General features: G+C 48.1%; 127 protein-coding genes, 23 tRNA genes, 2 rRNA genes, 1 riboswitch and 2 other annotated features (2 of these 155 cut by a window edge). Of the genes, 9 read left to right on the top strand and 143 right to left on the bottom strand.

Translation table 11 applies throughout. The features are described 5' to 3' along the window. A protein-coding gene (locus tag NYR52_RS01590) for an amino acid permease (RefSeq protein ID WP_259436156.1) crosses the window boundary here: on the bottom strand, positions 1-563 show its beginning. Its footprint begins 883 nt before the window's first position; only the first 563 of its 1446 coding nucleotides appear in the window; its start codon is at positions 561-563; its stop codon lies off the left edge, out of view. 114 nt (positions 564-677) lie between these two features. After that, positions 678-866: riboswitch (Lysine riboswitch) on the bottom strand. A 271-nt stretch (positions 867-1137) separates the two neighbouring features. On the opposite strand from NYR52_RS01590, the gene NYR52_RS01585 reads away from it, so the two are divergent. Then, complete coding sequence (locus tag NYR52_RS01585) at positions 1138-1743, top strand: LysE family translocator (protein WP_158283405.1); 606 nt, start codon at positions 1138-1140, stop codon at positions 1741-1743. 46 nt (positions 1744-1789) lie between these two features. Here the strand turns inward: NYR52_RS01585 and NYR52_RS16685 are convergent, their stop codons facing one another. From NYR52_RS16685 to NYR52_RS01415, 34 genes are all read right to left on the bottom strand, one after another. Next, positions 1790-1972 carry an aminoglycoside 6-adenylyltransferase gene (locus tag NYR52_RS16685; RefSeq protein ID WP_375163166.1) on the bottom strand — a complete coding sequence of 61 codons (183 nt, stop codon included), beginning with the start codon at positions 1970-1972 and terminating at the stop codon, positions 1790-1792. An 80-nt stretch (positions 1973-2052) separates the two neighbouring features. After that, positions 2053-3879 carry a glutamine--fructose-6-phosphate transaminase (isomerizing) gene (glmS, locus tag NYR52_RS01575; protein ID WP_022738688.1) on the bottom strand — a complete coding sequence of 609 codons (1827 nt, stop codon included), beginning with the start codon at positions 3877-3879 and terminating at the stop codon, positions 2053-2055. 374 nt (positions 3880-4253) lie between these two features. Further along, complete coding sequence (glmM, locus tag NYR52_RS01570; protein WP_259436155.1) at positions 4254-5597, bottom strand: phosphoglucosamine mutase; 1344 nt, start codon at positions 5595-5597, stop codon at positions 4254-4256. Between the two features lie 31 nt (positions 5598-5628). Further along, a complete protein-coding gene (locus tag NYR52_RS01565) occupies positions 5629-6828 on the bottom strand; it encodes a CdaR family protein (protein WP_259436154.1) in 1200 nt (399 codons plus the stop codon). Further along, positions 6821-7639, bottom strand: coding sequence for a diadenylate cyclase CdaA (gene cdaA, locus NYR52_RS01560; RefSeq protein ID WP_022738691.1), 819 nt, complete (start codon positions 7637-7639; stop codon positions 6821-6823). Before cdaA ends, NYR52_RS01565 begins: the two co-directional genes overlap by 8 nt. A 473-nt stretch (positions 7640-8112) precedes the next feature. Continuing rightward, positions 8113-9015 (bottom strand): arginase, encoded by a 903-nt coding sequence (gene rocF / locus NYR52_RS01555; RefSeq protein ID WP_259436153.1) that lies wholly within the window; start codon positions 9013-9015, stop codon positions 8113-8115. Positions 9016-9698: 683 nt separating this feature from the next. Next, positions 9699-9773: transfer RNA gene (locus NYR52_RS01550), tRNA-Gly, on the bottom strand. A 10-nt stretch (positions 9774-9783) separates the two neighbouring features. Further along, positions 9784-9856, bottom strand: a tRNA-Lys gene (locus NYR52_RS01545). A 7-nt stretch (positions 9857-9863) separates the two neighbouring features. Continuing rightward, a tRNA-Asp gene (locus NYR52_RS01540) sits at positions 9864-9940 on the bottom strand. A gap of 17 nt (positions 9941-9957) precedes the next feature. Further along, positions 9958-10033, bottom strand: a tRNA-Val gene (locus NYR52_RS01535). A 5-nt stretch (positions 10034-10038) separates the two neighbouring features. After that, positions 10039-10115: transfer RNA gene (locus NYR52_RS01530), tRNA-Glu, on the bottom strand. Positions 10116-10120: 5 nt separating this feature from the next. Next, a tRNA-Thr gene (locus tag NYR52_RS01525) sits at positions 10121-10196 on the bottom strand. 4 nt (positions 10197-10200) lie between these two features. Beyond that, positions 10201-10275, bottom strand: a tRNA-Asn gene (locus NYR52_RS01520). A gap of 5 nt (positions 10276-10280) precedes the next feature. Beyond that, a tRNA-Gly gene (locus NYR52_RS01515) sits at positions 10281-10354 on the bottom strand. Positions 10355-10358: 4 nt separating this feature from the next. Further along, positions 10359-10433 (bottom strand) — tRNA-Gly (locus NYR52_RS01510). 9 nt (positions 10434-10442) lie between these two features. Further along, a tRNA-Lys gene (locus tag NYR52_RS01505) sits at positions 10443-10515 on the bottom strand. A 4-nt stretch (positions 10516-10519) separates the two neighbouring features. Beyond that, positions 10520-10594: transfer RNA gene (locus NYR52_RS01500), tRNA-Gln, on the bottom strand. Between the two features lie 12 nt (positions 10595-10606). After that, a tRNA-Tyr gene (locus NYR52_RS01495) sits at positions 10607-10691 on the bottom strand. Positions 10692-10698: 7 nt separating this feature from the next. After that, positions 10699-10774, bottom strand: a tRNA-Val gene (locus tag NYR52_RS01490). A gap of 4 nt (positions 10775-10778) precedes the next feature. Beyond that, positions 10779-10855 (bottom strand) — tRNA-Glu (locus tag NYR52_RS01485). A 10-nt stretch (positions 10856-10865) separates the two neighbouring features. Beyond that, positions 10866-10940 (bottom strand) — tRNA-Gly (locus NYR52_RS01480). Positions 10941-10950: 10 nt separating this feature from the next. Next, positions 10951-11023 (bottom strand) — tRNA-Lys (locus NYR52_RS01475). Between the two features lie 4 nt (positions 11024-11027). After that, positions 11028-11102: transfer RNA gene (locus tag NYR52_RS01470), tRNA-Gln, on the bottom strand. Positions 11103-11115: 13 nt separating this feature from the next. Further along, positions 11116-11200: transfer RNA gene (locus NYR52_RS01465), tRNA-Tyr, on the bottom strand. 7 nt (positions 11201-11207) lie between these two features. After that, positions 11208-11283: transfer RNA gene (locus NYR52_RS01460), tRNA-Val, on the bottom strand. Between the two features lie 5 nt (positions 11284-11288). Then, positions 11289-11365: transfer RNA gene (locus NYR52_RS01455), tRNA-Glu, on the bottom strand. 5 nt (positions 11366-11370) lie between these two features. Then, a tRNA-Thr gene (locus tag NYR52_RS01450) sits at positions 11371-11446 on the bottom strand. Positions 11447-11450: 4 nt separating this feature from the next. Beyond that, a tRNA-Asn gene (locus NYR52_RS01445) sits at positions 11451-11525 on the bottom strand. A gap of 148 nt (positions 11526-11673) precedes the next feature. Then, a 23S ribosomal RNA gene (locus NYR52_RS01440) occupies positions 11674-14711 on the bottom strand. An 85-nt stretch (positions 14712-14796) separates the two neighbouring features. Continuing rightward, positions 14797-14979 carry a hypothetical protein gene (locus tag NYR52_RS01435; RefSeq protein ID WP_259436152.1) on the bottom strand — a complete coding sequence of 61 codons (183 nt, stop codon included), beginning with the start codon at positions 14977-14979 and terminating at the stop codon, positions 14797-14799. Between the two features lie 124 nt (positions 14980-15103). Beyond that, positions 15104-15778 (bottom strand): uracil-DNA glycosylase, encoded by a 675-nt coding sequence (locus tag NYR52_RS01430; protein ID WP_259436151.1) that lies wholly within the window; start codon positions 15776-15778, stop codon positions 15104-15106. A gap of 374 nt (positions 15779-16152) precedes the next feature. Continuing rightward, positions 16153-17656, bottom strand: a 16S ribosomal RNA gene (locus NYR52_RS01425). Together the 16S and 23S rRNA genes with 22 tRNA genes alongside form the textbook arrangement of a ribosomal RNA operon. A gap of 216 nt (positions 17657-17872) precedes the next feature. Continuing rightward, a complete protein-coding gene (locus tag NYR52_RS01420; RefSeq protein ID WP_259436150.1) occupies positions 17873-18301 on the bottom strand; it encodes an OsmC family protein in 429 nt (142 codons plus the stop codon). A 14-nt stretch (positions 18302-18315) separates the two neighbouring features. Beyond that, positions 18316-18930 (bottom strand): stage II sporulation protein M, encoded by a 615-nt coding sequence (locus tag NYR52_RS01415; RefSeq protein ID WP_158283398.1) that lies wholly within the window; start codon positions 18928-18930, stop codon positions 18316-18318. Positions 18931-19023: 93 nt separating this feature from the next. Between NYR52_RS01415 and pdaB the strand changes: the two genes are divergently transcribed. Next, a complete protein-coding gene (pdaB, locus tag NYR52_RS01410; RefSeq protein ID WP_132223268.1) occupies positions 19024-19788 on the top strand; it encodes a polysaccharide deacetylase family sporulation protein PdaB in 765 nt (254 codons plus the stop codon). A 72-nt stretch (positions 19789-19860) separates the two neighbouring features. On the opposite strand, the gene NYR52_RS01405 is transcribed toward pdaB, so the two are convergent. After that, positions 19861-20460, bottom strand: a complete 600-nt coding sequence (locus NYR52_RS01405; protein ID WP_022738912.1) for a KinB-signaling pathway activation protein — start codon at positions 20458-20460, stop codon at positions 19861-19863. A 148-nt stretch (positions 20461-20608) separates the two neighbouring features. Here NYR52_RS01405 and gerD point away from each other — a divergent pair, with 148 nt between their 5' ends. Then, complete coding sequence (gene gerD / locus NYR52_RS01400; RefSeq protein WP_132223262.1) at positions 20609-21238, top strand: spore germination lipoprotein GerD; 630 nt, start codon at positions 20609-20611, stop codon at positions 21236-21238. A gap of 38 nt (positions 21239-21276) precedes the next feature. On the opposite strand, the gene salA is transcribed toward gerD, so the two are convergent. The 66 genes from salA to NYR52_RS01070 form a co-directional block, all read right to left on the bottom strand. Next, positions 21277-22377, bottom strand: coding sequence for an iron-sulfur carrier protein/transcriptional regulator SalA (salA, locus tag NYR52_RS01395; protein WP_132223259.1), 1101 nt, complete (start codon positions 22375-22377; stop codon positions 21277-21279). Between the two features lie 48 nt (positions 22378-22425). Next, positions 22426-23175, bottom strand: a complete 750-nt coding sequence (gene cwlD / locus NYR52_RS01390) for an N-acetylmuramoyl-L-alanine amidase CwlD (RefSeq protein WP_259436149.1) — start codon at positions 23173-23175, stop codon at positions 22426-22428. Positions 23176-23245: 70 nt separating this feature from the next. Then, positions 23246-23677, bottom strand: coding sequence for a hypothetical protein (locus NYR52_RS01385; RefSeq protein WP_132223253.1), 432 nt, complete (start codon positions 23675-23677; stop codon positions 23246-23248). A gap of 109 nt (positions 23678-23786) precedes the next feature. Then, a complete protein-coding gene (rpsI, locus tag NYR52_RS01380; protein WP_022738906.1) occupies positions 23787-24179 on the bottom strand; it encodes a 30S ribosomal protein S9 in 393 nt (130 codons plus the stop codon). Positions 24180-24197: 18 nt separating this feature from the next. Further along, positions 24198-24635 (bottom strand): 50S ribosomal protein L13, encoded by a 438-nt coding sequence (gene rplM, locus NYR52_RS01375; RefSeq protein ID WP_022738904.1) that lies wholly within the window; start codon positions 24633-24635, stop codon positions 24198-24200. 204 nt (positions 24636-24839) lie between these two features. After that, complete coding sequence (truA, locus tag NYR52_RS01370) at positions 24840-25592, bottom strand: tRNA pseudouridine(38-40) synthase TruA (RefSeq protein ID WP_259436148.1); 753 nt, start codon at positions 25590-25592, stop codon at positions 24840-24842. 17 nt (positions 25593-25609) lie between these two features. Beyond that, entirely contained in the window at positions 25610-26404 is a 795-nt protein-coding gene (locus tag NYR52_RS01365; RefSeq protein ID WP_132223250.1) for an energy-coupling factor transporter transmembrane component T family protein, read from the bottom strand. Next, the gene (locus tag NYR52_RS01360) at positions 26401-27264 is read right to left on the bottom strand and encodes an energy-coupling factor transporter ATPase (RefSeq protein WP_132223247.1); all 864 of its coding nucleotides are present in this window, start codon (positions 27262-27264) and stop codon (positions 26401-26403) included. The genes NYR52_RS01365 and NYR52_RS01360 overlap by 4 nt, the downstream gene beginning before the upstream one ends. After that, positions 27240-28088: an energy-coupling factor transporter ATPase gene (locus NYR52_RS01355; protein WP_132223244.1), complete on the bottom strand. Its 849-nt coding sequence runs from the start codon at positions 28086-28088 to the stop codon at positions 27240-27242. Before NYR52_RS01355 ends, NYR52_RS01360 begins: the two co-directional genes overlap by 25 nt. An 88-nt stretch (positions 28089-28176) precedes the next feature. Further along, positions 28177-28569: a 50S ribosomal protein L17 gene (gene rplQ / locus NYR52_RS01350; protein WP_022738898.1), complete on the bottom strand. Its 393-nt coding sequence runs from the start codon at positions 28567-28569 to the stop codon at positions 28177-28179. Positions 28570-28594: 25 nt separating this feature from the next. Then, positions 28595-29539 carry a DNA-directed RNA polymerase subunit alpha gene (locus tag NYR52_RS01345; protein ID WP_022738897.1) on the bottom strand — a complete coding sequence of 315 codons (945 nt, stop codon included), beginning with the start codon at positions 29537-29539 and terminating at the stop codon, positions 28595-28597. 159 nt (positions 29540-29698) lie between these two features. Beyond that, complete coding sequence (gene rpsK, locus NYR52_RS01340) at positions 29699-30097, bottom strand: 30S ribosomal protein S11 (protein ID WP_029072151.1); 399 nt, start codon at positions 30095-30097, stop codon at positions 29699-29701. 21 nt (positions 30098-30118) lie between these two features. Then, entirely contained in the window at positions 30119-30487 is a 369-nt protein-coding gene (rpsM, locus tag NYR52_RS01335) for a 30S ribosomal protein S13 (RefSeq protein WP_022738895.1), read from the bottom strand. 19 nt (positions 30488-30506) lie between these two features. Further along, positions 30507-30620, bottom strand: a complete 114-nt coding sequence (rpmJ, locus tag NYR52_RS01330; RefSeq protein ID WP_022738894.1) for a 50S ribosomal protein L36 — start codon at positions 30618-30620, stop codon at positions 30507-30509. Positions 30621-30689: 69 nt separating this feature from the next. Continuing rightward, the gene (infA, locus tag NYR52_RS01325; RefSeq protein ID WP_022738893.1) at positions 30690-30908 is read right to left on the bottom strand and encodes a translation initiation factor IF-1; all 219 of its coding nucleotides are present in this window, start codon (positions 30906-30908) and stop codon (positions 30690-30692) included. A 4-nt stretch (positions 30909-30912) separates the two neighbouring features. Continuing rightward, a complete protein-coding gene (locus tag NYR52_RS01320) occupies positions 30913-31218 on the bottom strand; it encodes a KOW domain-containing RNA-binding protein (RefSeq protein WP_054095567.1) in 306 nt (101 codons plus the stop codon). A gap of 13 nt (positions 31219-31231) precedes the next feature. Further along, on the bottom strand, positions 31232-31978 hold the full coding sequence (gene map, locus NYR52_RS01315) for a type I methionyl aminopeptidase (protein WP_132223241.1): 747 nt from the start codon (positions 31976-31978) through the stop codon (positions 31232-31234). Next, on the bottom strand, positions 31975-32628 hold the full coding sequence (locus NYR52_RS01310) for an adenylate kinase (protein ID WP_132223238.1): 654 nt from the start codon (positions 32626-32628) through the stop codon (positions 31975-31977). The genes map and NYR52_RS01310 overlap by 4 nt, the downstream gene beginning before the upstream one ends. A gap of 113 nt (positions 32629-32741) precedes the next feature. Continuing rightward, positions 32742-34040, bottom strand: a complete 1299-nt coding sequence (gene secY / locus NYR52_RS01305) for a preprotein translocase subunit SecY (RefSeq protein ID WP_022738888.1) — start codon at positions 34038-34040, stop codon at positions 32742-32744. After that, positions 34040-34480, bottom strand: a complete 441-nt coding sequence (rplO, locus tag NYR52_RS01300) for a 50S ribosomal protein L15 (protein WP_054095565.1) — start codon at positions 34478-34480, stop codon at positions 34040-34042. Before rplO ends, secY begins: the two co-directional genes overlap by 1 nt. 33 nt (positions 34481-34513) lie before the next feature. Beyond that, entirely contained in the window at positions 34514-34708 is a 195-nt protein-coding gene (gene rpmD, locus NYR52_RS01295; protein ID WP_102991335.1) for a 50S ribosomal protein L30, read from the bottom strand. A 6-nt stretch (positions 34709-34714) separates the two neighbouring features. Continuing rightward, complete coding sequence (gene rpsE / locus NYR52_RS01290; protein ID WP_029072149.1) at positions 34715-35182, bottom strand: 30S ribosomal protein S5; 468 nt, start codon at positions 35180-35182, stop codon at positions 34715-34717. Positions 35183-35229: 47 nt separating this feature from the next. Continuing rightward, positions 35230-35598, bottom strand: coding sequence for a 50S ribosomal protein L18 (gene rplR / locus NYR52_RS01285; protein WP_022738883.1), 369 nt, complete (start codon positions 35596-35598; stop codon positions 35230-35232). Between the two features lie 35 nt (positions 35599-35633). Further along, a complete protein-coding gene (gene rplF / locus NYR52_RS01280) occupies positions 35634-36170 on the bottom strand; it encodes a 50S ribosomal protein L6 (RefSeq protein WP_022738882.1) in 537 nt (178 codons plus the stop codon). A gap of 27 nt (positions 36171-36197) precedes the next feature. Further along, positions 36198-36596, bottom strand: coding sequence for a 30S ribosomal protein S8 (gene rpsH, locus NYR52_RS01275; RefSeq protein ID WP_022738880.1), 399 nt, complete (start codon positions 36594-36596; stop codon positions 36198-36200). 24 nt (positions 36597-36620) lie between these two features. Beyond that, positions 36621-36806 carry a type Z 30S ribosomal protein S14 gene (locus tag NYR52_RS01270; protein WP_022738879.1) on the bottom strand — a complete coding sequence of 62 codons (186 nt, stop codon included), beginning with the start codon at positions 36804-36806 and terminating at the stop codon, positions 36621-36623. A 41-nt stretch (positions 36807-36847) separates the two neighbouring features. Further along, a complete protein-coding gene (gene rplE, locus NYR52_RS01265) occupies positions 36848-37390 on the bottom strand; it encodes a 50S ribosomal protein L5 (RefSeq protein ID WP_022738878.1) in 543 nt (180 codons plus the stop codon). Between the two features lie 25 nt (positions 37391-37415). Further along, positions 37416-37769 (bottom strand): 50S ribosomal protein L24, encoded by a 354-nt coding sequence (gene rplX, locus NYR52_RS01260; RefSeq protein ID WP_022738877.1) that lies wholly within the window; start codon positions 37767-37769, stop codon positions 37416-37418. 54 nt (positions 37770-37823) lie between these two features. Next, positions 37824-38192, bottom strand: coding sequence for a 50S ribosomal protein L14 (rplN, locus tag NYR52_RS01255; RefSeq protein ID WP_022738875.1), 369 nt, complete (start codon positions 38190-38192; stop codon positions 37824-37826). A 40-nt stretch (positions 38193-38232) separates the two neighbouring features. Then, entirely contained in the window at positions 38233-38499 is a 267-nt protein-coding gene (gene rpsQ / locus NYR52_RS01250) for a 30S ribosomal protein S17 (RefSeq protein ID WP_022738874.1), read from the bottom strand. Continuing rightward, positions 38496-38708, bottom strand: coding sequence for a 50S ribosomal protein L29 (gene rpmC / locus NYR52_RS01245; RefSeq protein WP_022738873.1), 213 nt, complete (start codon positions 38706-38708; stop codon positions 38496-38498). Before rpmC ends, rpsQ begins: the two co-directional genes overlap by 4 nt. Next, on the bottom strand, positions 38705-39130 hold the full coding sequence (gene rplP / locus NYR52_RS01240; RefSeq protein WP_022738871.1) for a 50S ribosomal protein L16: 426 nt from the start codon (positions 39128-39130) through the stop codon (positions 38705-38707). The genes rpmC and rplP overlap by 4 nt, the downstream gene beginning before the upstream one ends. A gap of 3 nt (positions 39131-39133) precedes the next feature. Next, positions 39134-39793: a 30S ribosomal protein S3 gene (gene rpsC, locus NYR52_RS01235; RefSeq protein WP_022738870.1), complete on the bottom strand. Its 660-nt coding sequence runs from the start codon at positions 39791-39793 to the stop codon at positions 39134-39136. Positions 39794-39822: 29 nt separating this feature from the next. Further along, a complete protein-coding gene (gene rplV / locus NYR52_RS01230; protein ID WP_022738869.1) occupies positions 39823-40155 on the bottom strand; it encodes a 50S ribosomal protein L22 in 333 nt (110 codons plus the stop codon). Positions 40156-40185: 30 nt separating this feature from the next. Beyond that, positions 40186-40467, bottom strand: coding sequence for a 30S ribosomal protein S19 (gene rpsS, locus NYR52_RS01225; RefSeq protein ID WP_022738868.1), 282 nt, complete (start codon positions 40465-40467; stop codon positions 40186-40188). Between the two features lie 42 nt (positions 40468-40509). Further along, positions 40510-41340, bottom strand: a complete 831-nt coding sequence (rplB, locus tag NYR52_RS01220) for a 50S ribosomal protein L2 (RefSeq protein WP_022738866.1) — start codon at positions 41338-41340, stop codon at positions 40510-40512. 30 nt (positions 41341-41370) lie between these two features. Next, a complete protein-coding gene (gene rplW / locus NYR52_RS01215) occupies positions 41371-41658 on the bottom strand; it encodes a 50S ribosomal protein L23 (RefSeq protein ID WP_132223235.1) in 288 nt (95 codons plus the stop codon). Beyond that, positions 41655-42281 carry a 50S ribosomal protein L4 gene (gene rplD, locus NYR52_RS01210; RefSeq protein ID WP_259436147.1) on the bottom strand — a complete coding sequence of 209 codons (627 nt, stop codon included), beginning with the start codon at positions 42279-42281 and terminating at the stop codon, positions 41655-41657. The genes rplW and rplD overlap by 4 nt, the downstream gene beginning before the upstream one ends. A gap of 29 nt (positions 42282-42310) precedes the next feature. Further along, positions 42311-42937 carry a 50S ribosomal protein L3 gene (rplC, locus tag NYR52_RS01205; RefSeq protein ID WP_022738863.1) on the bottom strand — a complete coding sequence of 209 codons (627 nt, stop codon included), beginning with the start codon at positions 42935-42937 and terminating at the stop codon, positions 42311-42313. 32 nt (positions 42938-42969) lie between these two features. Next, the gene (gene rpsJ / locus NYR52_RS01200; RefSeq protein WP_029072148.1) at positions 42970-43278 is read right to left on the bottom strand and encodes a 30S ribosomal protein S10; all 309 of its coding nucleotides are present in this window, start codon (positions 43276-43278) and stop codon (positions 42970-42972) included. Between the two features lie 451 nt (positions 43279-43729). Further along, a complete protein-coding gene (tuf, locus tag NYR52_RS01195; protein ID WP_132223232.1) occupies positions 43730-44917 on the bottom strand; it encodes an elongation factor Tu in 1188 nt (395 codons plus the stop codon). A 116-nt stretch (positions 44918-45033) separates the two neighbouring features. Then, entirely contained in the window at positions 45034-47109 is a 2076-nt protein-coding gene (fusA, locus tag NYR52_RS01190; protein ID WP_132223229.1) for an elongation factor G, read from the bottom strand. A 36-nt stretch (positions 47110-47145) separates the two neighbouring features. Beyond that, complete coding sequence (gene rpsG / locus NYR52_RS01185) at positions 47146-47616, bottom strand: 30S ribosomal protein S7 (RefSeq protein WP_022738859.1); 471 nt, start codon at positions 47614-47616, stop codon at positions 47146-47148. Positions 47617-47661: 45 nt separating this feature from the next. After that, positions 47662-48075, bottom strand: coding sequence for a 30S ribosomal protein S12 (gene rpsL, locus NYR52_RS01180; protein ID WP_022738858.1), 414 nt, complete (start codon positions 48073-48075; stop codon positions 47662-47664). A 161-nt stretch (positions 48076-48236) separates the two neighbouring features. Further along, positions 48237-48485, bottom strand: a complete 249-nt coding sequence (locus NYR52_RS01175; protein ID WP_022738856.1) for a 50S ribosomal protein L7ae-like protein — start codon at positions 48483-48485, stop codon at positions 48237-48239. A gap of 81 nt (positions 48486-48566) precedes the next feature. Beyond that, positions 48567-52181 carry a DNA-directed RNA polymerase subunit beta' gene (gene rpoC, locus NYR52_RS01170; RefSeq protein WP_132223226.1) on the bottom strand — a complete coding sequence of 1205 codons (3615 nt, stop codon included), beginning with the start codon at positions 52179-52181 and terminating at the stop codon, positions 48567-48569. Between the two features lie 73 nt (positions 52182-52254). After that, the gene (gene rpoB / locus NYR52_RS01165; RefSeq protein ID WP_375163190.1) at positions 52255-55791 is read right to left on the bottom strand and encodes a DNA-directed RNA polymerase subunit beta; all 3537 of its coding nucleotides are present in this window, start codon (positions 55789-55791) and stop codon (positions 52255-52257) included. 248 nt (positions 55792-56039) lie between these two features. Next, on the bottom strand, positions 56040-56642 hold the full coding sequence (locus tag NYR52_RS01160; protein WP_132223223.1) for a class I SAM-dependent methyltransferase: 603 nt from the start codon (positions 56640-56642) through the stop codon (positions 56040-56042). Between the two features lie 200 nt (positions 56643-56842). Then, positions 56843-57208: a 50S ribosomal protein L7/L12 gene (gene rplL, locus NYR52_RS01155; RefSeq protein WP_022738851.1), complete on the bottom strand. Its 366-nt coding sequence runs from the start codon at positions 57206-57208 to the stop codon at positions 56843-56845. A 67-nt stretch (positions 57209-57275) separates the two neighbouring features. Then, positions 57276-57788, bottom strand: a complete 513-nt coding sequence (gene rplJ, locus NYR52_RS01150; RefSeq protein WP_054095561.1) for a 50S ribosomal protein L10 — start codon at positions 57786-57788, stop codon at positions 57276-57278. A 28-nt stretch (positions 57789-57816) separates the two neighbouring features. Further along, positions 57817-57948 (bottom strand) — a sequence feature (ribosomal protein L10 leader region). A 49-nt stretch (positions 57949-57997) separates the two neighbouring features. After that, positions 57998-58696 carry a 50S ribosomal protein L1 gene (gene rplA / locus NYR52_RS01145; protein ID WP_022738849.1) on the bottom strand — a complete coding sequence of 233 codons (699 nt, stop codon included), beginning with the start codon at positions 58694-58696 and terminating at the stop codon, positions 57998-58000. Positions 58697-58779: 83 nt separating this feature from the next. Further along, complete coding sequence (rplK, locus tag NYR52_RS01140; protein WP_022738848.1) at positions 58780-59205, bottom strand: 50S ribosomal protein L11; 426 nt, start codon at positions 59203-59205, stop codon at positions 58780-58782. 163 nt (positions 59206-59368) lie between these two features. After that, a complete protein-coding gene (gene nusG / locus NYR52_RS01135) occupies positions 59369-59902 on the bottom strand; it encodes a transcription termination/antitermination protein NusG (protein ID WP_022738846.1) in 534 nt (177 codons plus the stop codon). A 47-nt stretch (positions 59903-59949) separates the two neighbouring features. Beyond that, positions 59950-60177 carry a preprotein translocase subunit SecE gene (gene secE, locus NYR52_RS01130; RefSeq protein ID WP_022738845.1) on the bottom strand — a complete coding sequence of 76 codons (228 nt, stop codon included), beginning with the start codon at positions 60175-60177 and terminating at the stop codon, positions 59950-59952. 44 nt (positions 60178-60221) lie between these two features. Next, the gene (gene rpmG / locus NYR52_RS01125) at positions 60222-60371 is read right to left on the bottom strand and encodes a 50S ribosomal protein L33 (RefSeq protein ID WP_022738844.1); all 150 of its coding nucleotides are present in this window, start codon (positions 60369-60371) and stop codon (positions 60222-60224) included. A gap of 324 nt (positions 60372-60695) precedes the next feature. After that, positions 60696-61361: an RNA polymerase sporulation sigma factor SigH gene (gene sigH, locus NYR52_RS01120; RefSeq protein ID WP_022738842.1), complete on the bottom strand. Its 666-nt coding sequence runs from the start codon at positions 61359-61361 to the stop codon at positions 60696-60698. Positions 61362-61444: 83 nt separating this feature from the next. Beyond that, a complete protein-coding gene (locus NYR52_RS01115; protein WP_029072146.1) occupies positions 61445-61966 on the bottom strand; it encodes an NYN domain-containing protein in 522 nt (173 codons plus the stop codon). Further along, positions 61959-62699, bottom strand: a complete 741-nt coding sequence (gene rlmB / locus NYR52_RS01110) for a 23S rRNA (guanosine(2251)-2'-O)-methyltransferase RlmB (RefSeq protein ID WP_132223220.1) — start codon at positions 62697-62699, stop codon at positions 61959-61961. Before rlmB ends, NYR52_RS01115 begins: the two co-directional genes overlap by 8 nt. Next, on the bottom strand, positions 62692-63126 hold the full coding sequence (locus NYR52_RS01105) for a Mini-ribonuclease 3 (RefSeq protein ID WP_022738838.1): 435 nt from the start codon (positions 63124-63126) through the stop codon (positions 62692-62694). The genes rlmB and NYR52_RS01105 overlap by 8 nt, the downstream gene beginning before the upstream one ends. After that, entirely contained in the window at positions 63123-64529 is a 1407-nt protein-coding gene (gene cysS / locus NYR52_RS01100; RefSeq protein ID WP_132223286.1) for a cysteine--tRNA ligase, read from the bottom strand. The genes NYR52_RS01105 and cysS overlap by 4 nt, the downstream gene beginning before the upstream one ends. Continuing rightward, a complete protein-coding gene (cysE, locus tag NYR52_RS01095; RefSeq protein WP_083464836.1) occupies positions 64489-65238 on the bottom strand; it encodes a serine O-acetyltransferase in 750 nt (249 codons plus the stop codon). The genes cysS and cysE overlap by 41 nt, the downstream gene beginning before the upstream one ends. Before the next feature lie 56 nt (positions 65239-65294). Continuing rightward, positions 65295-65525: a binding site (T-box leader), on the bottom strand. A 26-nt stretch (positions 65526-65551) separates the two neighbouring features. Further along, positions 65552-67009, bottom strand: coding sequence for a glutamate--tRNA ligase (gltX, locus tag NYR52_RS01090; RefSeq protein ID WP_310795327.1), 1458 nt, complete (start codon positions 67007-67009; stop codon positions 65552-65554). A 39-nt stretch (positions 67010-67048) separates the two neighbouring features. After that, positions 67049-67528 (bottom strand): 2-C-methyl-D-erythritol 2,4-cyclodiphosphate synthase, encoded by a 480-nt coding sequence (ispF, locus tag NYR52_RS01085; RefSeq protein ID WP_132223214.1) that lies wholly within the window; start codon positions 67526-67528, stop codon positions 67049-67051. Beyond that, positions 67525-68214 carry a 2-C-methyl-D-erythritol 4-phosphate cytidylyltransferase gene (gene ispD / locus NYR52_RS01080; RefSeq protein ID WP_259436144.1) on the bottom strand — a complete coding sequence of 230 codons (690 nt, stop codon included), beginning with the start codon at positions 68212-68214 and terminating at the stop codon, positions 67525-67527. Before ispD ends, ispF begins: the two co-directional genes overlap by 4 nt. A gap of 177 nt (positions 68215-68391) precedes the next feature. Further along, positions 68392-69486: a PIN/TRAM domain-containing protein gene (locus tag NYR52_RS01075; protein ID WP_102991313.1), complete on the bottom strand. Its 1095-nt coding sequence runs from the start codon at positions 69484-69486 to the stop codon at positions 68392-68394. A gap of 124 nt (positions 69487-69610) precedes the next feature. After that, positions 69611-70105 (bottom strand): CarD family transcriptional regulator, encoded by a 495-nt coding sequence (locus tag NYR52_RS01070; RefSeq protein ID WP_259436708.1) that lies wholly within the window; start codon positions 70103-70105, stop codon positions 69611-69613. Between the two features lie 226 nt (positions 70106-70331). Between NYR52_RS01070 and NYR52_RS01065 the strand changes: the two genes are divergently transcribed. Beyond that, complete coding sequence (locus NYR52_RS01065) at positions 70332-70727, top strand: DUF1573 domain-containing protein (RefSeq protein ID WP_132223211.1); 396 nt, start codon at positions 70332-70334, stop codon at positions 70725-70727. A gap of 104 nt (positions 70728-70831) precedes the next feature. On the opposite strand, the gene pssA is transcribed toward NYR52_RS01065, so the two are convergent. The 9 genes from pssA to NYR52_RS01020 all read right to left on the bottom strand — a co-directional run bounded on the left by pssA (position 70832) and on the right by NYR52_RS01020 (position 80745). Further along, on the bottom strand, positions 70832-71539 hold the full coding sequence (gene pssA / locus NYR52_RS01060; protein ID WP_022738828.1) for a CDP-diacylglycerol--serine O-phosphatidyltransferase: 708 nt from the start codon (positions 71537-71539) through the stop codon (positions 70832-70834). 96 nt (positions 71540-71635) lie between these two features. After that, positions 71636-72709 carry a DNA integrity scanning diadenylate cyclase DisA gene (gene disA, locus NYR52_RS01055; RefSeq protein ID WP_132223208.1) on the bottom strand — a complete coding sequence of 358 codons (1074 nt, stop codon included), beginning with the start codon at positions 72707-72709 and terminating at the stop codon, positions 71636-71638. 3 nt (positions 72710-72712) lie between these two features. Further along, complete coding sequence (gene radA / locus NYR52_RS01050) at positions 72713-74086, bottom strand: DNA repair protein RadA (protein WP_132223205.1); 1374 nt, start codon at positions 74084-74086, stop codon at positions 72713-72715. 231 nt (positions 74087-74317) lie between these two features. After that, positions 74318-76765: an ATP-dependent Clp protease ATP-binding subunit gene (locus NYR52_RS01045; protein ID WP_022738824.1), complete on the bottom strand. Its 2448-nt coding sequence runs from the start codon at positions 76763-76765 to the stop codon at positions 74318-74320. A gap of 192 nt (positions 76766-76957) precedes the next feature. Then, complete coding sequence (gene mcsB, locus NYR52_RS01040; RefSeq protein WP_259436143.1) at positions 76958-78037, bottom strand: protein-arginine kinase McsB; 1080 nt, start codon at positions 78035-78037, stop codon at positions 76958-76960. 11 nt (positions 78038-78048) lie between these two features. After that, positions 78049-78558 carry a protein-arginine kinase activator protein McsA gene (mcsA, locus tag NYR52_RS01035; RefSeq protein WP_259436142.1) on the bottom strand — a complete coding sequence of 170 codons (510 nt, stop codon included), beginning with the start codon at positions 78556-78558 and terminating at the stop codon, positions 78049-78051. 6 nt (positions 78559-78564) lie between these two features. After that, positions 78565-79035 (bottom strand): CtsR family transcriptional regulator, encoded by a 471-nt coding sequence (locus NYR52_RS01030; RefSeq protein ID WP_022738820.1) that lies wholly within the window; start codon positions 79033-79035, stop codon positions 78565-78567. A gap of 201 nt (positions 79036-79236) precedes the next feature. Continuing rightward, positions 79237-79926 (bottom strand): MgtC/SapB family protein, encoded by a 690-nt coding sequence (locus NYR52_RS01025; RefSeq protein WP_022738819.1) that lies wholly within the window; start codon positions 79924-79926, stop codon positions 79237-79239. 153 nt (positions 79927-80079) lie between these two features. After that, positions 80080-80745, bottom strand: a complete 666-nt coding sequence (locus tag NYR52_RS01020) for an HAD family hydrolase (protein ID WP_259436141.1) — start codon at positions 80743-80745, stop codon at positions 80080-80082. Between the two features lie 621 nt (positions 80746-81366). On the opposite strand from NYR52_RS01020, the gene NYR52_RS01015 reads away from it, so the two are divergent. From NYR52_RS01015 to NYR52_RS01000, 4 genes are all read left to right on the top strand, one after another. Continuing rightward, complete coding sequence (locus tag NYR52_RS01015) at positions 81367-81561, top strand: hypothetical protein (protein ID WP_132223202.1); 195 nt, start codon at positions 81367-81369, stop codon at positions 81559-81561. Then, positions 81542-82372 carry a sensor histidine kinase gene (locus tag NYR52_RS01010; RefSeq protein WP_259436140.1) on the top strand — a complete coding sequence of 277 codons (831 nt, stop codon included), beginning with the start codon at positions 81542-81544 and terminating at the stop codon, positions 82370-82372. The genes NYR52_RS01015 and NYR52_RS01010 overlap by 20 nt, the downstream gene beginning before the upstream one ends. Beyond that, complete coding sequence (locus tag NYR52_RS01005) at positions 82365-83039, top strand: response regulator (RefSeq protein ID WP_259436139.1); 675 nt, start codon at positions 82365-82367, stop codon at positions 83037-83039. The genes NYR52_RS01010 and NYR52_RS01005 overlap by 8 nt, the downstream gene beginning before the upstream one ends. 86 nt (positions 83040-83125) lie before the next feature. After that, positions 83126-83869 (top strand): FixH family protein, encoded by a 744-nt coding sequence (locus NYR52_RS01000; RefSeq protein ID WP_259436138.1) that lies wholly within the window; start codon positions 83126-83128, stop codon positions 83867-83869. Positions 83870-84043: 174 nt separating this feature from the next. On the opposite strand, the gene NYR52_RS00995 is transcribed toward NYR52_RS01000, so the two are convergent. From NYR52_RS00995 to NYR52_RS00975, 5 genes are all read right to left on the bottom strand, one after another. Then, positions 84044-85138 carry a site-2 protease family protein gene (locus NYR52_RS00995; protein WP_259436137.1) on the bottom strand — a complete coding sequence of 365 codons (1095 nt, stop codon included), beginning with the start codon at positions 85136-85138 and terminating at the stop codon, positions 84044-84046. A gap of 145 nt (positions 85139-85283) precedes the next feature. Further along, positions 85284-85359: transfer RNA gene (locus NYR52_RS00990), tRNA-Ala, on the bottom strand. A gap of 103 nt (positions 85360-85462) precedes the next feature. Further along, a complete protein-coding gene (locus tag NYR52_RS00985) occupies positions 85463-85666 on the bottom strand; it encodes a hypothetical protein (RefSeq protein WP_102991300.1) in 204 nt (67 codons plus the stop codon). Next, positions 85650-87620, bottom strand: a complete 1971-nt coding sequence (locus NYR52_RS00980) for a tetratricopeptide repeat protein (protein ID WP_132223187.1) — start codon at positions 87618-87620, stop codon at positions 85650-85652. The genes NYR52_RS00985 and NYR52_RS00980 overlap by 17 nt, the downstream gene beginning before the upstream one ends. Then, complete coding sequence (locus tag NYR52_RS00975) at positions 87613-88371, bottom strand: serine/threonine-protein kinase (protein WP_022738808.1); 759 nt, start codon at positions 88369-88371, stop codon at positions 87613-87615. Before NYR52_RS00975 ends, NYR52_RS00980 begins: the two co-directional genes overlap by 8 nt. Before the next feature lie 424 nt (positions 88372-88795). Between NYR52_RS00975 and NYR52_RS00970 the strand changes: the two genes are divergently transcribed. Beyond that, positions 88796-89125 carry a winged helix-turn-helix transcriptional regulator gene (locus NYR52_RS00970; RefSeq protein WP_132223184.1) on the top strand — a complete coding sequence of 110 codons (330 nt, stop codon included), beginning with the start codon at positions 88796-88798 and terminating at the stop codon, positions 89123-89125. Between the two features lie 48 nt (positions 89126-89173). Here the strand turns inward: NYR52_RS00970 and NYR52_RS00965 are convergent, their stop codons facing one another. The 27 genes from NYR52_RS00965 to lysS form a co-directional block, all read right to left on the bottom strand. Continuing rightward, the gene (locus NYR52_RS00965; RefSeq protein WP_259436136.1) at positions 89174-90676 is read right to left on the bottom strand and encodes an aldehyde dehydrogenase family protein; all 1503 of its coding nucleotides are present in this window, start codon (positions 90674-90676) and stop codon (positions 89174-89176) included. Between the two features lie 290 nt (positions 90677-90966). Then, on the bottom strand, positions 90967-91449 hold the full coding sequence (locus tag NYR52_RS00960) for a hypothetical protein (protein ID WP_259436135.1): 483 nt from the start codon (positions 91447-91449) through the stop codon (positions 90967-90969). Positions 91450-91653: 204 nt separating this feature from the next. Then, positions 91654-91971, bottom strand: coding sequence for a hypothetical protein (locus NYR52_RS00955; RefSeq protein ID WP_259436134.1), 318 nt, complete (start codon positions 91969-91971; stop codon positions 91654-91656). Between the two features lie 211 nt (positions 91972-92182). Next, positions 92183-93025 (bottom strand): M23 family metallopeptidase, encoded by an 843-nt coding sequence (locus NYR52_RS00950; protein WP_259436133.1) that lies wholly within the window; start codon positions 93023-93025, stop codon positions 92183-92185. A 40-nt stretch (positions 93026-93065) separates the two neighbouring features. After that, positions 93066-93440, bottom strand: coding sequence for a TadE/TadG family type IV pilus assembly protein (locus NYR52_RS00945; protein WP_375163189.1), 375 nt, complete (start codon positions 93438-93440; stop codon positions 93066-93068). 26 nt (positions 93441-93466) lie between these two features. Then, a complete protein-coding gene (locus NYR52_RS00940; protein WP_259436131.1) occupies positions 93467-94027 on the bottom strand; it encodes a TadE/TadG family type IV pilus assembly protein in 561 nt (186 codons plus the stop codon). Between the two features lie 25 nt (positions 94028-94052). Next, complete coding sequence (locus NYR52_RS00935) at positions 94053-94832, bottom strand: hypothetical protein (protein WP_259436130.1); 780 nt, start codon at positions 94830-94832, stop codon at positions 94053-94055. 44 nt (positions 94833-94876) lie between these two features. Next, positions 94877-95818 (bottom strand): hypothetical protein, encoded by a 942-nt coding sequence (locus tag NYR52_RS00930; RefSeq protein WP_102991290.1) that lies wholly within the window; start codon positions 95816-95818, stop codon positions 94877-94879. A gap of 203 nt (positions 95819-96021) precedes the next feature. Next, entirely contained in the window at positions 96022-96807 is a 786-nt protein-coding gene (locus NYR52_RS00925; RefSeq protein WP_259436129.1) for a hypothetical protein, read from the bottom strand. A 46-nt stretch (positions 96808-96853) separates the two neighbouring features. After that, positions 96854-97804 carry a hypothetical protein gene (locus NYR52_RS00920; RefSeq protein WP_259436128.1) on the bottom strand — a complete coding sequence of 317 codons (951 nt, stop codon included), beginning with the start codon at positions 97802-97804 and terminating at the stop codon, positions 96854-96856. 201 nt (positions 97805-98005) lie between these two features. Continuing rightward, positions 98006-98788 carry a hypothetical protein gene (locus tag NYR52_RS00915; protein ID WP_259436127.1) on the bottom strand — a complete coding sequence of 261 codons (783 nt, stop codon included), beginning with the start codon at positions 98786-98788 and terminating at the stop codon, positions 98006-98008. Positions 98789-98835: 47 nt separating this feature from the next. Continuing rightward, entirely contained in the window at positions 98836-99807 is a 972-nt protein-coding gene (locus tag NYR52_RS00910; protein ID WP_259436126.1) for a hypothetical protein, read from the bottom strand. Positions 99808-99998: 191 nt separating this feature from the next. After that, positions 99999-100781, bottom strand: coding sequence for a hypothetical protein (locus tag NYR52_RS00905; RefSeq protein ID WP_106342767.1), 783 nt, complete (start codon positions 100779-100781; stop codon positions 99999-100001). Positions 100782-100827: 46 nt separating this feature from the next. Next, positions 100828-101778 (bottom strand): hypothetical protein, encoded by a 951-nt coding sequence (locus NYR52_RS00900; RefSeq protein ID WP_259436125.1) that lies wholly within the window; start codon positions 101776-101778, stop codon positions 100828-100830. A gap of 21 nt (positions 101779-101799) precedes the next feature. Beyond that, positions 101800-102471 (bottom strand): hypothetical protein, encoded by a 672-nt coding sequence (locus NYR52_RS00895; protein WP_259436124.1) that lies wholly within the window; start codon positions 102469-102471, stop codon positions 101800-101802. A 38-nt stretch (positions 102472-102509) separates the two neighbouring features. Beyond that, on the bottom strand, positions 102510-103832 hold the full coding sequence (locus tag NYR52_RS00890) for a vWA domain-containing protein (RefSeq protein WP_259436123.1): 1323 nt from the start codon (positions 103830-103832) through the stop codon (positions 102510-102512). 76 nt (positions 103833-103908) lie between these two features. Further along, positions 103909-104202, bottom strand: a complete 294-nt coding sequence (locus NYR52_RS00885) for a hypothetical protein (RefSeq protein ID WP_259436122.1) — start codon at positions 104200-104202, stop codon at positions 103909-103911. Positions 104203-104256: 54 nt separating this feature from the next. Continuing rightward, positions 104257-105174, bottom strand: coding sequence for a type II secretion system F family protein (locus tag NYR52_RS00880; protein ID WP_259436121.1), 918 nt, complete (start codon positions 105172-105174; stop codon positions 104257-104259). A 15-nt stretch (positions 105175-105189) separates the two neighbouring features. Continuing rightward, positions 105190-106113, bottom strand: coding sequence for a type II secretion system F family protein (locus NYR52_RS00875; RefSeq protein ID WP_259436120.1), 924 nt, complete (start codon positions 106111-106113; stop codon positions 105190-105192). After that, positions 106110-107474, bottom strand: a complete 1365-nt coding sequence (locus NYR52_RS00870; RefSeq protein WP_106342760.1) for a TadA family conjugal transfer-associated ATPase — start codon at positions 107472-107474, stop codon at positions 106110-106112. Before NYR52_RS00870 ends, NYR52_RS00875 begins: the two co-directional genes overlap by 4 nt. 20 nt (positions 107475-107494) lie before the next feature. Then, positions 107495-108241, bottom strand: coding sequence for a CpaB family protein (locus NYR52_RS00865; protein WP_259436119.1), 747 nt, complete (start codon positions 108239-108241; stop codon positions 107495-107497). 19 nt (positions 108242-108260) lie between these two features. Continuing rightward, positions 108261-108707 (bottom strand): prepilin peptidase, encoded by a 447-nt coding sequence (locus NYR52_RS00860; RefSeq protein ID WP_259436118.1) that lies wholly within the window; start codon positions 108705-108707, stop codon positions 108261-108263. Between the two features lie 14 nt (positions 108708-108721). Then, positions 108722-109900 (bottom strand): CpaE/TadZ family protein, encoded by a 1179-nt coding sequence (locus NYR52_RS00855; RefSeq protein WP_054095532.1) that lies wholly within the window; start codon positions 109898-109900, stop codon positions 108722-108724. A gap of 398 nt (positions 109901-110298) precedes the next feature. Continuing rightward, complete coding sequence (locus NYR52_RS00850) at positions 110299-111822, bottom strand: Hsp70 family protein (protein ID WP_259436117.1); 1524 nt, start codon at positions 111820-111822, stop codon at positions 110299-110301. A 207-nt stretch (positions 111823-112029) separates the two neighbouring features. Beyond that, positions 112030-112668, bottom strand: a complete 639-nt coding sequence (locus NYR52_RS00845; protein WP_022738773.1) for a nucleotide exchange factor GrpE — start codon at positions 112666-112668, stop codon at positions 112030-112032. Positions 112669-113228: 560 nt separating this feature from the next. After that, complete coding sequence (locus NYR52_RS00840) at positions 113229-113363, bottom strand: hypothetical protein (RefSeq protein WP_259436116.1); 135 nt, start codon at positions 113361-113363, stop codon at positions 113229-113231. 206 nt (positions 113364-113569) lie between these two features. Further along, positions 113570-114965, bottom strand: the 3' portion of a protein-coding gene (gene lysS / locus NYR52_RS00835) for a lysine--tRNA ligase (RefSeq protein WP_259436115.1). 92 nt of this gene lie beyond the right edge of the window; 1396 of the gene's 1488 nt are visible here — the last part of the coding sequence; the start codon falls outside the window, past its right edge; the stop codon is at positions 113570-113572.

Below are 114965 nucleotides of genomic sequence, written 5' to 3'. Positions count from 1 at the left end.
TTCTTGGTGCCGACGGCTTGTCCACCCAGAATGCCGACAATCATCAACAAACCGACCACAATAAAAATGATCACTGTTGCCACTTTGATGAAGGAAAACCAATACTCCGATTCACCATATCCTTTGACCGATAACGCATTCAAGGCGAACATCAGCGCCAGAAACAACGCACTCCATAAGATGGCAGGCGAATCAGGGAACCAATATTTCATGATAATCGAGCCTGCCGACAATTCCACTGCAATGGTGATCGCCCAATTGTACCAATAATTCCAACCCAAAGCGAAACCGAAGGCCGGGTCAACAAAACGGCTGGCATATGTGCTGAAGGAGCCGGAGACTGGCATATAGGTGGCCAACTCCCCCAGGCTGGTCATCAAGAAGTACACCATCATACCAATGGCCATGTATGCGACCAACGCCCCTCCAGGGCCCGCTTGTTGAATCGCGGAGCCGCTGGCCAAAAAGACCCCTGTCCCGATGGAGCCGCCGATGGCAATCATCATCAGATGCCTGGCTTTTAAGTCGCGTTTCAAATCGCCACCCGATTTTCCTCTGCTCATGAAAAAACACCTCTCTACTGTTATAGTATGGCGAGGTGGTCAGGATAATAAAAATACCGCCCAATGACGATGCACCTGATTTGGACGGCATATTACCATACCCACACCAAATCCCCGCAAGATAGCGCAACACATTTGCTTGGCAGGCAAATGTGACAGTGCTGCCCCTATTCGAGCACAGCCCCAGCCTCATTGATCAGAGAACACAATGAAGCTTCGGCGGTCTTTCCTTTCATTGATTTTCGCCGACTTCTCTGTGTCTCCAATCAACTACTCATAAAAACCGCGACCTCTACCTCACCGAAGAGATCCGATGAGGGTTTACCTATTCGATTTCTGGTTCATATGTAACGAGTATAAGCTAACCTTTGTCATTTTTCAATGTAATTATACAGGTAAAACATACTAAAACCATTTAATAATCTCAACCAAACGTCTGCCTTATTTGTCTGCAAGTGAAAAAACGGCATGAAAGCTTATCAAGCTTGCATCTAGTTCAATAAAGGCAAGTCCCGGCACGTAAAAGCATACCATGTAGTAGTTTAATCAAGCGAAGCGGATGGGAGAAACGCTGATGGAAAGTTGGTTTCATTTTTTGCTGCTGGGTTTGGCCTTGTCCACCCCCGTCGGACCAGCCAACCTGGAAATGATCAAACTTGGCATGAATCGGGGGTTTTATTTGTCATGGCTGGTAGGATTGGGTGACGTTTTTTCCAATCTGTTTTTCATGCTCATTCTGTTGTATGGGGTGTCAGATTGGCTTGTACATGAATGGGTACGCGCCATCTTCTCCATCATCGGTGGGCTTTTCCTCATTCAATTGGGCCTGCGTTCCAACTTGACCGTCTCGTTGCTTTCCGTTTCCTTTCCAGATCCGGTTTCAGCGATGATGAAAGGATTTTGTCTTGGCTTGATCAACCCCAGTGATCTGTTGTCTTGGCTTGGCATCTACAGTAGCATCAGTCAACAATCCATTGACTTCATCTGTTCCGCTTTTGCTTGGCTCCTGCTTGGCTCCTGTCTGTGGAACTCCTTGCTCTCCTTTGTGGTCAGCCATTGTCGGCATTTTGTCAAACCCACCTTTCTGCAAATCTTTATGCGAGGAGCGAGCCTGCTCCTAGCCGTCTATGGCGCCAGCTTCCTCATCCGGGGTGTAAGCCACTTCATTTTCAACGAATAAGCCGACCCACTCGCTCAAGGTGAACCCCTTTTTCAACGCAATCAGTTTAAAAAATGTAAGATTTCCTCTGTATTCGTGGTAATGACTTCATCATAACTTGGATAAGGATAGCCAAGTCTTCCGGCTTTTTCATAAGCAGGCGATGGCCAAATGCATCCAGCCAAAAATCATTCTCTTTAAATGAGTCAAGACCAGTGACAAAATAGGAGATATCATAACATGCCAACATAACACAGCATGTGCGATCTCCATCAAAAAATCCCTTCAGATAATCATATCTGAAGGGATTTTTTGATTCATCATTTTTTATTATTCGACCGTTACACTTTTCGCCAAGTTGCGTGGTTTATCCACATCGTAGCCACGCTCCACGCAAGCATAGTAGGCGAACAATTGCAATGGGATCACTGTCAGCACCGGTGTCAAGAGGTCAATCGTTTTGGGGATGTGGATCACTTCATCCACCGTTTTCCGCAACTCGCTGTCCCCTTCTGTCGCGAGTCCCAGTACATGGGCTCCGCGTGCTTTCACCTCTTGAATGTTGCTTACCATTTTATCATACACGGCATGTTGTGTAGCGAGTGCCACCACCGGAATGCCTTCCTCAATCAACGCCAAGGTACCGTGCTTCAACTCACCTGCGGCATACGCTTCAGAATGAATGTAAGAAATCTCCTTCAGCTTGAGCGAACCTTCCAGCGCTACGGCATAATCCAAGCCCCGGCCCAAGAAGAAAAGATGCTCATTTTTCGCCATGCTGCGAGCAAACTGGGCAATCTGCTTTTCTTGCTTAAGCACATCTTCTGCATGTGTGGAAAGAGCCATCAAGTGGTTGACAATCTCACTCAATTGCTCCGCCGTTTTCGGCCCCCGCACTTGAGCCAAATAGAGGCCCAACAAGTAGATGGCAATCAATTGCGATGTGTATGCTTTGGTGGAAGCAACCGCAATCTCTGGTCCCGCCCAAGTGATGATCACATCATCGGCTTCACGAGCCACGCTGGAACCAACCACATTGGTGATCGCAATGACGCGTGCGCCTTGTTTTTTAGCCTCACGCAACGCTGCCAGCGTATCCGCCGTCTCACCAGACTGGCTCACCACTACCACCAGAGTTTTATCCGTGATAATCGGGTTGCGGTAGCGGTACTCAGACGCTACATCACATTCAACCGGAATGCGAGCCAATTCTTCCAATACCGTCTTGCCGACCAATCCCGCATGATACGCCGTACCACAAGCGACAAAGTGGATTTTCTCAATATCTTTGATCTGCTCCTTTGTCAAGCCGATCTCTTGCGACAGATCCACCACTCCGTCTTTTACCCGTCCACTCAACGTATCGCGAATCGCTTTGGGTTGCTCATGGATCTCTTTCATCATGAAGTGGTCATAGCCGCCTTTTTCCGCCGTGGCGATATCCCAGTTCACTTTCATCGTTTCCCGCTCAACCGGCGTGCCATCGACGCGCATCAACGTCACGCTGTCCGGTTTCAAGATGGCCATTTCGCCATCTTCCAAGATGTACACATCACGGGTGTGCTTTAAGATCGCCGGAATGTCCGAAGCGATGAAATTCTCTCCGTCGCCTACTCCCACAACCAGCGGGCTTGCATAGCGAACCGCAACCAGCTTATCTGGCTCATACTCGCTAATTACGCCAAGTGCGTAGGCTCCTTCCAAACGGGCAACTGCTTTTTGCACAGTGGAGACGAGGTCACCGTCCCACAGCTCGGCCAAAAGCTTTGCCACGACCTCGGTGTCCGTTTCAGAGGTGAAAACATGCCCTTTTGCCATCAGCTCTTCTTTCAGCTCGATGTAATTCTCGATAATCCCGTTATGAACAATGGCAAACCGTCCCGCCATGTCCACATGAGGATGCGAGTTCTCATCAGATGGCTTTCCATGGGTTGCCCAACGTGTGTGTCCGATCCCCAGCACGCCTGGCAGGGATTCAACAGCCAACCGCTCTTCCAGATTGGCGAGGCGGCCTTTGGCTTTATTGACCTTGATCGTCTCGCCATTGTATACGGCCAACCCTGCAGAGTCATACCCACGGTACTCAAGCTTGCTGAGTCCTTCCAGCAAAATGGACTGAGCCTGCTTTTCACCAATGTAACCCACGATTCCGCACATATTAAATTGTACCCCCTAAAAGAATGGTTTGATGGTGTTGCAATGATTCTCTATTTATTGTTCCCTAAGTCCATTCACGCATCATACCGAGAGTTTTGTACAATGAGTCACCCCATTGGTTTGTCCCTCGGTTCCGCGGCTCTGATGCGAAGCCGGGAGGTATCCGCCGAAAATTCGATATGCCTCCACCTCGTCAACTGCGGCGCTACGTCCATGCCACAGTCCTGGCGCTTGACAACATAAAATCAAAGGCCCTTGTTTCTATGTTCATGCATTAAACATAAAAACAAAGGGATGTATTCATGTTATTCCAAAAGAAGCAAAATGTAAAGGGCGGCATTTCCGTCAAAATGCCGCCTAATCATACATTTATCTTACGAACCCAGCTGATTCCTAACGACATCAGCTATTTTCTCTACATGATTTTTCACAATTTGTTCATCTGGGCCTTCCGCCATCACACGGATCAGCGGTTCCGTTCCCGATGCACGCACCAATACGCGGCCATCGTTGCCCAGTTGCTTTTCCACTTCGCGAATGCTGTGTTGAATCGCTTCGTTTTGCTCCCAACCCTCTTTGGAATGCACGCGCACATTGACCAACACTTGCGGATATTGCTTCATGACACGAGCCAAATCACTGAGGGTTTGGGCTTTATCCTTCACCACGCGCAACAATTGGACTGCTGTCAACATCCCGTCACCCGTGGTGTTGTGATCCAGGAAAATGATGTGGCCGGATTGTTCCCCACCCAGGTTGTATCCGCCCTCTCGCATCTTCTCCATCACATAACGGTCTCCCACTATTGTGCGCTCGGTTTTAATACCTAATTCATCCATGGCTTTAAAAAAGCCGATATTGCTCATGACGGTGGTGACAACGGTATTTCCGTTCAACTCGCCTTTTTCTTTCATATACCCGGCGCAGATGGACATAATCATGTCCCCATCGATCAGGTTGCCTTTTTCATCCACAGCAATGAGGCGGTCAGCATCACCGTCAAACGCCAAGCCAAGATGCGCTTGTTTGTTCAATACCTCTTGGCGCAACCGTTCTGGATGGGTCGAACCGCAGTCCACATTGATGTTGGTCCCGTCCGGATGGACACTCATCGCCGTCACATCAGCTCCCAAATCACGCAAAAGATGGGGCGCCAATTCATAAGCCGCGCCATTCGCACAGTCCACCACAATGTGCATACCACACAAATCCGTGTCGATGGTCGACTTTAAGTGCTCCAAATACGCCTTCACCGCATCGCGGTCATCCGTAATACGCCCGATTTGGTCGCCTGCTGGACGCGGTAACTCATCCTCTTTTGCGTCCAACAATTGCTCGATTTCGGCTTCGACTTCATCCAGCAATTTATAACCATCCGCACCAAAAAATTTGATGCCGTTATCTTCAAACGGATTATGGGAAGCGGAAATCATCACACCAGCATCCGCCTCCAGATGACGCGTGAGAAACGCCACGCCCGGGGTGCTCACCACTCCCAAACGGACGACGTCGCAACCCATCGACAGCATGCCAGCCATCAGGGATGCTTCCAGCATTTCGCCCGATAGGCGAGTGTCACGACCGATGACGATCTTGGGACGCTGTTTTCCTTTTGTCAACACATAGGCACCACAACGTCCCAGGCGGAAAGCCAATTCCGGAGTCAACTGTTGATTGGCTACTCCCCTAACCCCATCGGTTCCAAAATATTTACCCATGTTTTCTCCTCCTCGTTAACAAACCAAACCCTTATTCAGCAATTTTGATTTTTGCTTTTGGTTCTGGTTGCCCAACCACCTCGACATATGAAGGCAATATGAATTGGATCGGCACTTCATGAGTCCCTACAGGTAAATTGGATACATCGACCAGCGTTTTTATGTCTGTATGATTCAATTTTGCCAGTTGTGCAGGCGATCCGGAAAGGGTGACGTTCAGTTTACCACCCGCCGGTGAGATGATTTCCGCTGTGGCCCCTTCTCTGAGACCGGTCAGCTCTATGGGAATCTCTTTAAATGTTTTAGTCTCAGCACGAACCATTTTAACATAGATTTCTACCTGTTTGGGTTCCACTTTTATGGCACCCTCCTGAACAGGAATGGGTGCAAGAATCGTCTGATCCCGTTTCACATTGCTCAAATCCAGCTTAGGCCCGCTATAAACCTGCAAGTCTTCCAGGTAATCTTCCGGACCATATACTGTCACTTTGTTCACGTTGGCGGTAATTTCCTCCACCGCATAACCCGGCGGCGGTCCCTTTTCCACTCCCACTTGCAGCGGTACTTCTTTATTGGGGATATTGATCGGCACTTGTACATGAACCGTTTCGGGATTCACATCCACCTGTCGTAACACGCCTGATTCACCGTAAGCCTGAACCTGTAACTGTTTGTCAAATGATTGTTCCTGTTTGTTCAAATGAATCATGACTTTTACCGATGTGACTCGTTCGAGAGTAGACTCCGATCCACGAACCAATACTTTGGAAGGGTTGATAATCGGTTGGCTCACTTTGAACCCATCTGGCACATCACCAACAAACTCCGCCCGCACTATCATCTCTTTTTGTACTTTTTCTTCCAGATGAACTTTTATTTCTTTCGGCTCCACCTGTTTGGTCATCCCCTTGGGTAACCCCTCCACCTGCACCGGCAACGAATGTGTTCCTGCTCCCACATTTCTCGCATCAACAAACACTTGGTATGTACTAGGGAAGCGCTCCAGCTGAGCATCTTTGCCATACAAAGTCAGCATTACTTTTTGCGGCTGCTCTACCAATTCATAACGGTTTTTGTCATATTTCACGGCAACTGAAATATCCCGAATCTGCGTGCGGTCTCCATCTGTAGGGGCGGTGAAGGTCGCATCGGTAACAGACCCCCATAGCATGATAGCCAAGGCTACTGAAACCACGCGCAACAGCATATCATTTTGCACCCAGTTATTCATGCCGCTTTGCCTCCTTCTCCCTGCGCAACCAAAAGACCGGACTTTTCTCAGGCGGTTTCAGTTCTTCATATAAACGGGATACTAGCTGTTCTTCACTGATGTCCCTTTCCAATTGCCCCATTAGCGCCAATGAAATTTGCCCCGTTTCCTCAGAGACAATCACCATCACCGCATCAGAAATTTCGCTCAAACCGATCCCTGCGCGGTGGCGGGTACCAAGCTCTTTGCTGATGAAAGGATTTTCAGATAATGGCAAATAACATCCCGCAGCCATAAGCCGATCATGACGAATCACCACCGCTCCATCATGCAAGGGCGTGTTGGGAAAAAAGATATTTTTTAGCAGTTCCGAACTCAATTTTGCCTCGATTACCGTGCCGGTTTCTATATAATCACTTAAGCCGGTCTGCCGTTCAATGGCAATGAGCCCGCCAATTTTCCGCTTGGATAAAAAAGAAACAGCACGGGAGACTTCACCCACCACCATCGCTGCCATCTGATCTTCAATCTGGCTGGTGCGGCCAAAAATGCCACCCCGGCCCAACTGTTCCAAAGCACGGCGCAACTCCGGCTGAAAGATGATCATCACTGCGATCACCCCAACAGAAAACAGGTTCTCAATCAGCCATTGCAACGTGGCCAAATGGAACAGGTTGCTCATCAACCAGATTAATAATAGGACACTGATTCCTTTTAATAGTTGAACTGCTCTGGTTCCCCTAAGCAACATCAATAGGTGGTAAATGATATAACTGACAATTAATATATCTACAATATCATTGAGATAACTCGTTACACCCTCTATCTGCATTCCAACCCTCCATCACGTCCATCTCTTGTGTATTATGCTACATCGAGTGCTGTTTTTACCCTCTTTCATTATGGGGGAAAAGACCGAAAAAAGGAATGTCTATAAAAATGGTGCCCATTTCCATAATCAATGGTTTCTTCCACCAAGCTCTCATGTAAACGCCTTAGCATTCACTCTGTCTAGGATGTGTCTGGCAAAGCAAGTTGGTGGGGTCACGGAAAACCATTTCCCCGAGGAGCGCCTCGCCATGCGTGAAGCGAATGAGAAAAAGGTTTTGAGCCGCTGGCCTATTTATCACAAACCCCCTAGAGACAACATGAATTAGGCCTACATACATGATTCCAAAATAACATGATATTACACGAATAATAAGAATAAAAGAACTTTTTAAGCGCATAAAAATCCATTGCGCAAAAGCCACAAAAAAACACAACCTGCCATGAGGTTGCGTTTTGACTGTATCAAATAACCACTTATAGCACTTTTTGTCCGAAAACCGAACCCATCAGCGCCACCGCTACTTTCGCCGTCTGGTTTTCGCGATCCAGAATCGGGTTTACTTCAACAAACTCCGCTGAAGTAAGAATCCCCGCTTCCGCCAGCATCTCCATCGCCAAATGGCTCTCACGGTATGTGATGCCTCCAGGTACAGGGGTGCCCACACCAGGTGCATCTTTCGGATCCAAGCCATCCAAATCCAAGCTGAGATGAACGCCATCCGTATCATGAGAGACGATACCAATCGCTTCATCCATCACCCGCCCCATGCCTAGCCGATCGATTTCATGCATCGTAAACACTTTGATTCCCAACTGAGCGATCAATTCCTTCTCGCCAGGGTCCAGCTCCCGCGCACCGATGATCACGGTGTTCTCCGGCCGCACTTTGGGCGCATATCCACTGATGTTCACCAAATCGGGATCACCAATCCCTAAGCTAACTGCCAAGGACATGCCATGGATATTTCCTGAAGGAGACGTTTTCCCGGTATTCAAATCTCCATGGGCGTCAAACCAAATCAAACCCATGTTGTTGTAATGTTTCGCCACCCCTGCAATGGTTCCGATCGCCATGCTGTGGTCACCGCCAAACACCAAAGGAAAACGCTTTCTTTCCACAACACTAGAAACCGTCTCTGATAACTTTTCACATACGTCCTTAATTTCAGTCAAATATTTTAATTTGGGGTTTCCGATTTGAATTGACTCAGGGCTGGGAACAGAAATATCCCCGATATCTTCCACTTCATAACCCAATTCCTCCAACAAGGACTGCGCGGAAGCATAGCGGATGGCACTCGGACCCATGTCCACACCACGACGTCCCTGTCCTAAGTCCATTGGCATCCCAATAATTGATATCGGCTTTTTTTCCATTGCTATATCCCCTTTTCTATACAGACTAGGTGATACCATTGTATCACAGAGAATAGTTTACTAACAAAAATATTTTAGTTATAACAAACAATATTGTAATAATTATTCATTTTATAGTATATTCAATCAGGAAATTTCACCCTATTTACAACCTTATGTAAAAAGGCTCAGTCCTTAGTTTCTCAAAAATGTTTCAATCTTACATAAAACTTTAAATGTCTATGCTAAGTTGCTTTTTATAGCATATTAAACCACCATTTACCAACTAATTGTACAACATCTAGACGCGATACCACTCTGGCAAACCCTGAAAAGGTCCATATCAATGAAAAATAACCCAAAAAATATTATGCCTCAGTCTACTGACATCTTAGCCAAGGTACAGGATATCTCCAAGTAAATCGAATGAACAGACAAGTTGCCAACTAACGCCACAACACAATGAGATCTGAAGATAGGGCAAACCCAAGCCATATTCTGTTTACCATCCAAACACCTCATTTGCCATCTTGCTGTCGCCATTCACCATTGATTCACACTCATATTATGCCCCACCGTGTATGCAAAAATAGAAGCTTGCAAAGAAAATTAAGCTGTCCTCTACAATTAGAAAAGTGTCTTTGGAAAAAAGCCGTAAAAATAAAAAAACCTCCAGCTATCTGGAGGTTTTTCTTAATAAAGTTTGGAGCGGAAGACGGGATTCGAACCCGCGACCCTCGCCTTGGCAAGGCGATGCTCTACCCCTGAGCCACTTCCGCATATAACAAGTGAGCCATGAAGGACTCGAACCTTCGACACCCTGATTAAAAGTCAGGTGCTCTACCAACTGAGCTAATGGCTCAAATAACTGGCGGAGCTGACGGGATTCGAACCCGCGATCTCCTGCGTGACAGGCAGGCATGTTAGGCCTCTACACCACAGCTCCGCAAAGAAAAACATTCTTGGTGGACGCTGACGGGATCGAACCGCCGACCCTCTGCTTGTAAGGCAGATGCTCTCCCAGCTGAGCTAAGCGTCCACATATGGTGACCCGTAGGGGATTCGAACCCCTGCATGCTAGCGTGAAAGGCTAGTGTGTTAAACCGCTTCACCAACGGGCCATGTCTGGAGCTTCCTACCAGGCTCGAACTGGTGACCTCTTCCTTACCATGGAAGCGCTCTGCCGACTGAGCTAAGGAAGCATGTTGGCTCCTCAGGTAGGACTCGAACCTACAACCTACCGGTTAACAGCCGGTTGCTCTGCCATTGAGCTACTGAGGAACATTTGGAGCGGGTGAAGGGAATCGAACCCTCGCATTCGGCTTGGAAGGCCGATGTTCTACCACTGAACTACACCCGCATCTTGGAGCGGAAGACGGGATTCGAACCCGCGACCCTCGCCTTGGCAAGGCGATGCTCTACCCCTGAGCCACTTCCGCATGTAAGAGTGAGCCATGAAGGACTCGAACCTTCGACACCCTGATTAAAAGTCAGGTGCTCTACCAACTGAGCTAATGGCTCATGTTGGCTGGGGAAGTAGGGATCGAACCTACGCATCACGGAGTCAAAGTCCGTTGCCTTACCGCTTGGCTATTCCCCAGCGTGTGAATGATGGTGGAGGGAGTAGGATTCGAACCTACGAAGGCAAAGCCAGCGGATTTACAGTCCGCCCCATTTGGCCACTTTGGTATCCCTCCGTTGTGATGGTGGACGCTGACGGGATCGAACCGCCGACCCTCTGCTTGTAAGGCAGATGCTCTCCCAGCTGAGCTAAGCGTCCATATTGGTGACCCGTAGGGGATTCGAACCCCTGCATGCTAGCGTGAAAGGCTAGTGTGTTAAACCGCTTCACCAACGGGCCAATTTTTGATTGGAGCGGAAGACGGGATTCGAACCCGCGACCCTCGCCTTGGCAAGGCGATGCTCTACCCCTGAGCCACTTCCGCATATAACAAGTGAGCCATGAAGGACTCGAACCTTCGACACCCTGATTAAAAGTCAGGTGCTCTACCAACTGAGCTAATGGCTCATGTTGGCTGGGGAAGTAGGGATCGAACCTACGCATCACGGAGTCAAAGTCCGTTGCCTTACCGCTTGGCTATTCCCCAGCGTGTGATATGATGGTGGAGGGAGTAGGATTCGAACCTACGAAGGCAAAGCCAGCGGATTTACAGTCCGCCCCATTTGGCCACTTTGGTATCCCTCCGTTGTGATGGTGGACGCTGACGGGATCGAACCGCCGACCCTCTGCTTGTAAGGCAGATGCTCTCCCAGCTGAGCTAAGCGTCCACATATGGTGACCCGTAGGGGATTCGAACCCCTGCATGCTAGCGTGAAAGGCTAGTGTGTTAAACCGCTTCACCAACGGGCCATGTCTGGAGCTTCCTACCAGGCTCGAACTGGTGACCTCTTCCTTACCATGGAAGCGCTCTGCCAACTGAGCTAAGGAAGCATGTTGGCTCCTCAGGTAGGACTCGAACCTACAACCTACCGGTTAACAGCCGGTTGCTCTGCCATTGAGCTACTGAGGAATATCAAACAAAACTCTTTCAAGAGACAAGAGATATTATAAACTCATTCTAAGCAGTAGTCAAGCCTTATTTTTTAGGTTTGAATCAAATGATTCACACCCTGAAAATTAGATTGGAATAAAGCGTGTTGCAAGATGAAGAGATGAAGTAGGATAAGCCCTCGACCGATTCGTATCCGTCAGCTAAACGCATTGCTGCGCTTACACCCCGGACCGATCAACCTCGTCATCTACAAGGGGTCTTACTTCCACAGGGGAATGGGAAATCTCATCTTGAGGGGGGCTTCGCGCTTAGATGCTTTCAGCGCTTATCCCGTCCGCACTTGGCTACCCAGCGGTGCTCCTGGCGGAACAACTGGTACACCAGAGGTGCGTCCATCCCGGTCCTCTCGTACTAAGGACAGCTCCTCTCAAATTTCCTACGCCCACGACAGATAGGGACCGAACTGTCTCACGACGTTCTGAACCCAGCTCGCGTACCGCTTTAATGGGCGAACAGCCCAACCCTTGGGACCTACTACAGCCCCAGGATGCGATGAGCCGACATCGAGGTGCCAAACCTCCCCGTCGATGTGGACTCTTGGGGGAGATAAGCCTGTTATCCCCGGGGTAGCTTTTATCCGTTGAGCGATGGCCCTTCCACTCGGAACCACCGGATCACTAAGTCCGACTTTCGTCCCTGCTCGACTTGTAGGTCTCGCAGTCAAGCTCCCTTCTGCCTTTGCACTCTGGAGCGCGATTTCCGACCGCGCTGAGGGAACCTTAGAGCGCCTCCGTTACTTTTTAGGAGGCGACCGCCCCAGTCAAACTGCCCACCTGACACGGTCCTCCCGCCGGGTGACGGCGGCGAGTTAGAACCCCGATACGACCAGAGTGGTATCCCACCGGCGTCTCCACCGAAGCTGGCGCTCCGGCTTCTCAGACTCCCACCTATCCTGTACAAGTCGTACCTAGATTCAATATCAGGCTACAGTAAAGCTCCACGGGGTCTTTCCGTCTTGTCGCGGGTAGCCAGCATCTTCACTGGCAGTACAATTTCACCGGGTCTCTCGTTGAGACAGCGTCCAGATCGTTACGCCTTTCGTGCGGGTCGGAACTTACCCGACAAGGAATTTCGCTACCTTAGGACCGTTATAGTTACGGCCGCCGTTTACTGGGGCTTCGGTTCAGAGCTTCGCTTGCGCTAACCCTTCCCCTTAACCTTCCAGCACCGGGCAGGCGTCAGCCCCTATACATCGCCTTGCGGCTTAGCAGAGACCTGTGTTTTTGCTAAACAGTCGCCTGGACCTCTTCACTGCGGCCCCCTCGGGCTTTCACCCTACCGGGGCACCCCTTCTCCCGAAGTTACGGGGTCATTTTGCCGAGTTCCTTAACGAGAGTTTTCCCGAGCACCTTAGGATTCTCTCCTCGCCTACCTGTGTCGGTTTGCGGTACGGGCACCTATTTTCTCCTAGAGGCTTTTCTTGGCAGTGTGAGATCAGGAACTTCGGTACTGATGATTTCCCTCGCCGTCACAGCCCAGCCTGTAGAAAGGACGGATTTGCCTATCCTTTCGGCCTCACTGCTTGGACGCGCACTTCCAGTCGCGCGATTCCCTACCCTCCTGCGTCCCCCCATCGTACAAACGAAAATAGGTGGTACAGGAATATCAACCTGTTGTCCATCGCCTACGCCTTTCGGCCTCAGCTTAGGTCCCGACTAACCCTGAGCGGACGAACCTTCCTCAGGAAACCTTAGGCTTACGGTGGAGGGGATTCTCACCCCTCTTTTCGCTACTCATACCGGCATTCTCACTTCCAAGCGCTCCACCACTTCTCACGAAGCAGCTTCGCTGCTGCTTGGAACGCTCCCCTACCATGCCACCGCATTCACTCCAGCTTCCACACATCGTTTCGCTATGGCATTTAGCCGAAAAGATGTTTTCGGCAAATGTCCTTCGCCGACGATCATGAAAGACAGAGTGAATGTGGCGGCATCCACAGCTTCGGTGAATCGTTTAGCCCCGTTACATTTTCGGCGCAGAGTCACTTGACCAGTGAGCTATTACGCACTCTTTGAATGGTGGCTGCTTCTAAGCCAACATCCTGGTTGTCTGGGCAACTCCACATCCTTTGCCACTTAACGATTACTTGGGGACCTTAGCTGGTGGTCTGGGCTGTTTCCCTCTTGACTACGGATCTTAGCACTCGCAGTCTGACTCCCGGACATGAGTCGATGGCATTCGGAGTTTAACTGAGTTCGGTAACCCTGTGGGGGCCCCTAGCCCAATCAGTGCTCTACCTCCATGACTCTTGATCCGAGGCTAGCCCTAAAGCTATTTCGGGGAGAACCAGCTATCTCCGGGTTCGATTGGCATTTCACCCCTACCCACACCTCATCCTATGGTTTTTCAACACCAACAGGTTCGGACCTCCATTCCGTGTTACCGGAACTTCATCCTGGACATGGGTAGATCACCCGGTTTCGGGTCAACGACTACGTACTGAAGCGCCCTGTTCAGACTCGCTTTCGCTGCGGCTCCAGCTTTTCACCTTAACCTTGCACGCAACCGTTACTCGCCGGTTCATTCTACAAAAGGCACGCCGTCATCCCTCAAGGGGACTCCGACTGGTTGTAAGCACACGGTTTCAGGTTCTCTTTCACTCCCCTCCCGGGGTGCTTTTCACCTTTCCCTCACGGTACTGGTTCACTATCGGTCGCTAGGGAGTATTTAGCCTTGGGAGGTGGTCCTCCCAGCTTCCCACGGGGTTTCACGTGTCCCGCGGTACTCAGGATTCGTCTCGGAGGGGAACGAATTTCGGTTACAGGGCTGTTACCTTATATTGCCGGCCTTTCCAGGACCAGTTCACCTATTCGCTCCCTTTGTGACTCCGTGTGAGACGTCCTACAACCCCGATGGCCTTGTGCCATCGGTTTGGGCTGTTCCCGTTTCGCTCGCCGCTACTCAGGGAATCGCATTTGCTTTCTCTTCCTCAGGGTACTTAGATGTTTCAGTTCCCCTGGTCTGCCCCCGACCACCCTATGGATTCAGGTGGCGGTACCAGCTCTTCAAGCTGGTGGGTTGCCCCATTCGGAAATCTCCGGATCAAAGCTTACTTACAGCTCCCCGAAGCTTATCGGAGTTCGTCCCGTCCTTCATCGGCTCCTAGCGCCAAGGCATCCACCGTGTGCCCTTAGTAGCTTAACCTACCAGGTTTATCCGGCATATCACTATGCCGCTCGGTATCTCCTCGGTGATTTGCAACATCGACGATCTAAGAAGGATCTCCTTCTTAACCTCGTTGCTTTATTCCATATCTAATTTTCAAGGTGCGTTTCTTTGTGATCACCGCCACATCGCGGCGACAAGTAGTAATATAACATGGTTCAATAATAAATGCAACCCCTTTTTTTGTTTTTTCATTAACCACATCAAAACATCCAGAACCGCAAAGGTGTTTCCATGGTTTTGCCAAACAGTTCTCTATACCTTCCTTCACTTACTCTGTCATTCTAAGAAAAAATCTCCCTATGCGCAGGCATACCCCCAACACAATCAAAGGCTTGCAAATTCACATCGAATTTGCAAGCCTCTCTCCATTAGAGCGCAGGAATTTGCCAATCGATTTCTTTTCTGCCCATTTCTTTTAAAAGCTGATTTGCCTTTGAAAAAGGTTTTGTACCAAAAAAACCTTTTCTTGCTGCAAACGGGCTGGGATGAGCCGACTCGATGATGTGGTGGCGCTCATTTGTGATTAAGTTCTTTTTCTCTTGCGCATGCCGCCCCCACAACAAGAACACAACCGGTTGTTCTCGTTCGTTTAACGCCTTGATCACCTGATCGGTAAAGTTCTCCCATCCCTTACCCTTATGGGAATTGGGTTTGCTTTCCCTTACCGTCAACACCGTATTCAACATCAGAACACCCTGCTCCGCCCACTTCACCAAATAACCATGGTTAGGGATCTCGCACCCCAGATCATCATGCAGCTCTTTGAAAATGTTCTTAAGAGAGGGGGGTTGTTTCACTCCCGGCTTGACAGAAAAGCTCAGCCCGTGTGCCTGTCCCGCCCCATGGTAAGGGTCTTGTCCCAATATCACAACACTGGTGTCTTGGTATGATGTCAGATTCAATGCTGAAAAAACATCTTCTCGAGGAGGATAAATGGTTTCTTGCTCATATTCTTTTTCCAAAAAGGAAATCAATTCTTTATAGTACGGTTTCTCAAACTCCGGTTGCAAAATGGTGGCCCAATCATTGGTAAGCGTAAACATGTCAACCGATCCTCTCCGTCTGATCTAATGTTGCTATCACTTATCCATTGTCACACAGATGGAGAAGGTATGTAAAGGAACAAGCGTTTGACAAACACATTTTCCCCTATGCTACTCTCTGTTAATCCTACCAGTCACCGATCACTTAATATTTTGGCTTCTAGCGGTATTTGCACTCGTTCAGACATCTTCGCACCTACCTCATAAACAGCTTCACCGATGACGATCAGTATGCTCCCGTCTTGTCATCGGCTCCATGCAAATCAAAAAGCCCCGGCCTATGGCCGGGGCTAATCGTATTCCCTGAAAACTAAAGAGTGAGTGTCACGTGACCCAAGAAAATGATCGATAATGCTCTAGAAAGAGCTCCTTAGAAAGGAGGTGATCCATCCCCACCTTCCGGTAGGGATACCTTGTTACGACTTCACCCCAATCATCTGCCCCACCTTCGGCGGCTGGTTCCAAAAGGTTACCTCACCGACTTCGGGTGTTGCAAACTCTCGTGGTGTGACGGGCGGTGTGTACAAGGCCCGGGAACGTATTCACCGCGGCATGCTGATCCGCGATTACTAGCGATTCCGGCTTCACGCAGGCGAGTTGCAGCCTGCGATCCGAACTGAGACCGGTTTTGTGGGATTAGCTCCCCCTCGCGGGTTGGCGACCCATTGTACCGGCCATTGTAGCACGTGTGTAGCCCAGGACATAAGGGGCATGATGATTTGACGTCATCCCCACCTTCCTCCGGCTTTCACCGGCTGTCTCGCTAGAGTGCCCAACTGAATGCTGGCAACTAGCGATAAGGGTTGCGCTCGTTGCGGGACTGAACCCAACATCTCACGACACGAGCTGACGACAACCATGCACCACCTGTCACCGCTGCCCCGAAGGGAAGCTCCATCTCTGGAGCGGTCAGCGGGATGTCAAGCCCTGGTAAGGTTCTTCGCGTTGCTTCGAATTAAACCACATGCTCCACCGCTTGTGCGGGCCCCCGTCAATTCCTTTGAGTTTCAGCCTTGCGGCCGTACTCCCCAGGCGGAGTGCTTAATGGGTTACCTTCGGCACCGAGGGTAGGACCCCCCGACACCTAGCACTCATCGTTTACGGCGTGGACTACCAGGGTATCTAATCCTGTTTGCTCCCCACGCTTTCGCGCCTCAGCGTCAGAAACAGGCCAGAGAGCCGCCTTCGCCACTGGTGTTCCTCCCGATCTCTACGCATTCCACCGCTACACCGGGAATTCCGCTCTCCTCTCCTGCACTCAAGTCATCCAGTTTCAGGTGCCGCTCTGCGGTTGAGCCGCAGCCTTTCACACCTGACTTAAATGACCGCCTGCGCGCGCTTTACGCCCAATAATTCCGGATAACGCTCGCCCCCTACGTATTACCGCGGCTGCTGGCACGTAGTTAGCCGGGGCTTTCTCCTGAAGTACCGTCAGAACTTCTTCCTTCAGAACAGAGTTTTACAACCCGAAGGCCGTCATCACTCACGCGGCATTGCTCCGTCAGGCTTTCGCCCATTGCGGAAAATTCCCTACTGCTGCCTCCCGTAGGAGTCTGGGCCGTGTCTCAGTCCCAGTGTGGCCGATCACCCTCTCAGGTCGGCTACGCATCGTCGCCTTGGTGAGCCGTTACCCCACCAACTAGCTAATGCGCCGCGGGCCCATCCGTAAGTGGCCGAAGCCTTTTACTCTTTCTCCATGCGGAGAAAGAGATTATCTGGTATTAGCACCGGTTTCCCGGAGTTATCCCAGTCTTACGGGCAGGTTGCCCACGTGTTACTCACCCGTTCGCCGCTAGGGTCCGAAGACCCCCGCACGACTTGCATGTATTAGGCATGCCGCCAGCGTTCATCCTGAGCCAGGATCAAACTCTCCGTTAAAGGTTTCACACCAACGTGTGAAACTGAGGTTTGAGTCTATGCTCAATGAATTGACAGGTCACGTTGTCACTCTTTAGTTTTCAAGGAACACTTTGTTTCATTTTGCACCGCTCGTCCGCGGCGACAAATAAGATATTATCACAGGGATTATATCATGTCAACACTTATTATCCAAAAAAGAGCGATTCCATTCTTCCGGAACCGCCCTTACCCTGCTTACACTTCGTCCATTTTGAATCGTTGGCCATTAATCTCAAAGCTAGCCGTCACTTTTGCGTTAAGGGAATTGGACACGGAGCAATACTTCTCCACAGATAGCTTCACCGCACGACGCACTTTGTCTTCCGGCAGATCGCCCGTCAGACGATAATGCATGTGCACATGCGTAAAGCGGCGCGGATGCTCCTCTGCCCGCTCTCCATTCACTTCCATCGCGAAAGACTCCACATGTAAGCGCATTTTGCGCAAAATGTCCACAATATCAATCCCGGAACACGTTCCCACCGCGGACAGAAGCACCTCGGTCGGCCGAGGGCCTAAGTTTTCTCCGCCCACTTCTTGCGAGGCATCCAAGGAAATGACATGGCCCGAGGGTGTTTCCGTTTTAAAGTGCATGTTGCCTTGCCACTCAATTTTAATATTCATTGTCATACCTCCTTTTATTGCTTGACTGACACAATGAGGCCTGATTCAATCACAGCAGCCACCGCCAACAGCAGGGTGATAATCAAAATCAATCGGGGCAATCTGGCCCGGATACCTTTCCACTCTTGAATAGAACCTTCACGCCGATCGGGTACCAACAGCGCTAGAAAACGGCGCCAGCCCGCCATGCCCAACCGGATGCCGATCGCTGCCGCCAAAATGATAGCGGGTAATTCAAGCACGCCATGCGGTAGGACTTTCCCGACAAAGATGGCCAAGGGATGCTGCCCGCTGGACTTGGCCACCGCATCTAATACTACACCGAGAACCATCCCATTCGTCAACATGGCCATAAAAGGAATGATCCCCAGCAAAAGCCCAAACACAATCATTTTTAGTGAAGCGAGCAGGTTATTAAGAAAAATGATGATGAAGGCATTGGCAAACGTAGGCTCTTTGCTGATTGATCCCATCACTTGCTCCAATTGATCTATGATCCCCATCTGCTTCATGCTCTCAAGAATGGCCTCTCCATTGGCAAACCCGGCTATGGCGCTGGTGATGAATACCACCGCCGCAATGCCGAGATACCTGCTCTCTTCCCTGATTGCCGCCAACCACATCCGCATATCTTTCACTCCTTTTGCTTTAAGACATTCAATCATAACCCTCGTCCATCGGCATAGATTGATAATAAGAGGTTGCCAGTAGGAGGGTCATAGATGAATATGTTCTTGGTTTTATCTGCAAAACGATTGAAAAGTACGTTTTTCATCATCTTAGCTTTGTTTTTCGCTATGGGCATTTTCTACGCTGAAAATAAGAATATCCAAGTGTTCTTCCCTATTGACCCTGGGCCAAGTGCCATCTACAGTGTAGAGACGAATAAAAAACAAGTGGCCCTCACGTTCGACATCAGTTGGGGAGAAGAGCGCACCGGTCCGATCTTGGATGTGTTGGAGCAAAAAGGATTAAAAAAGGCAACATTCTTCCTGTCATCTCCTTGGGCTGAGAGCCATCCTGATTTGGTCAAACGCATTGTGGACATGGGTTTTGAGATAGGAAGCCACGGACATCGCCATGACAATTACAGCCAGTACAGCGAAGAACAAATTCGCACGCAAATTAGCAAAGCGGACCGAATCTTGACCGAAGTTACAGGAAAAAAGCCGAAGCTGATCCGCTATCCCAATGGCGATTTCGACAAACGGGTGTTACGCATCGCCGATCAAATGGGATATAAGTCCATCCAATGGGACACCGATTCGCTCGACTGGATGAATCCTGGAAAAGAGAAAATCATCAACCGCGTTCTCAAACGTGTCCATCCGGGTGACATCATTCTCATGCACGCCAGCGATTCTTGCCGGCAAACTCATGAAGCCCTCCCTGTCATCATCGACTCCTTGCGCAAACAAGGATATGAATTTGTCACTGTCTCCGAGCTGATCGCCGGTTCGGAAGTAAAAATGAAAGCCGTTGATTGATAAGATTTCCATCGCATGATGGCGACAAACCAGTTTCCCGCCAATCGAGGGAACTGGTTTGTCGTCTTTTGCTTATTTGGTTTGGCTGGCTTTCGCCGGCGGTTTGATCCAACGGTGCAATTGCAGGATTTGCCATGCGTTGCAAACCAGCAACACCACCACACTGTGAAAAATGATCAATAACGGGATTTCACCCGCTTTGGAATTAATCGATGGAATCGCCTCAAGAATCGTAGCCACGACCATAAAGAAAAGAGTCGGAATATAAGCTGACACATTGGTCGATTTCTCTTTCAACTTCGCTACGATCAATGCTGTCAGGAGAATGATGAATGGAATCAATAAGTGCAACCAAAAGCTCTCTCCACTGAATTTGACCGCATTCAGATATACCAGATTACCTAAAACGATCACTGTGAGAACCAACATTGTCACATCATAACCCAGTTTATTGCGAATGAGCCCCTTGGCCAAGAAATTGAAAACCAGGTATGCAAAGAACCCCAACTCAGCAACCGCCGCCAGGGTCAAACTTAACAGCAATTGCTGTGTGATGTCGCCAAACATCTTCTGCCCCACCAATATCTCCAGGACAAAAGCAAGGACCAACGCCGTCACGCTGCCAAGCGCGAGTGTGGACCAGAACCAATAAAACAGTTTTTTTAGTGTCATGGTCGTCTCTCCTGTTCCATTTCCTCTTCTCGATTGTATCAAAATCATTTTACCTGCGAAAGTGGACGCCTTTCTTTCTCTGCATAAAACCCATCCACCCATTCCATATTAAAAATAGTTCCCTTGGAAACGGAGGCAGGACACGCTTATGCAGCGCTTAAAATGGATAATCCCAATCATCGCCGGTCTTTTCCTCATTTCATGCAATAACAGCCAATCCCAACCCCAAGAGCCTGATTACCAAAAGATTAAAGAGATCACACTGGACGTATTGCACACCTCTGAAGGAAAAAAGATGCTGGAAGATGTCATGACCGATCCATCGTTCAAACAAAAAGTCACCATCGATTCCAAAGAATTGGAAACGATTTTGGCCAAGTCGTTTACAGATCAGCAGACCAAAAAAGAGTGGGAAAAAATCCTGCAAAAAGAAACAGTGGCTGCTAACCTATATAAAGCGACTGAAGAGCAACAGAAAACCATGCTTAAAACAATGATGAAAGATCCAGAGTACCAAAAGATGATGCTCGATCTCTTAAAAGACCCGCAGTTTTCCCAACACCTGATTCAGTTGCTCAAAAGCCAGCAAGCCCGCCAAGAAGTGCAAAAGCTCATGGAAGAACTTGTATCAGTGCCAAGCATTCAAGAAAAGTTAGCCAAAAAAGTGAAAGAAGCATTGAAGCAAAAAGAGGGCGAAAAACAAGACCAAGGCGGTGGAGAAGCCAGTGGAGGAGATGGTGGCGGAGACGGTGGCGGGGAAGGCGGCGGAGGATCATAAGCAAAAGGCTACCAGGCATAAGCCCGGTAGCCTTTTTTTTAGGATTGGCTTGGCACAGGCGCTTTTTCGATCACTTTGCGCGCCAATGTGGTGTAGATCTTACCGATAAAATGGTTGGCATCGTATACTGAAGGAGCAAAATTCGGATCATCCACATCCTCGTTGTCAGGGGCACCCAATGGAATCTGCGCCAGTAGGTCTATGTTCAATTCTTTGGCCAGCTTCTCTCCCCCGCCACGGCCAAATACATACTCGCGCTCTCCGTATTTGTTCTGATACCACGCCATGTTTTCCACTACCCCCAACAGCTCGTGTTTGGTGGCGTGAAGGGCCATCGCACCAGCCCGGGCGGCCACAAACGCTGCCGTTGCATGCGGAGTGGTCACCAAGATTTCTTTGCTTTGCGGTATCAATTGATGAACATCCAAGGCGACATCCCCTGTTCCAGGAGGCAAATCCAGCAACAAATAATCTAACTCTCCCCAATGGACTTCACTAAAGAAATTGCGCAACATCTTACCCAACATAGGTCCCCGCCACACGACAGGAGCATTGTCTTCCACAAAGAACCCCATCGACATCACTTTCACGCCAAACCGTTCCACAGGCAAAATGGTTTGGTCGATCACCACAGGGCGTTGTTCAATCCCCATCATGTCCGGCACACTAAAGCCATAGATGTCTGCATCGATGATTCCTACTTTCTTACCTTCCCTCGCCAAAGCGACAGCCAAATTCACTGTCACAGTCGATTTGCCGACACCGCCTTTGCCACTGGCAATGGCGATAAATTCCGTTTTTGAAGCCTTGGACAACAGGGGCGGTTCAGTGTTTGCACCCGCCGCAGAGGAACCACTTGGGCGGCGCAATGATTCTGACAGCGCTCTTCTTTCTTCATCAGTCATCGCACCAATGCGTACATCCACTTCTGTGGCTCCCAAGGCCTTCAGCGCCGTTTCGACATCCTCCTGAATCTTAAATTTAAGGGGGCACCCCTGAATGGTTAAAATCAAATCCAGTGCCACGCGCGTCCCCTTGATTTCAATATTGCGAACCATGTTCAGCTCAACCAAGCTTCTATTTATCTCCGGATCTTTTACTTCTTTTAAAGCGTCCAATACTTGTTCTCTCGTTATCATGTCACAAGACACCTCGATCGAAAGCGATTTCTTTTCCATTATAGCACATTAGCGATCGGTTATCGGAGGTGTCTCCTTGCCGGTGTAATATTGCAATAGACCCAAATAGATGGCGGCAGCCAATTTCTTTTGGTAATTCTCATCCGCGAGCAGTTTAGCCTCGCCTGGATTGGTCAAAAAACCGACTTCAACCAGTGCGGTGGGGACATATGCCTCTTTCAGGATGTAGACATCGCTTTTTTGTTTGGCCAGGCGGTTGGTATTCCCCAATTGCTTGATCAATTCCGCTTGAATCAGCGTGGCCAACCGCTTATTCTCTTCGCGAATCGGATTGTAAAAAGTTTGGGCACCTGACCACTTGGGAGATGGCATAGCGTTAAGATGGATGCTCACAAGTGCATCAGCCCGCTTCTCCTTCAACAAATGAATGCGCTTTAGCAAATCCTCCACTTTACGCCGACTGAGCGACTTCGTTTCCGGTTCGGCTAAGTCTTGGTCAGCTTCGCGCGTCATCAGCACATATGCGCCCGCTTCATTCAGATAATCCCGCAAATATAAAGCAATATTTAAAGTGATATGTTTCTCTACCAATCCGTTTCCGCTGGCCCCTCCATCAACTCCCCCATGACCTGCGTCAATCATAATCACCTTGCCACTCAGGGGCATAGCCATGGTACTAACTGATCCTACCTTCATTACTGAGAACATGCCGATGGCACTGACAAGCGCCGCCGTGCAGAGCAGAATCATCCAACCTTTTTTTTGGTGGCGCATCCACCAATCCATTGCCATTTTCATGCGTCTCGCCTCACTTCACTTCACATCGCCTACTAGCTAATGTATGGGACGAGACCATTTGATATGATTATCAACGCTTATGTGCATACCCTTTCATAAACCAATTTTTAGACAGCTCGGCCAACAGCATAAACACCGATTCTGCACTCCATTCATCCAGCCACTGGAATACATGAAACTCTTTGGTCAGCTGTTCCATCAGCTGTTGGCAATGGGCTTGATGGCGCGGCGCAAACACATCCGGCGCCTCTTGAAACATTCGTGATGGCCGTCTCCATTTGGCTTCTTTCATGCCACAAACAAACGCTTCATAGGCCAGACGGTAACATAATTCGAGCAGGAGCCATTTTCTCGAGGCCGGCCAATATTTCACCATCGGTTCGATCAGATTGGCTTTCACCCACTCCATTTCGTCCCACGGAAACGCATCTAATGCATCTTGGCGCAAAGCCGCTTCTTTTTTAATCCGCAAACTATCAATATGAATGATTTCCCCCACCAAGCCAAATCGCTCCTTCTTTTGCAACCATCTCATTTATTGTTGACAAAAGAAGGACAGAAAAAACCCCTGGACAACAATCCAGGGGTTTGTGCAAGAAGCGGATGCCCGATTAGCGCTTGGAGAACTGAGGAGCGCGACGAGCAGCTTTGAGACCGTATTTTTTCCGTTCTTTCATCCGTGGGTCACGGGTCAAGAAGCCGGCTTTTTTCAAGGATGGACGAAGTTCTGGGTCCACTTTCAGAAGCGCACGCGCGATACCGTGGCGGATAGCGCCCGCTTGTCCTGTGAATCCACCACCGGATACGTTCACCAATACATCATAACGATCCGTGGTGTTGGTCAGTACTAATGGTTGACGTACGATCGCTTTTAAGGTTTCCAGACCAAAATAGTCATCAATGTTACGACCATTGATCACAACGCGGCCATCCCCAGCAACGAGGCGAACACGAGCGACCGATTCCTTACGGCGACCGGTTCCATAGAATTGAACTTGTGCCAAATCGGTTACCTCCTTTTATTAACCGCGCAGTTCCCACTCAACCGGCTGTTGAGCCTGATGAGGATGTTCGGAACCAGCGTATACTTTTAGTTTTTTGAATTGCTGACGACCCAAAGAGCCTTTTGGCAGCATGCCTTTCACTGCAAATTCGATCAGGCGCTCCGGATGTTTGGCGCGCATGTCACTGGCTACAGTGGCTTTCAGACCACCTGGATGACCAGAGTGACGATAGTAAGTTTTTTGAGCCCATTTTTTACCGGTCAATTCAACTTGATCTGCGTTAATCACGATCACAAAATCGCCAGTGTCCACATGGGGAGTAAATTCAGGTTTATGCTTTCCGCGAAGCAAGGTAGCTACTTCAGTTGCGAGGCGACCCAAGGTTTTGCCCGCAGCATCTACCACATACCATTTCCGTTCCACTTGATTTGGCTTAGCCATAAATGTGGTACGCATCGTATTCCCTCCTCTATCGCAACGGATTGACCGTTTACTTTTAACAGATTTAGAAGCATTTAGAAGCAATTTAGAAGCATTTTTTGTAGCACTGACAAGATTTGCGCCGAACAACTCCACCGGGGCATGGAGTGGAAAATACCAAGCGTAATCTTACCTTAAATGCGGGAAAATGTCAAGAAATCGCAAGGGCAAATGCCCTGTTTACATATTGTTCCATGGAGTGTAGCCCACTTCCATCAGCACGAGCCCCTCGGGCGGAAAAGTGGGGCCAGCCTTCGTGCGGTCGCGGGCGGCCAAGATCGCCGGGATTGCTTTGGGGTCGATTTGCTTTCTCCCCACTTCGACCAATGTGCCGGTCAATATCCGCACCATGTTGTACAAAAACCCGCTACCTGTCACTTCGATCGCATACCCATGTGCTTCTTCGATGACCTTACACTGATAGATCGTGCGCACCCTGTCGTCCACCTGCGTTTTAGCTGAGCACAGCGATGTGAAATCATGAGTGCCCACCAAGTAACCGGCAGCTTCCCGCATCGCCTGAAAATCAACTGCATGAGGAAGATGAGTGCGATAACGTCGAGAAAACACATCCGGTGCACGCCGTGTATCTATTTGATAGCGATACGTCTTCCAGTGGGCACTCTTGCGCGCGTGAAAGTCGGACGGAACTTCTTCGCTCGACACCGCGACAATATCCCGCGGCAACATGTTGCGCAAGATATACGCGATCTTTTCAGCAGGAATCGGACTGGATGTCACAAAGTGGCAAATCTGCCCTTGGGCATGAACACCCGCATCTGTTCTTCCCGAACCGTGAATCTCTATCTTTTCCCGCATCAAAGCGGTCAACGCGTTTTCCAGCTCCGCTTGGATCGTGCGTTGTCCCGGTTGGCGCTGAAACCCGGAAAAGTCAGTGCCGTCATAGGAAATATGCAGTTTGATCTTTTTCATCTTCTTATTTCGGCCCCCTACTTCTCCAAGTACCACAACACCAACCACAGCGTCGCCGCCGTCGGAATCAACCATAAATCCCGCCGAGCAAACGTCAACTCCCGCCAACGGGTCCGTCCTTCGCCCCCACGGTAACCACGGGCTTCCATCGCCATGGCCAAATCTTCGGCGCGCCGGAAGGACGAGATTAACAGCGGGATCAAGATGGGAATATGGTTCATGATTCGCCTGAACAATGAACCCGCCTCAAAATCAACCCCGCGCGCCATTTGCGCCTTTTTGATTTTTTCCGTTTCTCCCCATAAGGTAGGAATAAAGCGAAGCGCAATGGACATCATCATCGCCAACTCATGCACGGGAACACGCACCTTCGTCAACGGCCGCAATAGTTGTTCGATTGCATTGGTGATCTCCATCGGGGAAGTGGTACAAGTGAGCAAAGTAGCCGTGGCCATCAAAACAAACAAACGCAACGACATGAGTACCGCTTGCTCCACCCCTGCCTCATGCACCGAAAACAACGGAGTCTGAAGCAAGACTCCACCGCCTTTTGTTGTGAACAAGTGCAGTAGTGAAGTCAGGATGATCAAAAATAATACCGGCTTGACTGCCCGCAAAAAAAGCGCAAGCGGAATGCGTGCCCCTTTGACAGCGAGCAGGACAAACAGGGTGAGCAACAGGTACGAAGGCCACCTCTCCGCAAATAAAACGAGGAACATGAAGGCAAACACAAATACGAGCTTGCCTCTAGGGTCCAATCGATGCAAGAACGAATCAACCGGGACATATTGCCCAATTACGACCGGTGTCACCTGTCATCCCCCCGCTTCCATCGCAACTCCAGCTCACGTTCCAACTCTTCGACGGAGAACAATGTCAGTGGAAGGGGAGGATCGAGATTGCGGTTCAATGCCATGATGAACTTGGTGATCTCTGGCACATCCAGCTTAAGCCGAGACAGTGCCTGCTCATTCCCAAACACTTCTCTCGGAGTGCCCGTAAGCGCTATTCGCCCTTCTGACAAGATCACCAGCTGTTCCGCGTATCGGGCTGCCTCTTCCATTTGATGGGTGACCAACAATACAGTTAATCCCTGTTCACGGTGCAAACGCCCCACCATGTCCATCATCTCCCGTTGACCGCGAGGATCAAGTCCAGCTGTCGGCTCATCAAGGATCAGCACCTGCGGTCGCATAGCCAGAATACCGGCAATAGCCACTCGCCGCATCTGTCCACCGCTCAGAGCCAATGGGGAACGATCTTTCAATGAAGGAGGCAACCCCACCCAACACATGGCTTCCTCCACCCTCTCGGCGACCTGTTCTTCTGTCAGTCCTTGCTGACGCGGACCAAAAGCGATGTCTTTCTCCACGGTTTCTTCAAACAATTGGTGTTCAGGATATTGAAAAGCCACCCCAACCAACCGTCTGAGTTCCGACAACTGTTTGCTCTTGGGCGTTATCACTTGGTTTCCAATCCTTAATTGCCCCGACGTCGGCTTAATCAAGCCGGCTACTGTCTGAATCAACGTTGATTTGCCCGAACCCGTCGCCCCGAGCAACGCGACAAATGAACCGCTTGCAACGCGCAAATTGATATCCGTCAACGCTTGTTTAGCAAACGGGGTTCCAGGATGGTATATGACGTTCAAGTCTTCGATAACAATCTCCATAGTTCGCTCACCAGATCCTCTTTACTGGTGATGGAAGCGCGTACCGGCCAGCCCGCTTTCACCAGGCGGTGATGCAATTCCACTTCAAGTGGAACATCCAGATCCCACTCTTTCAACTTCATCGCTTGTGGATATAGTTCAGAGACAGGAGTGTCCAACTTGATTTGTCCTTCGGCCATAACGATCAACCGCTCAGCCATGAACGCTTCTTGCGCCGAATGGGTAATGTGGATCACCGTCGTCCCCTGTTCATGGATCGACTTGATCAGTTGGCACACTTCCGATCTACCTTGCGGGTCCAGCATCGACGTTGCCTCATCAAACAGGATGATATCCGGTTGCATCGCCACCACCCCTGCAATGGCCAAACGTTGCTTCTGCCCACCTGAGAGATGGTGTGGCTCCCGCTCTTCCATCCCAGCCAGACCTACCCATTGCAACGCCTGTGCCACCCTTGCTTTCATCTCATCGCGCGGCAACCCCATATTCTCTAAACCAAAAGCGACATCATCCTGAACAGTAGGCGCGACAATTTGATTATCTGGATTTTGAAATACCATTCCAACCCGACGTCGAATTTGCCACAACTCATGTTCATTTGATGTCGCTCGTCCACAAACGTGCACATCTCCTTCAGTAGGGAGATACAGCCCAGCGATTATGCGTGCCAATGTTGATTTTCCTGAACCATTGGGGCCAATGATACTAACATACTCACCTGCCCCGACGGTGAGCTGGATATCTTTCAGTGCCCATCTTTCCTTGGATAATGCATCAGGCTGATAGTGAAACCGGAGATTGGAAACGTGCAAGATCGGTTCCATGTTAGCTCCTTAAAAGAAAAAAGGGTAAACGTCAGGACCGGCCGGATCCTGCCCTCACCCTTTCTAATTCAAACTATCAACGCATGGCTTACTTCACCAATTCGATGAAAACCATTGGTGCACCGTCACCACGGCGAGGTCCGAGCTTCAGGATGCGGGTGTAGCCGCCGTTGCGCTCTTTGTAGCGTGGTGCGATTTCGTCAAACAGCTTTTTCACTGCATCGACGTTTTTGTTATGGGTTACTTCTTCCCCATCTTTTACGGTGTTGGAGCGAGTTGTGCGAACAAACGCTGCCGCTTGGCGACGTGCGTGCAGATCTCCGCGTTTACCGAGGGTGATCATTTTCTCCACGATGGAGCGCACTTCTTTCGCTTTGGATTCGGTGGTTTCAATGCGTTCGTTGATAATCAGATCCGTTACCAAATCACGGAGCAACGCTTTACGGGCTCCTGTGTTTCTGCCGAGTTTGGAATATGCCATCTTCTTTCCCTCCCCCTACCAGTTGTTAGTCGTCTTTGCGAAGTGACAACCCGAGCTCTTGCAACTTCTCTTGAACTTCTTCCAGAGATTTGCGTCCCAAGTTGCGAACTTTCATCATATCTTCTTCTGATTTTTGCGTGAGCTCTTGAACGGTGTTGATGCCGGCACGTTTGAGACAATTGTAAGAACGCACGGAGAGGTCGAGTTCCTCGATGGTCATCTCCATGACCTTCTCTTTTTTGTCTTCTTCTTTTTCTACCATGATTTCAGCATCTTTTGCCTGTTCAGTCAGACCCACGAATAACATCAAGTGCTCATTTAAGATCTTAGCGCCAAGGCTCACCGCTTCATCCGGTTTCAAGCTGCCGTTCGCCCAGACTTCCAAGATCAATTTATCGTAGTTGGTAACTTGTCCAACACGCGTATTGGTCACTTGATAGTTAACCCGTTCAATCGGCGTGTAGATCGAGTCGACCGGAATCACACCGATTGGCAGATCTTCACGTTTATTCTTATCAGCGGATACATATCCGCGGCCACGATTCGCGGTCATCCGAATGCGCAGGTGGGCGTCTTCAGCCAATGTAGCGATGTGCAGATCAGGATTCAACACCTCTACATCACTATCCGCGCGAATATCCCCCGCTTTGACTTCTCCCGGGCCTTCGAGATCGATCTCCAGGATTTTCTCTTCATCCGAATGAATTTTGAGAGCAAGTTGTTTAATGTTGAGAATGATCTCCGTGGTATCTTCTACAACTCCAGGAATCGTGGAGAACTCATGCAATACCCCATCAATCTGGATGGTTGTAACGGCCGCTCCTGGCAAAGAGGAGAGCAGGACACGGCGCAGAGAATTGCCCAGGGTAGTGCCGTATCCGCGTTCCAAGGGTTCTACCACAAATTTTCCGTAACGATGATCATCACTGATTTCAACAGCTTCGATCTTCGGCTTTTCAATTTCAATCATACGGCTCACAAACCCTCCTTCAGAACGTCGCGTTCTGGGCGTTATCTCCCTAGCAGCTGAAATGTGTGGTGTATATAGGAAAGACAAGGAAATCCAGTCCTAACCAGTATACACGATAATTTACAAAAATAAACCACGGATCAGCTTAAAGAAGTAAGATTAAACACGACGACGTTTTGGCGGACGGCAACCGTTGTGAGGGATCGGTGTTACGTCTTTGATCAAGCTGACTTCAAGGCCTGCTGCTTGCAGAGAGCGGATCGCCGCTTCACGACCGGAGCCGGGGCCTTTAACCAGTACATCAACAGACTTCATCCCGTTTTCCATTGCGACTTTGGCTGCTGCTTCTGCTGCCATTTGTGCCGCAAACGGAGTGCTCTTGCGGGAACCTTTGAATCCCATGGTACCGGAGCTTGCCCAAGCAACGGTGTTACCGCGTGGGTCTGTGATGGTGATGATCGTATTGTTGAAAGTAGAGCGGATATGAGCTACGCCCGTCTCAATGTTCTTTCTCACACGACGTTTTACGCGCTGAGTAGTCGTTTTACGTTTAGCCACTGTTTTCCCTCCTTACTGCAATTATTTTTTCTTGTTCGCAACCGTACGGCGTGGACCTTTACGGGTACGAGCATTGGTTTTGGTACGTTGACCACGAACCGGCAAACCACGACGATGACGGATGCCGCGATATGCACCGATCTCGATCAGACGCTTGATGTTCAGTGCCACTTCACGACGAAGGTCACCTTCTACCACCAAGTTTTTATCAATAAAGCTGCGCAGCTTGGTCACTTCTTCTTCCGTCAAATCGCGAACACGAGTATCTGCGCTGATCCCAGTTGCTTCCAAGATTTTTTGTGCTTGAGAACGACCAATACCGTAAATGTAAGTCAGGGCGATCTCTACACGTTTCTCACGTGGCAAGTCAATACCTGCGATACGTGCCATACGCTACACCTCCCGTCTATTATCCTTGTTTTTGCTTGTGTTTTGGATTTTCACAGATTACCATTACAGCCCCTTTGCGACGAATCACTTTGCACTTTTCGCAAATGGGCTTCACAGATGGTCTTACTTTCATCTTGTTAACCTCCTGTCTGTGTCCCACTTTAGGTTCGGCACCCCAAGGTTATCGAGTCACTACGCGAAATTACTTATAGCGGTAAGTGATCCGCCCACGGGTTAAGTCATAAGGGGAAAGTTGCACGGTCACTTTGTCTCCTGGCAAAATGCGAATAAAGTGCATGCGGATTTTGCCAGAAACATGCGCCAACACTTCATGACCATTCTCCAACTTCACACGGAACATTGCGTTTGGCAGGGGCTCTTGGACGATCCCTTCAACCTCGATCACATCTTCCTTGGCCATCGATTCACTCTCCTTTTTGCTCACTCAGGAGCAGGTATTGGTTCAGGGCGTATCGCAACTTTGCATTGGTTACACGACCATGTTGTCTCAATGCTTCAGCCACATCCTCGCTTACATAGTTGATAAGCTGGATGTGTTTTACGTTTTTCTTTTTGGGATGGTCAAATTTACGCTGATCCCCATCAGCCAGAAAAACGAAATGTGGTTCCTCAAAACTGATTACTACAGCGAATTGACCTGCATCTCTCCCGCGCAACACACGCACGATCTGTCCTTGGCGGGGTCTGCAGTCAACAGCAGCCACATTCATCACCCTTCACCTGTTACGCTTTCGTCAAAATCTCATGGCCTTCATCCGTGATCGCAATCGTGTGCTCAAAATGGGCGCAGATTGAACCGTCAGTCGTCACAACCGTCCAATTGTCCGCAAGTGTCCGCACAAAGCGTTTGCCGAAGTTAACCATCGGCTCCACTGCCAAGGTCATCCCCGGCTTCAACCGAGGCCCTTTCCCAGCTAATCCATAATTAGGAACGCTCGGCGCCTCATGCAGGTTTTGGCCAATGCCATGACCCACATACTCACGCACAATCGAAAAGCCCGCTTCTTCAGCGACTCGTTGTACGGCATGAGAGATATCACCGATGCGTGCACCAGGCTTTGCCTGTTCCAAGCCTTTGTAAAGACTCGCTTCGGTAACTGAAAGCAATTTTTCCGCATCTGGAGAAATTTTCCCTACGGCGTAAGTCCAAGCCGAGTCCCCATGGTACCCCTCATAACACGCGCCGATGTCGATGGAGATAATATCCCCCTCTTTCAACGTGCGGTTACCTGGAATCCCGTGAACCAGCTCTTCATTAACCGAAGTGCAAATACTTCCGGGAAACCCATTATACCCTTTAAAAGAAGGAGTGGCACCATAACGGGTAATCACTTTCTCCGCGATCCGGTCCAACTCTTTCGTTGTCACTCCCGGTTGGATCGCCTTCTTCAACTCCTGATGAGTCAAATATACGATCTTGCCCGCTTCTCTCATGCAGTCTAACTCTTTTGCCGATTTTAAAATAATCATTTCACGGAACCTCGAATCAGTGACAAGATTTGTTCGGTCACGTTTTCGATCGGCTGCTCCCCATTCACGCGATGAAGTTTGCCAGTCGATTCGTAGTAATGAAGTAAGTGACGTGTTTGCTCAAGATTTACCTTAAGCCGTTCTTGAACGGTCTCAGCACTGTCGTCAGCGCGCTGATACAACTCGCCGCCACAGCGGTCGCAGACGCCTTCTGCTTTTGGTGGTGCGAACACCACATGGTACGAAGCACCACAATCGCGACAGATGCGTCTTCCTGTGAGCCGTTTCAGCAGTTCTTCTTCGCTTACTTCAATATATAATACGAAATCGATAGCGCGATGAAGCTCTTTTGTCAATTCATCAAGTGCTTCAGCCTGTGGAACCGTTCTGGGAAAACCATCCAACAAAAAACCGTTCGCACAATCATCTTTGCCCAACCGCTCACGAACGATACCAATCGTCACACGGTCGGGAACCAGTTGACCTTGCTCCATATAGGACTTTGCTTCCAAGCCCAATGGCGTTTCTTCTTTTACGGCTGCCCGAAACATATCTCCCGTGGAGATGTGAGGAATATCCAACACCTCAAGTATTCGGCTCGCTTGCGTGCCTTTTCCTGCTCCGGGCAAACCCATCAGTACGATATTCAAGCCTCATCCCTCCGGTTGGGTTGCCTACGGGCGGTCCGCATGTGCAGATGATGCCAACAATGGCCTGCTCATGCATAGTCCCCGGAAGAAGGCTCCGGGGGTGTTCGATCATCTTATTTATGCATAAAGCCTTTATAATGGCGTTTGATCAATTGGCTTTCAATTGTTTTCAACGTCTCAAGAGCGACGCCGACAACGATCAGAAGGGATGTTCCACCTATCTGAACCTGCTGCGGCAAGCCCGCCAAGATGATCAGGATGATCGGCAAAATGGACACGGCCGCCAAGAACAGGGCACCCGTCAAGGTCAAGCGGTTCATCACCTTGGTCAGGTAGGCGGTTGTGGCTTTGCCAGGGCGGACACCTGGAATAAATCCACCATTTTTCTTCATCTGATCAGACAATTGAATTGGGTTGAGCTGCACAAACGTATAGAAGTAAGTAAATCCGATGATCAGGATCACGTACAGTGCCATCCCGAGGCTAAACTTGGTGTAGTCAAAGTTGACAATAATCCAATCAGCAACAGGATTGCCTTGCCAGAACTGTGCGATCGTCTGCGGAAACATCAAGAGCGAAAGGGCGAAGATCACAGGAATTACACCAGCAGCATTGGTTTTCATCGGAATGTGGGTCGATTGACCACCATACATTTTACGTCCAACCACACGTTTAGTGTATTGTACCGGGATCTTTCTTACGCCTTGGTGAATGTAGATAACCGCCACAATCAGGATGATTGCAACAAGCAAAACGCCAACCATCTTCAGAATGCCCAGGAACAATTGGTCTTTGTCCTTAAAGAAATCTTCGGCCAAATAGCCCACTTGACCCGGCAGACCAGCGACGATCCCCGCAAAGATCAAAATGGAAATACCATTTCCAATCCCTTTGTCGGTGATTTGCTCACCCATCCACATCAAGAAACAGGTACCCGCTGTCAAGGACAAGGCAATTAAGGAATACGACCACACGCTTTCATCCACAATGAACCCGGCAGCGGCTCTGTTAAACCCGATCGATACCCCGATCGACTGGATAAGGGCCAGCACCACCGTAAAATAACGGGTAAACTGGGCAAGCTTGCGGCGCCCCACTTCCCCTTCTTTCGCCCAGCGCGAAAACGCCGGAATCACATCCATCGAGAGCAATTGGACAACGATCGATGCGGTAATGTAAGGCATAATGCCCATCGCAAAGATGGAGAAGTTTTGTAAGGCATTCCCCGAAAAAGCATTGATGAGATTGAAGACCCCTTGGGTCTCATTCATCATTTGCTGAAGGATATTGGCGTTAGTGTTCGGAACCGGAATGAAGCTTCCGATCCGAAAAACCACTAACATCATCAGGGTAAAAAAGATGCGACGACGAAGATCTTCCACCTTAAAGATGTTTCCCAGGTTCCGAATCATTAGATTACCTCCGTCGCTCCACCAACGGCGTTGATTTTTTCAATCGCAGAGGCAGAGAATTTATGAGCTTTCACGGTAAGTTTCTTGCTCAATTCGCCATTGCCCAGGATTTTTAAACCATCTTTCAAGTTTTTCACAACGCCTTCTTGAACCAAGAGTTCCGGAGTAACAACAGTTCCCTCTTCAAACCGGTTCAAGGTGTCAAGGTTGACAATCGCATACTCCACACGATTTGGGTTGGTAAAGCCGCGTTTCGGCAAACGGCGGTAAATCGGGTTTTGACCACCTTCAAAGCCAGGACGCACACCACCACCGGAGCGGGCATTTTGACCTTTATGACCTTTACCAGCCGTCTTACCTTGGCCTGCAGAAATACCGCGACCAAGACGTTTTTTCTTGTGACGAGATCCTTGGGCAGGTTTCAGCTCGTGCAGTTTCATCCTTCGCACCTCCTCTTCAACAGATCATATCGCTTATTCAGCGATTTCTTTCACTTCCACCAGATGGTTCACTTTTTTAATCATGCCACGAATCGCCGGATTGTCAGCATGGACAACGGTTTGCTCACGTTTCGTCAGACCGAGTGTGCGCAGGGTGACGCGTTGCACTTCCGGACGGCCAATCATACTACGCTTCAGCGTAACTGCCAGCTTCTTAGCCACGGTCATCCCTCCTTAACCCAACAATTCCTCTACGCTTTTGCCGCGCAGTTTTGCTACGTCCTCAGGACGCTTCAAGCTTTCCAATCCCGCCAAAGTTGCGCGAACCATGTTGATCGGGTTGTTGGAACCGGTCGATTTGGTGAGGATGTCGCCCACACCTGCCGCGTTCAACACGTCACGAACAGGTCCGCCCGCAATAACCCCGGTACCTTTGGAAGCCGGTTTCATGATAACTTGGCCAGCGCCGAAACGACCAACCACATCATGCGGGATAGTGTTGCCTTTCAAAGGAACAGTAATCATGTTCTTTTTGGCATCTTCGATACCTTTGCGAATCGCTTCTGGTACCTCAGCCGCTTTGCCGATGCCCGCACCGACTTTGCCTTTGCCGTCGCCAACAACAACCAGCGCGCTGAAGCTGAAACGACGACCACCTTTAACAACCTTCGCTACGCGGTTAATGTTAACCAGCTTTTCGATATACTCGGATTGCGCAGCATCTCTTTTGCGTGGTTTCTCTTGCTTGCTCAAAAGTCTAGACCCCCTTCCCGTGCTCCTTCAGCCAAAGCTTTAACCCGACCATGATAGAGATAACCGCCACGATCGAACACAACTACTTTGTGTCCTTTATCAATCGCGCGTTTTGCAATCATCTCACCAACAATACGTGCCGCTTCAACCGTTCCACCATTCACACCTTTAGCTTGGAACTCCTTATCCAGGGTGGACGCAGAAGCGATCGTGTGACCCACGGTGTCATCAATCAATTGTGCATAAATGTTGTTGGAAGAGCGGAACACGTTCAGACGTGGACGCTCAGCCGTACCAAACAACCGTTTGCGTACACGCAGATGGCGTTTTTTCCGTTTCTTATTGCGATCTTCCTTGCGAATCACGGTCTAGCTCACTCCCTTCTAGTTAGGCGATTCGATTACTTACCAGTTTTACCTTCTTTACGGCGAATAACTTCATCGCTGTATTTAATCCCTTTGCCTTTGTATGGCTCAGGCTCACGAATCTTGCGGATGTTAGCGGCCATTTCGCCGACTTTTTGCTTGTCAATCCCTTTAACTACGATCTGGGTTTGAGATGGTACATCCAACTCAATCCCTTCGAGCGGTGTCACTTCCACTGGGTGGGAGTAACCTACGTTCAACACCAGATTGCTTCCTTTCTTGGAAGCCCGGTATCCGACACCTACCAACTCAAGTGTTTTGGAGAATCCATTGGATACACCTTCAACCATGTTTGCAATCAAGCTGCGGGTGGTTCCATGGAGTGCACGGTGTGTGCGATGATCGCTTGGACGTTCCACGATCAATTCGTTGTTCTCCAACTTGATGGCGATATCGGAATGGAAGTCGCGGGTCAGTGTACCTTTCGGACCTTTCACCGTTACCTTGCCGCCCTCGACTTTCACTTCAACGCCAGCTGGAATAACAACTGGTTTTTTTCCGATACGGGACATTCCGTTCACCTCCATCCGTTAGCCAAATTACCAGATATAAGCGAGTACTTCTCCGCCCACTTTGTTTTGGCGAGCTTCTTTGTCAGTCAAGATGCCTTTGTTCGTAGACAAAATGGCAATACCCAAACCACGCAATACACGTGGAATTTCATTAGATTTTACATAAACACGCAAACCGGGTTTGCTGATCCGTTTCAGCCCGGTAATTACTTTTTCGTTGTTCTGACCGTACTTCAGGAAGATGCGGATAATACCTTGCTTGTTATCTTCGATATATTCAGCATCGCGAATAAATCCTTCACGTTTCAGGATTTCAGCAATCTCCCGTTTTATACGAGACGCAGGGAACTCAACGCTCTCATGGCGAACCATGTTGGCGTTACGAATTCTAGTCAGCATATCTGCAATCGGGTCAGTCATCACCATGCGAAACCCTCCTTCCTATCATCATTACCAGCTTGCTTTTTTAACGCCGGGAATCTGCCCTTTGTAGGCCAACTCACGGAAGCAGATACGACACAGCTTAAACTTGCGCAATACGGAATGTGGACGACCACAACGTTCGCAACGGGTGTAAGCGCGCACTGCAAATTTCGGCTCACGCTTAGCCTTTACGATCATCGACTTCTTGGCCAAGTGATTCCCTCCTTTAATCGTATTTTTAATCCCGTTCGTGACTACTTGCGGAATGGCATACCCATTTGGGTAAGCAGTTCACGAGCTTCTTCATCGGTATTGGCCGTTGTCACGATCACAACGTCCATACCGCGAACTTTATCCACTTTATCGTATGCGATTTCCGGGAAGATCAGCTGTTCTTTCAGACCAAGGGTGTAGTTCCCACGGCCGTCAAACGCTTTTGGGGAAACCCCGCGGAAGTCGCGTACGCGTGGCAGAGCGATGTTCATCAATTTGTCCAAGAAGTGATACATCCGCTCACCACGAAGAGTTACTTTCACACCGATCGGCATGCCTTCACGAAGCTTGAAGCCAGCGATCGATTTTTTCGCACGGGTGATGATTGGCTTTTGACCAGCGATCAACGTCAGGTCTTCTACCGCTCCATCCAACACTTTCGCGTTGGCTACAGCTTCACCCACACCCATGTTGATGACCACTTTCTCAACTTTTGGCACTTGCATAGTAGATTTGTAGTTGAACTTTTTCATGAGGTTGGGAGCAACCTCGTTCAGGTACATCTCTTTCAGACGTGCTGCCACTTTGTGTACCTCCCTTCCTTAAACATTACTTGTCAAGAATTTCGCCAGACTTTTTGGCTACGCGAACTTTTTTCTTCTCACCGTTCTTGCCTTCAACGAATTTGTAACCAATACGAGTCGGTTCTTTCGTTTTTGGATCCTCGATCATCAAATTGGAAACATGGATTGGCGCTTCCTTTTCGATGATGCCACCTTGAGGATTGGCTTGAGTCGGGCGGGAATGCTTCTTCACCATGTTCACACCTTCGACTACCACGCGGTTCTCTTTCGGGAGAACTTTGATCACGCGACCGCGGGTGTAAACCTTTTTGCCGTTTTCAAAGTACGGCGCTTCCTTGCCGCGCATTACGATAACCATATCGCCTTTTTTGATGTGCATGTCTTAAGCACCTCCTTGCATACTGAAGTGGTACCAGCCAAAAAGAACTTTATATTACAGTACTTCCGGTGCCAAAGATACGATTTTCATGAAATCGCGATCACGCAGCTCACGGGCAACAGGTCCAAAGATACGAGTTCCACGTGGGCTTTTATCTTCTTTGATAACAACCGCCGCGTTTTCATCAAAACGGATGTAGGAACCATCTGGACGGCGAGACGGACGAACCGTACGTACCACCACGCACTTCACTACATCACCCTTCTTGACAACGCCACCGGGTGTAGCTTGTTTTACAGAAGCCACGATGATGTCACCGATACCAGCAGTGGACTTTTTGGAGCCACCCAATACACGGATGCACATAACTTCTTTCGCACCAGAGTTGTCAGCGACACGAAGACGTGTTTGAGGTTGGATCATGGTTTTCCCTCCTTCCCGCGTCATTCACGCGTGTCTCAAGTTAGATGATCACTGCTTCTTCAACGACTTCTACCAAACGAAAACGCTTATCTTTGGAAAGCGGACGAGTTTCCATGATTTTTACTACATCGCCGATTTTCGCTTGGTTGTGCTCGTCATGAGCTTTGAATTTTTTCGTGTATTTCACACGCTTACCGTACAGTGGATGTTTCTTATAGGTCTCAACAGCGACAACAATCGTTTTATCCATTTTATCGCTGACCACTTTGCCGACACGTACTTTACGGCGAGTTGTACGCTCGTTCATCCCTGTTTCCTCCTTTCGATTCCCAGTTCGCGCTCCCGCAGAACGGTTTTAGCACGGGCAATCGCCTTGCGAACTTGGCCAATCCGAGCAGGGTTTTCCAATTGCCCAGTGGCCGACTGGAAGCGGAGGTTGAACAGTTCTTCCTTGTACTGTGCGAGCTTTTGCTCAATCTCGGCGGTGGTCAACTCTACTAATTCTTTTGCTTTCATTCGTTACCACCCGCTTCTTCACGTTTTACGAACTTCGTTTTCACCGGCAACTTCATTGCCGCCAGACGCATTGCTTCACGAGCTGTTTCTTCCGGTACTCCGGCCAACTCAAACATGATACGACCTGGTTTTACGACCGCTACCCATTTTTCAGGAGAACCTTTACCGCTACCCATCCGAACCTCAAGCGGCTTTTGGGTGATCGGTTGATCCGGGAAGATCTTGATCCATACTTTACCACCCCGTTTGATGTAACGGGTCATGGCGATACGGGCAGCTTCGATTTGACGGTTCGTAATCCAAGCTGGCTCAAGTGCTTGCAATCCGTACTCGCCGAATGCGACTTCCGTACCGCCTTTTGCCTTCCCTTTCAGGCTCGGACGATGCGGACGGCGGTATTTCACACGTTTAGGCATCAACATAGATTACTCGCCTCCTTCCGCTGCTCCTTTATTTTTGGTTGGCAAAACCTCACCACGGTATACCCATACTTTCACACCAATCCGACCATAAGTGGTGTGCGCTTCCGCAAAACCATAGTCGATGTCAGCGCGCAGGGTGTGAAGTGGTACCGTTCCTTCGCTATAACCTTCGCTACGGGCGATGTCCGCTCCACCCAAACGTCCGCTTACCATCGTGCGGATCCCTTTTGCTCCAGCACGCAAGGAACGTTGAATCGCTTGTTTCATCGCACGGCGGAAAGAAACGCGACGCTCCAATTGTTGCGCGATGCTTTCTGCAACCAGATATGCATCAAGCTCTGGATTTTTGATTTCGTTAATGTTGATGTGAACTTTCTTGTTGGTCAGTTTCGCAAGCTGTTGGCGCAATGCTTCAACTTCCGAACCACCTTTACCGATAACCATCCCTGGCTTCGCGGTGTGGATGCTGATGTTTACGCGGTTGGCTGCGCGCTCAATCTCAACAGTGGAAACCGCTGCGTCTTTCAGCTTGTTTTTCACGAATTCACGGATCTTAATGTCTTCGTGTAATAAATCAGCATAGTCTTTGTCAGCGTACCATTTGGATTCCCAGTCGCGAATCACCCCGACACGCAGACCAACTGGATTTACCTTTTGACCCACAGCTTCATCCCTCCTTGTTCAATAGTTGATTACTTTTCGCTCACAACCACGGTGATGTGGCTGGTGCGTTTGTTAATGCGGCTCGCACGTCCCATAGCACGAGGCATGTAACGCTTCAGTGTTGGACCTTCGTCAACAAACGCTTTCGCTACAACCAGACGGCTGGTGTCCATGTTAAAGTTGTGCTCAGCATTTGCCACAGCAGAAGCGAGTACTTTCTCGATAATCGGAGATGCTGCGCGAGGAGTGAATTTTAAAATCGCGATGGCTTCTTCCACGGACTTACCGCGGATCAAGTCCATTACCAGGCGCGCTTTGCGTGGAGCGATGCGCACATAACGTGCAACAGCTTTAGCTTCCATGTTGTAACCCCCCTCTCTTCAACAAGACCTCTACCGTCTTTTCGTTTTCTTGTCATCAGCGGCGTGACCTTTGTAGGTGCGGGTTGGAACGAACTCACCCAACTTGTGACCTACCATGTCTTCAGTCACGAATACAGGAACATGTTTGCGACCATCATGTACTGCGAAAGTGTGACCGATGAAGTCAGGGAAAATGGTGGAACGGCGAGACCAGGTTTTGATCACTCGCTTTTCACCTTTTTCATTCAGTTCTTCAACCTTTTTAATCAGGTGCGCATCTACAAATGGTCCTTTTTTCAAGCTGCGGCCCATGTAATTAACCTCCCTTCGAGTGAGGCTTTCTCCCAGCCTAGATTACTTCTTGCGACGACGGATAATATATTTGTCAGATGCTTTGTTTTTCTTGCGGGTTTTGTAACCAAGCGTTGGTTTGCCCCATGGGGTCATCGGAGACTTGCGTCCGATTGGCGCGCGACCTTCACCACCACCGTGTGGATGGTCTACCGGGTTCATAACAGAACCGCGAACGGTCGGGCGCTTGCCTAACCAACGAGAACGTCCTGCTTTACCAATGGTGATAAGCTCATGATCCAGGTTACCTACTTGACCTATGGTCGCGCGGCACTCCAGGTTAATCATGCGGGTTTCACCAGAGGTCAGGCGGATGATTGCGTATTTGCCCTCTTTACCCAGAAGTTGTGCAGAAGCACCTGCTGCACGCACCAATTGTCCACCGCGGCCTGGTTTCATCTCAATGTTGTGGATAACGGTACCTACAGGAATGTTTTTCAGTGGCAGTGCGTTACCCACACGGATGTCAGCTTCCGGACCGGACATGATGGTGGTGCCGACTTTCAAGCCATGCGGAGCGAGAATGTAACGTTTTTCACCATCCGCATAATGAATCAGCGCGATGTTGGCAGAACGGTTTGGATCGTACTCGATTGTAGCGACCTTACCTGGGATGCCGTCTTTGTTGCGCTTGAAGTCAATAATACGGTATTTGCGTTTATGACCACCGCCTTGATGACGAACAGTCAACCGACCTTGGTTGTTGCGACCGGCTTTGCGCACCAGCGTAACAAGCAAGGATTTCTCCGGTTTGTCGGTGGTGATTTCTTCGAAAGAAGAAACGGTCATATGACGACGAGATGGAGTCGTTGGTCTAAAATGTTTTACAGCCATGCCTTTTTCCCTCCTTTTTGTTTAGGATAATTACACTTCAAAGATTTCGATCGGTTTGCTGTCGGCAGCCAATGTCACGATCGCTTTCTTTCTTTCGGCAGTACGTCCGGTGTAACGACCGTAGCGTTTCATTTTGCCTGGAACACGCATGGTGTTCACTTGGTCAACTTTCACACCGAAAATTTGCTCAATCGCTTTTTTCACTTCCACTTTGTTGGAACGAGGATCTACTTCAAATACGTATTTTCCTTGCTCCATCATGCCGGTGGAAGCTTCGGTGATGACCGGGCGACGGATAATATCGCGTGGGTCTTTCACTGGCCAAGCACCTCCTCAACGCGATTCACAGCTCCACGAGTGAGAATCAATTTGTCGTGATAGAGGACGTCCAGTACATTGACGCCATCAGCAGTGATGAGTTTCACTCCTGGGATGTTGCGTGCTGCGAGCACTGCGTTGTCTTCCAGGTTGTCAGTAACAACCAACGCTTTTCTTTCTACTCCCAGGTTTTTGAGCACTTGAACCATGTCACGGGTTTTTGGTTGCTCCAGTTTCAGTTCATCCAGTACAACCAATTGGCTGTCGATCACTTTGGAAGCGAGAGCCGATTTGATCGCCAAGCGACGAACCTTTTTAGGCAATTTGTATACATAGGTGCGTGGAGTTGGACCAAATACCACACCACCGCCTACCCATTGCGGAGAACGAATGCTACCTTGACGCGCGCGTCCGGTACCTTTTTGTCTCCATGGTTTTCTACCACCGCCGCGAACAGCTGCACGGTTTTTCACAGCATGGGTGCCACGACGAAGCGATGCTTGTTGCATCACAACGGCATCATGCAATACGGCTTCATTTGGGGTGATGCCGAAAATGGCGTCTGCCAGTTCGATCTCTCCCACTTGTTTACCGCTCATGTCTAAGACTGTTACCTTTGGCATGGATGCTCCTCCTTTCTTTGATCGATCAATTAGCTGCCTTTGACAGCAGATTTGATTACAAGATAGCTATTTTTTGGCCCTGGTACTGCACCTTTGATCAGGAGCAAGTTTTTCTCTGCGTCAACGCGTACGATTTGCAGGTTTTGCGTCGTTACGCGCTCTCCGCCCATGCGTCCTGGCAGGGTTTGGCCTTTAAATACACGTGCCGGGGCAATCGCACCCAAGGAACCAGGACCACGATGATAACGGGAACCGTGGCTCATTGGCCCGCGGGATTGGTTGTGGCGTTTGATCGCACCAGCAAAGCCTTTCCCTTTGGAAGTACCGGTTACATCCACCAGCTCTCCCTCAGAGAAGATGTCGGCTTTAACTACTGCGCCCAATTCATAGTCAGCCAAGTTTACACCGCGGAATTCTTTGATGAATTTTTGCGCCGCCGCGTTTGCTTTTTTGGCATGACCCAATTCCGGTTTGTTCGCACGATGCTCTTTCTTCTCTTCAAAACCGAGCTGAATTGCTTCGTAACCATCATTGGCGATATCTTTCTTTTGCAACACTACGCATGGACCCGCTTCAACAACGGTAACGGGAATAACCACGCCATCTTCGTTGAAGATTTGCGTCATCCCGATCTTTTTACCGAGAATCCCTTTCACTTTGTACACCTCCTACCACTCTAAAGTCAGGATTACAATTTGATTTCAATATCAACACCGGACGGCAAATCCAGTCGCATCAGCGCGTCAACGGTTTGTTGCGTTGGATTCACGATGTCGATGAGGCGTTTATGAGTGCGCATTTCGAATTGCTCACGAGAGTCTTTATATTTGTGAACCGCACGCAAAATCGTGTAAACCGTTTTTTCGGTCGGCAACGGAATCGGACCAGATACGCTGGCTCCGGTGCGCTTAGCGGTATCAACGATTTTCACCGCGGATTGATCCAGCACACGGTGATCGTAAGCCTTTAAACGAATGCGAATCTTTTGTTTTGCCATTGGTAACCCTCCTTCTCGCCCATTTTATTAAATGAACTTCTCCGCGAAAATTTCCCGCCCGGCCATGGCAAAGGGGCCGGGTGTGTCGGCAACCTTTCGCATCATCGCGTTCATGACAACATTCAAGATTATAATGAAAAACAGAGGCTTATGCAAGCTTTTTTCTTTGATTTTGCCGAAACGACACATAAGGAAGTACTTGCCGCCACTTGAAATCCTCTCATGAACACGACGAACTTACAATATTTTACTAGATTGACGCCCCGCTTGCAAGTCATACCTTAAGTCTCCACTACATAGACATCCATAACCATGACAGCTGAAAAAAAAGTCATATATGACAACAGAGACCTACATCCCTGTGCTCCCCCATCCTACACGCGATGAGAGATACAAATGAAAAAGCTGCTAACCCCATAGGGTTAACAGCTTTTATCTGGTTTAGGCGAAATTACTCGATGATAGCGGTAACTGCGCCAGCACCTACGGTACGTCCACCTTCACGGATAGCGAAGCGGGTACCGTCTTCGATCGCGATCGGAGCGATCAGTTCTACTTCCATTTCGATGTTGTCGCCAGGCATGCACATTTCAACGCCTTCTGGCAGTTTGATGATGCCGGTTACGTCAGTCGTACGGAAGTAGAATTGCGGACGGTAGTTGGAGAAGAATGGGGTGTGACGTCCGCCCTCTTCTTTGGACAATACGTAAACTTGAGCTTTAAATTTGGTGTGTGGTTTTACGCTGCCTGGTTTGGACAGTACTTGACCACGTTGGATGTCTTTACGCTCAATACCACGCAGCAGGGCACCGATGTTGTCACCAGCTTGAGCGGATTCGAGCAGTTTGCGGAACATCTCAACACCAGTACATACGGTTTTGCGGGTTTCGCCAAGACCTACGATCTCAACTTCGTCACCCACTTTAACTACACCGCGTTCTACACGACCGGTAGCAACCGTACCACGACCAGTAATGGTGAATACGTCCTCTACCGGCATCAGGAAGCTTTTGTCGGTGTCGCGCTCTGGTTCTGGGATGTACTCGTCTACAGCGTTCATCAGTTCGATGATTTTTTGAGCCCATTCACCAGTTGGATCTTCCAGAGCTTTCAGAGCGGAACCAGCAACTACTGGGATGTCGTCGCCTGGGAATTCGTACTCGGACAGAAGTTCGCGTACTTCCATTTCTACCAGTTCCAGCAACTCTTCGTCGTCAACCATGTCGCATTTGTTCAAGAACACAACGATGTATGGAACGCCTACCTGACGGGAGAGCAAGATGTGTTCACGAGTTTGCGGCATTGGGCCGTCAGCAGCGGATACTACCAGGATCGCGCCGTCCATTTGCGCAGCACCGGTGATCATGTTTTTCACGTAGTCAGCGTGACCTGGGCAGTCAACGTGAGCATAGTGACGTTTGTCGGTTTCATACTCCACGTGTGCGGTGGAGATGGTGATACCGCGCTCTCTTTCTTCTGGAGCTTTGTCGATTTGGTCATAAGCGGTCGCTTCTGCGCCACCTTTTTGTGCCAATACCGTGGTAATAGCAGCGGTCAGAGTGGTTTTACCATGGTCAACGTGACCGATGGTACCAATGTTTACGTGAGGTTTTGTACGCTCAAACTTGGCTTTTGCCATGACTAGGTATCCTCCCTTTACTCATGAAACTAAGTATTATTGTAATAGATATTTGAAAATCCGGGAAGCGGAAAGTTCCCGCTTCACCAGTTTCTCAACCCTTAGAACAAATGGAATTACTCGCCGGAACGCTTCTTCACGATCTCGTCAGCGATGTTGCGCGGTACTTCTTCATAGTGGTCAAACACCATGGAGAACACACCGCGGCCTTGGGTGCGGGAACGCAAGTTACTTACATAACCAAACATTTCCGCCAAAGGCACCATCGCACGAATCACTTGAGCGCCACCGCGTGCTTCCATGCCCTCTACACGACCGCGACGGGAGTTGATGTCACCCATCACGTCACCCATGTAGTCTTCTGGTACCGTGACTTCCACTTTCATCATCGGCTCCAGGAGAACTGGGTTACACTTAGATTTGGCAGCTTTGAGGGCCATCGAACCAGCAATTTTGAACGCCATCTCGGAGGAGTCCACATCGTGGTAAGAACCGTCCACAATGGTCGCGCGAACGTCAACCAACGGGAATCCAGCCAAGACACCGTTTTGCATGGCTTCTTCGATACCTGCTTGAACCGCTGGGATGTATTCTTTCGGAACCACACCACCGACGATTTTGTTGACAAATTCGAAGCCAGCGCCTTCTTCCAATGGTTCGAACTCGATCCATACGTGACCGTATTGACCACGACCACCAGACTGACGAACAAATTTCCCTTCCACCTTCGCAGCAGAGCGGAAAGTTTCTTTGTAAGCAACCTGTGGTGCACCAACGTTGGCTTCCACTTTAAACTCGCGTTTCAAGCGGTCAACAATGATCTCCAGGTGCAACTCACCCATACCAGCGATGATCGTTTGGCCAGTCTCTTCATCGGTCCAAGTTTTGAAAGTCGGGTCCTCTTCAGCCAATTTGGTGAGAGCCAGACCCATTTTGTCTTGGTCCGCTTTCGATTTTGGCTCAATAGCGATCTTGATTACCGGCTCTGGGAACTCCATGGACTCAAGAATGATCGGATTCTTTTCGTCACTGAGGGTTTCACCCGTGGTGGTATCTTTCAAGCCTACTGCAGCGGCGATGTCACCGGCGTAAACTTTGGAGATCTCTTCACGGTGGTTCGCGTGCATTTGCAGGATCCGACCGATCCGCTCACGCTTCCCTTTGGTGGTGTTCATCACATAGGAGCCGGATTCAAGCGTACCCGAGTAAACGCGGAAGAAGGTCAACTTCCCTACGTACGGGTCCGTCATTACTTTGAACGCCAGAGCGGCAAACGGCTCTTCGTCGCTCGATTGACGCACAACTTCCGTACCGTCCGGCAAGGTGCCTTGGATCGCCGGTACATCCAGCGGAGAAGGCAGGTACGCGACTACTGCGTCGAGGAGTGGTTGCACCCCTTTGTTCTTGTAAGAAGAACCGCAGAGAACCGGAGTGATTTTCACTTCACAGGTACCTTTGCGAAGTGTGGAGACAATTTCCTCTTCGGTGAGTTCTTCACCTTCGAGGTATTTCATCATCAGCTCTTCATCCAGCTCAGCCACAGCTTCTACCAGATTGTTGCGGTATTCTTCCGCTTTGTCCGCGTATTCTGCTGGAATCTCGCGAGCTTCCGAAGTGGTACCCAAATCGTCGGTGTAAATGATCGCTTTCATGGTGATAAGGTCAATTACACCTTCGAAAGTTTCTTCAGAGCCGATTGGAATTTGGATCGGTACAGCATTTGCGCCAAGACGCTCACGCATTTGCTCTACCGCACCGTAGAAATCGGCACCGAGAATATCCATTTTGTTGACATACGCAATACGCGGTACGCCATAACGGTCAGCTTGACGCCAAACCGTTTCAGATTGTGGCTCTACGCCACCTTTTGCACAAAAAACACCTACTGCCCCGTCTAATACACGGAGGGAACGCTCTACCTCAACGGTAAAATCAACGTGGCCTGGAGTGTCGATGATGTTGACACGATGACCTTTCCACTGAGCGGTGGTCGCTGCGGATGTAATGGTGATTCCGCGCTCTTGCTCTTGCTCCATCCAGTCCATGGTGGCCGCACCTTCATGCGTCTCACCAATTTTGTGTACGCGACCGGTGTAGAACAGGATACGCTCAGTGGTAGTCGTTTTACCAGCGTCGATGTGAGCCATGATCCCAATGTTACGTGTATTTTGCAAGGAGAATTCGCGTGCCATCGGAAATTTCTCCCTTCATATTGGAAAGAATGTTGTTTACCAGCGATAGTGAGCAAATGCACGGTTGGCTTCTGCCATACGGTGCGTATCTTCTTTCTTCTTCACGGCTGCACCGGTATTGTTCGCTGCATCCATGATCTCGTTAGCCAAACGCTCTTCCATGGTTTTTTCACCGCGCAGACGAGCGTAGCTTACCAACCAACGGAGACCAAGGCTGGTGCGACGTTCTGGTTTCACCTCTACTGGTACTTGGTAGTTGGCACCACCCACACGGCGAGCTTTAACCTCCAGTACAGGCATTACGTTTTTCAGTGCTTGTTCAAACACTTCCATCGGATCGTTACCGGAACGTTCGCGAATGATATCGAATGCATTGTACAAAATGCGTTGTGCAGTGCCTTTCTTACCGTCATACATCAAGCGGTTGATGAGACGGGTCACCAGCTTGCTGTTGTAAATCGGATCTGGCAGTGCATCCCGACGAGCTACTGGGCCTTTACGTGGCATGCTTCTCCCTCCTTTTCCTCGTTGTTCTATGCTGAATCAGTTGCATTATTTCTTAGGACGTTTCGCTCCGTATTTGGAACGTGCTTGGTTACGGTTAGCTACCCCTGCGGTGTCAAGCGCACCACGAACGATGTGGTAACGAACCCCTGGCAAGTCTTTTACACGACCACCACGGATCAACACAACACTGTGCTCTTGCAGGTTGTGGCCGATACCCGGGATGTATGCGGTAACCTCCGTGCCGTTGGTCAAACGAACACGCGCATATTTACGCAAAGCGGAGTTAGGTTTTTTAGGAGTCATGGTGCCCACACGAGTGCAAACACCGCGTTTTTGCGGAGCGCTTTGTGGCACAACCTCTTTCTTCATGGTGTTGTAGGTGTACTGCAACGCCGGAGATTTGGACTTCTTGATTTTAGCTTTGCGACCTTTGCGCACGAGCTGGTTCATTGTTGGCATGACTGGCACCCCCTTCTGAGTTTGGTTATATCTCTTCAAGACCACAGAACCAGGTGTTTCATCTGTGGCCGAAAAAAATCGGAACGACGAGACTTTTTATGAAAGTTGATCACGCCCACCATCGTGGGACGCGATCAACGATAATTTTCTGTCGCTCACAATCATTTTAAAACCGCTGCCGTCGCAGCGCCCACTTCAATGCCGCAAGCTTTGCCAAGTTGCTTCATTGATTCAACGTGGATGACATGAATGCCGCGATCCTTGCAAAGCTTCAGGATCGGGTAAATGATTTGCGGATCCGCATCATCTGCAACAAGTACTTCGAGCGCTCGGCCTTGCTCAATGGCCTTCTTCGTTTGCTTGGTGCCGATCGTTAACGATTCTGCTTGTATCACTTTTTCATAAGACATTGAATCGCCCTCCAAAGTGAATAATTCCCAAGCACACGAAGATATATTAACATCTCGCCTGGGCAAAGTCAACAATTAACTCTACTTAACAAGCATCGTCTCTTTGCCGGCTTGGTCCGATTCAGTTTTTTCACCAACAATCTCATACGTTTGGTTGCGATAGCGGGAAATACCGGTTCCAGCGGGAATCAGCTTCCCGATGATGACGTTCTCCTTCAGACCCAAGAGCCCATCCAATTTGCCCTTGATCGCCGCATCGGTCAAGACCCGTGTGGTTTCTTGGAACGATGCCGCTGACAGGTAAGACTCTGTTTCCAACGAAGCCTTGGTGATCCCCAACAGGACAGGGCGGGCAACAGCCGCATCTCCGCCGTTCAACAGCACTTTGCGGTTAGCCGCTTCATATTCGTGAATGTCGACGACTGCGCCCGGCAACAAATCGGTCGTACCCGCATCGGTAATCCGTACCTTGCGCATCATCTGCCGAATCATCACTTCTACGTGCTTGTCGTTAATTTCCACCCCTTGCAGGCGGTAAACCTTCTGCACTTCTTGGAGGATGTAGCGTTGCACGCCAGCCACTCCTTTAATGCGCAGAAGCTCTTTCGGGTCAACAGAACCCTCTGTCAACTCGTCACCAGCGTTGACATAATCTCCGACTGAAACACGCAGGCGGGAACCATATGGGACGGGATGAATTTTGGACTCCACGTCTCCTTTGATCTCGATTTCACGACGGTCTTTGGTTTCACGAATGTCGACAACTTCCCCGGCAATCTCGCTGATCACCGCTTGCCCCTTCGGATTGCGCGCTTCAAACAGCTCCTGAATCCGCGGCAAACCTTGGGTGATGTCGTCACCCGCAACCCCACCGGTGTGGAAGGTACGCATCGTCAGCTGGGTACCAGGCTCACCAATCGACTGTGCGGCGATAATGCCGACAGCTTCGCCGATTTCCACCGGTGTGCCCAAGGCCAAGTTGCGGCCGTAGCATTTTTTGCAAACACCGTGTTTGGTGCGACAGGTAAGAACCGAGCGAATCGTAACTTCTTTCAGACCTGCTTCGACGATTTTGTTAGCGATCTCTTCGTCGATCATCTCATTGATGCCGACAATAACTTCACCTGTTTCCGGATGGCGAACCGTTTGGAAAGCAAACCGTCCTACAAGACGATCATATAAGTTTTCAATCACTTCGTTTCCATCAGCGATCGCACTTACAGTCATTCCCCGGTCGGTGCCGCAATCTTCTTCACGTACGATCACATCTTGCGCCACGTCTACCAGACGGCGGGTCAAGTAACCCGAGTCAGCCGTTCTCAGCGCGGTATCCGCCAAACCTTTTCGCGCACCGTGGGTGGAGATGAAGTACTCCAATACGGTCAACCCTTCACGGAAGTTGGTACGGATCGGTTGCTCGATAATCCGTCCGGATGGGTTGGCCATCAGACCCCGCATCCCTGCCAACTGGGTGATCTGGGACACGTTACCCCGCGCACCAGAATGCGCCATCATGTAAATCGGGTTATATTTACCCATGTTTTCCATGAGCACTTTCGTGATCTGATCCTTCGAGCGGCTCCAGATGGAGATGACGCGCTCGTACCGTTCGTCTTCGGTAATCAAACCACGGCGGTATTGCTTCATCACTTTGGCGACATCCTCTTCCGCTTGCGCCAAGATCGCTTTCTTTTCCTCCGGCACATTTACGTCAGAGACTGACATCGTGATCCCCGCTTTGGTAGAGAACTTATAGCCAAGTTCTTTCACCCGGTCGAGGATTTCCGACGTAGTGGTCGTACCGAAACGGCGGAAGCACTCTGCGATCACCGCACCCAAATCCTTTTTGGTCAGGGCGCCCGGATCATCCATCTTACTGATAAATTCGCGGACATTCACGCCTTTTTCAAAGATGAAGTATTTATCCGGAGTGCTTACAAAGTTCTTTTTGCCCGGTTCGCAGATGTATGGGAACTCTTCGGGGAAGATCTCGTTGAAGATCAGCTTACCCGGAGTCGTCACCAACAAGCTATTTTTCTGCGCTTCAGTGAAAGAGGTTTTCTTCACATTGCGCGCTGGAATGGCAATGCGGGAATGCAGGCTGACGTAACCATGCTGGTAAGCGTTGATGGCTTCGGAGATCGAATAAAAGATCGAGCCTTCCCCTTTTTCGCCAGCCTTCTCGATGGTCAAGTAGTAGCAACCCAATACCATATCCTGAGACGGGGTTACAACCGGCTTACCGTCTTTCGGGTTCAAGATGTTTTGTGCCGCCAGCATCAACAGGCGAGCTTCCGCTTGCGCCTCTGCAGATAGTGGTACGTGCACAGCCATTTGGTCTCCGTCGAAGTCAGCGTTATACGCCGTACATACGAGCGGATGGAGACGAATGGCGCGCCCTTCTACGAGAATCGGCTCAAATGCTTGAATTCCCAAACGGTGAAGCGTGGGCGCCCGGTTGAGGAGCACAGGATGCTCCTTGATCACTTCTTCCAACACATCCCACACTTCGGGGTGAACGCGCTCCACTTTGCGTTTGGCGCTCTTAATGTTGTGCGCGAGCCCTTTCGCCACCAACTCTTTCATCACAAACGGCTTAAACAGTTCCAGCGCCATTTCTTTTGGCAAACCGCATTGGTACATTTTCAGATACGGGCCGACAACGATAACGGAACGGCCAGAGTAGTCAACACGTTTCCCAAGCAGGTTTTGCCGGAAACGGCCCTGCTTCCCTTTCAGCATGTGGGAGAGAGACTTGAGTGGGCGATTCCCCGGCCCGGTAACCGGACGACCGCGACGACCGTTATCGATCAGCGCGTCAACCGCTTCTTGCAACATCCGTTTTTCGTTTTGCACGATGATATCCGGTGCACCCAAGTCGAGCAGGCGTTTTAACCGGTTGTTACGGTTGATCACACGGCGGTAAAGATCGTTCAAGTCGGATGTGGCAAAACGGCCACCATCCAATTGCACCATCGGCCGCAACTCCGGCGGAATAACCGGCAACACATCAAGAATCATCCAATCCGGAGAATTGCCGGAAGCACGGAAGGCTTCCAACACTTCCAAGCGCTTGATTGCGCGGTTGCGCCGTTGCCCTTGCGCCGTCTGCAACTCTTCTTTCAGGCTTTCTACCTCTTTGTCGAGGTCGATCTCTTGCAACAGACGCTTAATCGCTTCCGCACCCATCATCGCCGTAAAGGCGGTACCGTATTTTTCACGATAAGCGCGGAATTCTTTTTCAGACAGGAGCTGTTTCTTCTCCAACGGGGTCGGACCCGGGTCCACAACCACATAGGAGGCGAAATAAATAACTTCCTCCAATGAGCGGGGAGACATGTCCAATACAAGACCCATTCGGCTCGGAATCCCTTTGAAATACCAGATATGGGATACCGGTGCAGCCAACTCAATATGGCCCATCCGTTCACGACGCACTTTGGCACGGGTCACTTCCACGCCGCATCGGTCACAGACTACCCCTTTGTAACGAACGCGTTTGTATTTACCGCAGTGACACTCCCAATCTTTGGTCGGTCCAAAGATCTTCTCACAGAACAAACCTTCTTTTTCCGGTTTGAGCGTGCGATAATTGATTGTTTCCGGCTTTTTAACCTCACCGCGAGACCAAGAGCGGATTTTTTCAGGAGAGGCGAGGCCGATTTTCATATACTCAAAGTTGTTTACATCCAACATTGGGCGATTCCTCCCTCAGGATTCATCCCGTTGCATGCACAGGGGCGCGCATCACGCCCCCTGCATGCGACGATCAAGAGTTTGAGTGAGCAGTATCCTCCTCAAGCAGATCAAAACCGAGCTTATCACTTGCCGATTCCTCATCCTCATCCAATTCACGCATCTCAATTTCTTGCTCGTCTTCGGAAAGGATCTTCACATCCATACCCAAGCTTTGCAACTCTTTGATCAATACCTTGAATGATTCAGGCACTCCCGGCTCCGGCACGTTTTCACCTTTGACAATGGACTCGTAGGTTTTTACGCGGCCGACAACGTCGTCTGATTTGACCGTGAGAATCTCTTGCAGTGTGTGCGCGGCACCATATGCTTCCAGCGCCCACACCTCCATCTCACCAAACCGTTGTCCACCAAATTGCGCTTTACCACCGAGCGGTTGCTGGGTAACCAAGGAGTAAGGACCTGTGGAACGCGCGTGAATTTTGTCATCAACCATGTGCGCCAGTTTGATCATGTACATGACCCCAACGGTGACGCGATTTTCAAACGGCTCTCCCGTGCGTCCATCATAAAGAATCGTTTTGCCGTCTTCATCCAAGCCAGCTTCTTTCAACGTTTCAAACACATCGTTTTCAGTTGCCCCGTCAAAGACTGGCGTAGCCATATGCAGGTTTAGTGCTTTGGCCGCCATGCCCAAGTGAACCTCAAGCACCTGACCGATATTCATCCGCGACGGAACACCCAGCGGGTTCAAGACAACTTGAACTGGCGTACCATCCGGCAAAAATGGCATGTCCTCTTCAGGCATGATCCGGGCAATAACCCCTTTGTTACCGTGGCGTCCAGCCATTTTGTCCCCTTCGGAGATTTTCCGTTTCTGTGCGATGTAGACGCGCACCAATTGATTCACACCTGGCGGCAACTCATCGCCGTTTTCACGGGTGAAGACTTTTACGTCTACGACGATTCCGTCTTGACCATGTGGCACACGGAGTGACGTATCGCGAACTTCCCGTGCTTTCTCACCGAAGATCGCGTGCAGCAGCCGTTCTTCCGCAGTCAGTTCGGTCACCCCTTTTGGCGTCACCTTCCCAACCAGGATATCTCCCGGCTTGATCTCTGCACCAACGCGAATAATTCCGCGCTCATCGAGGTTTTTGAGGGCATCTTCACCCACGTTTGGAATGTCGCGGGTAATTTCTTCCGGCCCCAGCTTGGTGTCTCTCGCTTCACTTTCCAACTTCTCAATGTGAATCGAGGTATAGACGTCTTCCTTCACCAATTTCTCGCTCAGCAAAATGGCATCCTCGTAGTTGTAACCTTCCCAAGTCATGAAGGCTACCACAACGTTGCGTCCCAATGCCATTTCCCCTTGCTCGGTGGATGGACCATCCGCCAGGACATCGCCCACTTTTACTTTTTCCCCCGTGCGGACAACCGGCCGTTGGTTGATGCAAGTGCCTTGGTTGGAACGAGAGAACTTGGTGAGCTTGTATTTATCAATGTCCCCTTCAATCAGGCGACCGTCAATTTCTTGCTCTTGCCGTACCCAAATTTCGTCCGCGGATACACGGACAACCGTACCCGGCCGTTTCGCACGAACCATCACGCCAGAGTCACGCGCAGCCACGTGTTCCATACCCGTTCCAATGAACGGCGCTTCCGGTCTCAACAACGGCACCGCTTGCCGCTGCATGTTTGAACCCATCAGCGCGCGGTTGGAGTCGTCGTTCTCCAAGAAGGGGATGCATGCCGTAGCCACGGACACAACCTGTTTAGGCGAAACGTCCATATAATCCACTCGGTCGCGAGGGACGTTGATAATCTCCGAACGGTGGCGGACCGTCACCATATCATCGGCGAAAGTGTTGTCTTCATTAAGTGGTGCGTTAGCCTGCGCCACATAGTAGTTGTCCTCTTCATCCGCCGTGAGGAAATCAATCCGATCCGTCACCTGACCCGTATCGGGATCAACGTGACGATAGGGGGTTTCGATAAAGCCATACTCATTGACACGCGCAAACGTCGACAAGGAGTTGATCAAACCGATGTTCGGACCCTCAGGAGTTTCGATCGGACACATCCGACCATAGTGTGAGTGGTGAACGTCACGCACTTCAAACCCAGCGCGCTCCCGGGTCAAACCACCAGGACCAAGCGCCGACAGACGGCGTTTGTGAGTCAGCTCAGCCAACGGGTTGGTTTGGTCCATGAACTGAGACAACTGGCTGCTACCGAAGAACTCTTTAATTGCCGCGATGACCGGACGAATATTGATCAACGCTTGCGGTGTAATCGCGTTGGCGTCTTGAATCGACATCCGTTCGCGCACTACCCGCTCCATCCGTGACAAACCGATACGGAACTGGTTTTGCAACAGTTCCCCTACAGAACGCAGACGCCGGTTGCCCAAATGGTCGATATCATCCGTGCTTCCCACTCCGTACAACAAATTGACGAAATAGCTGATCGAAGCGATGATGTCGGATGGGGTAATATGTTTGATCTCATCAGACACTTCTGCGTTGGAGATCACTTTGGTCACTTTGCTCTCATCATTGGGCGCAAAGATGTGCACAGCTTGCAACGAGATCGGTCCATCATCGGGAACGCCTCCACGCACTTTGTACTCCTTGCGGCCAAATGCCTTCTCGCCTGTCAGATACGGAAGGAGTTTGTCCAGGACGCGGCGTTCCAGCACCGTCCCAGCTTCAGCCAAGATCTCACCTGTTTCCGGATTTACGACAGGCTCAGCCAGCTTCTGGTTGAGCAAACGATTTTTGATGTGCAGTTTTTTATTAATTTTATAACGTCCCACAGCTGCCAAATCATAGCGCTTCGGATCGAAGAACCGTGCGTATAAGAGGCTGCGAGCGTTTTCCGCTGTTGGCGGCTCGCCTGGACGCAAACGTTCGTAGATTTCAATCAGTGCTTTTTCAGTATTTCCTGTGTTGTCTTTGTCCAGGGTGTTACGAATGTATTCGTCATCCCCCAGCAAATCGATGATTTCCGCATCGCTACTAAAACCAAGCGCACGTAACAGAACCGTCACAGGAATCTTGCGCGTACGGTCGATGCGAACATATATAATATCTTTGGCGTCGGTTTCAAACTCCAGCCACGCACCGCGGTTAGGGATCACCGTCGCCGTGTAAGTTGTTTTCCCGTTCTTGTCCGCTTTCGTGTTATAATACACACTAGGTGAACGCACCAACTGGCTGACGATTACGCGTTCCGCGCCATTGATGATAAAGGTACCCGTTTCGGTCATGAGCGGGAAGTCGCCCATAAAGACTTCTTGCTCTTTTACTTCGCCCGTCTCTTTGTTGATGAGGCGCACTTTGACACGAAGCGGTGCAGCAAAGGTCACCTGATGATTTTTCGCCTCTTCAACGGTGTATTTTGGTTCACCCAGGCTATAGTCGATAAACTCCAGCACAAGGTTACCGGTAAAATCCTCGATTGGCGAAATATCGCGGAACATTTCTCGTAAACCAACATCAAGGAACCAGTCATAAGACTTTTGCTGAATCTCAATCAGATTCGGCAGCTCGAGAACCTCATTAATGCGAGCATAGCTACGACGTTGCCGACGACCACATGGGATCATTTTACCAGCCAAACAAACTCCCCCCTCGCATCCAGTCGAAAGCCGCTCAATATTAGCGACTAATCACGGTAAAAAAAGAAAATGAGTGAATACGCAACCTCATTTTACCTAGAAGCAGTCTATTTACCTATTTTATCCAGCCCGATATGTGATTAAACAGGCTGGTTGACCACACATACCAAAAAAAACCAGCCTCAAAAGTTGAGACTTTCTGCAATTTAAAACACTATCACAAGCGGATACTGAAGTCAATGCCCTTGTGCGCAAATAATCCAATACCCTTTCTTTTGCTCAACCACATCCACATCTTGAAAATATGATGTCAACTCTTTTTTTGCAGAAGCAGCACCTTGTTGTTTGCGAATCACAATCCATAGTGATCCATCTGGAACCAACGCGTCTGCCGCTTCGCGAAACAAACGATATATCGTCTCTTTTCCAGTGCGGATCGGCGGATTGAACAAAATGCAGTCAAACTGTTGGCCATGAATTGCTGAAAAACCATCGCTTTTCAAGACTTGCACCATGCCATCTACACGATTTCTTCGCGCGTTTTGTTCAGCGAGCTTGACCGCCCGTTCATTCACATCAACCATGACCACTGTAGTCTGGGGTACCGCTTTGGCGATGGCTATTCCTATCGCTCCATAACCGCAACCAAGATCTAGCACACGGGAACCCGGCTCAATTTGCGCCGTTTCCACCAGAAGTCGACTACCAAAGTCAACCCCTTTTTTGGAAAAAACGCCAGCGTCCGTATGAAAACGCAAAGAATGCCCGCGCAGTTCGGCCATCACTTCCCGCTCTTCGCTTTTGGCCAGTGGATTCGCTGAAAAGTAGTGTTCACTCACGGTACATAACCCCTTCCACAGCATTACCCGGTCATGCGTACATGTTAAAGCAAGGCAAAACCCAATTCATCTGTCTGCCAGTACAAGGGAGAGTTACGTAGTGCCAAAGGAGCATTGCCTCCTTAGCCTGCACAAAACCACCCTTACAATAAAATAGACCCGCCGACCGACGACGGCGGGTCCGGCCGGAGTCAAGCTTATTACTTGATTTCCACAGATGCACCGGCTTCTTCGAGTTCTGCTTTGATTTTTTCTGCTTCTTCTTTGGATACGCCTTCTTTGATTGGAGCAGGAGTTCCGTCAACCAGCGCTTTTGCTTCTTTCAGGCCCAGGCCAGTGATGCCACGAACCACTTTGATAACGTTGATTTTGGAGCTACCAGCGCTTGCCAGGATTACATCGAATTCGGTTTTCTCTTCAGCAGCTTCTCCGCCACCTGCTACGTTACCCATTACAACCGGTGCCGCAGCAGTTACGCCGAATTCTTCTTCGATTGCTTTTACCAAGTCGTTCAGTTCGAGAACGCTCATACCTTTAATCGCTTCAATGATTTGTTCTTTCGTCATGAAAGGAAACCTCCCTATATACAGATCTAGTAATTTTTCAAATGCCGTTCGATTTACTCAAGCAGCATTACGCTTCTTGTGCTTCGCCAGCTTCTCCGTCTTTGTCAGCAACTGCTTTAACAGCAAGCGCGAAGTTGCGCATCGGTGCTTGCAGTACGCTGAGAAGCATGGACAAGAGACCTTCGCGGCTTGGCAGCTCAGCCAGCGCCTTAATCTCATCAAGGCTTACTGCTTTGCCTTCTACGATACCGCCCTTGATTTCCAGCTCTTTGTTGGTCTTTGCAAATTTGTAAAGCACTTTAGCTGGAGCAACGACATCCTCATAGCTGAAAGCGACTGCGGATGGGCCGGTCAGGTGCTGGTTCAAATCTTCCATTCCCACTTGCTCAGCAGCACGGCGGGTCAAGGTATTTTTCAGAACCTGCATCTCTACGCCAGCTTCACGCAACTCTTTACGCAGCTCGTTCATTTGTTTTACGTTCAAACCGCGATAGTCAGCTACGATGGTTGTTTTACTGCGGGTCAGTTTATCCGCGATTTCTTTAACAATTACTTTTTTCTGCTCGATTGCTTTGGACATGCGGTACACCTCCTCATCAGGAGTTTTTGAAGAAATAAGAAAAAGCCTCCGCAGGCAGTCGAAGGCTAGGCTTTGTCATAGACAACAGCGCAAGCTCCTCGGCAGGATATTAAGCGGATCAGTCCGCACCTACTGTCTACGGTAGCTTCTTATTCGATTTTAAACAGCGATTACATGTTACCCAACCTCGCTGCAAAAGTCAAGCGTTATTAACGACCGGACAAACGTTGCGCGTTTACAGCTACGCCAGGACCCATGGTGGAAGAAACGGTAACGCTCTTCATGTAGGTACCTTTTGCAGCAGCCGGTTTTGCTTTCACCAATGCTTCAGCAAGTGCAAGCAAGTTTTCTTCCAGTTTCTCAACCGGGAAGGAAACTTTACCAATTGCGGCATGCACGTTGCCGGCCTTGTCAGCACGGTACTCAATTTTACCCGCTTTGATCTCGTTTACGGCTTTAGCTACTTCAAAAGTAACCGTACCCGTTTTCGGGTTTGGCATGAGGCCTTTCGGACCGAGAGTCCGTCCCAGACGGCCCACTTGACCCATCATGTCAGGAGTAGCCACAACAACGTCAAATTCAAACCAACCTTGGGCTACTTTGTTGATGAGGTCCTCATCTCCTACGAAATCCGCACCAGCGGCTTCCGCCTCTTTTGCCTTTTCACCTTTCGCGAATACGAGAACGCGTTTGGTTTTTCCCGTGCCGTGAGGAAGTACAACAGCACCTCTCACTTGTTGATCTGCCTTCTTGGTATCAATACCCAAGCGGAAAGCAGCTTCCACGGTTTCGTCAAATTTAGCGACAGAAATTTCTTTCACGAGCGCCAAAGCTTCTTTGGGCTCATAGACTTTGTCACGATCTACTTTTTTGATCGCTTCCAAGTATTTTTTACCATGTTTTGCCACCGACAGTTCCTCCTTTCGTGGTCGTAGCGGAAGATCCTCCCACAAGCCTCACTCTACTCGTGGCAGAGTAGGCAGGCTTTCTATTAGTCTTCGATTACGATGCCCATGCTACGCGCGGTTCCTTCGATCATACGCATAGCCGCTTCCACGCTTGCAGCGTTTAAGTCAGGCATTTTCAACTCGGCGATCTCACGCACTTTGTCGCGCTTCACAGTCGCCACTTTCTTTTTGTTCGGTTCACCGGAACCGGACTCAATCCCGGCTGCTTTTTTCAGAAGTACAGCAGCTGGCGGGGTTTTAGTGATGAAGGTAAAAGAACGGTCTTCAAAAACCGTGATTTCTACCGGAATAATCAAACCGGCTTGATCAGCAGTGCGGGCATTGAACTCTTTACAGAATCCCATGATGTTCACACCAGCTTGACCGAGCGCCGGACCTACTGGCGGTGCTGGATTAGCTTTACCAGCGGGAATTTGCAGCTTGACCACTTTAATCACTTTTTTGGCCACGCTAACCAACCTCCTTCAAACATGTGGTTTTCTCGGGTATTACCCTCCCACGGAAAGGCAAGCTCCCTCTTCTCCTAACGGGCTTGCGCTCGCCCCAAAGATGGGGGTAACAAACAAAAATACTTTATCACAACTTGGCGCAAAACAAAAGTTTTTTGCCAGATTAAATTTTTTCCACTTGGAAGAAGTCCAATTCTACAGGCGTTTCACGGCCAAACATGTTGACCATGACTTTGAGTTTCGAACGGTTCATGTCGATCTCTTCGATCCGGCCGACAAAATTGGCGAAAGGCCCTTCTTTCACCTTTACTGTCTCAGCAACTTCAAAGTCGACGGTAGCTTTGGACTCATCCATACCCATTTGGCGCAGAATCGCGACAACCTCATCCGGCAAAAGGGGGGTTGGTTTTGAACCCGCCCCTGATGAACCGACGAAACCGGTTACCCCAGGCGTGTTCCGCACGACATACCACGAGTCATCGGTCATGATCATCTCTACCAGCACATAACCCGGAAAGACCTTACGCATGACGGATTTTTTCTTACCGTCCTTATGCTCGATCTCCTCTTCCATCGGAACGAGGACACGAAAAATCTTGTCCTGCATATCCATCGAGTGAACCCGCTTTTCCAGGTTGGTTTTCACCTTGTTCTCGTAGCCAGAATACGTGTGAACCACATACCAATTCTTTTCCATGCTCACCAGGGCCTAAAGCCCTGTACCCCCCTTATGATTCATTCCACCTATTTCGTAATCAAGCGAACCAATTGCAAGATCCCTTGATCGATAATGAAGAAAAAGAGCGCCAATACCAGCACTGTCAAGACGACAACCATTGTGTAGTTCACCATCTCTTGCCGGTTTGGCCAGCGCACTTTTTTCAACTCTTGGACGCTACCACGGAAGAAGCCAGACGTGCCTGAAACACTTTTCTTGATTCCGCGTCCGATGTTTGCGAGAAAAGCTGCCATGGCTGTCACCCCCATCTTGATATCAAGCGTTCAAACCCAGCCGCTTATTTCGTTTCGCGATGTGCTGTATGCGCATTGCAACGCGGACAAAACTTCTTCAGCTCCATGCGATCTGGATGCTTCCGTTTGTTTTTGGTCAGCGCGTAGTTGCGTTCACGACATACCGTGCAAGCCAATGTGATATTCACCCGCATGCCGACACCTCCTCTATTTGTTAATCACCGTTCGAGTGGATTTTATTATAGAAAATACCCAAATTACATTAACATACCCCTGACTTCCTGTCAATGTGAAACCCTCTGCCAATTCATTATTGACAACTTCTACCCCGTTTCATAACCATTTCTTTCCTCCATTTGGGTCAACGAAGGTTTTTTATCGACAAACAACATTCTTCATTCATACCACAACTTTTTATATCCTTAAAAAAGGAGAATGATGATTTTTGTCGAATTAAACAAAAAACAGGTGATTACACCTGTTTTAAAGGGCCTGCAACCCATTGATTTCTTTTTGTTTTATAGAGAGATTTCCCGTACTTCCAGATATCTCTCCAGTTTGCGCTTTACTCGTTGCAACGCATTGTCGATTGACTTAACGTGTCGATTTAAGTCGACAGCGATCTCCTGATAAGATCGGCCATCGAGGTACAGCATCAAAACTTTGCGTTCCAAATCACTTAGAATTTTCGATATTTTATCTTCAATATCGTTATACTCTTCCTGGCTAATGTATATTTCTTCTGGGTTTGATAGACTGCCTGGAATCTTGTCTAACAATGTCCGATCTGTGTCATCATCGTATGCGGGCTTGTCCAAAGATACATATGAGTTAAGTGGAATGTGCTTCTGACGAGTGGCTGTTTTGATTGCTGTGATGATTTGGCGCGTTATGCACAATTCGGCAAATGCTTTGAAGGAAGCCAGCTTGTCTCCTTTAAAATCCCGAATCGCTTTGAATAAGCCAATCATCCCTTCCTGAACAATGTCTTCATGATCGGCTCCGATCAAGAAGTAGGATCTCGCTTTCGCTCTGACAAAATTTTTGTACTTATTAATCAAATATTCAAGCGCTTGATGATCACCTACACGTACGCCATAAACCAGCTCTTCGTCGGCCATTGTCTTGTAGTCAACCTCGTTGTCGTAAACGACAGAATTACTGGATTGAAGTTCTACGCTCACCACTTTCCCTCCCGACCAAGTAGCCTATAAACCCATAGTAACGTTATTATAGCCGAATAGAAACAAAAACGTCAAATTTTCACCTATTTTTTCCTTCTCCATTTATCAAGCATCTGCCGTAACTCCCGGCTCAATCTGTCTTCCAATGTGTTTCTGACTTGGTTTTCCTCCTCTTTTCTCAATTTTTCGCTTAAATTCTTTTTGGCCACGCGAATTTCTTCCAACAATTCGCGTGACGAAATACGGTATGCCCCCTGACCAAACACCATCCGCTGTTCCAGATAGTCGGATGTAGCCACGTAGATGGCCCGATGGGGGCTTTTATTTTTTTTGACAAAGCTTTCGATGAATTCATCTGCAGTCTCATCGCGACGGGTATAATACACGAACACTTTTTCCTGGTTGGTTTTCACTCCCGCCCCCGGTTTCAGGTGCGCATCAAACACCAAATGCACCTGCCGGCCCGTCATCGCCTGATACTCGGACAGATCCCGAATCAATTTGACTCTCTCCTCTTCAAGCGACGCGGGATGCCACTTTACTTCAGGATCCGCCCCTATGACATTGTATCCGTCCACAACCAACCATTCTTCGCGCTTAACCATGGGTGCTTCGCCCACGCAACACCTCATACATAAGCACGCCAGCGGCCACAGAGGCGTTGAGGGAAGTCACTTTGCCAAGCATGGGCAACTTGACGAGAAAATCGCACTTTTTCTTGAGGAGAGAGCTCATCCCTTGTCCTTCGCTACCAATGATCAGCGCGAGGGGCATCTGATAATCAATTTGGGTATACTCAGATTTGGCCGACCCGTCACTACCAACCAGCCATAATCCCCGATCTTTAAGCTCGTCCGCTACTCGGTTGAGGTTAGTTACTTTTGCTACCGGTACATACTCGATCGCGCCTGCAGAAGTTTTGGCAACCACAGAAGTGAGACCCACCGCGCGGCGTTTTGGAATAATAACCCCATGCGCTCCGACAGCATCAGCTGTCCGCAATACCGAGCCCAGATTATGCGGATCCTCCAAACCATCCAACAAGATGAAAAAAGGCATTTCCTTTCTTTCCTCTGCCCGGCGGAACAGATCCTCCAAGCTGGCATAGCGATAAGCGGCCACTTGCGCCATAACCCCTTGATGGTTTCCCCCTTCTGATAGCTGATCCAAGCGGGCGCGGGGGACAAATTGGGTGGGGATTCCCTCGTTTTTGCTTTTCTTCAAGATTTCTTGGATGTTTCCCTTTTGAATGCCATCCGCCAGCAAGATTTTTTCCACTTCCCGTCCGGAACGAAGTGCTTCCAGTACAGCGTGCCTACCTAAAATCCAATCACTCATCTTCGGTGTGCTCCTTTTCAACAATGTCTAATATTTGACTCATCAACGTTTGAAGGCGCGTCTCTTGCTTTGAACAATACAGATAGCCCACCAACGCTTCCAAGCCCGTGCTGTGGCGGTAGTCTGTCACGCTCGCGTGTTTGGGAACGCTCCCCGACTTGGCGTTGCGGCCTCGTCGGAGAACTTCCATTTCCTCATCGGTCAGTCGAGCTTCAATCGCCCGATACACTTTCGCTTGGGCGACCGCTGAAACAAACCGCGTCGCTTCTTTTTGCAATTCGCGCGGACGCACAATGCCTTTGGCCAGCAAATGATGCCGTACATAAACTTCGTATATCGCATCCCCCATGTATGCCAGCAACAGCGGATGGATCTCCCGCGGCGATTTAGCAAGGGAAGAGGTCATGCCCAGTAACCATTCGTTCATTTCCGTTTCCACCTTACCCCTTGCGGTGTGTCCTCTAACACAATCCCACGCGCGAGCAATTGGTCGCGAATCTCATCCGCACGCTGGAAATTGCGCTCTTTTCTAGCCTGCTGGCGTTCGGCGATCAACGCTTCAATCTCCGCGTCCAGGCTTTCTTCCTCATCCAATTGAACTAAGCCCAACACCTGTTGGCCATGGATGCGGAACCAATCGAGCAATGCCATAATGGAACCTTTGGAAACCACGGCTTCCGCCACTGTTTCGTTGGCTAGTTTGACGGCTTCAAATATGACACTGATCGCATTGGCCGTGTTGAAGTCATCATTCATGGCTTCACGGAACGCCTCTGTCAACTGCTCCAAGCGATTCAACAGTTCTGTAGAGGCCTCTCCGTCCATCGCTACGGTCGCGCGGTGCTTCAGATTGTCTACCGCCGTTTGCATCCGTTCCACACTGCCTTGGGCTTGTTGCATCACCTCGTCGCTGAACACAATCGGGTTCCGATAATGCGTGGACAACAGGAAATACCGCAACGTCTTGGGATCATATTCACGGCGTAATTCAACCACTTGACGCACATTTCCAAGTGACTTCGACATTTTTTCATTTCCCATTTTCATGTAACCGTTATGCAACCAATAGTTGACAAACGTTTTTCCCGTCCACGCCTCACTCTGGGCAATCTCGTTCTCATGGTGCGGAAAGCACAAATCCGCTCCGCCAGCATGGATATCCAAGGTGTCCCCTAGGTATTTTCGGGCCATGGCCGAGCACTCGATGTGCCAACCGGGGCGTCCTTCTCCCCAAGGCGTTTGCCATCTGATTTCGCCTGGTTCCTTGGCTGCTTTCCACAACGCAAAATCCATCGGATGCTCTTTTTGCTCATTCACATCGATGCGGGCTCCCGCTTTCAGTTCATCCAACGATTGATGAGACAGTTTCCCATAGTTTTCTTTTTTGAGCGAGCGGAAGTAAACATCCCCGTCTTTGACATACGCATAACCTCGGTCGATCAGCGCCTGGATGGCTTCAATCATCTCCGGGATGTGCTCAGTTGCCCGCGGGTGGACATCCGCCCTTTCCACCCCCAAAGCATCCATGTCCTCAAAGTAAGCCTTGATATAGCGTTCAGCAATTTCTGGGACGGACAGGCCTGTCTCTTTGGAAGCATTAATCAGGCGATCATCCACATCTGTGAAGTTTTGCACGTACGTAACCCGATAGCCTGCCTGGCGCAAATAGCGGCGTACCACATCAAAGAACACAAACACGCGCGCATTGCCAATATGAATGTAGTTGTATACCGTCGGGCCGCAGACATACATCCGCACTTCGCCCTCGTGAACCGGTTTGAATTCTTCTTTACTCTTGGTCAGTGTGTTGTAAAGCCGGATGGTCATTATCTTTATTTCCTCCTTGCTCATTACGAGCAGATGATTCATCTTGTTGCCCTTGCTTCAATTTCTTTACTTCTTCTTTCAAAGCTTGAATTTCAGCCTGCATGGAACGACAAAGTTCGGCAATCGGGTCAGGCAAATTGACCTGGTCAAGATCATTTTGCACCCGAATTCCATCTTGTATCACAACCCGTCCCGGCACTCCGACGACAGTCGAGTTAGGCGGAACATCGCGCAATACCACCGAACCGGCGCCAATCTTGGCAAAACGGCCGATGCGGATCGAACCTAACACCTTGGCTCCTGAAGCGATCATCACATGATCTTCAATGGTTGGATGTCGCTTGCCTTTTTCTTTGCCGGTTCCTCCCAATGTTACCCCTTGATAGATGGTCACATAATCGCCAATTTCGCACGTTTCCCCAATAACAACCCCCATCCCATGGTCGATGAAGACGCCCCGCCCGATCTTGGCGCCCGGATGGATTTCAATCCCTGTAAAAAAGCGGCTGATTTGCGATATGGCACGGGCGATAAAAAAGAGCCGCCGTTTGAAAAACCAATGTGCCAATCGATGCGCCCAAATGGCATGAAGACCTGAATAGGTGATCACCACTTCCCATGTGCTTCTCGCTGCCGGATCCCGATCAAACACCGCTTGGACGTCCGCTTGCAATACTCTCCGCGTCTCCGCAATACGGCTAAACAACGACATCACCTGTTCCCCTCCCAAGTGTGTGTAAATAAAAAACGCCTCCGCAGCAACAATGCTGCAGAGACGGTTATGCCCGCGGTTCCACTCTGCTTGAATTCCGCAAACGCAGAATTCCCCTTCACCCTATAACGGCGGGTACCGGAACGCTCCTACATGGGCGCAATCGCCCGTTTCAGAGGTCAGCTCATGGGGCGCATTTCAGAACCGTACCGGATAGGGTTTCGCACCAGCCAACCCCTCTCTGGCATCCAGTTACGCTTCCTACTTTTCCCATTCATCGCTTTTGGCGTTAACATTATTTTGGCCGACGAGCTTAGGCCTTGTCAATCTGTTGTTGCAAACGGCTTTTCACCGTCTCAAGGCCGATCAGTGCGAGCGACTCCCGCAAGTCTGGACCGTGCACGACACCCGTGACAGCGGCGCGCACGGGCATAAACAGCTGTTTTCCTTTATGTCCCGTCTCTTTTTGCACCTGCTTGAAAATGTCTTTGAGCGTATCGGCTTCCAATGTCTCCAAAGTATCCAACTTATTTAGGAAGGAGGACAGCACCTCCGGCACATGCGGAGCCGACAGCACTTCTTTGGCTTCTTCGGTCACTTTGTACTCTTCTTGGAAGAAAAGATCAGTCAATTCCACAATTTGAGCCACGTATTCCAATTGCTCTTGATACAGAGCAACCACCCGAGTCACCCACGCCCGCTGTTCATCGGACAGAGGCAACGTGATACGGCCCGCCTTTTCCAAGTATGGCAACGCCAAGTCGACAATTCGTTCCAATGGCGCCTTTTTAATATATTGCCCATTCATCCATTTCAACTTGCCCGTGTCAAAGATAGCTGGCGCTTTGGAAACGCGTTCCAACGAAAAGCGTTCCACCAATTCTTCTTTGCTGAAGATCTCTTCTTCCCCTTCAGGAGACCAACCCAAGAGGGAGAGGAAGTTGAGAATGGCTTCCGGCAAATAGCCCAAATCCTTGTACTGATCAATGAATTGAATGATGCTTTCATCCCGTTTGCTCATTTTCTTGCCTTCTGCATTCAGAATGAGCGGGATGTGGGCGAATTGAGGCGTTTCAAAACCTAAGGCCTGATAAATCAAAACTTGTTTCGGCGTGTTGGACAAATGTTCTTCCCCACGGATGACATGGGTAATTTTCATCAGAGCATCATCCACCACAACAGCAAAATTGTAAATCGGCCGGCCATCCGGACGACGAATCACAAAATCGCCAATGCCGTCTGTTTCAAACTTCACTTTGCCACGGATCGCATCGTCGATCTCGATCACTTGCCCTTCTGGCACACGAAAGCGTACGCTCGGCACACGACCTTCAGCCTCAAACTTCGCTCGTTGTTCCGGTGTCAGATCGCGATCCCAACCACTGTATTTCGGCGCTTCACCCCGCGCCAATTGCTCTTCCCGTTCCTTGTCGATCTCTTCCTGAGTTGCATAGCTCAAATACGCTTTACCCTCAGCCAACAATTGATCAATGTACCGATTGTAGATATCCATCCGTTCCATACAACGGTAAGGTGCATACGGGCCGCCCACATCGACCGATTCGTCCCAATCGATCCCGAGCCATTTCAGCATATCCATTTGCTTCTTGTCAGCACCCGGCACATTCCGTTCTGTGTCGGTATCCTCGATGCGCACGATAAAGTCGCCGCCTTGCTGTTTAGCCAACAGATAGCTGAACAAAGCCGTCCGCGCGCCACCAATGTGCAAATGCCCCGTCGGGCTTGGAGCATATCGTGTTCGAATCTTCATCTCATCCATGACTCCTTTGCTTAAACAATATATGCGGTTTTATGCTTTGTTGACCAGACAAACGACGGCCATGGCTGCGATGCCCTCGCCTCTTCCGGTAAAACCGAGTTTTTCCGTCGTCGTCGCTTTCACATTCACTTGTTCCGGGTTCCCCTCCAGCAAAGCAGCGATCCGTTTTTGCATCGCTGGAATATGGGGAGCCATTTTTGGTTGCTGGGCAATGATGGTACAATCAACATTTCCCAGGCAATAACCCTTTTCTTTCACCAAGGACCATACCGCTTCCAACAATTTGGCGCTGTCAGCTCCTTTGTATGCGGGATCGGTGTCTGGAAAATGCTTGCCAATGTCCCCCAAAGCTAATGCGCCCAACACGGCATCCGTGATCGCATGCAACAACACATCCGCATCGGAATGCCCGATCAAACCTTTCTCATAAGGAATCTGAACCCCGCCAATGATCAAGGGCACATTTGGTCCCAATTGATGCACATCAAACCCTTGTCCGATTCGGATCATATGCTCTTTCCCCTCATTTGATATATCGCTTCTGCCACCGCCAAATCATCGGGCGTCGTCAGCTTGATATTGGTATACTCGCCTTCAACCACTCGTACATCTATCCCTAGCTCTTCCACCAACATGGCGTCATCCGTCACCGAGGCGCCAGTCTTCCGACCTTGCTCATGCGCTTCCATCAGCATGTCGGTTCGGAACGCTTGAGGTGTTTGCACAGCCCACAATCGCTTGCGGTCTGGCGTTTCCTCCACCACTCCCGCGGCATCCACCATTTTGACCGTCTCTTTCACCGGAACAGCCAATATAGCCGCACCATGCATTTTGACCGCCTCCAACAGGCGAGAAATGGCCTCTCTGCTGACGAACGGCCGCACAGCATCATGAACCAACACCCATTCAGTGGAGAGCATCCGCAAGCCGTTGTACACGCTGTCTTGACGCTCACGCCCCCCCACGACGACATGCGTCACTTTCCGCAATCCCGCATCTGCAACCAGTTGACGCACACGCGCCACTTCTTCTTCTCGGACCGCAAGGACAATTTCATCCACTTCTGGGTGGGTCTCAAAGATATGTAACGTATGAATCAAGACAGGCTGTCCTTGAAAAGACAGAAATTGTTTGCTTTCCTTGGAGCCCATCCGCTTGCCAAGGCCGGCTGCGGGAATCACCACACCAACACTCAAGAGAACTATCTCCTTTCAAACACACAAATGCCCGTCTTCGGTTTAGAATAAACCAATCACGGGCCACTCGCAATCCGTTTTCATCAAGAAAAGGGGGCAATCCACCACATCGGCGCGGAGTGGCCCCCTTCTCCCCATTCATTGGATAACCCTTGATCGCCAACCCATCACCAAACCTTACAGTGCACGCTCCAATAGCTTCGGTTTGGCGAAGATCATGCGGCCGGCCGAAGTTTGCAACACACTGGTAACCAGCACATCAATGCGGTCTCCGATGTAGTCGCGACCGCCTTCGATGACGATCATGGTGCCGTCATCGAGATAAGCGACACCCTGTCCATGCTCTTTGCCATCCTTGATCACTTGAACGTTGATCTCCTCACCCGGCAACACAACTGGTTTGACAGCATTGGCCAAGTCGTTGATGTTGAGTACACTCACTCCTTGCAACTCACACACTTTGTTCAAGTTGAAATCATTGGTGACAACTTTCCCAGACAAGACTTTGGCCAACTTCACCAGCTTGCTGTCCACTTCTTGCACTTCCTCGAAGTCACCTTCATAAATCAAGACTTTCACATCAAGCTCTTTTTGGATTTTGTTGAGAATGTCCAATCCGCGCCGCCCACGATTCCTTTTCAGCACATCGGAGGAATCGGCGATGTGTTGCAATTCTTCCAAGACAAAGCTTGGGATGACCAACGTTCCTTCTAAAAAGCCAGTGCGGCAGATGTCAGCGATACGCCCATCAATGATGACACTGGTATCCAAGATTTTGTGTTCAGAAAAGTGCTTTTCATCCTTTTTATTGCGTCCTTCCCTATTTTGACGCCCAGCTGTAAAGATAGAGATAAGTTCGTCACGCTTTTTATATCCCACTCTGAATCCGAGATAGCCGAACAACCCAGAGATGATAAACGGCAATATACGATTGATGACCGGAATTGGCAATTGGGTCAGCGGCATTTGGATCAATACGGCCACGATCAAGCCGGAAACCAGACCCAACGCTCCAAAGATCCCATCGATTGCCGGAATTTTGATCAATCTCTCTTCGCTCCAGCGAATCCACTTCACTACATTGTCTGAAATCCAATACGTAGAGATGAACAAAGCCGCTGCGCCCAAGGCGGCGCCAATGTAATGTGGGGCCGGAACTTCACCGAAATTCAGAGGAGATTTTTGAAGCAACCCGAAAAACCTTTCCCCATAATAATACCCTACAGATGCACCGATCAAGGTCAAAGCCAATTGCACAAAACGTTTTAGCACGGGGCTTCACCTCCTCCCAAAACCAAAGTCCCCTACTACCATTATAGACATTCTGCGAAAATGAAAACCCAGACAAACGCAATTTCTTATGACCGTTTTGTAAACTCGACAATAAAAAGAAAAATTAGTTCTTCTTCGCTAAAATTCCATCAATTAGTTCAAAAGCTTGTTCTTCGTCCAAATCGCGAGCCAACGCCAATTCACTGATCAGAATCTGCTTGGCATTATCCAGCATCTTGCGTTCGCCCGTGGACAACCCTTTTTCTGCATCCCTCAACATCAAGGAGTGTACCACGTCGGCCACTTCATGAATATCACCGCTTTTCATTTTGTCCAAATTGGCTCGATAGCGACGGTTCCAATTGGATGTGTCCGTGACCTCCTGATTTCTCATGCGATCAAGCACTTCGCTTACTGTGTCTTCATCGACAACTTCTCTGAGCCCGATGCTTTCGACATTGCGCATGGGAACCATCACTTTCATATCCCCAATGGGCATCCTCATCACATAGTACTTCTGTCGCTCACCCAAAATCTCCTTTTCCTCGATCGACTCGATGATACCCGCACCATGCATGGGATAAACCACTTTATCGCCAATATTGAACAAAACACCCACCTCCGAGAGGGCAATATCTATTTCCAAGATATCACAAAATTACACCCCCGTCAATAAAATAAAAAAGTTTATATTAGCACATAAATCCACATCGCGTCAATATATAAGCTCCGGAAAAGTTATTGTCTGTTTAGATGAAAAATTGACACGATTGTAGAATCGTCTATATAATAAAATTAGTGAACCCGGATTTTAGTTTCACCAATCCCCATGCGAGGTGAAGGCGATGAGTGAAGACAACCTTCATTCTTTTCAAGAGCAGGTGGCGGACCTTTTGCTTCGGCACCGCAGCTTTTTGGATGTGACATCCAAATTGCAGGAAGCGAATGCGCGCGTGGTTCGCGCTTTGATGAAAGCCGTGACCGAATGCGGTTGTATTGAAGTCAACGCTAGCCGGCAGGCTATTCCTGACGACTTGACCACATCTGACTGGAAAAACCACTTCCAAACTCACCTTTCCGGCAAGCTGTGTGATCATTGCTTGGATGTCGTCAAACACGAAATGGGTAAGCATCTTTTTTATGTGGCTGCGCTGTGCAATCTCCTGCACATCTCTATTCCCGAAGTGCTGAAGCAAGAATCGGATCATCTGTCCACACTCGGGGTTTTTCATCTTCGTTAGTCGATCTTCGCCCAAACAAACGGGTTTCGCATACCCTTGCAAGTTCGACCGTCAAATCGACGGCATAAAAAACAACCCTGCATCGCAACAGGGTTGTTTGTTGTCTATTTGAGCTCTTCGACGGGATCTTCGTTGTCTTTTCGCTTCAGTTCCAACGACTTTTTCACGCCGTATATGGCATACAACGCCAACGGCACAAACATCACTTTCGGCAATTCATGCGGGAACCGGAAAGCGGCCACCGCGATCATAATCAAAAACAGTGGTGCCAACCAAATCGCCGACTTCGGCAACCCGACTTTTTTGAACGTCGGATATTTCACTTGGCTTATCATCAAATACGACAAAAACAGCATTGCAATCATAAGCGCCACTTTGTTGGGCAACATGTCACTATACAAGGCCATCGTTGCCAGAATTCCTCCGGCAGCCGTAATAGGCAATCCGATGAAATACCCCGGCTCACCCGGATGAACATTGAAGCGCGCCAACCGCAGTGCGCCACAGATCGGGAAGATGGCCGTAACCAACCAACCCAAAGGGCCCATTTCGCTCAACGTCGTCCCGTACATGATGATCGCAGGCGCAACACCAAAAGAAATAACATCCGATAATGAGTCCAGCTCTTTTCCAAATTCGCTCTGCGTATTAAGCATGCGGGCGACCCGTCCGTCCAATCCATCCAACAGCATGCCGATTATCACCATAATGGCCGCATATTGCCAAGAATGCTGTATGGCTAAAATAATCGAGATGACACCGAGAAACAAGTTGCCAACCGTAAAACAACTGGGCAACGCCTTCGCAAACATAAGGGAACCTCCTAACAAGTGTCAACGGGTGGTTATGAGCCCATCCCACTTCCCTGTTTTCGTTCAATTTGCTTTAGTGGTTACATTCTAGGTTATTTAGATATGTCTGTCAATAAACACCTGTTCCTGAATCCGCTTCAATCCTTCTTTAATCGTGCGAGCTCGCACATGCCCAATGCCTTCCACATCATCCAATTCCTCTATGGTCGCCATCATAATCCGCGACAGGTTTTCAAAGCGCGAAACCAACTTGAAAATGATGTTGGATGGCAAGCGCGGAATTTTGTTGAGAATGCGGTATCCTTTCGGCGAAACAGATTCTTCCTGGATATTCACATTGCCCACGTACCCCAACAACCGCACCAGAAGGGAGTGCTCCAACAACTCATCGGCGGACAGCTTTTGCAGTTCGCAGAAGACCGTTTGTGGTTCAATATCGGGATTCAGACAGTAATCCCTGATCAACAGCTCCGCCTCCTCCTCCACATCAGCCACAAGTTCCTCCAGCTGCATGCTGATGAGTCGACCTTCCGTCCCCAACTCATGAATGTACGTTTCAATCTCCCGCTTAATGCGCAAAACCATCTCCACCCGTTGTAGCACGAGTGCCACTTCACTTAGGGTAACCAATTCCTCAAATTCCAACGCAGTCAAATTGGTTGTTGTTTGATCCAAGACGGATTTATATTTCTCCAATGTCTGCACCGCTTGGTTCGCTTTGGTAAGGATCACACCAATATCTTTCAATGCGTACCGAAAATGCCCTTTGTACAATGTAATGATATTCCTGCGCTGAGAAATGGACACAACCAATTTACCGGTTTGCTTTGCCGTTCTCTGAGCCGTCCGGTGACGGATTCCCGTCTCAGTTGAAGGAATATCCGAGCTGGGTACCAACTGGGCATTGGCATACAATATCCGTTTCCCGTCATTGCTTAAGATGATGGCGCCGTCCATTTTGGCGAGTTCGTACAGAAAAGCCGGCGTAAACGGGCAATCAATGTGAAATCCTCCATCCACGATTTCCCGGACGCTATCGTCATAGCCAATCACAATCAATGCACCTGTTTTGGCGCCCAGCACATTGTCCAACCCTTCGCGCAATGTGGTGCCCGGAGCGATTAAGCGTAACATCTCACTGGAACTTGTTTCTTTTTGCTCGTCTTTCACTCATTACCCCCCCAACGCCACACGCAATGCTTCTTCTAATGTATGCACCCCTATCAGTTCCACCCCTTCCGGCGGCGTCCAACCCCGCCGGTTCTTCTCCGGAATGACGACACGCCGAAATCCCATATTTGCCGCTTCCGCCACCCGCTGTTCAATGCGCGAAACGCCACGCACTTCCCCTGTCAGCCCTACCTCGCCGATGAACAAATCGTGCGCGGATGTAGAAACATCGCGAAAGCTTGACGCCAAGCTGATGGCCATGGCCAAATCGACAGCTGGTTCATCCAACCGTACTCCGCCGACCACATTGATATAGGCATCCTGATTTTGCAGGAAAAAGCCGAGCCGTTTCTCCAACACCGCCATAATCATGGTGACGCGGTTGTGATCAACCCCGGTTGCCATTCGTTTAGGCGTAGCAAAACTTGTAGGTGCGACCAAGGCCTGTAACTCAATCAAAACCGGCCGCGTTCCCTCGATACTTGCGGCCACAGCGGTACCAGGAGCGCCCACGGGCCTTCCCGACAAAAACATCTCTGAAGGATTATCCACTTCTGCCAATCCGCTTTCCTTCATTTCAAATACGCCGATTTCATTGGTCGATCCAAACCGGTTTTTGACTGCTCTGAGCACCCGGTACGTATGGTGGCGCTCCCCTTCAAAATACAAAACGCAATCCACCATGTGCTCCAACATCCTCGGCCCAGCGATCGCCCCCGCTTTGGTCACATGACCCACGATGATGATCGCCATGCCTCTGTCCTTGGCCCAACGCATCAGCGTGCCGGTGCATTCCCGCACTTGGGCAACGCTCCCTGGTGCAGACATCACTTCCGGATGAAACACCGTTTGAATGGAGTCAACCACCATTAATTTTGGGTTATTTTCATCCATCAGGCTTTCGATCGCAGTCAAATTGGTTTCGGAAGCCACCAATAAGTTCTCGCTCAACGCTCCAAGCCGATCGGCACGAATGCGGATCTGCTCCGTCGATTCTTCTCCCGATACATATAAGATGGGCAACCCGCGCTTGGCTAATTCATGTGACGCTTGCAGAAGCAGCGTCGATTTCCCGATTCCCGGGTCACCTCCGACCAAAATAAAAGAACCCGGCACCAAGCCTCCGCCCAAAACGCGGTTCAATTCCTTGATGCCCGTGTCGGAACGCGGCTGATCCAGCTTCTCCACTTGCGTAATCGGCGTCGCTTTTTCATGTTTGTCACGGATTTTCAACCCCGTGCCCGGAATGATGGCCGCTTTGCTATCCATCTCTTCCACCATGGCATTCCAGGTTCCGCATCCTGGGCAACGCCCCATCCATTTGGCCGATTCATATCCGCATTCCTGGCACACAAACTTGGTCTTTTTTTTCGCCACAGCTCGTCCCCTACTCACTTCTATTATATTTACTCCTCATTATAACAAATATCTTGACAAAAACATCATGTTACAAATCTGTTTTTTAACCTTCCTCATTTTAAAATAGGCTTTGTTTTCCCACGGCATCAACAAGGTCATTTGAATTTTTCATGATGTTTTATATTCTTTTGATGACAAATCCAACGGAAAAACCACTCACCGTCCCGTAGGCAGTGAGTGGTCGTCTGATTATTGTGCCGCGCCTTTGGTGGTCTCTTCCTTTTCAACCACCAACTGTCCATCTCTGTAGTCGATCAGCACCGACTCGCCTCGAGAAATGTTGCCGCGCAGCAGTTCTTCAGAGAGGCGGTCTTCAATGTGCTTCTGGATGGCGCGACGGAGCGGCCGAGCACCGTAAGTTGGGTCAAACCCTTCTTTGGCCAAATGTTTTTTCGCGCTGTCTGTGAGTCGGAAATCAATCTCTTGCTCTCTCAGTCTTCTTCTGAGCTCTTCAGCCATTAACGACACGATTTCCTCCAAATGCTCTTCCCGTAGCGAATGGAAGACAATCAGATCGTCAATGCGGTTCAGGAATTCAGGACGGAATGATTTTTTCAGCTCTTCCATCACGTTTTGCTTCATTTGCTCATAGTCATCTTTGGCTGTATCACCAACAGTGAAGCCCAACCGTCCGCTCTTCTTGATCGTGGAAGCACCTGCGTTAGAGGTCATAATGATGATGGTGTTGCGGAAGTCGACCGTCCGCCCTTTGCCGTCGGTCAGTCGTCCATCTTCCAACACTTGCAACAAAATATTAAACACTTCAGGGTGCGCTTTCTCCACCTCATCGAAGAGAACAACAGAATAAGGCTTGCGGCGCACTTTCTCCGTCAACTGCCCGCCTTCTTCATATCCCACATATCCTGGCGGGGAACCGACCAATCGGCTGGTGGAGTGTTTCTCCATGTATTCGGACATGTCAATTCGAATCATCGCATCTTCATCACCGAACATCGCTTCTGCCAGTGCACGAGCCAACTCGGTTTTCCCTACCCCCGTCGGGCCGAGGAAAATGAATGATCCGATCGGGCGCTTGGGATCCTTCAGCCCCGCCCGAGCGCGGCGGATAGCACGTGCAACAGATTTCACCGCTTCTTCTTGCCCGATGACGCGGTTATGCAGAATCTCCTCCATGTTCAATAACCGTTCTGACTCTTCCTGTGCCAGCTTTTTGACCGGAATCCCCGTCCAGTTGGACACCACATCGGCGATATCTTCGGCGGTGACTTCGGAATCCGTCTTCCCTTGGTCTTGCTTCCAATTGTTGCGGGTCACTTCAATTTCTTCCCGCAGTTTTTGTTCGGTGTCTCTAAGTGAAGCCGCCTTTTCAAACTCTTGGCTTTGCACAGCCGCATCTTTTTCTTTCTTAATTTCCTCTAAGCTCTGCTCCAGCTTTTTCAATTCAGGTGGAACCATATATGATTTGAGGCGCACTTTGGACGCTGCTTCGTCGATCAAGTCAATCGCTTTATCAGGCAGATACCGATCCGTAATGTAACGGTCCGACAACTTCACCGCTTGTTCAATCGCTTCATCCGTGATTTTCACGCGATGGTGTGCTTCATAGCGGTCACGCAGCCCCTGCAAAATCAAGAAAGCCTCTTCAATGCTCGGCTCATCCACCAAGATCGGTTGGAAACGGCGCTCCAAAGCCGCATCTTTTTCAATGTATTTGCGATACTCATCCAAGGTGGTTGCCCCGATGCATTGCAATTCTCCGCGAGCCAGCGCCGGCTTCAGGATGTTGGACGCATCAATGGCGCCTTCTGCCCCACCTGCACCAATCAAGGTATGCAGCTCGTCGATAAAGAGAATGATATTTCCCGCTTGCCGAATCTCATCCATAATCTTTTTCAGCCGATCCTCAAATTCGCCGCGGTATTTGGTTCCGGCTACCACCGTACCCATATCCAGTGTCATCACGCGTTTGCCGCGCAAGGTCTCCGGAATCTCCCCATCGACGATGCGTTGCGCCAGCCCTTCGGCTACCGCCGTCTTACCAACACCCGGTTCCCCGATTAACACCGGATTGTTTTTGGTTCGACGGGACAAGACTTGAATCACCCGCTCAATTTCTTTGCTGCGGCCAATGACAGGATCGAGATTGCCATCACGGGCCGCCGCAGTCAAATCACGAGCCAAACCGTCCAGCGTTGGAGTGTTTACATGATTGTTGGCACCTGGGTGATTGGACAACGCCTCACTTGAGCCCAGCAATTGCAACACTTGTTGGCGCGCTTTGTTTAAGCTCACTCCCAAGTTGTTCAACACCCGGGCCGCCACCCCTTCCCCTTCGCGGATTAAGCCGAGGAGAATGTGCTCCGTCCCCACGTAGGTATGACCCAACTTGCGCGCTTCATCCATCGAGAGTTCAATTACTTTCTTAGCGCGAGGAGTGTAAGCGATGTTGCTTGGTTGATTTTGGCCGCGGCCGATCAGGTTCTCTACCTCTTTGGATATTTTCTCCAAGCCCAATCCAAGAGCGACCAATGCTTTGGCGGCGATGCCTTCACCCTCTCGAACCAGGCCCAACAGGATATGTTCGGTACCAATGTTATTATGACCGAGACGAACTGCCTCTTCTTGCGCTAACGCCAACACCTTCTGCGCACGCTCCGTAAATCGACCAAACATCATAGTTAACACCTCACCTTTACTAGTCGTTCTTAGCGAACGTTTTTTGTGAGCGAGAGTCTGACGTACTCCGCCAAGCGGAGTTTCTTATCCCGTTCTTAGCGAACGTTTTTTGTGAGCGAGAGTCTGACGTACTCCACTGGGCGGAGTATCCCATTCCATGCTTAGCGAATGTTCTTCTATGTGTACGAATAATTACTCATTCGTTTGCTCCATGGCCAACCGCTCCCGGATCAGCCGTGCGCGCCGGATGTCCCGTTGTTCGGGATTGAGCCGTTGGTTCGCGTAACTTTGCAAGAACCCCGGCTGTGTCATCACCATCAACTCATTCATCACATTGGCTGACACACCGAGGATCAAGCCCATGTCCACACCCAACCGCACATCGGACAGGCGTTTCATCGCCTCATTGGAATCAATAATCCGCGCATGAGCCAAGATCCCGTAAGATCGGTGTACCCGGTCTTCCAATTGGGTCAGAGACATCTCTTGCAGTCTCCGTCTTGCTATTTGCTCATGTTCGATCATCTGTCGGACAACTCCTTGCAAGTTATCCAAAATCTCTTCTTCCGATTGTCCCAAGGTGACTTGGTTGGAAACTTGGTAGAGCTGCCCCAACGCTTCACTGCCTTCGCCGTAAATTCCACGCACGGCCAAACCCACCTGGGTGATAGCTGGAATCAGCCGGTTCAACTGTTGGGTCATGGCCAACGCCGGCAAATGAACCATGACCGACGCCCGAATTCCTGTGCCGACATTGGTCGGACAACTGGTCAAATACCCGTATCCACCTTCAAACGCGTATGTGAGGTATTTCTCCAACCAATTGTCGATCTGGCTGGCCAGTTCCCAAGCATTTTCCAACTGCAAGCCGGGGAACAACACTTGAATCCGGATGTGGTCTTCTTCATTAATCATAATGCTCACCGATTCGTCCTGGCTCAACAACACCGCGCCGTGTCGTGATTCCTCCGCCAACATCGGACTGATCAAATGCTTCTCGACCAACACACGTTTTTCTAAATCAGTGAGGTCAGACATGCGAATCAATTCCGCGTCTTTGAGAACTGCCAACCGGTCTTTATCATTCTTCCAGGCTTCTTCCACTCTGCGCACCACTTCTTCGGCTTGCGACTGGGTACTCAACAGAGGAAACGGCAAGCCTTCCAAGTTGCGGGCGATGCGCACGCGGCTAGAGAACACAATATCCGACTGCGGTCCTTTGACGCGCATCCATTCACTGATCGCATTTTGCATAAAATGTTCAAGCGACATGCGAATCACCCCTATTTTTCCAATTGCTCTTGCAATGAACGGATTTGGTCGCGCAGGCGGGCGGCTTCTTCAAATTCTTCCGTTTCAATCTTAGCCGCCAGCTCAGCTTTCAACTGTTCCAATTCCTTTTTCAGCTTTAATTCCCCTTGCGCACGCTCCGGAATTTTCCCACGGTGCGTGGAATGTCCATGCACCCTTCTCAACAGGGGGTCAAGCCGCTCTCGAAACGTCTTGTAACAGTCACCACAACCGAAACGGCCGATTTTGCTGAACTGATTATACGTCAACCCACAAGTATTGCATCGCAATGTTTGCGGTTTATATGCTTCTTGAGGAGAGGAGTTAATATTGAGCAACCCAGACAGCAGTTGATGGAAAGAAAATCCATGTTCAAATCCAGGCATGACTTCGCCTTTTTCTTGGGCACACACTTCGCACAGATGGAATTCCGTTTTTTCCCCATTCACGATCTTCGTGTAATGAAGTGTGGCCGGCCGTTTTCCGCACTCGGGACAGAGCATCGGCCGTCACTCTCCTTTGCTTGTAAATAATGTTGAGATAAGGATTCGCATCATCCGCGCACGCATCTGGTCGCGCAACGGAATCGGCAATTGCAACGTTTCCCGGGAAATCAGGCGTTGCATCAACACCGCTTCCCTTTTCGTCATTAACTTCTCTTCAACCAACCGAATGATCACGTGTTCCGCCGTCAGTTGCGGAACGGCCTCACCAATCTGATCGAGCATCTCTTCAAACACTTCACGGCGATTTTGGAAACGAACCTTTTGAATGCGGATATAACCGCCTCCACCCCTTTTACTTTCCACAATATACCCTTTTTCCACCGTAAAGCGGGTGCTGATGACGTAATTGATTTGTGACGGAACGCATTGGAAAATATCAGCCAATTCGCTTCGTTTTACCTCGATGACGCCTGTCTCGCTCTCATTCAGTATTTTCTTCAGATACCGTTCAATAATGTCCGAAATACTGTTCATTCGGACAACCTCCTGCTGACTTTGACTAACTTTGACCTTATGCTTAAATTATAGATAAAAATGCCCACATTGCCAATACCCTTCTGTGGTTATTTTGAACCAAAAACACCATATTCATTACCTCCTGTTCGCTTGTTAGGAGAGGAATTCCACAGCGCTGTGTGGTCGGGGGAGCGGATTCCCCATACTAGCCGCTCTCCCTCAGTCTGCCCGCACGCTCTTCACTCCCTCAATCTTGGTGATCTCATCAATCAACTCGGTCAGCGTCGTCTTTTGCGGCAATCGGACGGTGAGAGCAATTTCCAGCATGCCCGACATTTCCTCATCTTCTTCCACATTCACTTTGCGTACACTTCCACCCTTCTCCGAGATCAATGTGAAGAGTTGTCCCAACTTCCCCTGTTCATCCTTTACATGGATATGAAGCAAACAGAGATGACGTTTGCGAATCAAAATTTTCTCCATCCTGGTCAATAACTCCAAGCTGACCAAGGCAAAAACCGTGGTCAACACAGCCCCGAACATAAATCCCGCCCCTACCGCCAGGCCGACGCCGGAGACCACCCACAAAGACGCCGCCGTCGTAAGCCCCGATACAGAGGCACGATGTCGCAAGATGGTTCCTGCACCCAAAAACCCGATCCCGCTCACCACTTGTGCACTTAAACGTGCGGGGTCAAACCGCACTTGTTCTTCATCCATGTAATCGGTAAACCCGTAAATGGAAATCAACATGATGAGCGCCGACCCCAGACTCACCAGAATATGTGTCCGAAAACCGGCTGGGTGATTGTGCCGCTCCCGCTCCCAACCGACAAGCCCTCCCAACAGTCCAGCCATAAACAGGCGCCACGCGATGTCCCAGTATGGAATCACCCACAATTGCCCCATGGCATCCTCTCTCCTCTTCACTGTGATGATTCAACTGCCGGACGCCAGACGGCCGCTTGGCCGCCGGCAACATCTTTCCCCGTTTATCCTAGCCTGTTCCTGTGCAATTCATAACGAAAACGTAAGTCGACGTCCATCAACCAACCAGGCATCTTATAAACGGTTGACTAACGACGGGAGTTCGGAAAAAGTTGACAGGATCATGTCGGCCCCCTGCAACTCTTCCTCCCCTCCAAACTGCGGAAAGCCGGTATATCGGCAACCGATGACAACCAAGCCGTTTTCCAAGCCTGCCCGCACATCGGATTGTCGGTCCCCAACCATGTACCCTTGTGTAATTCCATGAGTTTCTTTACAAATCCGAACCAAGTCCACTTTGGTTTCCGTTTCATAGTCTCCTGCTGTATAAATTCCCTTAAATAAAGAAATTAATCCTTTAGAACTTAAAGCACCACGCACATATGGGCCCACGCCGTTGCTGGCGATGAATAAAGACCACCCTTGATCAATCAACTGGGGTAGCGTTTCTTCTACTCCTGGATAACATTGGCCCACCCCCTGCTCAAACAACTCCAACTCTTTGGTCAACATCAACTGATCAGCGGTGTGGCGAACCTCTTCACTCGCTTCAGGCAACAAGGTTTCCCACAGTTCCTCATGTGTCATGCCAAACACTGATTGAATTTTTTCATCCGAGGGAATCTCCCCATCATACAGCCCTTCCTTGCGCAACTGGACAAATGTTTCCCGAAAGGCGGGTACCCCCACTTTTTCTGTTTGAAACAAGGTGCCATCCAAATCAAAAATGATTGCTTTCATATTATCTCCTCTTTCCGTTTTCGCATTAGTTGTGACCCAAGTGATGGGAAGCCCACTAAAACACCATCCCTATAAAAAGGACTAATTAGAGCATGCCCCCTGCACGTTTATATTTTATAGCCAAATTCCCATGAAAACATGAAAGATCGGCTTCACAACGAAGGAATAAAGCGGGGCAACCCTTAGAACGGTTGGGTTGCCCGTTACAAGCCTATTACCTGCGATAAATACAATTGACAAAACTGTGACGAAAATATAAAATTTAAAATACTGAAACACCCTTTGGGAAAGAAGTCGTCCTCCATGAATAAGCTTCTTCTCATGCTTACTGGCACAGCTTTGCTTTGGGACGCTTCAATGCGGTTTCCATTGCAGGCTACTCCCCCCTGGACGGCTTCCATGAACAAAGGTGTGTTTTTCCCCATTCTCAACTTTACAACCACATGCCATGGGCGAGTTGCGCCGATGGTTTTTTATTTTCTTATCCTCAGTCCTCCCCATCTTTTCCCTTCAGGTCATTTCGTCCCTTTTTGTTTACAGATTGCTAGGCCTACGTCATGATAGATTAAGAAATAGTACCGAACGTTAATTTCCAGATTGGGAAAACGGTGGGCGTATCTGGTGAATCAAGTTGATATGGAAGAAGCGGCGGAAAAACTTTTCTCGATAAGCGCCGATGCACAAGTGAAGCGAATGAGAAAATGGTTTTGGAGCCACTGGCCTATTCATCAGACACCCCCTGGAATCGCCCTACCCTTTGCCACAGATGGACATGCTATAAAACGGAGTGGTAACGTTGCGATACAAACAAATTAAATGGTTGATTCTCACCATCCCGACTGTCGTGGTTGGGGTGTGGGAATACGTGCGACACGAGTTTCTCTTGCCGTACATCTCCATGGATGCGGGCAACATACTGACGCCTGTCATCGTATTTTTGGTCACTATCACACTATTGTTGCACCTGTTTTTAGTGTATGAAAAAATGCAGGAGGATCTGAAAAAAGAACGGGCGGAAAAAGCCGTGTTGCAAGAAAGAGAACGGATCGCCAGGGAATTGCACGACGGCATCGCGCAAACCCTATTCTTGTGCTCGGTACAATTGGATAGGCTCAAACTGAAATACAACGATGGGGAACTAAATCAGGTGCACAAGCACTTGCGTCTCATCCACGACGATGTGCGCCAATCCATCTACAACCTCAAACACTCTTCCAGTGAAGCCTCCCATGTGTGGCATGAGCGGTTGGTTCACTGGCTCGATCAGTATCAGCTTGACACGGGCCTCCGCTTGGAAGCCCATATCGACTTGAAGGAAGAGCAATTAACCCCTCGTGAAAAAGTGGAGCTGTTCCACTGTATTCAGGAAGCCCTGACTAACGTCCGCAAACATGCGGAAGCCGAACACGTCTCCTTGCGGTTGGAATCCCGTCCGTCAGGATGGGCGTTAACAGTGGTTGATGATGGCAAAGGTTTTACTGATGACCCTTTTCAACATCATGACCGCTTCGGTTTGAAGATCATGCAGGAACGAGCCCACAACATGAAGGCTGATTTCAGCATCACACGGGAACATGGCAAAACGAAACTCCAAATCATTTCAGCAGGAGGGGATTTGAGTGGCTGAGCCTTGCCGGATCCTCATTGGAGACGACCACAAACATGCCCGCCAGGCCATGCGGATGATCATCGAGCAAGACCCTTTTTTTGAATTGGTGGGGGAAGCACAAGACGGTTATGAAGTGGTGAGGTTGGCAGCTGAGTTGATGCCCGATATGGTGTTGATGGACATCAACATGCCGGGACTGAGCGGCCTGGAAGCGACGCGGTTGATCAAGGAAGCATATCCCTCCATCAAAATCGTGATGGTCACGGTATCTGATGATGCGTCTGATCTGTTTGAGGCACTGAAAAAAGGGGCACAGGGTTACCTATTGAAGAACTTGAATCCTTCGATTTGGCTCACCTATTTACGATCCATCGTGGCCGATGAGGCACCGATGCCCAAAGAAATCGCCAGCCGGATTTTGCATGAATTTACCCCCTCTCCAACCAAGGCTCCCGCTTCCACAAACTTAACCAGCCGTGAACAAGAGATTCTCACCCATGTGGCCAAAGGATTGAGCAACCGTGAAATTGCGACTGCCTGCACAATCTCGGAGTATACAGTGAAAAACCATTTAAAAAATATCATGCAGAAATTGCATTTGCACAACCGGGTGCAATTGGCCCGCTTCGCCGTTGAACAAGGATGGGTTTCCCAACGGTTTCAGGGAGATCGTAATGAAAAATAGCCCGAAAGAGGGATAGCCAAACTGCAGGGAAAGGCTGACAATAGAGGTTGAGCTTTTTTGGAAGGTTCAGAAGGGAGAAAGCAGGAATGAAACGACATACGGCTATGTTATTGGTGGGACTCCTGACCTTGTCTGGGGTATTGACCGCATGCCAAACCGACACGAAGCAGACCCAACATCATCAGCACCATACACAAACCACCCAATCCACGCAGTTGAATATTACCTTTCAAACAGATCCAGCCCATCCCGACAAGGACAAGCCTGTGAAACTCATTTCTCATATCACAGCCGACAAACAACCTGTCGAAGATGCCAAAGTGGAGTTTGAAGTATGGAAACAAGGTGCCAAACACGAAATGATCGCAGCCCAAAAAACGAAGGGCGGCGTGTACCAAGCTACTCACACCTTTAATGAAGAAGGACAACATGTAGCGGTTGTGCATGTGACGACACCGGCAACCCACCAGATGATCAACGCCACTTTTGTCGTCGGCAATCCCAGCGCATCCCATCACGGCACCGCCAGTGATCACAAGAGCAATCTTCACTTACACATCGAAGCACCAACTGATGCCAAGGCTGGCACACAAGTGCCTATCACCGGACACGTCTCCAAAGCAAACAAGCCTTTTACCGATGCAAACGTCCAATTTGAGTATTGGCGTGAAGGGGATGACAAGCACTTGTTTTCCGATACAGCCGAAACCAAAGCAGGCCATTATGAAACAGGGCTCACCTTTGCCAAGCCTGGCACCTACCAACTCAAGTTGCATGTGGAAAAAGACAGTGAACATGACCATACCACACGAACGATCACCATTAAATAAAAATGAAAGCCACAAGCATTTCCACAACAGCAAACTTTTGATAAAATAAGCCAAACGGGATTATATCCCGTCACCCAACAAATGAGCTAATTCCACTTACGAAAGAGGAACCGCCCAAATACAGGCGGCTCCTCTTTTGTTTCTTGGGATTGATTTACCATCGCATCCATCTTTTTACTGGATTTGTTCCAACGGCACTTGGCCTGTCACATACACCATGTAACACAAAAAAGCGATCAATCCGATATACGCAATGCCAAATGCCCAGCGCGTCTTGGGAGAAACACTGTAATATTTCTCATCTCGATTAATTGCTCCGATCCGTTCCGGTGTGTATCTCCCTTCCAATATCATTCGCACCACACCTTGCTCCTCAGTGGTGGTCTTAACCAAATTTAACTCATGCAATTCCCCTTGCATTTCAAAGGTGGCGATGGTGCCCAAGCCAGGGAACTCCACTGCCACTTTGTGGCTTTGATCTTCCAATTCACAATACTGAACAAACGGCAATGGGCGACGATGGTCTTCCCCGGGAATCCATACACCTGCCTCAGAAAACTTCTGTTCTTCGATTTTGGCCTCGATTTGAAACAAACTCGGTTTTGCTTTCCGCTTCTTGCGTCCGTATGTAGACCATAATTCAATAACAAACATAATGTAAATGATTATCAAGAGAATACTTTTCGTCCATATGATTAGCGCCGCACCCAAGATCAAGCCTAGTCCCCACAGCCAGCGCGTCACAGCGGTGACGATGCGACCGCCGTCCAAGGGATGTACCGGGATCATGTTAAACAAATTGATCATGAAGCCCACCACGGCAACCGCCACCATCATGGGAGAATCCAGCCACAAACCCAATCCATAGCAGGCGAGGGCCCCCAACGTTCCCATCAGAGGACCACCATAAGCGATAAATGCTTCCGTCGCTGCGTCTGAAGGCTGGCGCTTCATCGTAATCAGCGCCCCTAAGAACGGGATGAACGACGGCGCCGAAACGGGAAGGCCTTTGAGTCGAGCTGCCCACACATGCCCCATCTCATGGATGAATATCATCATGACCAGCCCGACAGCAAACTCAAAGGGGTAGATCAAGGCATAACCGCCGATCGACACAAACATCGAAACCAATGTCCCGCCGAATTTTCCAAGTTTCAACAACGGCAACAAGGCCTTCAACTTCCCGCCTAAACTGAGAAGCAGCACCCCCACTCCGCCCAGCCATGATATGAACCGGTTTCGCTCGCCCTTCTTCTTCTCCCCTTCCACAATCTCTTGCCTCCTTTAAACCAATCATGACTACCTTTTTCCCTCTTTCCATAAAATTATGCAAAAAAATAAAGGGCAACCATCCACCCCATCTGGGCACCAAAAACAAAAAATTGCACCCTATTAAGAGGTGCAATTTGTAAATTGGTGGAGCTAAGCGGATTCGAACCGCTGACCCCCTGCTTGCAAGGCAGGTGCTCTCCCAGCTGAGCTATAGCCCCATATGTAATTAAAGACAAGAATTATATTACTATCCGCATAGGCGAAAGTCAAGCGATTTTGGGAAGCCATACAGCCTAAAAAAAGCCGGCTCTATTGAGCCGACTATTCTTCTTCTTTTGCCTTCTCCTTGACTTCTGTGCTGGCTGGCACCGGTGGGAAATCTACTTTTTCCAGCTCCATCTGCAATGAAGGAACCTGCACCACCACCGGGGGCAACGCCTCACTATACGGGGCGAAAGAGAAAAACGCACCGATCCCAACAATCGCAACCAACCAACCCATCCGGCGGTTATTGTTTTTTCTCATCGGCCTTTTCCTCCTTCTTGGTGTCTGTTTTTTGCGGCTTAATCTGCTGGGCTTTTTTGATCGCGTCTTGAATCAGTGAGTTGTTTGCATCAATCTGATAAGCTTTTTCCAACACGCTGAGGGCATTCTCCTTGTCTCCCAACGCAATGTACGTCAAGCCAAGCTGATATTGATAGATGGCATTGTTCGGCTCCAACTCAGCCGCTTTCAACGCTGCCGAGTTGGCAGATTTAAAGTTGCCATGCAAATAATGAGCCAACGCTTTGTAATATTGCCCCTTAGGGAAACGTTTTTCCTTATCCACCGCATCATTAAACGCACGATAAGCCCGTTTGCTGTATTCGGCCATCTCTTCTTCCCTTTTCTGAGGGGTTAGCGAAGTATTTTTGGAGACTTGCTCCCATTTTTTCAGGTAGAGCACGCCCAATGTGAGATGGTACTCCTCCTGCTTCCGATCAGCATATTTTGCCGCCTTTTTGGCCTCCGTGATCGCATCGTCCAGCTGGCCCTTTATGTTTAAATACACGGCTAAATCGTGATAATAGCGGGGCGTCTTCTTGCTGACGATGGTAGCGTAACGAAGAGATTGAATCGCTTTGTCATATTGTTTCAAAGCCCCATAAATCTTGCCTTGATGATAATAATATGAACCAGCCCCTGGATTCAGCTTCACGGCGCGGTTCGCCGCTTCCAGCGCCCCAGTGTAGTCCTTCAGGTAATAAGAGAAAACCGACAAATCGTCAAGTAATTTGGGTTCATCAGGGAATTCGGCAACAGCCGCTTCCAGCACCACTTTCCCCTTATCATATTGTTGGGCCACGCCATACATATTGGCCAAGTTAATATAGTACTCTTTTTTCCCCAGATCGGCGCTCAACGCCTTGCGTCCCAGTGCGATCGCTTGCTCCAACTGTTTGCGGTCATATGCCTGGTTGGATTGTTGATAATAAACAAACGCCTGTTCAGCATCCTTCTTCACGGAAGTATCAAGAATTCCGCCAGCGGCCAGCACGTCTTCCGCCGAATCACCACTTAACCACATGAACCCCCCAACAGCCACCGCCAACGCGGCTACGACACCAAGCAACACGACGATAGGACGGCGTGCCCGTGGACGTTGTCCCACCTGCTTCCGTTTCTCCGCTTGCTTCCCTTTCACTGGTCTGGGAAGGGTTTCTTCTTTTGTCTTCTTGGTTTCTACTTTGGCTGGCAATACTTCGCTTGCCGACTTGGATTTTTTTTGCTTTTTTTCTTCGTACTGCTCAGCCCAACGCCAAAAATCCCGCACTCTTGGCCGTTTCAGCGGATCAGCCGACAACGCGCGCTGAATCAGGCTTTCCAATTCCAACGACATATCTTTCCGTGTCTCTTTCACCGGTTCCACTTTGTCGACTTTGTCATCAACTCGCTTGCCGGTCAACATCTGGTACAGCACTTGGGCCACTTTCTTCACATCTTCCGTTTCCCGGCGTGCCAACCCAAACAGACGCTTGGGGCCGCCAAACAAGAACCGGACTTCTCCAGCAGAGGTAATCATCATGTTTTGCGGGTCAATCAACGCAAACTGCTCTTCATCATAACACTGCATCAAATGGTTGGTGACCGTCTTCAAAATGCGCGCCACTTCATCCATCGTCAGTGGAGCACTACGCATGAGATAGACCCCAAACAGGATGCCCTCCATCTTGTTAAATACCTGATACAGCTTCCCGTCTTCCAAAAACACTTCCTGAATCGGAAAAAACATTTCCTGATTCCGCGACATCAACTCATCCAATTCATAATCAGCCGGTTTTTTCTTCATGTTGACCGCATGGATGAAACGAGTTTGCCCGGCATCTGGGCCTTCCTTCTTCACCGTTGTGTAATAAAGTACCCCTTCGACGAAGGGAAACACACTCGTGATCTCATATGTACCCTGAATAATATCGCCTTTCTGTTTAAACTCACTCATCACGCTCTCCTCCAACTTTTACCCTTCGTTCTGCTAACCATTCCAGGAAATCAGCTGTTTCAGCGATGGTCGGTCGTTTATGGAGATCAAATGAACATGTTCGCTCGATCCACTCATCCAATTCTGGCGGACACTCTTCACAATAGGTGGAAATCGGCGGAATCGTCAAACCGACGCCTATGGGATTTTTCCCAGTCAACATTCTATAAATCAATGTCCCCAATGTATAGGAGTCGACTAACTGATTGGTTTTCTGATCCACTTGGGGAGCCAGTCCTTTAGGTAGCGTCCCCCACGCTCCTCCGTACAAAAAGCGGATTGCCTTACCGGGAGTCAACAACACATTTTGCGGATGGATGATCGTCAATTGCTTCTCTCCATACAACCGTAACAGGTGATTAACGATTCCCCGCGCGATCCAGACTGTTTCTTCCAAGTTTAGAGGAGAATGCTGAATTAAATGATGAGCAAGGAGGTTTCCTTCCAAACGTCGAAATACTTGATACAAGACCCCGTCTTCCACAAACACTTCCTTCACCGGAAAAAATACGGACTCGTCGCGTGCCAAAACCTCTTCCGGTTCCACTTGGTGCGGCATCGCATCCAGCTCCAGGGCATGGACAAACCGCTTGCAAACGATCCCCGAGTCTTGATGCGCTTCCGTATAATACAAGGTGCCGATGACAAATGGAAATGTTTTGAGTACACGGTACGTCCCGTTAATCATCTCCCCTTGTTCCTTCAGCTTCATACAGCGCTTCCCCTTTAAATCTGATTTTCACTTTTTTCAAGTTCCGAACCTACTACCGTTTATTCTAACATGAACCCATTCGCTAGAGTAGGCATTGCGGCGAGTTCATATATCTTTAAAGGGATTTATGTCTAACAAATAGAAATATTTCTTTTTGTACTCAAATAAACCCGATACCCGCTTCTGCTAATTAGCAACTTGATTTACCATATACCCCCAAAAACAAGTATATTCCTCTTCTCTCCCCAGATTTATCATAATTGCCTGTCTAATGAGCAACCCGACAGCACAAGCCATCACTCATGTAAAAACAGGCAACGAAGTGGTTGCCTGTTTTTATGTATCGCGCGAGTCAGCAAATTCTCCTGTGATATGATACAATTTTTAGAAAATAGATCATTTATACAAGTGGGAGCGTGACAATGTGGGAGATCTTGAATTTAAGCATGCTGTAGAAACCACGCTCAAAGTCATCGGTGGGAAGTGGAAATTGGTGATTTTGTGCCATCTGTTGGACGGAGTCAAGCGCTTCAGTGAGTTGAAACGCAGCATGCCCAACATCACGCAAAAGATGTTGACACAACAACTGCGAGAGCTAGAACAAGATGGCCTGGTTCATCGCCAAGTATATTCTCAAGTGCCTCCCAAAGTAGAATATTCCTTGACGGAATATGGGAAATCGATTAAAGAAGTGCTGGATGTATTAAATGGCTGGGGCAGACGGCACCGTGTACGCATGAAACTTCAAAAATAATAAACACTCCCCCAACGGCGTTGAGGGAGTTTGGCATTCTGTCCTGCTTTAGTTGAGATTGATCCACACCGACTTCACTTGCGTATACAAATCCAAAGCATAGCTGCCCATCTCTCGCCCGAATCCAGATTGTTTATAACCCCCGAATGGAACGGACGCATCAAATACATTGTAACAATTCACCCAGACCGTTCCCGCCTCCAACGCATGCGCCACACGATGCGCTTTGCTGACATCCTTTGTCCACACCCCAGCCGCCAAGCCGTACTCGCTATCATTTGCGCGGCGAATCACATCCGCTATCTGATCTTCATCGTCAAACGGCATCGCCGCCACAACCGGCCCAAAAATCTCTTCTTTCGCAATGGTCATATCGGCTTTCACATCGGTAAAAATGGTCGGCTGTACAAAATACCCTTTTGAAGACAGCGGTTGCCCCCCGATCAACGGCTTGGCGCCTTCCGCCTTCCCTTTCTCCAAGTATTGGGAAACGCGTGCGAATTGCTCATCGGACACCAACGGACCCATCTCCGTCGTTTCATCCAGGCCAGGGCCCTGCTTGATCTTAGACGCATATCCGGCCATATCAGCCAAGAAGTTATCGTACACCTTTTTGTGCAAAAACAGCCGGGAGCCTGCACTACATACCTGTCCCTGGTTAAAGAAGATTCCCCTGAGTGCCCCGGGAATTGCTTTTGAGAAGTCAGCATCCGGGAAAATAATATTTGGCGATTTCCCGCCCAATTCCAAGGAAACCCGTTTCACCCGATCAGCCGCCTGACTCATGATCAGTTTGCCGACTTCCGTCGATCCGGTGAAAGCCACCTTGCGAATTTTGGGATGCGCCACAATCGCCCCTCCCGCTGTCGGGCCAAATCCCGACAGGATATTGACAACTCCCTCGGGGAAGCCGGCTTCTTGGATCAATTGGCCTAAGTAAAGCGCCGACAACGGCGTTTGCTCTGCCGTTTTCATAACCACCACATTGCCAGTCGCCAATGCCGCTCCCAACTTCCATGCCGCCATGAGCAACGGGAAATTCCAAGGAATAATCTGTCCCACAATACCGATCGGCTCGTGCCGGGTATACGAGAAGAAATTGTTGCCAACGGAGTTATCAATCACTTGACCGTGGATTTTGCTAGCCCACCCCGCATAATAACGGAAATGATCCACCGTCAGCGGTATATCCGCCGCCCGCGTCTCCTTGATCGGTTTCCCATTGTCAAGCGTCTCCAATTGGGCCAAGGCTTCCGCATGCTCCTCAATCAAATCGGCCAGGCGCCACATCAGCCTCCCCCGCTCACTGGGAGTCAGCTTCGACCAACGCCCCTCGTACGCCCGTTCAGCCGCTTCCACTGCCGCATCCACATCAGCGCTGTCCGCTTCATACACCTCCGCCAACACTTCCCCGGTTGCCGGATTCCTCGTGGCAAACGTCTTACCTGACAACGATTCCACAAACCGTCCTCCGATAAACAGCGGCTTCGGCTTCCCATCCAAAAAAGCTTGCACACGCGGGTCCAATGGAACAGAAGACTTTCCTTGCATCCCAACGCCCCCTTCAAAAGGATATGACAGAACGACAGCTTTCACTTCCATTATATCTATATGAAACATTCAGAAAAATACGCACCTTAAAGGAACCAAGTATCGATAAAGGTACATAGTTCCCATAAGGAAACCCTAATGATAGGAAAGGTGTTAGATCGCCAGCCCAAGTTTGCAGAAAAAAAAGCCTCCTCCAGTGTACAGGAGGAGGCTATTAATACTGATGTCAACTATCATCCAGTTCTATAAAAGCACTTGATAGATGGTAGTAACATCAGATGAGATATCTTTTATAAATAACGATCCACATCGATTTCATCCATTTTCACTCTCGGAATGGCCATCGCTTCTTTTACTTTGTTATTTTTGTCGTAAATGACTACAATTCCTACTGATTGTCTTTTTAAATTGCCATAAAACCCAATCGTTTCTCCAGTATCTTTGTTGATTTCTTTAATCAAACGATAAACATACTTCCCAAAACTGTTTTCCACTTCTTGTTTCTCTCTTCCCAAATAAGCAAATGCTGCTACGTATTCCTCACGGAGTTTGAATGATTTACGGGCTACTTCATCTTCGAGATATTCAATATTGACCAATCGGTCATTAGCATCATAGGCAAATTGATAAATACCACACTCATCTATTAAGCCATAGGTTACTTTCATACCTTGTTGGGTTTTCTCCTCTTTGATTTTTTTTAGCCCATAAATCCTCCCCAAGTTTTCTTCTACATTGATTCGATAATCACCCAGTTTGATAAACTTCAACATAAAAGATCCCCTTTAACATGCGGAATATCTTTTTTTCTCTTGGTTGAGCAAACAGACTTAAACGCACCATAACGGAACAAAGGTATTTAGTTACCAAACTGATACAGACACTTTTCCCATAGCCTGCCGAACAAGCATCTATCTATTTACTCAGCGGTCAAAGCAGCCCAGCTTTTCCTTGCTCAATGAGAAATGACCGCGTTTTTAATTTAAATGATACATTGAGATATACGCGTCCATTGTTTTTTTCCAATGTTGCACGAAAATCTCCTCATCACATGTATATTTACGACTTCCCACACCCGCCGACGTGGTTCCGTCATAATTGCTCCTGATCCGTATTCCCTGAGACCCGCAATCTTGGGTGGACGTATAAAGATAATACTCCACAATGAGATCCCTGATCGTTAGCCCTTCATCTTGAACCAACATAATCACAAATTCCCAAACCACATCGGCATTTAAATCCGACGGGCGGTTTTCTTTTAAAAACCAAACCAACTTTTCTGTTTTGTTTTGCATTTGGGTTGCCTCTTTTCTATAAGACTTCCATTCGATTAAGTGCCTGTTTGGTAATAGAGCCGTAACTCCAAACCGTTTACTCATTCACTTCACGTATAACGAGGCGCTCATCGTGAAAGGGTTTCCCGGTGCTACTATTGTCATCTTGTCGAAATGATTTAGCCATTACACCATACAAACAAAAAAGTCGCCCCATCATTTGGTGAGCGACTTAACTTTTAGAAATATACCTCAAGGGGTCTACTGGCTGACCGTTAACATGCACTTCAAAGTGCAAATGAGGACCTGTTGACCACCCAGCACTTCCGATCCCAGCTATATGATCTCCCCGCTTCACTTGTTGACCTGGACGAACATAAATATGTTGCGGATACATATGAGCATACCAAGTCTGCAATCCGTTGCCATGATCAATAATGATTAGATTTCCATATCCGTTTGATGTACCAGCTCTTACCACTACTCCGTCTCCAGCCGCATAGATCGGTGTTCCGACAGGGCCAGCTAAGTCGATTCCAGCATGTAATTTTCTAATATGTCTAATAGGATGAAACCGATATCCAAAACGGGAAGTAAGCGCAGCAGATTTTGTAGGTGGCCCCAAAATGCCTCCAGTGGTAATAAAACTACCTCCTGGACCGCCACCAAAACTATATGCCCCAACATATTTTTGTAGAACGGGTGCTTTCGAGGAAGTGTTATAAGTCATGTCAGGCATGCCTTCAGCAAAAATGATCGGGATTTTTATCTTTGCTTTTGCAATCACTTCCTGATCATCAATCTCTAGCTCAAAAGATTCAATGGCCTTTTTTTGATGAGACCCAAAACTCGTTTCAAACTGTTCCTTTGCTTTTTCCTCATCCCCTTCGGTTGAAGCCACCTTCACAGCATCGCGGATGGCTGCTTGAGCATCAAGCACAGCTAACCCGGCAACTACCAACTGCCATGCAACTAATGCCAATAGGAAAAACAACGGCATAATAACGATAAATTCAGTTGTCGAAGCGCCTTTTTTACGCCTAACTGAATAGATCATCTTTGAAAATATTCTCATCTCCGTCCTCCAATTGAATATACTATTCTTCCACTCGGGGCTAATTTATGACAGGAGATTTAGCTTTCGTTTCGAATGAAACAGAAGATGATCCAGGCAAAAAAACAATGTCAATCTCTGTTTTTGCCTCAGCAATCACTTGACCATCTTTAATCTTTACTTCATAAGAAGACAAGTGATAGTTATCTGTGTTTGGAAACACCTTTTTGCCCCTTTCCTCTTCTTTTTCAGGTTTACCCGAAGATGCAGTAAGCCGAACTCCTTCTTTGACTAAGGATTGTGTTTCCATCACTGCCATTCCGGCAACGAAAAATTGCCATACAACCAAACACATAAAAAAAACCAAGGGAATAATTGTGATAAATTCCAATGTGGCAGACCCTTTTCTCTTCCTACTCCCCTGGTTCTCTCTCATATTCAATGGACTACCCTCCGAAACACTTAGTTTTCAAACGGAATTTCTATTTTGCTCATCTTTGCTGTCCAGCCTGCATAATCACGTTTCGGACCAAAACCAACACCCTTAACATAGACATCTCTGAATTGCTCTGAAAAAATGAGTGAATGGAATTTGACTTTGGCTTCAACTCGAACACGTCCATCCACAAAGAAGATGATTTTGCTCGGTTCCGCACCATTTTGCTTGATATATTTGCTTACAGATTTCTTGATTTCATTTTCATACTTGCTTCTAACGCTTTTGATCACACCATATCGTTTACCCGGGGTTCCTAATACTGCTTCATATGGATCAAGGATTACACCTGTCCCAACCACGGCTTGCATCCGCTCTTGCACTTCTTTATTCACATATTCATCCATTTTCTGCGTCGCCGCCAAACTCCCTGCATCCGCCGCTTTCTGCGCTGTTGCATGATCCATCCATGCAATGACAAGGGAGGCTAGAAACATGAAGAATATCATAAAGATCGGCAAGCCAGCGACCCACATCATTGTCACGTTTCCCCGTTTTCGATTTAACCTACGCAATGACCGTAACATGGGGTCCTCCTGAAGTAGCCAACTTTTATTTAGGATTACGAGTGATAGCCATACTGTTATCTAATGCTTCTTCCTCATTATCCAATACCTCATTATGCAAGAATTGCCTTTTTGCTCTGTCAAACGTTTCCTGATCCCTTGGATGCACATGTGCCGGATGAAGGCGCAAATGGATCAGCCAGAAATGAATAGCGTCAAAAACTTGACCTTTTTTAAACAAAAGGGATATGACATTTTTTCTGTCATCATACGTTTCCATCTGCAAATAGTTATCCCGGAAAAGCAACTCTCCCATCCGGTCATGCCAATCATTCAATGAAGAAAAATCTTGCGGATAAAAGACGCCATTTCTTCCAATTCTAGTTAATGTCGCATTTATTTGCTCGGCAATCTTTTCGTATTCTGATCTCATTTCTAAGATCGATGCAAATGCGTTTTGACATGCATGGATTGAAGGAGATTCTTCACCCTGTGCCAAGCATTTCTTAGTTATATCTAGCGCCTTTACAATACTGTTGCTGTTTCGACGACTATATTGGCGACCCACCTTATAAAAAGTGGTATTAATATGACCAAGTGTTATCGACAATCTCGCCACTTCTCTGATGCTATCCAGTGCAGGGATTTTGCCATCTCTTGTGATGAATAAATATCCTGTTACTTCTTTCCCTTCATAGTAACTGACGCAATAATAATCTTTACCTTCATATCTTACCAAGACAGTAAGAATATCATAACGCTCGCTGGGCTTTTTATATTCTTCAATGATGTCCTTTATTTTCGGAGGAATAGATTGATTATCCAATCATAATTACCACCTTTAAGTTAATTTCCCTACACCATACCTTATTAATCAAACCAACTTTTCACCCATCTCACAGGAGCGGTGACAACTTTTCTAACCGTTTTGTTTCCTGTGAAATACTTGCCGACTGTCGCTGCTCCCCAGACAAGCGCTCCACCTACTGCAAGGCCAACCGCCAATGGGGGACAAGCAGCTCCAATCATCAAACCTGCCGTCAATGCAAGACTACCTAAACCCGCTGTACCTGTCAAAACAGCATCTGCCTGTTGCTGTGATCCATCTGGGCTGTTAAATGCGTAGGTATAGCCAGACACCATTTCAACGGTGGAAAACGCTATCCCTGCCCAGCCCGCAACTTTTGCAACTTTTGACAATGGAGCGACGCTTTTAAGCAAAGTACTTGAATCGGCAGCTGCACCACCAATCGGTGTAGCGAAGTTTCTGAGGTTTTGGATTTTAGTGCCTACATATGGTGCGATATTTGACCAGTTAACAAATTGATGAAGCGTCACACCTTTTTCTATCGCATCCCATGAGTCCATTAAGCCTTGTTGCCAAGTTCTATCCTGTGTAAATATACTTATGCCACCACGAACAATTGCGGAGACAGTTAACGCACCTGTAATCTTTGCGCTACTCGAAAGACCGTTTGGTTCCGACATTGAGGTAGCAACCTCATGAACACCTGCAATTTTTGCAATAAAGAAATCATTGAATGTCCATTTAATGACTTTGTAACCTTGATCAGTCGTTATCCATTCAACAGATTTATCCCAAGCACTTTTTTCTGGATTGGCTTCTTTTTTAGTATCCGCCTTTTTGACGAGATCACCATCTTTTTGCACATCGCCCGACTTTTGCACTTCTTTTACTTGTAAATCGGCATAGGCTGGATATGAGAACGGGATGGTGATGTTGAACAAAATGAAGGCAAGCATAATAATAGCTAGCGACCTTTTATGCTTAGCCATATATTTAAACCACATAATCTCCCTCCTAACTAATTTTTTTAAAGCTGTCACCGCGAGATCCCTAACATCTATAGCTTTTTACGCGTTGCAATTGTTCCACACTATAACAAGCAATGCTAGAAATATAAAAATATCATAAGTCCAGCAAGCCCATTTCCCCACCATAGCCGCTTTCCCATTAATCACTTACACGAGGTTCATGTAAAGTAACCCACTCTTTATTTTGGATTGCGTGTGATTGATAAAATATTGTTTTCTAACTCTTTCTCTTCATCTTCTATAGCCTCATTTTGTAAAAACTTCCTTTTGGCCTTATTAAAAGTGTCTAGATCCCTTGCACTTACATGCCCAGGATGGAGACGCAAATGAATCAACCAAAAACGAAATGCATCAATAACCCTTCCTTTTTTTAACAAAAAGGATATCACTTTTCTTCTATCATCATAGGTTTCCATCTGCACATAATTATCTCTAAACAACAATTCTCCCATCCGCTCATGCCAATCATTTAATGAAGGGAAATCTTCTTGCGAATAAAAGATTCCGCTTCTCCCAATTCTGTTTAATGTTGCATTCATGCACTCGGCAATCTTTTCATACTCAGATCGCATCTCTAAAATGGATTCAAACACCTCTTTACACGCATTGATTGAAGGCAAGTCTTCACCTAATTTTAGACATTTATTTGTTATATCTAGCGCCTTTACTATACTGTTGCTATTTCGACGACTAAACTGGCGACCCACACTGTAAAAAGTAATATTAATATGATTAGCCAATAAGGATAATCTTGCCACTTCACGAATCTTTTCTCGTGCAGGAACGCTTCCTTCTTTTGTGATATACAAATATCCAGTAGTTGTTTTCCCCTTATAGTAACTGACACAGTAATAATCTTCCTCTTCATACCTTACCAATACAGCAAAAATATCATAGCGTTCGCTAGGCTTTTTATGTGCTTCAATGGTATCTATGATATTTGGAGAAATCGATCGTTTATCCAATTATTCTTACCTCCTTTCGAGTCACTCCACCTTCACCATAATCGTATTAATCAAACCAGCTTTTCACCCATCTCACAGGCGCCGTGACAGCTTTCCTAAACGTTTTGCTTTTTCCTGTGAAATACTTGCCAACTGTCGCTGCTCCCCAGACAAGAGCTCCACCTACTGCAAGGCCAACTGCCAATGGAGGACAAGCAGCCCCAATCATCAAGCCCGCCGTTAACGCTAGGCTTCCGAGACCAGCAACACCATTTAATACACCATCAGCCTGGCTTTTTGATCCATCCTGGCTATAAAATGCAGAACCAAATCCAGACGCCATTTCAACGGTGGAAAAAGCAATCCCCGCCCAACCGGCAACTTTTCCAATCGTTGTTAATGGAGCAGTACTTTTGAGCAAGGTACTTGAACTCACACCTGCTTCACCAAACTGTGCAATATACCTTGGGGCATTTAATCTAGCACCAATATATGGTATGATTTTATCCCATGCAACGAATTGGTGAAGTGTTACTCCTTTTTCTAGCGCATCCCAACTATCCAATGCTGCTTGTTTCCATCCATCTTTGACAAATATGCCAATACCACCACGAACAATCGCCGAGAGTGTGAGCAAGGTCGTCCACTTAATAGAACTCCTAGCGGAAGCATTAATATTGCCATTACCGTATTCTTTAATTACCGACTCAGCACCGACAATTTTTGTGAAGAAAAAATCGTTAATCGTCCACTTAATCGCTTTATAAGCTTGCCCCTCCGATACCCACTCAAATGACTTCCCTAAAACACTTTTATCTTCTGGAACAGCTTCTTTTTTAGCATCCGCCTTTTTGACGACATCACCATCTTTTTGCACATCGCCAGACTTTTGCACTTCTTTCACTTGTAAATCGGCATAGGCTGGATATGAGAACGGGATAGTGATGTTAAACAAAATAAAGGCAAGCATAATGATGGCAAACAATCTTTTATGCTTGACCATATATTTAAACCACATACTCCCTCTCCTAACTAGTTTTTTAACTGTCACCATGAATTTCTTTTACATCTATAGCTTTTTACGCGTTGCAATTGTTCCACACTATAACAAGCAATGCTAGAAATATAAACATATCATAAGTCCAGCAAGCCCATTTCCCCACCATAGCCGCTTTCCCATTAATCACTTACACGAGGTTCATGTAAAGTAACCCACTCTTTATTTTGGATTGCGTGTGATTGATAAAATATTGTTTTCTAACTCTTTCTCTTCATCTTCTATAGCCTCATTTTGTAAAAACTTCCTTTTGACCTTATTAAAATTGTCTAGATCCCTTGCACTTACATGCCCAGGATGAAGGCGCAAATGAATCAACCAGAAACGGAGCGCATCAATGATTCTTCCTTTTTTCAACAAAAAGGATATCACTTTTCTTCTATCATCATAGGTTTCCATCTGCACATAATTATCTCTGAATAACAATTCTCCTAACCGAAGATGCAAATCATTCAATGGAGAATAATCTTGTGGATGAAAGATCCCGCTTCTCCCAATTCTGTTTAATGTCGCATTCAGGCGCTCGGCAGTCTCATCATATTCAGATCGCATCGCTAAGATGGATTCAAACGCTTCTTTACACGCATCGATGGAAGGCAAGTCTTCGCCTAATTTTAGACACTTATTTGTTATATTTAGCGCCTTTACTATACTGTTGCTGTTTCGACGACTAAACTGGCGACCCACACTGTAAAAAGTAAGATTAATATAATTAGCCGCTATGGATAATCTTGCCACTTCACGAATCTTTTCTCGTGCAGGAACGCTTCCTTCTTTTGAGATAAACAAATATCCGGTAGTTGTTTTCCCCTTATAGTAACTGACACAATAATAATCTTCCTCTTCATACCTCACCAATAAAGCAAAAATATCATAACGTTCCCGAGGTTTTTTATTCTCTTCAATGATATCTAAGATTTTCGAAGGAATTGATCGTTTATCCAATTATTCTTCCCCCCTTTCGAGTCACTCCACCTTCAACCATTAAAGTATTAATCAAACCAGCTTTTCACCCATCTCACAGGCGCCGTGACAGCTTTCCTAAACGTTTTGCTTTTTCCTGTGAAATACTTGCCAACTGTCGCTGCTCCCCAGACAAGAGCTCCACCTACTGCAAGGCCAACCGCTAATGGGGGACAAGCAGCCCCAATCATCAAGCCCGCCGTTAACGCTAGGCTTCCGAGCCCAGCAAAACCATTTAATACACCATCAGCCTGGCTTTTTGATCCATCCTGGCTATAAAATGCAGAACCAAATCCAGACACCATTTCAACGGTGGAAAAAGCGATCCCCGCCCAACCCGCAATTTTCCCAACTGTTGTTAATGGAGCGGTACTTTTTAGCAAGGAACTAGAATTGGCCGCCGCTTCTCCGATAGTTCCAGCGGCTTCACCAAACTGTCCACCGAATCTTATAGCATTAAACCCAGTTCTTGCAACTTGTACGACATTTTCCCATGCAACGAATTGGTGAAGTGTTACTCCTTTTTCTAGCGCATCCCAACTATCCAATGCTGCTTGTTTCCATCCATCTTTGACAAATATGCCAATACCACCACGAACAATCGCCGAGAGTGTGAGCAAGGTCGTCCACTTAATAGAACTCCTAGCGGAAGCATTAATATTGCCATTACCGTATTCTTTAATTACCGACTCAGCACCGACAATTTTTGTGAAGAAAAAATCGTTAATCGTCCACTTAATCGCTTTATAAGCCACCCCATCCGATACCCACTCAAATGACTTCCCTAAAACACTTTTATCTTCTGGAACAGCTTCTTTTTTAGCATCCGCCTTTTTGACGACATCACCATCTTTTTGCACATCGCCAGACTTTTGCACTTCTTTCACTTGTAAATCAGCATAGGCTGGATATGAGAACGGGATAGTGATGTTAAACAAAATAAAGGCAAGCATAATGATGGCAAACAATCTTTTATGCTTGACCATATATTTAAACCACATACTCCCTCTCCTAACTAGTTTTTTAACTGTCACCATGAATTTCTTTTACATCTATAGCTTTTTACCCGTTGCAATTGATCCACACTATAACAAGCAATGCTAGAAATCATAAGTCCAGCAAGCCCGTCTCCCCACCATAGCCGCTTTCCCCTTAATCACTTACACAAGGTTCATGTAAAGTAACCCACTCTTTATTTTGGATTGCGAATAATAGGTAAAATATTGTTTTCGAAAGCTTTCTCTTCGTCTAATGGCTTATTTTGTAAAAACTTCCTTTTCCCTTTGTTAAAAGTATCTAGATCCCTTGCATTTACATGCCCAGGATGGAGGCGCAAATGAATCAACCAAAAACGAAACGCATCAATAATTCTTCCTTTTTTTAATAAAAGGGATATGACTTTTCTTCTATCATCATAGGTTTCCATCTGCACATAATTATCTCTAAACAACAATTCTCCCATCCGCTCATGCCAATCACTCAATTGAGAATAATCTTCTTGTGGATAAAAGATTCCACTTCTCCCAATTCTGTTTAATGTCGCATTCATGCACTCGGCAATCTTTTCATACTCAGATCGCATCGCTAAGATGGATTCAAACGCCTCTTTACACACATCGATGGAAGGCAAGTCTTCGTCTAATTTTAGACATTTATTTGTTATATCTAGCGCCTTTACTATACTGTTGCTATTTCGACGACTAAACTGGCGACCTACATTGTAATAAGTAAAATTAATAAAATTAAGTTCTATGGATAACCTAGCCACTTCGCGGATGTCTTCTCGTGCAGGAATTTTGCCCTCTCTCGTGATAAACAAATATCCTGTTACATCTTTCCCTTCATCGTAACCGACGCAATAATAATCTTCCTCCTCATACCTAACCAGCACCGAAAGAATATCATAACGCTCACGTGGCTTTTTATGTGCTTCAATAATATCTATGATATTTGGAGGAATTGATCGCTTATTCAATCACTATGACCCCCTTTCAAATCCATTCACTTTCACTATAACCGTATTAATCAAACCAGCTTTTCACCCATCTCACAGGAGCCGTGACACCTTTCCTAAACGTATTGCTTTTTCCTGTGAAATACTTGCCAACTGTCGCTATTCCCCAGACAAGAGCTCCACCCACTGCAAGACCAACCGCCAATGGAGGACAAGCAGCTCCCATCATCAAGCCCGTCGCTAACGCTAGGCTGCCGAACCCAGCAACACCATTTAATACGCCATCAGCTTGGCTTTTTGACCCATCCTGGCTATAAAATGCAGAACCAAATCCAGACACCATTTCAGCAGTGGAAAAAGCAATTCCCGCCCAACCCGCAACTTTGCCAACTGGTGTTAATGGAGAAGTGCTTTTAAGTAAGGAACTTGAACTAACAGCTGCTTCACCAATAGTTCCTATTTTTATTGCGTTAGTGGCACGTTCAGTTACGAATGGTATGATTTTTCCCCATGCAACGAATTGGTTAAGTGTTACTCCTTTTTCTAACGCATCCCAACTATCCAATGCTGCTTGTTTCCATCCATCTTTGACAAATATGCCAATACCACCACGAACAATCGCCGAGAGTGTGAGCAAGGTCGTCCACTTAATAGAACTCCTAGCGGAAGCATTAATATTGCCATTACCGTATTCTTTAATTACCGACTCAGCACCGACAATTTTTGTGAAGAAAAAATCGTTAATCGTCCACTTAATCGCTTTATAAGCTTGCCCCTCCGATACCCACTCAAATGACTTCTCTAACACACTTTTATCTTCTGGAACAGCTTCTTTTTTGGCATCAGCTTTTTTAACTACATCACCATTTTTTACCACATCGCCTGCCTTTTGCACTTCTTTCACTTGTAAATCGGCATAAGCTGAATATGAGAAAGGAATAGTGATGTTAAACAATATAAAAGCAAGCATAATGATGGCAAACAATCTTTTATGCTTGTTGATGTGTTTAAACAGCATAATCCCTCTCCTGCATCCTGTTTAGTAAACTTCCCAATCATAGTAATAATGACCTACCACAAATGTAAGGTAAGGAAGAATAAACATATTAAAAACAAGTTGAATGATATTTATGAGAAACAGGCTATCCAAAGTATAAAGCGACAAAAACAGGGTCACAAAATTCATTAGCATGGTTAATATGCTCAATAAAAACGTAACACCCATTACTTGAAATAACCTTGTCTTCCCTACTTGAAATGCTCTTTTCAACCCACTGAACCAACTTTCCCCTTCAAACACAACAACATAAGGATAGAGAATAAACAGCATAAGTAAGATCAAGCCTGGAACAATAAACAGCACCGTGCCAAGCGTTACAAGGATGGCAATAATCGCCCCTACCACATACACAGGAAGCATATGTTCAAAGAACACTCGGTATCCTTCACTTATACTTGTTTCTTCTTCGATCAACTTGCTTTTAACCAAATAAATAAATGGAATTTGGCTGATAAAGATAGTAATGGTAGAAAAGATAAATTGTGGGTAACTCCCTAATTCCGAAACGCCTACTGTTGCAAAGAGATTATAATAGTAGGTGGATACAAACTGATTGATAAAGAAGAGTGGAAACGCAATGGTAAATCCAAAAAGAAGGATGTACAATAGCTTATCTTTGTACAAAGATAAGCTATCTACATAATTTTTCATGACTGAACCACCTCTAAAATATCGATTTGTCTTGGTAATTAGTTGGCATCATATTCATCCATTTTGTTCTCGCCTTTTTTCTCTACGAGCTCTTCTATTTTCTCTTGGTTCTCCTTTAAGAGTTTTATTAAGGATTCATAACGACTCTTTCTATATTTGTCAATTTTATCCTCGCGATTATTGATCAACTCTCTGGCTTTATCAGCTTCTTCGATAGACAGTTTATCTCTACTCTGCAAATGGCTCACGGCAACTCTCATACGATGTGACTCTGTCATAGATAATTTATCTAATCCAAGTCCACCAAAAGTAAGTCTTTGTAATTCACGTTCCTTTCGAGTAAATTGTTGAATAATGTTGCTAGTATTTCTAACTTTCCACATTAACCATTCTTCCCAGATTTTCATTCTTTGGGCATCAAAATATCGCCGCAATCCTTCATCATTACGTACTGTTGCATATTCACCGCCGCCAGCCTTAGCGACTTCCTGCAACGCCTTTTGACCTGCATTATCCACATCAAATCCGATAATATTTACCACGGCTTTGACATTGGATTTATTCAACTCTTGCGCCACTTGAACCGGATTCCCGCCACAAGTTTCAATGCCGTCACTTACTACATAAATCAAATTTTCTGAGGGACCATTTATTTTCGATAGATCATTGGCAGCTTCTTTCATCGCCAATGCAATCGGCGTCCATCCAGTGGGGTTAAACGTGTCCAACGCCTTGCTAAACGTTTGTTGATCGTATTTACCCAAAGGATAAACGACTTCGGTGCTTTTACAAGAGATGTCTTTATCTTTATCAGCATTGCTACCTTTATGGCCATACACCCTTAAAGAGACATTTGCATGTGTAGAAAGTGAAGAAGCAAAACGGGAAACTGCTTGTTTTGCAAGGGTCATTTTGGAAAAGCCATCAACCTTACCAGCCATGCTTCCTGAGGAGTCGACCAGGATCATGACATTCAACTGCTTACCTGTAGGCGTTTTTAAGTCACCTGGGTCGCCACTTACAGTATATGTAGTATCAAATGCATCCAATTTTTTTACATAGGGTTGATAATCTTCTGCTAAAAGTTCAACTAACTTTTGGTATGCTTGTTCACCCGTGAGATTTTTAGGCAATGCATCCAACTCTTTGTTGACATTTTCTTTATGATAGGCATCACCCGCATATTTGCCAGGACCTTCTTTTAATATATCTTCGATTTCTGTCGCATACGCTTTTTTAGTTTCTTTGTTTTGCTTTCCCGCTACTCCCTCTTCTGTCTTGGAGACGGGTGTGGAACAGCCGGCAATGGCAACGGAAACGACAACAAGACCACTTACCACCTTGGCATAAAATGCATTCAATATACTCACCTCTTAAAATAAGAATATATGGTTTGCACTAAAGCAAACCATATATTCTATTGTTCCAACTAGCATCTTACTTGACTTCTTCCAAATTACCAGATTGATTAACCACATTTTGTACTTTACTTTTTAGTGTTTCTGTGATCTCATTATCCTCCCCACCTTTAAAAGCAAAGAGCAAGAGACCGGCAAAAGCGGCACCAGCGGCAATGATAATAACATACTCAAGCGTTGGAGAACCTTTTTTGCTGAGAGGCTTGAAGCTAGGCAAAAATTCTTTTACACGTTCCCAACGATAAGTCCACAAAGCTTTTTTTCCATGATGAATTCCTCCTAGATAATAGTAAAAAGAGTGCTGTTCAACCAACGACAACTTCCTACATTATATTCCCGTTTTTTTCAGTTCTCACCTCCTTAAATGCTAAATGCCACCAAAAATATCTCGTGCAATAAAATAGCTATAGATAATGGCACTAAGCATGAGCAACATAATTGACGGAGCAATGATCAACCCACTTACTAAGGAAATCTTTGGCGCCGCCTTACCAGCTGCTTCTTTTGCATGCTCTGTCCGCATCCGTCTCATCTCTTCTGCTTGCTGGGCAAATGTTTGAGCAATTGGGGTACCCAGATTATGAGCTTGGATCAAAGACTGGATCAATGCTTCCAATTCCGACGATTCTGTTCTGCTAATCAGCGATCTGTAAGCTGCCTCACGTTGCACACCAAACTTGACTTCCTGATTCAAACGGGCCAATTCTTCACTTAATGGCCCTTGCGTGGTTTCTACATAGTAGGCAAAGGCGTCATCCATCGACATACCCGCCTGTAAGGTGATACTCATCATATCCAGAAAATCAGGCAGATCCAAGCGAAGTTGCTCTTGCCTGCTCTTTGCCTTCATTCTCACCCAATATATAGGTGCCATATATCCAACAAACGGAGCAAAAACGGTAATCAAAAAGTCTAGCGGCAAAAAGCCAACGGAATAGTACAGCAACCCAAAGCACAATCCCAAAATAGCCCCTAAGATTTTGGCTCCGTGTAAGCGGGCAACCGTCAACTGAAAAGGGTATCCCGCTTTTACCAACGAATCCTCCAGCTCGGTGTCCTCACTTAAGATTTGAATGTTCTTTCCCGTAGGAGCCAGTTTATCCAACCACTGGTGAATCAGCATTCCCCTGCTTACTCTTTTCTTCATTACCTTCCAAGGGGGAATGTGATTATCCAGATTGATGCGTACCTTCTCTTTTTCCATGCTATAGGAGTAATAAGAAATTGCAGCAAAAAACAAGCAAGCCCATATAGCTAATACGAGAATGAGAAGTGTAAATGTCATCTCCTATCCATTCCTCTACACTTTAATGTCGGCGATTCGTTTAATTAAAATAAAGCCGATCACTTGCATAATGATAAAAATGATTAATACGATAATCCCAAAAATATTGGTAAAGAAGTCGAAAAAGTTGTCGATCATTTGACTCATCATAAAAACGATGAGAATCGAAACAACGGGTAGCATATATGCCGAAAAACGTGCTTGCGCCACCGTTGCATCAATGGTCTTGTGAATAATTTTGCGCTCTTCCATCGTACTTGCCATCTCGCTTAAAACACGAGCTAAGTCACCACCCGCTCGCCGTTGGATGATTAAGGCATTTACAAACACCTGCAAATCACGAGAAGGCACACGCTTAGTCAATTCTCTTAAAGATACTTCGACACTTTTTCCAAGTTGCAACTCTTTGACGACCGTATTTAATTCTTCTTTGATCGGTCCACTCATTTCTTTGACAACCAATTCCAAGCCTTGCGGAATAGACAACCCTGCCCTGGCGGCACTACTTAACAGACGACAGGCTTCGGACAATTGGGCATCTATTTTTCGTACATATAAAAACTTACGAGAATTGATCAGCATTCTGGAACCGAGTGGTGTCAGAACACCTGCGATTAACAAACTCATAAAAAACGGGGCATCCAATCCTAAGTAAAGCAGAAAAGTCAACCCCAGCTCCCCTGCTATCAACAAAGCACCATACTCTGAAGGGCGCAGATTAATACTCGCTCGTTTCAATTGAGGAGCCAACTTTTTAGCCCACTCTTGGCTATCAAGCCGATCCGCGAGACGGTCAGACCAACTGATCTCGGTTTTTGTTCCTACATATTTCTCCAGTACTTCATTCGTCTGCCTTTGAGCAGAGCGCATCTCTACCCAGTTGAAGAGAGCCAGCATTGAACACAAGACAGCTAATGCCCCAACAATCGCCTCGGTCACGCTTTCTCTCCTCCTTTTTTCGGGTTGAACATTTCTTTTGCGACACCCACCCCATATGCTTGCAAACGATCAAGACAACTGGGTAAATAGCCAGTTGGGGCGAAGTATCCTTCCACCTTCCCGTCTTTATCTACATTGGTCTGGACAAAGCGGAAAATATCGATCATCTTGACAGAACCGTCTTCCTTTTGCTGCATCTCTGCAATAGCTAACATCTTGCGTTGCCCATCTGGCAACCGTCCGATTTGTACAATGTAGTCAACCGCACTGACAATATACTGGCGAATGATTTCAGATGGCAGATCCATTCCCGACATCATGACCATCCCCTCCAGACGACTCATAGCGTCTTGCGGGGTGTTGGCGTGAACCGTAGTGATAGAACCTTCATGACCCGTGTTCATCGCTTGTAGCATGTCAAACGCCTCCGCACCGCGAACCTCCCCTACGATGATCCGGTCAGGACGCATCCGCAGAGCGTTCCGTACAAGCTGGCGAATCGAAACTTCCCCTTTGCCTTCCACGTTGGCGGGACGCGCTTCCATGCCGACAACATGCGTATGCGGAATGCGGAGCTCCGCCATATCCTCAATGGTGATAATTCGCTCATCTTCTGGAATGAAACACGCCAATGCATTCAGCAGGGTCGTTTTCCCGCTACCCGTACCTCCAGAGATGATAATGTTCAACTTCGCTTTCACCATACTCGTGAGGAATTTGGCCATATCTGGAGTCATGCTGTTAAATGAAATCAAATCCTCCAACCGAATCGGGTCTTTGCGAAACTTACGAATAGAAAGCAACGATCCTTTCAAGCTGATCGGGGGAATTACTGCATTCACACGGCTTCCGTCAGGCAGGCGTGCATCCACCATGGGAGAACTGACGTCAATCCGGCGGCCAATCGGCGCCACAATTCTGTCGATCACATGGCGCAACGCTTCTTCATCGCGAAATTGGATATCCGTTTTATACAATTTACCCTTTTTCTCGTAGAAAACTTCATAAGGACCGTTCACCATGATTTCGGTAATCTCTTCGTCTTCCAACAAGGATTCCAATGGACCGAAGCCCACGGACTCGTTAATAATCCGATTGATGACCCGGTTCCGCTCTTGGCCTGTCAACACGACTTGCTCATCAGCTAAGTATCTGCTAACTAAGCGATCTAGCGTGATACGTAATTCCGATGAGGGCATCTGTGTCAGTTTTTCCAAGTCCGTTTCACGTAGCAACCGAGCTTTAAAGTGTTGTGCCAGTTCATTAACCCGATTATCATCGGCAGGCTTCTGTCTTTCTCTCTCACTGGCGCTTCGACGAATATGCTTTGTTAATCGTTGGTTTTGCGAGAAAATGGCCATCTTCAAAACCATCCTTACTGTTATTGTTGAGGGGTATCCGTTTCCATCGGATTCCCTTGTGTATTGGTTGTTGAATTTTGATTAGGTTGCTTTACCTGTTTTTTAGCTCCTTCTTTTTCGCCAACTTTTCCATTACCCGTGTTCGGAGCTTTCAACACTCTAATAGAGGCTGCCGTATTTTGTATACCGATAAAGTTAGCTGCTTCTTCCAGTGTCATCTCTAACCCTAACCCAGTTACATTTTTATTCGCGTCAATGCCCAAAGCAACAACCTCTACGTTTTTCATGTATATACTCGTCTTCATGTTTTTATCAGTGACGATAATATCTACCAAATCTCGCTGATTAAAGTTATCGTCAAAACCTACACGGTCTGATTTAAAGAGCATAACCATTCTATGGTTTCCTGATCTTAGCTCTGTTTCACGCTTCAGTACATTAGCTGTAAGAATCTCGCCTTTTGAAAGAGGCACTACCGAAACTAATTGGCCAATACTAGCAACCTGCTCTTGCCCTAAAGAAATAGAATTCAGATCAGTAACAATCGAACCCTCCACATATTGCCTTGGCATTGCTTTTTGCTCAAACATCTCTGCATTTAACGGTTTGCGTGAATCAATATTTTCCTTCGCTACATAAACTGGAACAAAATCACCTAATTCAGCATCAACTGCCATCGACTTCTGTAAAAACATATACCCGGCTATCGCAGAAAGTAACAACGCGACAACTAAAAACAATAAGGCTCTTCTCTTTGCATCCTGCATAGATCACACCTGCTTATTTTTATAATTTGGTTAGCACATACGTAAACACCGTGCCAAGTAGAATGAATGGGGCAAATGGGAATTCAGTTTTGCGACCCACTTGGTTCCAACGCACTAGCTTGACGATGAGCAAATAGAGGGCCGCCAACAGGTGGGAGGAGAAAAAGATCAGGAGAAAAGGTTGAAAGCCCAAGGCGAGCCCCAACATGCCAAACAGCTTCACATCTCCTCCGCCGATAGAACGTTCATCGGTTACGACGGCAATCACATAAAGGATGAGAAAGGCGACGAAACCGGTCAACACATAGTTCCACCATGCTTCCGGCCGCTCAAAAAGGCGAGCGAGCACAGCTGCCACGATGCCGATCACGACGAAACGGTCGTAGATTAAGCGGTATTTGAGATCAGTCACCGTTGCCGCGATCAACAATCCTATCAAGACGAGATACAACCCATGCTCAATCAAGGAATTCTCCCGCCTTATGAAGTGGATTTGCCGTTCTTCGATTCAGACAGCAGTTGTTTGGCAAACTTCTGCATGTCCCGGGCGAAGAGTGACAGATTGCGTTCGTTTTTGGCGGTGCGCAATGGCTTGCCGCGATTGATCGCCTGGTCGATGCGTTTTAGATCATCACGGAATTCACCGGCGATATCGAAGCTGAAGCGTTGGCGGATTTCTTTGGCTCCGATTTCGGAGTCGCGGTTTATGCGGTTAACGAGGATTTCCAAACGGTCTGTTGGGTCCACACCAATCATGTTAAATGCGGTCAACACCCGGTTCAATGTGCGCAGGGACAAGGCGTCGGGATTTAGCACGTAAAAAATCTTGTCCGCCTCTTCCAATGCCGCATACGTTAAGTTAGTCATTTCCGCTGGCATGTCGACAAGTATGTAATCATAGTAAAGGCGGGCAGCGCGGAGCAGACGTTCGATATGCTCTTCGGTAATCTGTTCGGCCACTTCTAAATCAGCGGGACTGGCCAACACTTCAACGGCAGAGTGAGGTTCAATCACGGTCACGCTGCGAATATGGTTATCGTTCAACTCATGCAAAACCGGCGTCAAATCATATAGATTGCGGCCGCTTGCAAGATTGAGATACGTTTCCACCCCGCCGAATTGAAAATTGAGATCCACCAACAGCACACTGGAGTTGGATTCCAACTGGAGCGTCTGAGCTAGCGTGGAAGCGATCAAACTTTTGCCGGAACCGCCCTTGCCGCTGTAAAAACCGATTACTTGCCCGCGCCCCCAGGTAAAATTGGCAGCCGCCTCATTCTTGTCGCTATCAGATTGCAACGCGATAACGGCGCGAGACAACACATCGCCTAGCGCATTAATCTCATCCGGGAAAAAGAGAACATCAAACGCTCCTGCGCGGCTGGCGTCACGAATGCGGATTGAATCTTTAGATTCAGTGAGGAAAACAATCTTGACTTGTGTCACTTCACGCAAGATGTAAGGGATCAGCTGCATCCCCAAGCTCCCGACCCCTTCATGCAACAACACGACATCCGGCTGGATCCGGGCAATCTCACGCCGCACTTCTGACGCATAAACATGGCTGATCTGAGGAAACTGAGTGCTTAATCTTTCTCGCAAATCCGTTGCAATCGAATCTTCTTCGGTTATGATTAACAACTTGATATCTGGATACATAAGAAAAGCAAAGCCTCCTTAAATAGCATGCTTTCTCAACAACGATATTTGATGATAGCATCACTATATTTTATCTTAGTAAAAATGAAGTTCAATACTTTCTGCTAAGATTTATTAAATATTTTAAAACCGGGTATTAATTAAACATAATGGGAAATGTATAATCTTATTGGGATTAAATGAAATCTTCCTCCAAGTTTAGCATAATATACTTATATATACCCTCAATCGGTTCAATTTTATCAATTTACCACATTATTGGCAATAGTTCAACTTCCTTCGACAACATGAAAAAGCCGGGATTCCCCGGCTTTTTGCTTATCTTTCACCATTTGTTCGAAAAATAGACGATAAGGGCTGACTCACTCTGTTTTATTTGCCTAATCCATCATTTAACATTAACCGATTGCCATCTTCCCAACACGGCGTTGTTTCGCCAGTACTTCATCTTCGGTCAGGTTGGAAGTTCTCTCGATGTTCAGCTCACCCAACAAGGTGCCCGCGGTGGAATCAATGACCGAAATATGGATGATCCCATCACTGTCGTATTCGAAAATCACTTCCAACGGCGCGCCTTTCGGATAAGATGGGAGGTCGATCATCCCTTCCCCAACGATTTTCACATAATCGAGGTCGCTGTCCTCGCCTTCAGTCACTTGCAAGAAAAGTTGGGATTGGCCGTCAACCGTTGTTTTGTAATGACCGCTTACCCGGCTCGGAATAGTGGTGTCCTTCTTGAGTACGATGGAGTTGAATTCCTCACCTGATTCGTCCAACGCCACTACTCCCATACTGTGCGAGTTCACATCCTGCACTTCGACGACAGGGAAGGCTTGGGTGAGGTGCATATCGGCCGTGCCTTGCTTAATTTGCAAAATCGCACCTTGAATGGCCGCTCCTTGAGCAACCACCTCATCCGGGTTTACGTCGAGGGACGGTTTGATTCCCGTCACCCGTTCGATCATAGCCGGCACTTGTTTCATGCGTGTCGAACCACCCACAAGCAACACACGGTCAATATCCTTCCATTGAAGGCCGGCATCCTCTAATACAAACTCCAAAATCTTTTGGGTGCGGTTGAGAAGGGGAGCCGTTAATTCATCGAATTTGGTGCGAGTCAGAGGAATGGAAACGTTGACTCCATTTGCAGACAAGAACACATTGGTGCGGTCTCGGACAGAGAGGGTTTTCTTGGCGATTTCCGCTTTTTCGCGCAGATCTTGCTCCAACATGGGGTCTTCTAACAAGTCAATGCCGCCTTGCGCTTTAAATTCTTCATTTAAATAGTTCATCACCGTGTTGTCCCAATCAAAACCGCCCAGGTTCTTCGCTCCACCCGTGGAAAGTACACGCAAACCGTCCGGAGACAGATTCATGATCGTCACATCGAACGTACCGCCTCCCAAATCGTAGACGAGCAGGTTTTGGGTTTGATGCATTTTGTCCAGACCATAAGCCAAAGCAGCAGCGGTCGGTTCGTTGATAATGCGCAACACATTGAGTCCCGCAATCCGTCCTGCGTCTTGAGTCGCTTTGCGCTGAGCGTCATCGAAATACGCTGGCACGGTGATCACCGCATCCTCGATCTTCTCATCCAACAATGTCTCAGCGTCTTCCTTGAGGCGGCGCAAAATCATCGCAGAGATTTCCTCAGGTGTGAAGTCATCATGGTTGTCAGTCTGAAACTTCCATGTCTTGTCCCCAATCTGCCGTTTTACGAACTGGACCACATTAAACGGGCTTGCCACCGCAGTCCGCTTCGCGATGCTTCCCACCACGACATCGGCACCATCAAAGAGCACGACTGAAGGAGTAATGCGTTCTCCTTCACGGTTAGCGAGCATTTCCGGTTTTCCGTAATTGTTTACTATAGCGATCGCCGAGTAAGTCGTTCCCAGGTCGATCCCTACAACTCTTCCCATCTTTTTTCACTCCCTCTATCACTTCCATCAAGGTCAAAAAGGCAATAATGACGCTTTTTAAAGAGACACTTTTCTATGTTCATAATATTAGACGCAACAAACAGGCAAACTGTTGTGCAAATCAAAAGGAAAAGATGGGAATCCCATCTTCAATATAAGAATGTTAACTTCAAGGAAGGCTGGATTCCGAAGTGAATAAGCCAACAGCTAGCCATGGTATTTTTTGATAACCACTTCTTCTGGACGCAGGACGACATCCTTATATTTGAAGCCATGACGCACCATATGTACAACTGTGCCATCTTCAGCGGGGTGCTTGGTCGGGATCACTTCCACAACTTGCTGGATGCGCGGGTCAAATTTATTCGATGGCGCCACGATCAGCTCTACTCCACGGCGATACAAAATTTCTAACACTTCATGGCTTAGCGTTTGTAATATATTCACTAATTCCGGGTTACGATTACCAGTGTCTAATTTATCATTGTATATCGTGTTCATGCGGTCGATGAGCAGGATTAAATCGATATAGAGGGGGCGGAGTTGGTTTAACTCCTGATCCACCTTCAAATCTTCCATTTCTTTATACAGTCGGTCGAAGGCGGCTTCTTTCGTCTTATCGTAGCTCAGTCGATTGGTTACCACCTGCAACAATGAAGTAAAGTTTTGTTGCAAGCTGTTCAACATGGTAAGAACTTGCTGTTGCTGGCGCTCGCTATTGCCACGTGCTTCTCTCACTTCTCTGACAGCATTATCTCTTCTCGCAGGCAAACCAAATCGAGCCTCTGGGAATGGCAAATGATGTTTTTCTCCCATTGGCTTCTGGTTCTCTTTCCTGGGGCCCATACAGTAACCTCCCTAACGGTCAAATGGATTTAAATATATATTCAAGGATAGACAATCTTGGAAATTCCACCTGAGAATAGAAAAGCGAAACAGAAAAAGCTGAACGTTTCTACATCTTCCCGCTTATACCATTTTACTCGTAAGTTAATTCATGTCGCAAGTACATAGATAGGACGAATTGTTGCGAAAAATTGCGTCCAATTTTGGACAATGGTTCGCATCACCTATACTTCTACGCTAACACTTCTTTGGCCTATCGTCTATCACAATCTTTGCCGTCAGCTGGACTGGACGAAAAAACGAGAGCCGCCTCGCGTTAGAAAATTATGATTATCCATTGTGTTCCAGATCAATCTACGGTCATTATATTAGGTTTATTTCATTAAAACAAGCCATTTCATGCCCAATCAGGCCGCCATCTCCACCAAAATCGCCGAGGCCAGCACATGGCTAGACTCGGCGACATTCTCTCTGATCCCATCTCCATGCTTATGAAAGCAAAACAAACGGGGCTTAACACCTCTTGGCCCCGCCCCTTACCCTCAATTAATTCAAGTCTTTTATTCCCGATTCCGCTCCTCTTCCATCAATTTCTCTGTATAACAAATGCGGCAGTAATACTTCCCGTCGATCTCAAAAAATTGGATATATAAGGACTTGGCTCCACAGTTAGCGCAGGTGCACTTATCTTCCACGCAATCCCTCCCCATTTTGCGGTTCCATAATAAATTCGCTACCACCAAGCTCTATTCCTTTTTTACCCTCTATTTCCATTTATTATAAAAAGAAAGGGCCGCTCCTTCTTGTTGAAGAAACTGCCCTTTTCTGTACACAAGTTATACACAATTCACACACAATTTGTGCACAAGCTGTGGATAACTTCAGAAGGTTATGAGCTACATCAGTCCTGATGACGCATGTGCGGGAACAAGAGCACATCACGAATGGACGGGCTGTTGGTTAACAACATAACCAAGCGGTCCATCCCAATCCCCAGTCCTCCCGTCGGCGGCATTCCATATTCCAGCGCTTCGATAAAGTCCTCATCCATCGGATGCGCTTCATCGTTTCCTTGCGCTTTCTCCCGCAACTGTGCTTCAAAGCGTTCCCGCTGATCGATCGGGTCATTTAATTCAGAGAAGGCGTTGGCGTGCTCGCGTCCTACAATAAACAATTCAAAGCGATCCGTGAACCGTGGATCTTGCGGATTTTTCTTCGCGAGTGGGGAGATTTCCACCGGATGCCCTGTCACGAAAGTGGGTTGAATCAGCAAATGCTCTACTTTTTGTTCGAAGAACTCATTCAGGATATGACCAAACGTCATAGACGGAGTCACTTCTACACCATGTTCTTTGGCCAGCTGATGCGCTTCCTCCGTCGTCATCTGACGAGAAAAATCAACACCGCAGTGCTCCTTCACCAACTCAACCATTGATTTGCGCGCCCAGCCCGGCGTCAAATCGACTTGTTGGCCCTGATACTCAATCTGGGTGGTGCCCAGCACTTCTTTGGCCACATGGGCAATCAGGTTCTCGGTCAAATCCATGATGTCACGGTAATCCCCATACGCTTCATACAGCTCCAACATGGTGAATTCCGGATTATGGCGAGTAGAAACCCCTTCGTTTCGGTAAACACGGCCAATTTCATATACCTTCTCAATGCCCCCCACCAAGAGGCGCTTCAAGTGCAATTCCAGTGCGATCCGCATGTACAACGTCATGTCGAGTGCATTGTGATGCGTGATAAAAGGCCGAGCTGCCGCCCCTCCCGCAATCGCATGCATCGTCGGCGTCTCCACTTCCAAATATCCTTGCGCATCCAAATACCGCCGGGTGGCCGCAATGATTTTGCTGCGCATAACGAATGTGTCCTTCACTTCAGGATTCATGATCAAATCCAGGTAACGCTTGCGGTAGCGCAACTCCACGTCTTTCAATCCATGGTATTTTTCTGGCAACGGGCGCAACGATTTGCCCAAGAAAGTGACTTCATTCGCTTTGACGCTCAGCTCACCTCGATTGGTTTTGAACACCACCCCGCTCACGCCGATGAAGTCGCCAATATCCGCCATATTGAAGATTTCAAATGCCTGCTCACCCACGCGATCCAAACGCACATAAACTTGGATGCGTCCAGACATGTCCTGCAAATGAGCGAAAGTAGCTTTCCCCTGTTGACGCTTGCTCATCAAACGGCCAGCTACTACTGCTTCTGCTTGTTTTGCTTCCAACTCTTCTTTGGAGAAGGCGTCGTACTCCTGCATCAGCGCTTCCGCGTAATGCGTCCGCTCGAAT

The organism is Laceyella sacchari (assembly GCF_024927925.1).
GTDB lineage: Bacteria > Bacillota > Bacilli > Thermoactinomycetales > Thermoactinomycetaceae > Laceyella > Laceyella sacchari.
This window is presented reverse-complemented; position numbering and strand designations above follow the sequence as displayed.

What these genes read in the sequence shown, in the direction of transcription:
- NYR52_RS01585 (WP_158283405.1), top strand. Translation starts at nt 1,138, where the DNA reads ATGGAAAGTTGGTTTCATTTTTTGCTGCTGGGTTTGGCCTTGTCCACC.
- NYR52_RS16685 (WP_375163166.1), bottom strand. Translation starts at nt 1,972, where the DNA reads ATGTTGGCATGTTATGATATCTCCTATTTTGTCACTGGTCTTGACTCA.
- glmS (WP_022738688.1), bottom strand. Translation starts at nt 3,879, where the DNA reads ATGTGCGGAATCGTGGGTTACATTGGTGAAAAGCAGGCTCAGTCCATT.
- glmM (WP_259436155.1), bottom strand. Translation starts at nt 5,597, where the DNA reads ATGGGTAAATATTTTGGAACCGATGGGGTTAGGGGAGTAGCCAATCAA.
- NYR52_RS01565 (WP_259436154.1), bottom strand. Translation starts at nt 6,828, where the DNA reads ATGAATAACTGGGTGCAAAATGATATGCTGTTGCGCGTGGTTTCAGTA.
- cdaA (WP_022738691.1), bottom strand. Translation starts at nt 7,639, where the DNA reads ATGCAGATAGAGGGTGTAACGAGTTATCTCAATGATATTGTAGATATA.
- rocF (WP_259436153.1), bottom strand. Translation starts at nt 9,015, where the DNA reads ATGGAAAAAAAGCCGATATCAATTATTGGGATGCCAATGGACTTAGGA.
- NYR52_RS01430 (WP_259436151.1), bottom strand. Translation starts at nt 15,778, where the DNA reads ATGTTTACGCTTACCAATGATTGGGCCACCATTTTGCAACCGGAGTTT.
- NYR52_RS01420 (WP_259436150.1), bottom strand. Translation starts at nt 18,301, where the DNA reads ATGAATATTAAAATTGAGTGGCAAGGCAACATGCACTTTAAAACGGAA.
- NYR52_RS01415 (WP_158283398.1), bottom strand. Translation starts at nt 18,930, where the DNA reads ATGCGGATGTGGTTGGCGGCAATCAGGGAAGAGAGCAGGTATCTCGGC.
- pdaB (WP_132223268.1), top strand. Translation starts at nt 19,024, where the DNA reads ATGAATATGTTCTTGGTTTTATCTGCAAAACGATTGAAAAGTACGTTT.
- NYR52_RS01405 (WP_022738912.1), bottom strand. Translation starts at nt 20,460, where the DNA reads ATGACACTAAAAAAACTGTTTTATTGGTTCTGGTCCACACTCGCGCTT.
- gerD (WP_132223262.1), top strand. Translation starts at nt 20,609, where the DNA reads ATGCAGCGCTTAAAATGGATAATCCCAATCATCGCCGGTCTTTTCCTC.
- salA (WP_132223259.1), bottom strand. Translation starts at nt 22,377, where the DNA reads ATGATAACGAGAGAACAAGTATTGGACGCTTTAAAAGAAGTAAAAGAT.
- cwlD (WP_259436149.1), bottom strand. Translation starts at nt 23,175, where the DNA reads ATGAAAATGGCAATGGATTGGTGGATGCGCCACCAAAAAAAAGGTTGG.
- rplM (WP_022738904.1), bottom strand. Translation starts at nt 24,635, where the DNA reads ATGCGTACCACATTTATGGCTAAGCCAAATCAAGTGGAACGGAAATGG.
- truA (WP_259436148.1), bottom strand. Translation starts at nt 25,592, where the DNA reads ATGAAAAAGATCAAACTGCATATTTCCTATGACGGCACTGACTTTTCC.
- NYR52_RS01360 (WP_132223247.1), bottom strand. Translation starts at nt 27,264, where the DNA reads ATGGAGATTGTTATCGAAGACTTGAACGTCATATACCATCCTGGAACC.
- NYR52_RS01355 (WP_132223244.1), bottom strand. Translation starts at nt 28,088, where the DNA reads ATGGAACCGATCTTGCACGTTTCCAATCTCCGGTTTCACTATCAGCCT.
- rplQ (WP_022738898.1), bottom strand. Translation starts at nt 28,569, where the DNA reads ATGGCATATTCCAAACTCGGCAGAAACACAGGAGCCCGTAAAGCGTTG.
- NYR52_RS01345 (WP_022738897.1), bottom strand. Translation starts at nt 29,539, where the DNA reads ATGATTGAAATTGAAAAGCCGAAGATCGAAGCTGTTGAAATCAGTGAT.
- rpsM (WP_022738895.1), bottom strand. Translation starts at nt 30,487, where the DNA reads ATGGCACGTATCGCAGGTATTGACTTGCCACGTGAGAAACGTGTAGAG.
- rpmJ (WP_022738894.1), bottom strand. Translation starts at nt 30,620, where the DNA reads ATGAAAGTAAGACCATCTGTGAAGCCCATTTGCGAAAAGTGCAAAGTG.
- infA (WP_022738893.1), bottom strand. Translation starts at nt 30,908, where the DNA reads ATGGCCAAGGAAGATGTGATCGAGGTTGAAGGGATCGTCCAAGAGCCC.
- NYR52_RS01320 (WP_054095567.1), bottom strand. Translation starts at nt 31,218, where the DNA reads ATGAATGTGGCTGCTGTTGACTGCAGACCCCGCCAAGGACAGATCGTG.
- map (WP_132223241.1), bottom strand. Translation starts at nt 31,978, where the DNA reads ATGATTATTTTAAAATCGGCAAAAGAGTTAGACTGCATGAGAGAAGCG.
- secY (WP_022738888.1), bottom strand. Translation starts at nt 34,040, where the DNA reads ATGATTCGGAACCTGGGAAACATCTTTAAGGTGGAAGATCTTCGTCGT.
- rplO (WP_054095565.1), bottom strand. Translation starts at nt 34,480, where the DNA reads ATGAAACTGCACGAGCTGAAACCTGCCCAAGGATCTCGTCACAAGAAA.
- rpmD (WP_102991335.1), bottom strand. Translation starts at nt 34,708, where the DNA reads ATGACCGTGGCTAAGAAGCTGGCAGTTACGCTGAAGCGTAGTATGATT.
- rplF (WP_022738882.1), bottom strand. Translation starts at nt 36,170, where the DNA reads ATGTCCCGTATCGGAAAAAAACCAGTTGTTATTCCAGCTGGCGTTGAA.
- rpsH (WP_022738880.1), bottom strand. Translation starts at nt 36,596, where the DNA reads ATGGTGATGACTGACCCGATTGCAGATATGCTGACTAGAATTCGTAAC.
- rplX (WP_022738877.1), bottom strand. Translation starts at nt 37,769, where the DNA reads ATGCACATCAAAAAAGGCGATATGGTTATCGTAATGCGCGGCAAGGAA.
- rplN (WP_022738875.1), bottom strand. Translation starts at nt 38,192, where the DNA reads ATGATCCAACCTCAAACACGTCTTCGTGTCGCTGACAACTCTGGTGCG.
- rpsQ (WP_022738874.1), bottom strand. Translation starts at nt 38,499, where the DNA reads ATGAACGAGCGTACAACTCGCCGTAAAGTACGTGTCGGCAAAGTGGTC.
- rpmC (WP_022738873.1), bottom strand. Translation starts at nt 38,708, where the DNA reads ATGAAAGCAAAAGAATTAGTAGAGTTGACCACCGCCGAGATTGAGCAA.
- rplP (WP_022738871.1), bottom strand. Translation starts at nt 39,130, where the DNA reads ATGTTGATGCCTAAACGTGTGAAATACCGCCGTCCGCATCGTCCGAGC.
- rplV (WP_022738869.1), bottom strand. Translation starts at nt 40,155, where the DNA reads ATGGAAGCTAAAGCTGTTGCACGTTATGTGCGCATCGCTCCACGCAAA.
- rpsS (WP_022738868.1), bottom strand. Translation starts at nt 40,467, where the DNA reads ATGGGCCGCAGCTTGAAAAAAGGACCATTTGTAGATGCGCACCTGATT.
- rplB (WP_022738866.1), bottom strand. Translation starts at nt 41,340, where the DNA reads ATGGCTGTAAAACATTTTAGACCAACGACTCCATCTCGTCGTCATATG.
- rplD (WP_259436147.1), bottom strand. Translation starts at nt 42,281, where the DNA reads ATGCCAAAGGTAACAGTCTTAGACATGAGCGGTAAACAAGTGGGAGAG.
- rpsJ (WP_029072148.1), bottom strand. Translation starts at nt 43,278, where the DNA reads ATGGCAAAACAAAAGATTCGCATTCGTTTAAAGGCTTACGATCACCGT.
- tuf (WP_132223232.1), bottom strand. Translation starts at nt 44,917, where the DNA reads ATGGCAAAAGCCAAGTTTGAGCGTACAAAACCTCACGTAAACATTGGT.
- fusA (WP_132223229.1), bottom strand. Translation starts at nt 47,109, where the DNA reads ATGGCACGCGAATTCTCCTTGCAAAATACACGTAACATTGGGATCATG.
- rpsG (WP_022738859.1), bottom strand. Translation starts at nt 47,616, where the DNA reads ATGCCACGTAAAGGCCCAGTAGCTCGTCGGGATGCACTGCCAGATCCG.
- rpsL (WP_022738858.1), bottom strand. Translation starts at nt 48,075, where the DNA reads ATGCCAACAATGAACCAGCTCGTGCGCAAAGGTCGCAAAGCTAAAATC.
- NYR52_RS01175 (WP_022738856.1), bottom strand. Translation starts at nt 48,485, where the DNA reads ATGTCTTATGAAAAAGTGATACAAGCAGAATCGTTAACGATCGGCACC.
- rpoC (WP_132223226.1), bottom strand. Translation starts at nt 52,181, where the DNA reads ATGTTGGATGTAAACAACTTTGAGTATATGAAAATCGGCCTCGCCTCT.
- rpoB (WP_375163190.1), bottom strand. Translation starts at nt 55,791, where the DNA reads ATGATCCCATGTGGTCGTCGGCAACGTCGTAGCTATGCTCGCATTAAT.
- rplL (WP_022738851.1), bottom strand. Translation starts at nt 57,208, where the DNA reads ATGACGAAAGAACAAATCATTGAAGCGATTAAAGGTATGAGCGTTCTC.
- rplJ (WP_054095561.1), bottom strand. Translation starts at nt 57,788, where the DNA reads ATGTCCAAAGCAATCGAGCAGAAAAAAGTAATTGTTAAAGAAATCGCG.
- nusG (WP_022738846.1), bottom strand. Translation starts at nt 59,902, where the DNA reads ATGGAAAAGAATTGGTATGTGGTTCACACGTATTCTGGCTACGAGAAC.
- secE (WP_022738845.1), bottom strand. Translation starts at nt 60,177, where the DNA reads ATGGCAGCTTTTCTCGCAAACATCGGACGCGGAATCAAGAAAAGTGTT.
- rpmG (WP_022738844.1), bottom strand. Translation starts at nt 60,371, where the DNA reads ATGCGGGTGAATATCACATTGGCTTGCACGGTATGTCGTGAACGCAAC.
- NYR52_RS01115 (WP_029072146.1), bottom strand. Translation starts at nt 61,966, where the DNA reads ATGGTTAAGCGCGAAGAATGGTTGGTTGTGGACGGATACAATGTCATA.
- rlmB (WP_132223220.1), bottom strand. Translation starts at nt 62,699, where the DNA reads ATGAGTGATTGGATTTTAGGTAGGCACGCTGTACTGGAAGCACTTCGT.
- NYR52_RS01105 (WP_022738838.1), bottom strand. Translation starts at nt 63,126, where the DNA reads ATGAACGAATGGTTACTGGGCATGACCTCTTCCCTTGCTAAATCGCCG.
- cysE (WP_083464836.1), bottom strand. Translation starts at nt 65,238, where the DNA reads ATGTCGTTGTTTAGCCGTATTGCGGAGACGCGGAGAGTATTGCAAGCG.
- gltX (WP_310795327.1), bottom strand. Translation starts at nt 67,009, where the DNA reads ATGAAGATTCGAACACGATATGCTCCAAGCCCGACGGGGCATTTGCAC.
- ispF (WP_132223214.1), bottom strand. Translation starts at nt 67,528, where the DNA reads ATGATCCGAATCGGACAAGGGTTTGATGTGCATCAATTGGGACCAAAT.
- NYR52_RS01065 (WP_132223211.1), top strand. Translation starts at nt 70,332, where the DNA reads ATGAGTGAAGACAACCTTCATTCTTTTCAAGAGCAGGTGGCGGACCTT.
- pssA (WP_022738828.1), bottom strand. Translation starts at nt 71,539, where the DNA reads ATGTTTGCGAAGGCGTTGCCCAGTTGTTTTACGGTTGGCAACTTGTTT.
- NYR52_RS01045 (WP_022738824.1), bottom strand. Translation starts at nt 76,765, where the DNA reads ATGATGTTTGGTCGATTTACGGAGCGTGCGCAGAAGGTGTTGGCGTTA.
- mcsB (WP_259436143.1), bottom strand. Translation starts at nt 78,037, where the DNA reads ATGTCGCTTGAACATTTTATGCAAAATGCGATCAGTGAATGGATGCGC.
- mcsA (WP_259436142.1), bottom strand. Translation starts at nt 78,558, where the DNA reads ATGCTCTGTCCCGAGTGCGGAAAACGGCCGGCCACACTTCATTACACG.
- NYR52_RS01030 (WP_022738820.1), bottom strand. Translation starts at nt 79,035, where the DNA reads ATGAACAGTATTTCGGACATTATTGAACGGTATCTGAAGAAAATACTG.
- NYR52_RS01025 (WP_022738819.1), bottom strand. Translation starts at nt 79,926, where the DNA reads ATGGGGCAATTGTGGGTGATTCCATACTGGGACATCGCGTGGCGCCTG.
- NYR52_RS01020 (WP_259436141.1), bottom strand. Translation starts at nt 80,745, where the DNA reads ATGAAAGCAATCATTTTTGATTTGGATGGCACCTTGTTTCAAACAGAA.
- NYR52_RS01000 (WP_259436138.1), top strand. Translation starts at nt 83,126, where the DNA reads ATGAAACGACATACGGCTATGTTATTGGTGGGACTCCTGACCTTGTCT.
- NYR52_RS00985 (WP_102991300.1), bottom strand. Translation starts at nt 85,666, where the DNA reads ATGAGAAAAAACAATAACCGCCGGATGGGTTGGTTGGTTGCGATTGTT.
- NYR52_RS00980 (WP_132223187.1), bottom strand. Translation starts at nt 87,620, where the DNA reads ATGAGTGAGTTTAAACAGAAAGGCGATATTATTCAGGGTACATATGAG.
- NYR52_RS00975 (WP_022738808.1), bottom strand. Translation starts at nt 88,371, where the DNA reads ATGAAGCTGAAGGAACAAGGGGAGATGATTAACGGGACGTACCGTGTA.
- NYR52_RS00965 (WP_259436136.1), bottom strand. Translation starts at nt 90,676, where the DNA reads ATGCAAGGAAAGTCTTCTGTTCCATTGGACCCGCGTGTGCAAGCTTTT.
- NYR52_RS00960 (WP_259436135.1), bottom strand. Translation starts at nt 91,449, where the DNA reads ATGTTGAAGTTTATCAAACTGGGTGATTATCGAATCAATGTAGAAGAA.
- NYR52_RS00955 (WP_259436134.1), bottom strand. Translation starts at nt 91,971, where the DNA reads ATGCAAAACAAAACAGAAAAGTTGGTTTGGTTTTTAAAAGAAAACCGC.
- NYR52_RS00950 (WP_259436133.1), bottom strand. Translation starts at nt 93,025, where the DNA reads ATGAGAATATTTTCAAAGATGATCTATTCAGTTAGGCGTAAAAAAGGC.
- NYR52_RS00945 (WP_375163189.1), bottom strand. Translation starts at nt 93,440, where the DNA reads ATGAGAGAGAACCAGGGGAGTAGGAAGAGAAAAGGGTCTGCCACATTG.
- NYR52_RS00940 (WP_259436131.1), bottom strand. Translation starts at nt 94,027, where the DNA reads ATGTTACGGTCATTGCGTAGGTTAAATCGAAAACGGGGAAACGTGACA.
- NYR52_RS00930 (WP_102991290.1), bottom strand. Translation starts at nt 95,818, where the DNA reads ATGTGGTTTAAATATATGGCTAAGCATAAAAGGTCGCTAGCTATTATT.
- NYR52_RS00920 (WP_259436128.1), bottom strand. Translation starts at nt 97,804, where the DNA reads ATGTGGTTTAAATATATGGTCAAGCATAAAAGATTGTTTGCCATCATT.
- NYR52_RS00910 (WP_259436126.1), bottom strand. Translation starts at nt 99,807, where the DNA reads ATGTGGTTTAAATATATGGTCAAGCATAAAAGATTGTTTGCCATCATT.
- NYR52_RS00900 (WP_259436125.1), bottom strand. Translation starts at nt 101,778, where the DNA reads ATGCTGTTTAAACACATCAACAAGCATAAAAGATTGTTTGCCATCATT.
- NYR52_RS00895 (WP_259436124.1), bottom strand. Translation starts at nt 102,471, where the DNA reads ATGAAAAATTATGTAGATAGCTTATCTTTGTACAAAGATAAGCTATTG.
- NYR52_RS00880 (WP_259436121.1), bottom strand. Translation starts at nt 105,174, where the DNA reads ATGACATTTACACTTCTCATTCTCGTATTAGCTATATGGGCTTGCTTG.
- NYR52_RS00870 (WP_106342760.1), bottom strand. Translation starts at nt 107,474, where the DNA reads ATGGCCATTTTCTCGCAAAACCAACGATTAACAAAGCATATTCGTCGA.
- NYR52_RS00865 (WP_259436119.1), bottom strand. Translation starts at nt 108,241, where the DNA reads ATGCAGGATGCAAAGAGAAGAGCCTTATTGTTTTTAGTTGTCGCGTTG.
- NYR52_RS00855 (WP_054095532.1), bottom strand. Translation starts at nt 109,900, where the DNA reads ATGTATCCAGATATCAAGTTGTTAATCATAACCGAAGAAGATTCGATT.
- NYR52_RS00850 (WP_259436117.1), bottom strand. Translation starts at nt 111,822, where the DNA reads ATGGGAAGAGTTGTAGGGATCGACCTGGGAACGACTTACTCGGCGATC.
- NYR52_RS00845 (WP_022738773.1), bottom strand. Translation starts at nt 112,668, where the DNA reads ATGGGCCCCAGGAAAGAGAACCAGAAGCCAATGGGAGAAAAACATCAT.